This is a genomic window from Enterobacter sp. FW301-JW81 (assembly GCF_058788735.1).
This window is the reverse complement of record NZ_JBYTBA010000001.1, coordinates 1,078,856-1,194,198: the sequence shown is the minus strand read 5'-3', so window position 1 is coordinate 1,194,198 and position 115,343 is coordinate 1,078,856. Positions and strand designations below refer to the sequence as shown.

97 protein-coding genes and 1 pseudogene (2 of these 98 running past the window's edge) are annotated in these 115,343 nt (G+C 58.2%); 48 read left to right on the top strand and 50 right to left on the bottom strand.

Features of this window, described 5'->3' with window-relative positions:
* The 3 genes in view from fdnG to fdnI are tightly spaced (at most 11 nt apart) and all read left to right on the top strand, a layout consistent with a single transcriptional unit that may run on beyond the window.
* On the top strand, positions 1 to 2,287 hold the 3' portion of the coding sequence (fdnG, locus tag AC3WOK_RS05690; RefSeq protein ID WP_492354134.1) for a formate dehydrogenase-N subunit alpha. It extends 761 nt beyond the left edge of the window; only the last 2,287 of its 3,048 coding nucleotides appear in the window; its start codon lies beyond the left edge, outside the window; the stop codon is at positions 2,285 to 2,287.
* Between the two features lie 11 nt (positions 2,288 to 2,298).
* Positions 2,299 to 3,183 (top strand): formate dehydrogenase subunit beta, encoded by an 885-nt coding sequence (gene fdxH / locus AC3WOK_RS05685; protein ID WP_047348414.1) that lies wholly within the window; start codon positions 2,299 to 2,301, stop codon positions 3,181 to 3,183.
* Positions 3,176 to 3,832, top strand: coding sequence for a formate dehydrogenase-N subunit gamma (gene fdnI, locus AC3WOK_RS05680; protein WP_492354133.1), 657 nt, complete (start codon positions 3,176 to 3,178; stop codon positions 3,830 to 3,832). The genes fdxH and fdnI overlap by 8 nt, the downstream gene beginning before the upstream one ends.
* A 51-nt stretch (positions 3,833 to 3,883) precedes the next feature.
* On the opposite strand, the gene AC3WOK_RS05675 is transcribed toward fdnI, so the two are convergent.
* From AC3WOK_RS05675 to ppk2, 3 genes are all read right to left on the bottom strand, one after another.
* Positions 3,884 to 4,207, bottom strand: coding sequence for a CcdB family protein (locus tag AC3WOK_RS05675; RefSeq protein WP_492354132.1), 324 nt, complete (start codon positions 4,205 to 4,207; stop codon positions 3,884 to 3,886).
* On the bottom strand, positions 4,207 to 4,395 hold the full coding sequence (locus tag AC3WOK_RS05670; protein ID WP_492354131.1) for a type II toxin-antitoxin system CcdA family antitoxin: 189 nt from the start codon (positions 4,393 to 4,395) through the stop codon (positions 4,207 to 4,209). The genes AC3WOK_RS05675 and AC3WOK_RS05670 overlap by 1 nt, the downstream gene beginning before the upstream one ends.
* A gap of 102 nt (positions 4,396 to 4,497) precedes the next feature.
* A complete protein-coding gene (ppk2, locus tag AC3WOK_RS05665) occupies positions 4,498 to 5,340 on the bottom strand; it encodes a polyphosphate kinase 2 (protein WP_492354130.1) in 843 nt (280 codons plus the stop codon).
* A 179-nt stretch (positions 5,341 to 5,519) separates the two neighbouring features.
* Between ppk2 and AC3WOK_RS05660 the strand changes: the two genes are divergently transcribed.
* Complete coding sequence (locus AC3WOK_RS05660) at positions 5,520 to 6,191, top strand: QnrE family quinolone resistance pentapeptide repeat protein (protein ID WP_492354240.1); 672 nt, start codon at positions 5,520 to 5,522, stop codon at positions 6,189 to 6,191.
* A gap of 93 nt (positions 6,192 to 6,284) precedes the next feature.
* Positions 6,285 to 7,460, top strand: a complete 1,176-nt coding sequence (araJ, locus tag AC3WOK_RS05655; protein ID WP_492354129.1) for an MFS transporter AraJ — start codon at positions 6,285 to 6,287, stop codon at positions 7,458 to 7,460.
* Between the two features lie 5 nt (positions 7,461 to 7,465).
* On the opposite strand, the gene AC3WOK_RS05650 is transcribed toward araJ, so the two are convergent.
* The 12 genes from AC3WOK_RS05650 to AC3WOK_RS05595 all read right to left on the bottom strand — a co-directional run bounded on the left by AC3WOK_RS05650 (position 7,466) and on the right by AC3WOK_RS05595 (position 21,402).
* Entirely contained in the window at positions 7,466 to 8,557 is a 1,092-nt protein-coding gene (locus tag AC3WOK_RS05650) for an alkylhydroperoxidase domain protein (RefSeq protein ID WP_492354128.1), read from the bottom strand.
* A 10-nt stretch (positions 8,558 to 8,567) separates the two neighbouring features.
* Positions 8,568 to 9,557, bottom strand: a complete 990-nt coding sequence (locus AC3WOK_RS05645; RefSeq protein ID WP_059309995.1) for a putative FMN-dependent luciferase-like monooxygenase — start codon at positions 9,555 to 9,557, stop codon at positions 8,568 to 8,570.
* On the bottom strand, positions 9,554 to 11,161 hold the full coding sequence (locus AC3WOK_RS05640) for a dipeptide ABC transporter ATP-binding protein (protein WP_492354127.1): 1,608 nt from the start codon (positions 11,159 to 11,161) through the stop codon (positions 9,554 to 9,556). Before AC3WOK_RS05640 ends, AC3WOK_RS05645 begins: the two co-directional genes overlap by 4 nt.
* Positions 11,158 to 12,009: an ABC transporter permease gene (locus tag AC3WOK_RS05635; RefSeq protein ID WP_047348423.1), complete on the bottom strand. Its 852-nt coding sequence runs from the start codon at positions 12,007 to 12,009 to the stop codon at positions 11,158 to 11,160. Before AC3WOK_RS05635 ends, AC3WOK_RS05640 begins: the two co-directional genes overlap by 4 nt.
* Positions 12,006 to 12,950 carry an ABC transporter permease gene (locus tag AC3WOK_RS05630; RefSeq protein ID WP_059309997.1) on the bottom strand — a complete coding sequence of 315 codons (945 nt, stop codon included), beginning with the start codon at positions 12,948 to 12,950 and terminating at the stop codon, positions 12,006 to 12,008. The genes AC3WOK_RS05635 and AC3WOK_RS05630 overlap by 4 nt, the downstream gene beginning before the upstream one ends.
* Positions 12,951 to 12,960: 10 nt before the next feature.
* Positions 12,961 to 14,580 (bottom strand): TIGR04028 family ABC transporter substrate-binding protein, encoded by a 1,620-nt coding sequence (locus AC3WOK_RS05625; RefSeq protein WP_047348425.1) that lies wholly within the window; start codon positions 14,578 to 14,580, stop codon positions 12,961 to 12,963.
* A gap of 149 nt (positions 14,581 to 14,729) precedes the next feature.
* The gene (gene adhP, locus AC3WOK_RS05620) at positions 14,730 to 15,740 is read right to left on the bottom strand and encodes an alcohol dehydrogenase AdhP (protein WP_047348428.1); all 1,011 of its coding nucleotides are present in this window, start codon (positions 15,738 to 15,740) and stop codon (positions 14,730 to 14,732) included.
* Between the two features lie 197 nt (positions 15,741 to 15,937).
* The gene (locus AC3WOK_RS05615) at positions 15,938 to 17,647 is read right to left on the bottom strand and encodes an ABC-F family ATP-binding cassette domain-containing protein (RefSeq protein ID WP_492354126.1); all 1,710 of its coding nucleotides are present in this window, start codon (positions 17,645 to 17,647) and stop codon (positions 15,938 to 15,940) included.
* A 348-nt stretch (positions 17,648 to 17,995) separates the two neighbouring features.
* Positions 17,996 to 19,693, bottom strand: a complete 1,698-nt coding sequence (locus tag AC3WOK_RS05610; protein WP_059310000.1) for an NAD-dependent malic enzyme — start codon at positions 19,691 to 19,693, stop codon at positions 17,996 to 17,998.
* Positions 19,694 to 19,869: 176 nt separating this feature from the next.
* Positions 19,870 to 20,007: a stationary-phase-induced ribosome-associated protein gene (gene sra / locus AC3WOK_RS05605; protein WP_008501714.1), complete on the bottom strand. Its 138-nt coding sequence runs from the start codon at positions 20,005 to 20,007 to the stop codon at positions 19,870 to 19,872.
* 95 nt (positions 20,008 to 20,102) lie between these two features.
* A complete protein-coding gene (gene bdm, locus AC3WOK_RS05600) occupies positions 20,103 to 20,318 on the bottom strand; it encodes a biofilm-dependent modulation protein (protein WP_023335793.1) in 216 nt (71 codons plus the stop codon).
* Between the two features lie 232 nt (positions 20,319 to 20,550).
* A complete protein-coding gene (locus tag AC3WOK_RS05595) occupies positions 20,551 to 21,402 on the bottom strand; it encodes a Vmh family MBL fold metallo-hydrolase (RefSeq protein ID WP_447855706.1) in 852 nt (283 codons plus the stop codon).
* 110 nt (positions 21,403 to 21,512) lie between these two features.
* On the opposite strand from AC3WOK_RS05595, the gene AC3WOK_RS05590 reads away from it, so the two are divergent.
* Positions 21,513 to 22,388, top strand: a complete 876-nt coding sequence (locus AC3WOK_RS05590) for a LysR family transcriptional regulator (RefSeq protein ID WP_492354125.1) — start codon at positions 21,513 to 21,515, stop codon at positions 22,386 to 22,388.
* Between the two features lie 7 nt (positions 22,389 to 22,395).
* Here the strand turns inward: AC3WOK_RS05590 and AC3WOK_RS05585 are convergent, their stop codons facing one another.
* Positions 22,396 to 23,355, bottom strand: coding sequence for a hypothetical protein (locus AC3WOK_RS05585; protein ID WP_492354124.1), 960 nt, complete (start codon positions 23,353 to 23,355; stop codon positions 22,396 to 22,398).
* Positions 23,356 to 23,471: 116 nt separating this feature from the next.
* Here AC3WOK_RS05585 and AC3WOK_RS05580 point away from each other — a divergent pair, with 116 nt between their 5' ends.
* Entirely contained in the window at positions 23,472 to 23,900 is a 429-nt protein-coding gene (locus AC3WOK_RS05580; RefSeq protein WP_045326427.1) for an OsmC family protein, read from the top strand.
* Positions 23,901 to 23,923: 23 nt separating this feature from the next.
* On the opposite strand, the gene AC3WOK_RS05575 is transcribed toward AC3WOK_RS05580, so the two are convergent.
* Positions 23,924 to 24,829, bottom strand: a complete 906-nt coding sequence (locus AC3WOK_RS05575; protein ID WP_492354123.1) for a LysR family transcriptional regulator — start codon at positions 24,827 to 24,829, stop codon at positions 23,924 to 23,926.
* A gap of 133 nt (positions 24,830 to 24,962) precedes the next feature.
* Between AC3WOK_RS05575 and AC3WOK_RS05570 the strand changes: the two genes are divergently transcribed.
* Positions 24,963 to 25,712 (top strand): SDR family NAD(P)-dependent oxidoreductase, encoded by a 750-nt coding sequence (locus AC3WOK_RS05570; RefSeq protein WP_492354122.1) that lies wholly within the window; start codon positions 24,963 to 24,965, stop codon positions 25,710 to 25,712.
* Here AC3WOK_RS05570 and AC3WOK_RS05565 read toward each other — a convergent pair.
* From AC3WOK_RS05565 to AC3WOK_RS05535, 7 genes are read right to left on the bottom strand one after another with little or no spacing between them, the layout of a single operon-like run.
* A complete protein-coding gene (locus tag AC3WOK_RS05565) occupies positions 25,709 to 26,638 on the bottom strand; it encodes an oligopeptide/dipeptide ABC transporter ATP-binding protein (protein WP_492354121.1) in 930 nt (309 codons plus the stop codon). The two genes, AC3WOK_RS05570 and AC3WOK_RS05565, sit on opposite strands and share 4 nt — an antisense overlap.
* The gene (locus tag AC3WOK_RS05560) at positions 26,631 to 27,617 is read right to left on the bottom strand and encodes an ABC transporter ATP-binding protein (protein WP_492354120.1); all 987 of its coding nucleotides are present in this window, start codon (positions 27,615 to 27,617) and stop codon (positions 26,631 to 26,633) included. The genes AC3WOK_RS05565 and AC3WOK_RS05560 overlap by 8 nt, the downstream gene beginning before the upstream one ends.
* Complete coding sequence (gene ddpC, locus AC3WOK_RS05555; protein ID WP_063430054.1) at positions 27,617 to 28,510, bottom strand: D,D-dipeptide ABC transporter permease; 894 nt, start codon at positions 28,508 to 28,510, stop codon at positions 27,617 to 27,619. Before ddpC ends, AC3WOK_RS05560 begins: the two co-directional genes overlap by 1 nt.
* Positions 28,507 to 29,529: an ABC transporter permease gene (locus AC3WOK_RS05550; RefSeq protein ID WP_059310008.1), complete on the bottom strand. Its 1,023-nt coding sequence runs from the start codon at positions 29,527 to 29,529 to the stop codon at positions 28,507 to 28,509. Before AC3WOK_RS05550 ends, ddpC begins: the two co-directional genes overlap by 4 nt.
* 23 nt (positions 29,530 to 29,552) lie before the next feature.
* Positions 29,553 to 31,085, bottom strand: a complete 1,533-nt coding sequence (locus AC3WOK_RS05545; protein WP_063430056.1) for an ABC transporter substrate-binding protein — start codon at positions 31,083 to 31,085, stop codon at positions 29,553 to 29,555.
* A gap of 15 nt (positions 31,086 to 31,100) precedes the next feature.
* Entirely contained in the window at positions 31,101 to 31,676 is a 576-nt protein-coding gene (gene ddpX, locus AC3WOK_RS05540) for a D-alanyl-D-alanine dipeptidase (RefSeq protein ID WP_063430058.1), read from the bottom strand.
* 12 nt (positions 31,677 to 31,688) lie between these two features.
* Positions 31,689 to 32,543, bottom strand: a complete 855-nt coding sequence (locus tag AC3WOK_RS05535; protein WP_492354119.1) for a MurR/RpiR family transcriptional regulator — start codon at positions 32,541 to 32,543, stop codon at positions 31,689 to 31,691.
* A 266-nt stretch (positions 32,544 to 32,809) separates the two neighbouring features.
* Between AC3WOK_RS05535 and AC3WOK_RS05530 the strand changes: the two genes are divergently transcribed.
* The 8 genes from AC3WOK_RS05530 to AC3WOK_RS05495 all read left to right on the top strand — a co-directional run bounded on the left by AC3WOK_RS05530 (position 32,810) and on the right by AC3WOK_RS05495 (position 43,924).
* A complete protein-coding gene (locus AC3WOK_RS05530) occupies positions 32,810 to 34,291 on the top strand; it encodes an alpha/beta hydrolase (protein WP_059310012.1) in 1,482 nt (493 codons plus the stop codon).
* 95 nt (positions 34,292 to 34,386) lie between these two features.
* A complete protein-coding gene (locus AC3WOK_RS05525; RefSeq protein WP_492354118.1) occupies positions 34,387 to 35,598 on the top strand; it encodes a diguanylate phosphodiesterase in 1,212 nt (403 codons plus the stop codon).
* An 89-nt stretch (positions 35,599 to 35,687) separates the two neighbouring features.
* Positions 35,688 to 36,578 (top strand): fructokinase, encoded by an 891-nt coding sequence (gene cscK, locus AC3WOK_RS05520; RefSeq protein ID WP_492354117.1) that lies wholly within the window; start codon positions 35,688 to 35,690, stop codon positions 36,576 to 36,578.
* Positions 36,579 to 36,751: 173 nt separating this feature from the next.
* Complete coding sequence (locus AC3WOK_RS05515) at positions 36,752 to 38,269, top strand: carbohydrate porin (protein ID WP_063430066.1); 1,518 nt, start codon at positions 36,752 to 36,754, stop codon at positions 38,267 to 38,269.
* 68 nt (positions 38,270 to 38,337) lie between these two features.
* Complete coding sequence (locus tag AC3WOK_RS05510; RefSeq protein WP_492354116.1) at positions 38,338 to 39,708, top strand: sucrose-specific PTS transporter subunit IIBC; 1,371 nt, start codon at positions 38,338 to 38,340, stop codon at positions 39,706 to 39,708.
* Entirely contained in the window at positions 39,708 to 41,114 is a 1,407-nt protein-coding gene (locus AC3WOK_RS05505) for a sucrose-6-phosphate hydrolase (RefSeq protein ID WP_492354115.1), read from the top strand. The genes AC3WOK_RS05510 and AC3WOK_RS05505 overlap by 1 nt, the downstream gene beginning before the upstream one ends.
* Positions 41,115 to 41,142: 28 nt before the next feature.
* A complete protein-coding gene (locus AC3WOK_RS05500; protein ID WP_047348449.1) occupies positions 41,143 to 42,159 on the top strand; it encodes a LacI family DNA-binding transcriptional regulator in 1,017 nt (338 codons plus the stop codon).
* 214 nt (positions 42,160 to 42,373) lie between these two features.
* Entirely contained in the window at positions 42,374 to 43,924 is a 1,551-nt protein-coding gene (locus tag AC3WOK_RS05495; protein WP_447855693.1) for a methyl-accepting chemotaxis protein, read from the top strand.
* 550 nt (positions 43,925 to 44,474) lie between these two features.
* On the opposite strand, the gene AC3WOK_RS05490 is transcribed toward AC3WOK_RS05495, so the two are convergent.
* Positions 44,475 to 45,107, bottom strand: coding sequence for a hypothetical protein (locus AC3WOK_RS05490; protein ID WP_492354114.1), 633 nt, complete (start codon positions 45,105 to 45,107; stop codon positions 44,475 to 44,477).
* A 92-nt stretch (positions 45,108 to 45,199) separates the two neighbouring features.
* Between AC3WOK_RS05490 and AC3WOK_RS05485 the strand changes: the two genes are divergently transcribed.
* From AC3WOK_RS05485 to dsbG, 9 genes are all read left to right on the top strand, one after another.
* On the top strand, positions 45,200 to 45,772 hold the full coding sequence (locus AC3WOK_RS05485; RefSeq protein ID WP_492354113.1) for a phage baseplate assembly protein V: 573 nt from the start codon (positions 45,200 to 45,202) through the stop codon (positions 45,770 to 45,772).
* On the top strand, positions 45,702 to 46,376 hold the full coding sequence (locus tag AC3WOK_RS05480) for a hypothetical protein (RefSeq protein ID WP_492354112.1): 675 nt from the start codon (positions 45,702 to 45,704) through the stop codon (positions 46,374 to 46,376). Before AC3WOK_RS05485 ends, AC3WOK_RS05480 begins: the two co-directional genes overlap by 71 nt.
* A 9-nt stretch (positions 46,377 to 46,385) precedes the next feature.
* On the top strand, positions 46,386 to 46,814 hold the full coding sequence (locus AC3WOK_RS05475) for a WapI family immunity protein (protein ID WP_492354111.1): 429 nt from the start codon (positions 46,386 to 46,388) through the stop codon (positions 46,812 to 46,814).
* A 274-nt stretch (positions 46,815 to 47,088) separates the two neighbouring features.
* The gene (locus tag AC3WOK_RS05470) at positions 47,089 to 47,508 is read left to right on the top strand and encodes a hypothetical protein (RefSeq protein WP_492354110.1); all 420 of its coding nucleotides are present in this window, start codon (positions 47,089 to 47,091) and stop codon (positions 47,506 to 47,508) included.
* A gap of 5 nt (positions 47,509 to 47,513) precedes the next feature.
* Positions 47,514 to 48,074, top strand: coding sequence for an RNA polymerase sigma factor (locus AC3WOK_RS05465; protein WP_447856673.1), 561 nt, complete (start codon positions 47,514 to 47,516; stop codon positions 48,072 to 48,074).
* An 87-nt stretch (positions 48,075 to 48,161) separates the two neighbouring features.
* The gene (locus AC3WOK_RS05460) at positions 48,162 to 48,533 is read left to right on the top strand and encodes a hypothetical protein (protein WP_492354109.1); all 372 of its coding nucleotides are present in this window, start codon (positions 48,162 to 48,164) and stop codon (positions 48,531 to 48,533) included.
* A 48-nt stretch (positions 48,534 to 48,581) separates the two neighbouring features.
* Complete coding sequence (locus AC3WOK_RS05455) at positions 48,582 to 50,606, top strand: protein-disulfide reductase DsbD family protein (protein ID WP_492354108.1); 2,025 nt, start codon at positions 48,582 to 48,584, stop codon at positions 50,604 to 50,606.
* A 7-nt stretch (positions 50,607 to 50,613) separates the two neighbouring features.
* Complete coding sequence (locus tag AC3WOK_RS05450; protein ID WP_492354107.1) at positions 50,614 to 51,225, top strand: DsbA family protein; 612 nt, start codon at positions 50,614 to 50,616, stop codon at positions 51,223 to 51,225.
* Positions 51,226 to 51,266: 41 nt separating this feature from the next.
* Positions 51,267 to 52,025: a thiol:disulfide interchange protein DsbG gene (dsbG, locus tag AC3WOK_RS05445; RefSeq protein WP_429052602.1), complete on the top strand. Its 759-nt coding sequence runs from the start codon at positions 51,267 to 51,269 to the stop codon at positions 52,023 to 52,025.
* Between the two features lie 42 nt (positions 52,026 to 52,067).
* On the opposite strand, the gene AC3WOK_RS05440 is transcribed toward dsbG, so the two are convergent.
* From AC3WOK_RS05440 to AC3WOK_RS05400, 9 genes and pseudogenes are all read right to left on the bottom strand, one after another.
* Positions 52,068 to 53,360: a glycoside hydrolase family 10-like protein gene (locus tag AC3WOK_RS05440; RefSeq protein ID WP_492354106.1), complete on the bottom strand. Its 1,293-nt coding sequence runs from the start codon at positions 53,358 to 53,360 to the stop codon at positions 52,068 to 52,070.
* Positions 53,361 to 53,367: 7 nt separating this feature from the next.
* Positions 53,368 to 53,655, bottom strand: a complete 288-nt coding sequence (locus tag AC3WOK_RS05435) for a VF530 family protein (RefSeq protein ID WP_047348459.1) — start codon at positions 53,653 to 53,655, stop codon at positions 53,368 to 53,370.
* Between the two features lie 94 nt (positions 53,656 to 53,749).
* Positions 53,750 to 55,921, bottom strand: a complete 2,172-nt coding sequence (locus AC3WOK_RS05430) for a glycoside hydrolase family 2 protein (RefSeq protein WP_492354105.1) — start codon at positions 55,919 to 55,921, stop codon at positions 53,750 to 53,752.
* On the bottom strand, positions 55,918 to 58,590 hold the full coding sequence (locus AC3WOK_RS05425; protein ID WP_492354104.1) for a hybrid sensor histidine kinase/response regulator: 2,673 nt from the start codon (positions 58,588 to 58,590) through the stop codon (positions 55,918 to 55,920). The genes AC3WOK_RS05430 and AC3WOK_RS05425 overlap by 4 nt, the downstream gene beginning before the upstream one ends.
* A gap of 8 nt (positions 58,591 to 58,598) precedes the next feature.
* Positions 58,599 to 59,023, bottom strand: a pseudogene (locus AC3WOK_RS05420) (globin family protein).
* Positions 59,020 to 60,414, bottom strand: coding sequence for a DUF3131 domain-containing protein (locus AC3WOK_RS05415; RefSeq protein ID WP_492354103.1), 1,395 nt, complete (start codon positions 60,412 to 60,414; stop codon positions 59,020 to 59,022). Before AC3WOK_RS05415 ends, AC3WOK_RS05420 begins: the two are co-directional and overlap by 4 nt.
* Positions 60,399 to 61,946 (bottom strand): DUF3131 domain-containing protein, encoded by a 1,548-nt coding sequence (locus tag AC3WOK_RS05410; RefSeq protein ID WP_492354102.1) that lies wholly within the window; start codon positions 61,944 to 61,946, stop codon positions 60,399 to 60,401. The genes AC3WOK_RS05415 and AC3WOK_RS05410 overlap by 16 nt, the downstream gene beginning before the upstream one ends.
* Positions 61,943 to 63,274 (bottom strand): DUF3131 domain-containing protein, encoded by a 1,332-nt coding sequence (locus AC3WOK_RS05405; protein WP_492354101.1) that lies wholly within the window; start codon positions 63,272 to 63,274, stop codon positions 61,943 to 61,945. The genes AC3WOK_RS05410 and AC3WOK_RS05405 overlap by 4 nt, the downstream gene beginning before the upstream one ends.
* A complete protein-coding gene (locus AC3WOK_RS05400) occupies positions 63,271 to 65,088 on the bottom strand; it encodes a glycosyltransferase family 2 protein (protein ID WP_059310035.1) in 1,818 nt (605 codons plus the stop codon). The genes AC3WOK_RS05405 and AC3WOK_RS05400 overlap by 4 nt, the downstream gene beginning before the upstream one ends.
* Positions 65,089 to 65,369: 281 nt before the next feature.
* On the opposite strand from AC3WOK_RS05400, the gene opgC reads away from it, so the two are divergent.
* The 5 genes from opgC to AC3WOK_RS05375 are packed head-to-tail and all read left to right on the top strand — an operon-like array spanning position 65,370 to position 69,476.
* A complete protein-coding gene (gene opgC / locus AC3WOK_RS05395; protein ID WP_492354100.1) occupies positions 65,370 to 66,587 on the top strand; it encodes an OpgC domain-containing protein in 1,218 nt (405 codons plus the stop codon).
* 11 nt (positions 66,588 to 66,598) lie between these two features.
* Entirely contained in the window at positions 66,599 to 67,498 is a 900-nt protein-coding gene (locus AC3WOK_RS05390; protein WP_059310185.1) for a hypothetical protein, read from the top strand.
* 9 nt (positions 67,499 to 67,507) lie between these two features.
* Entirely contained in the window at positions 67,508 to 68,722 is a 1,215-nt protein-coding gene (locus AC3WOK_RS05385) for a PP2C family protein-serine/threonine phosphatase (protein ID WP_492354099.1), read from the top strand.
* The gene (locus AC3WOK_RS05380) at positions 68,712 to 69,050 is read left to right on the top strand and encodes an STAS domain-containing protein (RefSeq protein WP_059310038.1); all 339 of its coding nucleotides are present in this window, start codon (positions 68,712 to 68,714) and stop codon (positions 69,048 to 69,050) included. Before AC3WOK_RS05385 ends, AC3WOK_RS05380 begins: the two co-directional genes overlap by 11 nt.
* Positions 69,051 to 69,476 carry an ATP-binding protein gene (locus AC3WOK_RS05375; protein WP_492354098.1) on the top strand — a complete coding sequence of 142 codons (426 nt, stop codon included), beginning with the start codon at positions 69,051 to 69,053 and terminating at the stop codon, positions 69,474 to 69,476.
* Positions 69,477 to 69,502: 26 nt separating this feature from the next.
* Here the strand turns inward: AC3WOK_RS05375 and AC3WOK_RS05370 are convergent, their stop codons facing one another.
* Positions 69,503 to 70,993 (bottom strand): UbiD family decarboxylase, encoded by a 1,491-nt coding sequence (locus AC3WOK_RS05370; RefSeq protein ID WP_059310040.1) that lies wholly within the window; start codon positions 70,991 to 70,993, stop codon positions 69,503 to 69,505.
* A 112-nt stretch (positions 70,994 to 71,105) separates the two neighbouring features.
* Between AC3WOK_RS05370 and AC3WOK_RS05365 the strand changes: the two genes are divergently transcribed.
* Entirely contained in the window at positions 71,106 to 71,990 is an 885-nt protein-coding gene (locus AC3WOK_RS05365) for a LysR substrate-binding domain-containing protein (RefSeq protein WP_063430103.1), read from the top strand.
* Here AC3WOK_RS05365 and AC3WOK_RS05360 read toward each other — a convergent pair.
* The 4 genes from AC3WOK_RS05360 to AC3WOK_RS05345 form a co-directional block, all read right to left on the bottom strand.
* Entirely contained in the window at positions 71,981 to 72,892 is a 912-nt protein-coding gene (locus AC3WOK_RS05360) for a LysR family transcriptional regulator (RefSeq protein ID WP_063956398.1), read from the bottom strand. The genes AC3WOK_RS05365 and AC3WOK_RS05360 overlap by 10 nt on opposite strands.
* 1 nt (position 72,893) lies before the next feature.
* A complete protein-coding gene (locus tag AC3WOK_RS05355) occupies positions 72,894 to 73,880 on the bottom strand; it encodes an MBL fold metallo-hydrolase (RefSeq protein ID WP_447855678.1) in 987 nt (328 codons plus the stop codon).
* 142 nt (positions 73,881 to 74,022) lie between these two features.
* Entirely contained in the window at positions 74,023 to 74,775 is a 753-nt protein-coding gene (locus AC3WOK_RS05350; RefSeq protein ID WP_447855677.1) for a 5'-nucleotidase, lipoprotein e(P4) family, read from the bottom strand.
* A gap of 77 nt (positions 74,776 to 74,852) precedes the next feature.
* Entirely contained in the window at positions 74,853 to 75,380 is a 528-nt protein-coding gene (locus AC3WOK_RS05345) for a GNAT family N-acetyltransferase (RefSeq protein WP_059310045.1), read from the bottom strand.
* A 132-nt stretch (positions 75,381 to 75,512) separates the two neighbouring features.
* On the opposite strand from AC3WOK_RS05345, the gene treZ reads away from it, so the two are divergent.
* From treZ to glgX, 3 genes are read left to right on the top strand one after another with little or no spacing between them, the layout of a single operon-like run.
* The gene (gene treZ, locus AC3WOK_RS05340) at positions 75,513 to 77,300 is read left to right on the top strand and encodes a malto-oligosyltrehalose trehalohydrolase (RefSeq protein WP_492354097.1); all 1,788 of its coding nucleotides are present in this window, start codon (positions 75,513 to 75,515) and stop codon (positions 77,298 to 77,300) included.
* On the top strand, positions 77,297 to 79,765 hold the full coding sequence (gene treY, locus AC3WOK_RS05335) for a malto-oligosyltrehalose synthase (RefSeq protein ID WP_492354096.1): 2,469 nt from the start codon (positions 77,297 to 77,299) through the stop codon (positions 79,763 to 79,765). Before treZ ends, treY begins: the two co-directional genes overlap by 4 nt.
* Before the next feature lie 16 nt (positions 79,766 to 79,781).
* The gene (gene glgX / locus AC3WOK_RS05330) at positions 79,782 to 81,857 is read left to right on the top strand and encodes a glycogen debranching protein GlgX (protein ID WP_492354095.1); all 2,076 of its coding nucleotides are present in this window, start codon (positions 79,782 to 79,784) and stop codon (positions 81,855 to 81,857) included.
* 3 nt (positions 81,858 to 81,860) lie between these two features.
* On the opposite strand, the gene AC3WOK_RS05325 is transcribed toward glgX, so the two are convergent.
* Complete coding sequence (locus AC3WOK_RS05325) at positions 81,861 to 82,406, bottom strand: winged helix DNA-binding protein (protein WP_047348472.1); 546 nt, start codon at positions 82,404 to 82,406, stop codon at positions 81,861 to 81,863.
* A 200-nt stretch (positions 82,407 to 82,606) separates the two neighbouring features.
* Here AC3WOK_RS05325 and AC3WOK_RS05320 point away from each other — a divergent pair, with 200 nt between their 5' ends.
* From AC3WOK_RS05320 to AC3WOK_RS05310, 3 genes are read left to right on the top strand one after another with little or no spacing between them, the layout of a single operon-like run.
* Positions 82,607 to 83,329, top strand: coding sequence for a DUF969 domain-containing protein (locus AC3WOK_RS05320; RefSeq protein ID WP_492354094.1), 723 nt, complete (start codon positions 82,607 to 82,609; stop codon positions 83,327 to 83,329).
* Positions 83,326 to 84,312 carry a DUF979 domain-containing protein gene (locus tag AC3WOK_RS05315; RefSeq protein WP_063432461.1) on the top strand — a complete coding sequence of 329 codons (987 nt, stop codon included), beginning with the start codon at positions 83,326 to 83,328 and terminating at the stop codon, positions 84,310 to 84,312. Before AC3WOK_RS05320 ends, AC3WOK_RS05315 begins: the two co-directional genes overlap by 4 nt.
* Before the next feature lie 9 nt (positions 84,313 to 84,321).
* Entirely contained in the window at positions 84,322 to 85,317 is a 996-nt protein-coding gene (locus tag AC3WOK_RS05310) for a DUF2891 domain-containing protein (RefSeq protein WP_492354093.1), read from the top strand.
* A gap of 97 nt (positions 85,318 to 85,414) precedes the next feature.
* On the opposite strand, the gene AC3WOK_RS05305 is transcribed toward AC3WOK_RS05310, so the two are convergent.
* Positions 85,415 to 86,815 carry an MFS transporter gene (locus AC3WOK_RS05305; protein ID WP_492354092.1) on the bottom strand — a complete coding sequence of 467 codons (1,401 nt, stop codon included), beginning with the start codon at positions 86,813 to 86,815 and terminating at the stop codon, positions 85,415 to 85,417.
* A 117-nt stretch (positions 86,816 to 86,932) separates the two neighbouring features.
* Between AC3WOK_RS05305 and AC3WOK_RS05300 the strand changes: the two genes are divergently transcribed.
* A complete protein-coding gene (locus AC3WOK_RS05300; protein ID WP_492354091.1) occupies positions 86,933 to 87,838 on the top strand; it encodes a LysR family transcriptional regulator in 906 nt (301 codons plus the stop codon).
* Positions 87,839 to 87,842: 4 nt separating this feature from the next.
* Here the strand turns inward: AC3WOK_RS05300 and AC3WOK_RS05295 are convergent, their stop codons facing one another.
* Complete coding sequence (locus tag AC3WOK_RS05295; protein ID WP_492354090.1) at positions 87,843 to 89,297, bottom strand: Cu(+)/Ag(+) sensor histidine kinase; 1,455 nt, start codon at positions 89,295 to 89,297, stop codon at positions 87,843 to 87,845.
* Entirely contained in the window at positions 89,287 to 89,970 is a 684-nt protein-coding gene (locus AC3WOK_RS05290) for a copper/silver response regulator transcription factor (RefSeq protein ID WP_059310056.1), read from the bottom strand. Before AC3WOK_RS05290 ends, AC3WOK_RS05295 begins: the two co-directional genes overlap by 11 nt.
* Before the next feature lie 162 nt (positions 89,971 to 90,132).
* Between AC3WOK_RS05290 and AC3WOK_RS05285 the strand changes: the two genes are divergently transcribed.
* From AC3WOK_RS05285 to silA, 4 genes are read left to right on the top strand one after another with little or no spacing between them, the layout of a single operon-like run.
* The gene (locus tag AC3WOK_RS05285; protein ID WP_492354089.1) at positions 90,133 to 91,518 is read left to right on the top strand and encodes an efflux transporter outer membrane subunit; all 1,386 of its coding nucleotides are present in this window, start codon (positions 90,133 to 90,135) and stop codon (positions 91,516 to 91,518) included.
* A 27-nt stretch (positions 91,519 to 91,545) separates the two neighbouring features.
* Positions 91,546 to 91,884, top strand: a complete 339-nt coding sequence (cusF, locus tag AC3WOK_RS05280) for a cation efflux system protein CusF (RefSeq protein WP_492354088.1) — start codon at positions 91,546 to 91,548, stop codon at positions 91,882 to 91,884.
* Positions 91,885 to 91,895: 11 nt separating this feature from the next.
* Entirely contained in the window at positions 91,896 to 93,146 is a 1,251-nt protein-coding gene (locus AC3WOK_RS05275) for an efflux RND transporter periplasmic adaptor subunit (protein WP_492354087.1), read from the top strand.
* 10 nt (positions 93,147 to 93,156) lie between these two features.
* Complete coding sequence (gene silA, locus AC3WOK_RS05270; RefSeq protein WP_492354239.1) at positions 93,157 to 96,297, top strand: Cu(+)/Ag(+) efflux RND transporter permease subunit SilA; 3,141 nt, start codon at positions 93,157 to 93,159, stop codon at positions 96,295 to 96,297.
* A 42-nt stretch (positions 96,298 to 96,339) separates the two neighbouring features.
* On the opposite strand, the gene AC3WOK_RS05265 is transcribed toward silA, so the two are convergent.
* Both AC3WOK_RS05265 and AC3WOK_RS05260 read right to left on the bottom strand, forming a co-directional pair.
* Positions 96,340 to 96,909 carry a hypothetical protein gene (locus tag AC3WOK_RS05265; protein ID WP_492354086.1) on the bottom strand — a complete coding sequence of 190 codons (570 nt, stop codon included), beginning with the start codon at positions 96,907 to 96,909 and terminating at the stop codon, positions 96,340 to 96,342.
* Positions 96,910 to 96,953: 44 nt separating this feature from the next.
* The gene (locus tag AC3WOK_RS05260; protein WP_492354085.1) at positions 96,954 to 97,868 is read right to left on the bottom strand and encodes an AraC family transcriptional regulator; all 915 of its coding nucleotides are present in this window, start codon (positions 97,866 to 97,868) and stop codon (positions 96,954 to 96,956) included.
* Positions 97,869 to 98,079: 211 nt separating this feature from the next.
* Between AC3WOK_RS05260 and AC3WOK_RS05255 the strand changes: the two genes are divergently transcribed.
* The 3 genes from AC3WOK_RS05255 to AC3WOK_RS05245 all read left to right on the top strand — a co-directional run bounded on the left by AC3WOK_RS05255 (position 98,080) and on the right by AC3WOK_RS05245 (position 103,154).
* A complete protein-coding gene (locus tag AC3WOK_RS05255) occupies positions 98,080 to 99,162 on the top strand; it encodes an alpha/beta hydrolase (RefSeq protein ID WP_492354084.1) in 1,083 nt (360 codons plus the stop codon).
* A gap of 283 nt (positions 99,163 to 99,445) precedes the next feature.
* Entirely contained in the window at positions 99,446 to 102,652 is a 3,207-nt protein-coding gene (locus AC3WOK_RS05250; RefSeq protein WP_492354083.1) for a molybdopterin cofactor-binding domain-containing protein, read from the top strand.
* A 43-nt stretch (positions 102,653 to 102,695) separates the two neighbouring features.
* Positions 102,696 to 103,154, top strand: a complete 459-nt coding sequence (locus tag AC3WOK_RS05245) for a (2Fe-2S)-binding protein (protein WP_059310065.1) — start codon at positions 102,696 to 102,698, stop codon at positions 103,152 to 103,154.
* Positions 103,155 to 103,202: 48 nt separating this feature from the next.
* On the opposite strand, the gene fdhF is transcribed toward AC3WOK_RS05245, so the two are convergent.
* Positions 103,203 to 105,356, bottom strand: a complete 2,154-nt coding sequence (gene fdhF, locus AC3WOK_RS05240; RefSeq protein WP_492354238.1) for a formate dehydrogenase subunit alpha — start codon at positions 105,354 to 105,356, stop codon at positions 103,203 to 103,205.
* 143 nt (positions 105,357 to 105,499) lie between these two features.
* On the bottom strand, positions 105,500 to 106,972 hold the full coding sequence (locus AC3WOK_RS05235; RefSeq protein ID WP_492354082.1) for a nucleobase:cation symporter-2 family protein: 1,473 nt from the start codon (positions 106,970 to 106,972) through the stop codon (positions 105,500 to 105,502).
* Between the two features lie 432 nt (positions 106,973 to 107,404).
* On the opposite strand from AC3WOK_RS05235, the gene ygfT reads away from it, so the two are divergent.
* Together ygfT and AC3WOK_RS05225 are read left to right on the top strand one after the other, a co-directional pair.
* Complete coding sequence (gene ygfT, locus AC3WOK_RS05230) at positions 107,405 to 109,345, top strand: formate-dependent uric acid utilization protein YgfT (RefSeq protein ID WP_492354081.1); 1,941 nt, start codon at positions 107,405 to 107,407, stop codon at positions 109,343 to 109,345.
* Complete coding sequence (locus AC3WOK_RS05225; protein ID WP_492354080.1) at positions 109,342 to 109,806, top strand: 4Fe-4S dicluster domain-containing protein; 465 nt, start codon at positions 109,342 to 109,344, stop codon at positions 109,804 to 109,806. Before ygfT ends, AC3WOK_RS05225 begins: the two co-directional genes overlap by 4 nt.
* A gap of 37 nt (positions 109,807 to 109,843) precedes the next feature.
* Here AC3WOK_RS05225 and ssnA read toward each other — a convergent pair whose 3' ends face one another.
* From ssnA to AC3WOK_RS05210, 3 genes are all read right to left on the bottom strand, one after another.
* Complete coding sequence (ssnA, locus tag AC3WOK_RS05220) at positions 109,844 to 111,178, bottom strand: putative aminohydrolase SsnA (protein ID WP_492354079.1); 1,335 nt, start codon at positions 111,176 to 111,178, stop codon at positions 109,844 to 109,846.
* Positions 111,175 to 114,246: a putative selenate reductase subunit YgfK gene (ygfK, locus tag AC3WOK_RS05215; protein ID WP_492354078.1), complete on the bottom strand. Its 3,072-nt coding sequence runs from the start codon at positions 114,244 to 114,246 to the stop codon at positions 111,175 to 111,177. The genes ssnA and ygfK overlap by 4 nt, the downstream gene beginning before the upstream one ends.
* Before the next feature lie 254 nt (positions 114,247 to 114,500).
* The gene (locus AC3WOK_RS05210; RefSeq protein WP_492354077.1) at positions 114,501 to 115,085 is read right to left on the bottom strand and encodes an NTP transferase domain-containing protein; all 585 of its coding nucleotides are present in this window, start codon (positions 115,083 to 115,085) and stop codon (positions 114,501 to 114,503) included.
* 32 nt (positions 115,086 to 115,117) lie between these two features.
* Between AC3WOK_RS05210 and yqeC the strand changes: the two genes are divergently transcribed.
* Positions 115,118 to 115,343, top strand: the beginning of a protein-coding gene (gene yqeC, locus AC3WOK_RS05205; RefSeq protein ID WP_492354237.1) for a selenium cofactor biosynthesis protein YqeC. 533 nt of this gene lie beyond the right edge of the window; 226 of the gene's 759 nt are visible here — the first part of the coding sequence; it begins with the start codon at positions 115,118 to 115,120; the stop codon falls past the right edge of the window.

Sequence of the window (115,343 nt, the reverse complement as noted above, 5' to 3'; positions counted from 1 at the left end):
GCTTATCGTCGTCGATCCGCGCTTTACGCGTACGGCATCGGTGGCGGATATCTATGCGCCTATTCGCTCCGGCACGGACATTACGTTCCTGTCAGGCGTTCTGCTGTACCTGATTGAAAACAACAAAATTAACGCGGAATACGTTAAGCACTACACCAACGCGAACCTGCTGGTGCGGGATGATTTTGCCTTCGAGGACGGGCTGTTTAGCGGCTATGACGCCGAAAAGCGCCAGTACGATAAGTCCTCATGGAACTATCAGTTTGATGAGAACGGCCACGCGATGCGCGATGAAACGCTGACGCATCCGCGCTGCGTGTGGAACCTGCTGAAACAGCACGTGTCACGCTATACGCCGGACGTGGTGGAGAACATCTGCGGCACGCCGAAAGCGGACTTCCTGAAAGTGTGTGAAGTGCTGGCCTCTACCAGTGCCGCTGACAGGACCACGACGTTCCTGTACGCGCTGGGCTGGACGCAGCATACCGTCGGCGCACAGAACATCCGTACCATGGCGATGATCCAGCTGCTGCTCGGCAATATGGGCATGGCAGGCGGCGGCGTGAATGCCCTGCGCGGTCACTCCAATATTCAGGGCCTGACCGACCTCGGCCTGCTGTCCACCAGCCTGCCGGGCTACCTGACGCTGCCTTCGGAAAAGCAGGCGGATCTGCAAACGTACCTGGCGGCGAACACGCCAAAAGCGACGCTGCCGGACCAGGTGAACTACTGGAGCAACTATCCGAAGTTCTACGTCAGCCTGATGAAATCCTTCTACGGCGACGCGGCGCAGAAAGAGAACGACTGGGGCTATGAGTGGTTACCGAAGTGGGACCAGGCCTACGACGTTATCAAATATTTCAACATGATGGATAAGGGTAACGTCACGGGGTACATCTGCCAGGGCTTTAACCCGGTGGCCTCGTTCCCGGATAAAAACAAAGTGGTTCGCAGCCTGAGCAAGCTGAAGTACATGGTCGTTATCGACCCGCTGGTGACCGAGACCTCCACCTTCTGGCAAAACCACGGGGAATCGAACGATGTCGATCCGGCGTCGATTCAGACCGAAGTGTTCCGCCTGCCGTCCACCTGCTTCGCGGAAGAGGACGGCTCCATTGCCAACTCTGGCCGCTGGCTGCAGTGGCACTGGAAAGGTCAGGACGCACCGGGTGAAGCGCGCAACGACGGCGAGATCCTGGCCGGGATTTACCATCGCCTGCGCGAGATGTACCGCACCGAAGGCGGCAAAGGCGCTGAGCCGCTGCTGAAGATGAGCTGGAGCTATAAGCAGCCGGATCATCCTGAGTCGGAAGAGGTAGCGAAGGAAAATAACGGCGTGGCGCTGGCCGATCTCTACGATGCGAACGGCAATCTGGTGGCGAAGAAAGGCCAGCTGCTGAACAGTTTTGCGTTGCTGCGCGATGACGGGACTACGGCCTCTTCCTGCTGGATTTATACCGGCAGCTGGACGGAGCAGGGTAACCAGATGGCCAACCGCGATAACGCTGACCCGTCCGGGCTCGGCAATACGCTGGGCTGGGCATGGGCGTGGCCGCTGAACCGTCGCGTGCTGTACAACCGCGCGTCTGCGGACGTCAACGGCAGGCCGTGGGATCCGAAGCGCATGCTGATCCAGTGGAACGGGGCGAAGTGGACGGGGAACGATATCCCGGACTACAACACCGCCGCGCCGGGTAGCAACACCGGGCCGTTCATCATGCAGCCGGAAGGGCTGGGACGCCTGTTTGCCCTCGACAAGCTGGCGGAAGGGCCGTTCCCGGAACACTACGAGCCGATGGAAACGCCGCTGGGGACCAACCCGCTGCACCCGAACGTTATCTCCAGCCCGGTGGTGCGTATCTACGAAGACGACGTGCTGCGCTTAGGCAAAAAGGACAAATTCCCGTACGTGGGAACGACCTACCGCCTGACCGAGCATTTCCACACCTGGACCAAGCACGCGCGGCTTAACGCCATCGCGCAGCCGGAACAGTTTGTGGAAATCAGCGAAACGCTGGCGAAAGCGAAAGGGATTGCCAACGGCGATCGCGTGAAGGTGAGCAGCAAGCGCGGGTTTATTCGCGCGGTGGCGGTGGTCACTCGCCGTCTGCAAACCCTGAACGTGCACGGTCAGCAGGTGGAAACCGTCGGTATCCCGCTGCACTGGGGCTTTGAGGGGGTGGCGCAGAAAGGCTACATCGCCAACACCCTGACGCCAAACGTTGGCGACGCCAACTCGCAAACGCCTGAGTACAAGGCGTTTCTGGTCAACATCGAGAAAGCGTAAGGAGCGATTAGATGGCGATGGAAACACAAGACATTATTAAGCGCTCCGCGACCAACCCGATTACCCCCGCGCCTCGCGCGCGGGATTACAAGGCAGAAGTCGCCAAGCTTATTGATGTCTCCTCCTGCGTGGGCTGCAAGGCCTGCCAGGTGGCCTGCTCGGAGTGGAACGATATCCGCGACGAGGTGGGGCACTGCGTTGGGGTTTACGACAATCCGGCGGATCTTAGCGCCAAATCCTGGACGGTGATGCGCTTTAGCGAAACCGAGCAGAACGGCAGGCTGGAGTGGCTCATCCGCAAGGACGGCTGCATGCACTGTGAAGATCCGGGCTGCCTGAAGGCGTGCCCGTCTGCCGGGGCGATTATTCAGTACGCCAACGGGATCGTCGACTTCCAGCAGGACAACTGCATCGGCTGCGGGTACTGCATCGCGGGCTGTCCGTTTAATATCCCGCGCCTCAATAAAGAGGATAACCGGGTATATAAATGCACTCTGTGCGTCGATCGCGTCAGCGTCGGCCAGGAGCCTGCCTGCGTGAAGACCTGTCCAACCGGCGCCATTCACTTTGGCACCAAAAAAGAGATGCTGGACGTGGCGCAGGCGCGGGTGGATAAGCTCAAAGCGCGCGGCTATGAGAATGCGGGCATCTATAACCCGCAGGGCGTGGGCGGCACGCACGTCATGTATGTGTTGCACCACAACGACCAGCCAGAGCTGTACCACAACCTGCCGAAAGATCCGGCGATCGATACCTCGATCAACCTGTGGAAAGGGGCGCTGAAACCGCTCTCTGCGGCGGGCTTTATCGCCACCTTCGCTGGGTTGATTTATCACTATATCGGTATTGGGCCAAACAAAGAGGTGGATGACGATGAGGAGGAGCATCATGAGTAAGTCGAAGATGATAGTGCGCACAAAGTTCGTTGACCGCGCCTGTCACTGGACGGTCGTGATCTGCTTCTTCCTGGTGGCGGTGTCGGGAATTTCGTTCTTCTTCCCGACGCTGCAGTGGCTAACCGAAACCTTCGGCACGCCGCAGATGGGGCGCATTCTACACCCGTTCTTCGGCGTGCTGATTTTCGTGGTGCTGATGTTTATGTTCGTGCGCTTTGTTCATCACAATATCCCGGACAAGCAGGATATCCCGTGGGTGAAAGGGATCGTTGAAGTCCTGAAGGGCAACGAGCATAAAGTCGCGAAGGTAGGCAAATACAACGCCGGGCAGAAGATGATGTTCTGGACCATCATGAGCATGATTTTTGTGCTGCTGGTGACCGGCGTGATTATCTGGCGACCTTATTTTGCGCACTATTTCCCGATCCCGGTGGTGCGCTACGCGCTGTTGATCCACGCGACCTCGGCCATCATCCTGATTCATGCCATCCTGATCCATATGTATATGGCGTTCTGGGTGAAAGGCTCGATTAAAGGAATGATTGAAGGGAAGGTGAGCCGTCGCTGGGCGCAGAAACATCACCCGCGCTGGTATCGTGATGTGGAACGGCTGGAAGCGAAAAGGGAAAGTACGGAAGGAATGAAGTAAACCCTGCGCCGTCGGCTTTGCCCGGCGGCGCTGCGCTTGCGCGGGCCTACGTTATGTATTGGTTACCAAGGCATCTATTGCTGCAATCACAGTACTTCTCGCGCTGCGAAGATTGCATACATAATTTTTATTATTCAGTTTCTTTTTCTCCACGTGTGTTATGCCCGCGGTATTAAGGAAATATCGCTCAAAATCAATATTCACCAGTGGCATCGCGGCGTGGATATGTCCACGTAAATAGCTATGGTAACTTAATGGAAGAATCAGTCTTGTTGATAGGTCATCATAATAGTCATGTTGAATTATCATAAAATAAGGCTGGTAGTCGCGTGTTCTCTCTGAAGGATTACGGTAAACGTCAAACTGAAAGCACATTAAATCCCTCCAAAGAAAGGATCGTCGGATAATAATCCCGCTTTAGCCGTAAATTCATTCATGGCTTTTATGAACTCCTTATCTTGCTGATGCTGCCGTCTCCGCGCCTCTGGTGTCTGGGCTGCACGCGAGACTTCGTCCGCTACACGTTCTCTTTTGCCATAGTCTTTGCTTCGGTTTAGTTTCATTTTTATCTCCTTTGTTGGTGCGGTCATTATCAACCGCAGCCAACAAAAAACAATACCGTTTCCCCTGGTAATCTACATTCTGCGAGCCACCTTCCAGTAATATTAAAACCTCTCTGAAATATACCGGAACGGGTATTTCGTTGGTTTCACCTTGCCTATTTTACGCTTCGGTAAATCGACCTTTTCAACGTGCAGTTCTTTATATGGAATCTGCGAAAGCAGGTGCGAAATAATATTCAGGCGCACGCGCTTTTTATCTTCTGAACGCGCCACAAACCACGGTGCCCAGGCGGTATCGGTGGCTTCAAACATGGCGTCGCGTGCACGGGTGTACTCGTCCCACAGGTTAAAGGATTTAATATCCATTGGCGAAAGCTTCCAGATTTTACGACCATCGTTAATACGGTCGCGCAGGCGGCGCTCCTGCTCTTTAGGCGTCACTTCCAGCCAGTACTTCAGCAGGATAATGCCGGCATCGACCATCGCTTTTTCCATGACCGGCGTGCCGTCCAAAAATTTCTCAACCTGTTCCTCAGTGCAGAACCCCATTACCCGCTCCACGCCCGCGCGGTTGTACCAGCTGCGATCGAAAATCACAATCTCGCCCGCCGAAGGCAGATGCGGTACATAGCGCTGAAAGTAGAGCTGGCTTTTTTCTTTATCCGTCGGGGCAGGGAGCGCAACAACGCGAAATACGCGTGGGCTGACGCGCTCGGTGATCGCTTTAATGGTACCGCCTTTGCCGGCACCGTCGCGTCCTTCAAAAACAATACACACTTTGAGTCCTTTAGCGACGACCCACTGCTGGAGCTTAACCAGTTCCACGTGCAGACGGCGGAGCTCTTGTTCGTACTCTTTGGTCTTTAGCACGGGTTTAACCAGGCTATCTGCGCTTGCTTTGGTCACGGTCGCTGCTTTGGTTTTATTCTGCTTTGCGTTTCCCATGATAATCCTCATCTCCGGATCGGGTGATGTGCTTAGAAGGAACTAACACTTTGAAGTGTAATGCTGGCCTGCAACCTTCGCGGGAATTTTTGACATGTGTGTCAGATAAGCGTGTTTCTCTTCTGCAGGTAACGGGTTAGAATGGTGAAAGATACTGTATGAATAAACAGGTGGTTGTGATGGCATTGATTTTTGAGGGCGAAAAAATCGGTCGTACTCGTTTTACCGGCGAGAAAATAGAGAATGCAATCTTTCGTAACTGCGACTTTTCCGGCACGGATTTAACCAGCACGGAGTTTATTGGCTGTCAGTTCTATGACCGGGAAAGCCAGCAGGGCGGTAAGTTTACTCGGGCGCAGCTTAAAGATGCTATTTTCAAAAGCTGCGATTTATCGATGGCGGATTTCACGCATTCGAATGCATTAGGCATCGAAATCCGTGAATGCAGGGCGCAAGGGGCTGATTTTCGCGGGGCCAGTTTTATGAATATGATCACTACGCGTACCTGGTTTTGCAGTGCTTACATAACAAAAAGCAACCTGAGCTATGCCAATTTTTCGAAGGTAGTTCTGGAAAAATGCGAGCTGTGGGAAAACCGCTGGAACGGCGCGCAAATCCTCGGTGCCACCTTCAGCGGCTCGGATCTGTCGGGGGGCGAGTTCTCCTCTTTTGACTGGCGAGCAGCCAATTTTACCCACTGCGATCTGACCAACTCAGAACTGGGTGAACTGGACGTGCGCGGTATTGATTTGCAGGGTGTCAAACTGGACAGCTATCAGATTGCCCAGCTGATGGAGCGGCTTGGCATCGTGGTTTTGGGCTATCGGTATTCACAACCTTACCTGAATTAATGGATTAACCTGTCAGCCAGCTGATTTGAACTGGCTCACCATACAAGATTATTCAATAATGCCCGTCGCGAGTGATTAACCAGTGGTTGAAGTATGAAAAAGACAATTTTTTCGTTGGCGCTGAGCACCTTTGGCCTGGGAATGGCTGAATTTGGCATTATGGGAGTGTTAACCGAGCTGGCACATGACACCGGCATTTCAATTCCCTCTGCCGGGAATATGATCTCGTTTTATGCCTTCGGGGTGGTGATTGGCGCGCCGATTATGGCGCTGTTTTCAGGCAAGCTCTCGTTAAAAACCACGCTGCTGTTTCTGGTGGCGATGTCCGCCGTCGGAAACGCCCTGTTTACCTTTTCAACGTCCTATCTCTTGCTGGCGGCGGGGCGCTTAATTTCAGGATTCCCACACGGCGCAATTTTCGGCGTCGGGGCGATTATCCTCTCGAAAATTGCGCCACCGGGGAAGGTGACGGTCGCGGTGGCCGGGATGATCGCCGGCATGACGGTGGCAAACCTGGTGGGCGTTCCACTGGGTACCTGGCTTGGGCACCAGTTCAGCTGGCGCTATACCTTTTTCCTGATTGCCGTGTTCAATGCGCTGGTGATCCTTTCAGTGCTGCTCTGGGTGCCGGACATCCATGACAAATCAGAAATTAAATTGACCGAGCAGTTCCATTTTCTGAAGAAACCAGAACCCTGGCTGATTTTTGCCGCCACGATGTTTGGCAACGCCGGCGTGTTCGCCTGGTTCAGCTTCGTTAAGCCGTTTATGGTCAACGTTTCCGGCTTCACCGAAGGCGTGATGACCATCATCATGATGCTGATGGGCCTTGGCATGGTGTTGGGCAATCTGTTGAGCGGTAAGCTCTCGGGCCGCTTTAGCCCGCTGCGCATTGCGGCCACCACCGACATGGTGATTGTCGCCTCGCTGCTGCTGCTTTTCGCCTTTGGCGAGCTGAAAACGGCCTCGCTGGTGATGGGCTTTATCTGCTGCGCCGGGCTGTTCGCGCTCTCTGCGCCGCTGCAAATCCTGCTTCTGCAAAATGCGAAGGGCGGTGAGATGCTGGGGGCCGCGGGCGGGCAGATGGCGTTTAATCTCGGTAGCGCGATTGGCGCGTACTTTGGCGGGATGATGATTACCCTCGGCTTTAGCTGGAGCTACGTCACGTTGCCTGCGGCGATACTCTCTTTCTCGGCCATGAGCGCGCTGCTGATCTACGGTTATCTGCGGGTCAGGCAGGCTCAGGCTAACGCTCGCGCGCTAGCCTGATCGGGTCAGGCAAGCCAGGGCTCGCCCAGGGTCAGCATCAGGCGGTTGGCCCAGGCGAAGAAGGCCGCTGACTGCACCAGGTCAAGCTGCGCTAAGGTATCCAGCCCCTCTTTTTCCAGTGCGGCGAGGTGCAGCGGCGTGGCGGCAGGCGGCGTAACCGACAGCGCTGCCGCAAAGTTAATTTCCGCCTGCCAGCGCGCGGACTGTCCCTCGCTCAGGGATTGCCCCGGACGCACCGCCAGAAGCGCCTCTACCGCGCCGTCATCCTTTGACAGCTGGCTGGCTTTACGCGCATGGACAGATGCGCAGTAGATGCAGCCGTTGATTTTACTGGCGACCGTTGCGGCCAGCTCGCGCTCGGCGCGCGGCAGTCCCCCCGGAGTATAAAAAATCCCTTTATCGGTCAGCGTGCGCTGTTCAAGCACCGGCAGATTGCGCCCCAGCAGGCGGAAATAGTCGGAATCGGTATGACCAAATTTCGCCAGTATGGCAACCTCATCGTCGCGGAAATCCGCCAGCGGTTTAGCGGCCAGCCACGGCTCCCAGCCCAGCTCCTGCTGGGTGAACGCGACGGGGGCTGCCTTCCCGGTGGCCGTGGTTGCGGTCGTGTGCCAGAGGCCCGCGGCCACCGGCGCATCGCTTGCGGCGACGGGCCTGTCGTTCAGCAGCCGCAGTCCGGCAATCAGTCGGCTCTGGAAGCTCACAAACGCGATGAGCTGCGCCAGGGTAACGATACCTTCTTTGCTCCATCCCGCCTGGGTCAATGCCTTTAACGCGGTCGGCGTGGCTTCAACGGGCGAGAACGTCAGCAGGCGCGCGAAGTTCAGCGCCGGGGTCAGGCGGTCTGAGGTGGGGTCGGCCAGGCCAAACCCCGCGTAGTGCGCGGCCAGCGCCTCCGCGCTGTGCCATCTGGCCACTTTTGCGGCCACGGCGAAACGCTCGTCGAGTGCAAAATCATCATCCTGCTGGCTGAAGAGGATTTCGTAGCTGCCCTGCGCGTGACGCGTGGCGGCATCCCGCGCGGCGCGCGCCTCTGCCAGAGGGGAACCGGGTTTAATTTCCGCCAGCTCGGCGAGAATGTCCTGACTTAATGACATAGGTGTCTCCTCAAAGTATGTGGGGGGCGATATGTTCGGCAATCAGCTCAATGGAGCGCAGCGTGTCGCGGTGCGTGGGTTCGACCGAGTGGACCTGGAACGAGATATCCGTGGCGCGCCTGAGAATGGAATCGGCGTGCAGTGAACGCAGTACCGTCTCGGGTGAACCGATATGGGCGTCAAACTGGCGGCGATAATCGGTGACGGTGTCACCTTTAACCGCGTGTCCGGCAGCGCGATGCTGCTGTGCCTGCTTCGTCAGGCCCGGCGTTGCCACCTTCAGCGCATAGTCATCGCTGTCGGCGACGAACGCGGTACGGGAGGCGAGAATGCGCGGCGCGATGCCCGCCGGCAGCGCCTCAAGGTAGGCATCCACAATCGGGTTCTGGATTTCATCGAGCGTCAGATCCGGCCGGTCCGCGGGGCGCGGCTGCGTGCGCGAGAGCATTAAGCCGTGTCCGGCCTGTGCGGCACGCACTGCGCCGTCTACGGAGAAGGTGGCAATCCAGATGCGGTCCGCCAGCTGCGGTGCCGGTGGGTATAAATGGTTATCCGGATGGGCGAGCGAATCGCCGCGCCAGGCGCTCTGGAGCACGTGCAGGTTCTCGGCAAACGCGCTCGCGCGCGCCTCAAACGTCAGGCCGAACGGCAGGAATGAGGTGGGCGTGCCGCCTGACCCCAGCCCGACTTCAAGACGTCCTTCGGCGAGTAAATCAAGCACCGCGGCATCTTCCGCCACGCGCAGCGGGTTTTCCATCGGCAGGGTAATGATGGCCGTGCCCAGGCGGATGGTTTCGGTATGCGCGGCCGCGTGCGCCAGAAACAGCAGCGGAGACGGCAGCCCGCCTTCGCTTTCGTGGAAATGGTGCTGCGCAATCCAGGCGCTGTCGAAACCGTGGCGTTCAGCGTGGCGGATCTGTTCTGTTGCCAGACGGTAGCGCTCCTTCGGCGCGGCGTCGTCAAGCAGGCGGGTGAAAAACCCCAGGCGTTTTCGCGTCATGCGAACTCCTCCGTAGCGGGTGAAAAATGGGGAATGGCGTCAATCAGCTCGCGGGTATAGGCGTTCTGCGGCGATGCGAATAAGGTCCCGACGTCGCCGTGCTCGACCACCTGACCGCTGCGCAGCACCGTGACGCTGTGGGCGATCCGGCGAACCGTGGAGAGATCGTGCGTAATAAAGAGATAGGTTAACCCCAGCTGCTGCTGCAGTTGCTGAAGCAGAGCCAGGATCTGCGCCTGGACGGTGACGTCCAGCGCGGAGGTGGCTTCGTCCAGCACCAGAATGGTCGGCTCCAGGATCAGCGCCCGGGCGATGGCAACGCGCTGGCGCTGTCCGCCAGAAAGCTCCCGGGCGGTGCGGCTCAGGAGCTCGACGGGCAGGGCAACCCGCTGCGCGACCGTCTCAACCCGGGCCTTACGCTCCGCTTTGCGCAGGCGGGAAAAGTTCTTCAGCGGCTCTTCGATAATGTCAAACAGCGTCTGACGCGGGTCGAGAGAGGCAAACGGGTTCTGGTAAACAAACTGGATCTTCTGGCGAAGCTGACGACGGGCCTCGCGGCTGAGCGTGGTGGCATCGATATCGTCAATAATGACCTGCCCGCTGTCGGCCTGTTCAAAGCCCAGCAAAATACGGGCGAGGGTGGTTTTCCCGGAGCCGGATTCACCGACCAGCGCATGCGTGCTGCCGCGCCTGACGTCAAACGTTACCCGATCCAGCGCCTGAAGCTGATGGCCTTTGCCCAGCGAGAACCGTTTGCTGATGTCGCGGGCGCGAATGGCCGGTGACGCGAGCGGCAGACCGGCCACCGGGGCGATGGTCAGGCGCTGGCCCTGGAGATCGCTCAGCAGCTGGCGAGTGTAGGCGTGCTGCGGCGTGCGGACGATATCGGCGGTATTTCCCTGTTCCTGAATTTCGCCATCGCGAAAAACCAGCAGCCGGTCCGCGCGCTCGGCGGCCAGCGCCAGATCGTGGGTAACAAACAGGACGGCGGTTCCCGATTCTCGCCGCAGGATATCCAGCAGGTCGAGAATGCGTTTTTGCACCGTCACGTCCAGCGCGCTGGTCGGCTCATCGGCAATGATGACGTCCGGGCGCAGCGCCATCGCGATGGCAATCAGCACGCGCTGCTTCATGCCGCCGGAGAGCTGATGCGGGTACTGCTTCATGCGCTGCTCGGGGTGGCTCAGGCCGACCTTTGTCAGCAGGGCGAGCACCTGCTCGTCGCGCTGGTGAGCCGTGACCTTTTGGTGCAGCTGAATAATTTCGCCGACCTGCGCGCCGATGGTTTTTACCGGGTTGAGTGAATTACCCGGATCCTGCGGAACCAGGCTAACTCGCGCGCCGCGAAGGGTATCGAGACGCTTAGCGGACCACTGGCTTATCTCCTCGCCGTTGAGAATGATTTTCCCCGCATCGCGCCGGGCGTTATCGGCCAGCAGACCGATGATCGCCTGCGCCGTGGTCGTTTTTCCGGAGCCGGACTCGCCGACAAACGCCAGCATTTCTCCTCGCCCGAGCGTGAAGCTGACGTTATGCACCACCTCTCGCCACTGGCGCGCGGTGCGGTAGCTGATGGTGAGGTTTTCTACCGAGAGTACGGTCATTTCAGGCCTCCGCTGAACTGTTGGCTGATACGGTTGGTTGCCAGCACCACGGCGATAACGGCCAGTCCGGGGAAGGTGGTTAACCACCAGGCGGTAGAGAGATAGTTACGGCCTTCGGCAATCAATAAGCCCCATTCCGGCACGGGCGGCGGGGTGCCGTAGCCGAGAAAGCTCAGCGTGGAGAGCGCCAGGATGGCCTGACCAAACTGCAGCGTGGCAAAGGCGAGCACGGCGGTTAAGGCGTTGGGCAGGATGTGTCGCCACAGCACCGCAAAGAACGTCCCGCCGCTGCCATACGCCGCTTCGACATAATCCGTATGGCGGATGCGCACCACTTCACCGCGCGCGAGGCGGGCGAAGCTGGCAATCGAGGCTACGCCCACGGCAATCGCGGCGTTAACGGTGCCAAAGCCGAGCAGAATAATCACCGTCAGCGAGAGTAGCAGAGACGGGATGGACAGCAGCACGTCGACGAAACGCATCAGCAGAGACTCGACGCGTCCGGCGAACGCCCCGGCAACCACTCCTAAACCGGTACCCACCAGCAGACCCATCGTGACGGCGGCCAGCGCCGCGCTCAGGGAGTGGGAGGCGCCATAAACGATACGCGCGTAAACATCGCGGCCAAGCTGATCGGTGCCGAGCCAGTGGCCGGCCTGCGGCGCCAGGCGCTGTGCGCCCGCGATGCCCTCAATCGGGCTGTAGTGGGTTAACAGGCCGGGCGCCACGGCGGCAAAGAGAGCGATAATAATTACCGCCCATGCCAGCCACAGTCCGGGCTGCCATTCGACACCCTGCCAGGTGGGGACGCGTTTTCGCGCGGCGGCTGCGTAATCGACAAGGCTCATGATGCACCTCCGGAAAGGGGTTGCAGACGGGGATCCAGCAGCGGCATCAGCAGATCCACCAGCAGATTGATCAGGACAAAACCGAGGGCGGAAATCATCACCACCGCCTGAAGCACGGCGATATCCTGGTTATTCACCGCCTGCTGGGTCAGTTGCCCGAGCCCGCTGCGGCCAAAAACGGTTTCCGTGATCAGCGCTCCGGCAATCAGCTCACCCAGCAGCAGCCCGGCAATATTCAGCACCGGCAGCAGGGCGTTGCCCGTCACGTGACGCCACAGAACGGCGGTTTCACTCAGCCCTTTGGCCCGGGCAACGGCAACAAACGGCTGCGTCGCCACCTGGTCCAGGCTGCGCATCAGGATTTGCGCCAGCGGGGCGGAGATCGGGATGGCGACGGTCACGATCGGCAGGATCAGCCCCTGCAGTGGCGTCGGATTAATCACCGGGATCAGCCGCAGCTGAAAAGAGAAGAGCTGGATCAGGGCAATGCCCAGCCAGAACGTCGGTAACGAGATAAACAGGACCGGCAGAGACTGGAGAGTATTGCTCAGCCAGCGCAGGCCCGGCAGTCGCGACGCAAAGGCCAGCGCAAACGCCAGCAGGACCGCAAGTAAAAAGGCGGGCAGGGCGAGGCTCAGGGTATCCGGCAGGTTGCTGGCAATCAGCTCGCTGACCGGCACGCCTGCCTGTAACGAATAGCCGAAATCCCCGCGCAGCATCGCCAGCAGCGTGTGACCGTACTGCTGCCACAGCGGGCTGTCCGCGCCGTAGGCCACGCGCATCTCTTCGATTTGCGCCGGGCTTAAGCCCAGGTCCGGGTTCTGAAATTTAATCAGCACCGCGTCGCCCGGCAGCACCTGGAGCAACACGAACGAGAGGGTAAAGGCGGCCCACAGCACCAGCAGCCCGTGCCCAAAACGTTGAAGAAGTGCGTGGCGCATCGTCGGCTCCTTAGTGTTTCTCAATCCACGCGCCGTAGAACGACGGGCGGCCTACCGCTTCAAAGCTCACGCCTTTCAGCCACGGGGCGCCGGCGAAGACCTGCGGCTCCTCGAAAATCGGAATGACGTAGGCGTTATCCAGCAGGTAACGCTGGGCATCGCCGCTCAACTGCAGGCGTTTTTGTGGATCGACCTCGGCGGAGATATCGACCAGCAGTGCGTTCAGCTTGTCGTCGCGGAAGTTTTTGACCTTGTCGCTGGAGCCGCCTTTCTGCAGCAGCGCGTCGCGGTTAGCGGGGTAGAACATGCTTTTCACCACGTCAGGATCGGCGCGGCCCACTTCGGAGACGGTTAGCGGCGTTTTCAGCGGGTCAAGGTTATCCAGCGTGCGGCTGCCAGCGTCGCCGGCTTTGACGCTCAGGGCAACGCCCACCTGACGCCACTGCTGGGCAACCAGCTGCAGCACCTCTTTGTTTTGCGGCTGCGGCAACGATTCATACACCGTCAGCGCCAGCCGCTGCCCGTCTTTGGCGCGGATCCCGTCGCTGCCCGCTTTCCAGCCCGCCTCGTCCAGCAGCTGGTTAGCTTTTGCCGGGTCGAAGGTCAGTTTGTCGCTGAGGTCGACAAAGCCTGCGGCGGAATCGGCAATCACCGACTTCGCCTGCGGATAGTTGGCCGAGAAGAGGGTCTCGACCACCTGTTTGGCATTGGTGGCGTGCAGCAGCGCCTGACGAACGCGAATATCGGCGACCAGCGGGTTGTCCGGACGGAAGCTGATGCTGTCATTCACGCCGCGCGTCGGGGCGGCGTAGATCTTATAGCCCTGGTCCGTCGCCTGCTTTTCGTCATACGCCTGCACCTGACGGATAAAATCCGCCTGACCGGCCAGCAGGGCGCCGACGCGCACGCTGTCCTCCTGGGTTACGATAAACTTGATGCCGTCCAGATTGGCAGGACCCTGCTGCGCCAGATTTTTAGGTCCCCACCGGTAGTCTTTGCGGGCTTCGAGCGTCACTTCGCGGCCGAGCTTCTCGTCCTTCACCACAAACGGGCCGGAGCCAATGATATGGCGGGCGTCTCCCAGCTCTTCAAAGTTGCGTTTCAGCGTGCTGAGCGAGACCAGGCCCGATCCAATCGTGGCGGTGCCCTGCAGGAATCCCGGCGACGGTTTTTTGAAGTAGAACTTCACGGTCAGCGGGTCGACCACTTCGCTGCGATCGTAGTTATTGATCACTTCGGACACCGGCAGGCGCTGCGCCTTGTTGCCCAAACCGTAGGTATCAAAGTTTTTCGCTACGGCGCTGGCGTCCAGCGGCGTGCCGTCGGAGAAGGTGATCCCCGGGCGAATTTTAAAGGTGTATTCGGTTTTATCGGCGTTGGTGGTCCAGCTTTCTGCCACCCACGGTTCGACCTGCAGCGTCTTTGGGTTCTGCCAGGTCAGCTTGTCGGTGATTTGGTTCAGGATGCCGCCGTTCGGGTAGAAGCCGCCGGCGGGCGGGTAGAGGTTTGTGTGCGCCTGCTGCTCCAGATAAATCAGCGTGCCGCCTTTGACCGGCGCATCAGCGGACCAGGCTGCGGTTGTCGTCAGAATGAGCGCCGTCAGCAGCGGCAGACGAAATGGGGTTTGCATGGTGAATTCCTTTGTTATCTTCTTGTTAGCGTCGGATTCATCATCGGGCGCGGGGGAAAACAAGGGAACAAAGGAATTAAGATAAGGATTGCCGGAAAATGGCTATAAAAAAACCGCCCCGGAGAGGAGCGGTGATGAACGGTGAACGATTACGAACGTAAGTCGATCACCATACGGCCACGGATCTGGCCCTGTTCCATCTCTTTAAAGATGGCGTTGATGTCCTCGATCGGACGCATCGTGACTTTCGGCACCACTTTGCCTTCTGCGGCGAACTGGAACGCTTCCTGCAGATCCTGACGGGTGCCGACCAGCGAACCCACCACCTGAATGCCGTCCAGCACCAGGCGCGGAATATCGAGGCTCATCGCTTCCGGCGGCAGGCCAACGGCGACCACGCGGCCGCCGGCACGCACGGCGTCTACCGCCGAGTTGAATGCCGCTTTTGCGACGGCGGTGACGACAGCGGCATGCGCGCCGCCGGTTTTTTCCTGCACAATTTTAGCGGCATCTTCGCTGCGGGAGTTGATGGTCAAATCCGCACCCATGCTTGCCGCCAGCTTCAGCTGCTCGTCATTAACGTCAAGGGCGATGACTTTGGCGTTAAAGACGTTTTTAGCGTACTGCAGCGCGAGGTTGCCCAGCCCGCCCAGACCGTAAATCGCAATCCACTGGCCCGGTTTAATACCGGAAATTTTTACCGCTTTGTAGGTGGTGACCCCGGCACAGGTGATACTGCTGGCTGCAGCGGATTCCAGACCGTCCGGCACTTTTACCGCGTAATCCGCGGTGACGATGCACTCTTCCGCCATGCCGCCGTCAACGGAGTAGCCGGCGTTTTTCACATCGCGGCACAGGGTCTCGTTGCCGGTATTACAGTATTCGCAGTGGCCACAGCCTTCAAAAAACCACGCCACGCTTGCGCGGTCGCCGACCTTCAGCGATTTCACGCCAGGGCCGACTTCTTTCACGATCCCAATCCCTTCATGGCCCAGGATAACCCCGGTTTTGTCGCCGAAATCACCGTTCTTCACGTGGAGATCGGTATGGCATACGCCACAGCACTCCATCTTCAGCAGGGCTTCCCCGTGCTTTAGCGGGCGTAAGGTTTTTTCGGTGACGTTGACCTGGTGGTCCTGTGTGACAACAGCAGCCTTCATGTGTATCTCCTTGTTCATGATAAGAATCTGCATAGCAGGTGTAATACCCCTTAAGGATTAATACATTAGCCTGGTAATGCAAGGCTGCCGCAACATAATGTCATCATTTGATTCGATTTCAGATTAAGAATACGGCGATCCTCTAATAATTAAGGGGGGAAAATGCTGGCCCGGCGAGGTGCTCGCCGGGCGCAGGCTTACAGCTGTGCTTCTATCTCCTCAATCTCCTTACGCCATTGCGCCTGCAGCTGCGGCTTTTGATGCTTCGGCTTGCGCGCCAGATCGTCTTCCAGCAGCGTTTCCAGCGCAACCAGCCGTTCAAGCAGATCGTCATACGGCGAGGGTTGCACCGTCGCGGCGACAGAGGGCGCAGCGGATGTCATAAGCCCCGCGCTTTCACGCAGCCGCTCAAAAACCGCTTCTGCATCGTGCCACTCGCTCAGCGTTCCCTCTTCAATCAGCCAGAAACGGTTGCAGCTTTGGCTGATTAACTGACGGTCATGGCTGACCAGCAGCACGCCCCCTTCGAACTGCTGAAGGGTTTGCGCCAGCGCCTCTTTGCCTTCCATATCGAGGTGGTTGGTTGGCTCATCCAGCATCAGCAGGCTGTAGCGGGCAAGCGTCAGGCCAACGAACAGCAGGCGCGAACGTTCGCCGCCGCTGAGTGTGCTGACTTTTTGCCCGTGACGGGACCACGGGAACCCGGCGCTGATGAGCGCCATCTTCCTGTTTTGCGGATCGGGCGCGAAGGGCTCCAGCGCGTCGAGCAGCGTGGCATCATCCGGCAGCTGGTTCAGCGTCTGGTCGTAATAGCCCGGCGAGACGCGCGGATGGATTTTCAGCCCGCCGTCCGCCAGCTCATCGGTAAAATGTCGCCAGATAAGCCTCATCAACGACGATTTACCGCAGCCGTTACGACCGACAATCGCCACGCGATCGCCGCTTTTCAGCCGCGCCATTTCGATGTTAAACAGCGGCGGTAGTCCGGGCGCCGGCGGGACGCCGAGATTTTCCATCTCCAGCAGACGGTCTGCCCGCAGCGCGTCACCGCGCAGGGTTAACGTCCACTGGCTACCCGCCGTGAGCGCGGTCTGGCTCTCTTTAAGCCGTTCAACCTGTTTTTCCATCTGTTTGGCTTTGCGGGCCAGGTCTTCATTGTCGTAAACCTTGCCCCAGACCGCCAGCCGCTTAGCGCTGGCGGTGACGCGGTCGATCTCCTTTTGCTCCGCCTTGTGGCGCTGCGCGTCGCTTTCGTCTTTTGCTTCAAGCGCCTCGCGTGCCGCCGTGCAGGGAAGGGCAAAGTAGTGCAGCATCTTATCGCGCAGGATCCAGCTGCCGTTGGTGACGGCATCCAGCAGCTGTCTGTCGTGCGAGACCAGCACGAAGCTGCCTGACCAGTTCTGTAAAAAGTGCTCCAGCCAGAGCATGGTCGGCAGGTCCAGGTGGTTGCTGGGCTCATCAAGCAAGAGCAGGTCCGGCTCGTGAATCAGCGCCCGCGCCAGCAGAAGGCGGGTGTGCTGCCCGCCGCTGAGCGTGGCGGAGTGCAGCGACATATCCTGCGACGTGAAGCCCATGCCCGCCAGCAGCGTTTCGGCTTTCCAGCGCAGGCTGTCGCGTTCCGCTAAGGGCAACTGGGCCAGGACGGCATCCAGCATGGTCAGCGGTAAAATAGCGTCCGGGAGGTGTTGCTCAACGCGCGCCATCAGGCAGTGCCCGGCCAGCGCTACCGTTCCGGCAGCAGGGGAGTCCGTGCCGTCCAGCACCTTCAGTAGCGTACTTTTGCCGCAGCCGTTATCGCCCAGCAGACCAATGCGGTCGCCTTTTTTCAGCGTAAAGGAGAGAGAGTCGAAGAGCGTGCCAAACGCCGTATCAACGCGTAAAGATTGTGCAGTGAGTAAAGTGCTCATTGTTGCTTACCCAAGAGTTACAGGCATGTTTATGCCTCGTCAAACATCGCTGACGATAACTCAGTAAGCCCGAGAGAAGGGATTTCAGGGGTTGGTGTCTTCGCTCAAGCAGAAGTTATCGCAGCACGATACCGATAACGCTTGAGCTGGTGCGATCACCAAATGTATGTGAAACATTGAAAATTTCACAGTACAGCATAATTGGCCTCCTTATATATTCAGTGGGTTAATGGATTAAGGGAGTGTAGCGGGGGAAAAGGGGTTTGGCTAGTGGGTATTCGATGGTGCGGTCTGTTCCCCTCACCCTAACCCTCTCCCGGAGGGAGAGGGAACGGTCGGAACACAGAGTTAAATCGAGGTGCGGCGATAGCTGCGGTATTCAGGCTTCCAGAAGTTGTCGTCGATGGCCTGCTGCAGCGCGTCGGCAGAGGTTTTCACCGCCACGCCCTGCTGCTGCGCCATTTTACCTACCGCGAATGCGATAGCGCGCGACACCTTGTGAATGTCTTTCAGCTCTGGCAGCACCAGACCTTCGCCGTCGTTGACCAGCGGCGAGTGGCCCGCCAGGGTCTCGCTCGCCGACATCAGCATTTCATCGGTGATGCGGGACGCGCCGGAGGCGATAACGCCCAGACCAATGCCCGGGAAGATATAGGAGTTGTTGCACTGGGCAATCGGATAGGTTTTATCCTTCCACACCACCGGATCGAACGGGCTGCCGGTGGCAACCAGCGCGTTGCCTTCGGTCCAGGCGATAATGTCCTGCGGCGTTGCTTCCACGCGTGAGGTCGGGTTGGAGAGCGGCATCACGATAGGGCGTTCGCAGTGCTTGTGCATCTCGCGAATAATCTCTTCGGTGAAGAGACCGGTTTGCCCGGAAACGCCGATCAGAATATCCGGCTTCACGTTGCGCACCACGTCCAGCAGGGAAAGGACTTCGTTGTCGGTATCCCAGTTTTTCAGGTTCTCGCGCTTCTGCACCAGTTTAGTCTGGAACGGCAGCAGGTTCGGCATGCCGTCGGTCAGCAGGCCGAAGCGGTCAACCATGAAGACGCGGGAGCGGGCCAGCTCTTCGCTCAGGCCTTCGCGCTGCGTCTGGGCAATAATCTGCTCGGCGATACCGCAGCCCGCGGAGCCTGCGCCCAGGAAAACGATTTTCTGGTAGCTCAGCTGGCTGCCGGCCGCGCGGCTGGCGGCGATAAGCGTCCCCACGGTCACGGCGGCGGTGCCCTGAATGTCGTCGTTAAAGGAACAGATATCATCGCGATAGCGGTTCAGCAGCGGCATCGCGTTTTTCTGCGCGAAGTCTTCGAACTGCAGCAGCACGTCCGGCCAGCGGTGCTTCACGGCCTGGATGAAATCGTCAACAAACTGATAGTACTCGTCGTCGGTAATACGCGGATGACGCCAGCCCATATAGAGCGGGTCGTTCAGCAGCTGCTGGTTGTTGGTGCCGACATCCAGCACGACCGGCAGGGTATACGCCGGGCTGATGCCGCCGCAGGCGGTGTAGAGGGAGAGTTTACCGATTGGGATCCCCATCCCGCCAATGCCCTGGTCGCCAAGGCCGAGAATACGTTCGCCGTCGGTCACCACAATCACTTTGATATTGTGGTTCGGCACGTTCTGCAGAATATCGTCCATGTTGTGACGGTTCTGATAAGAGATGAAAACCCCGCGGGAGCGACGGTAGATCTCGGAGAAACGCTCGCAGGCCGCACCCACTGTCGGGGTGTAGATCACCGGCATCATCTCTTCCAGATGGTTCTGCACCAGGCGATAGAAGAGGGTCTCATTGGTGTCCTGAATGTTACGCAGGTAGATGTGTTTGTCGATCTCAGTTTTGAAACCCTGATACTGGATCCACGCGCGCTCTGCCTGTTCTTCAATGGTCTCAACCACTTCAGGCAGTAAACCGAGCAGGTTAAAGCTGCTGCGCTCTTCCATGCTGAAGGCGCTGCCTTTGTTGAGCAGGGGGAATTCGAGTAAAACCGGTCCGGCGTATGGGATGTATAAGGAACGATGTTTTTTCAGTTTGTTGTCCATGTCACTCACTCTTTTTATGAAGATCCGTCCCTGACACTGCTGTTTGTCATCTTTCTGGCCTGTGCGCTGGGGTGCGGTCAGGCGGTATTATAAAGGAGCTAAATATTAATTACCGCAACACATAAACAAAAACACCATCGGGATTACCGATGGTGTTCTGGATCTTAGTCTGGAACTTACTTGCCGGCGTGGCGTTTTCTGCCGGTGGCGTGAGTGACTTGCGTTTCATGGTCGCCTTCAATCACCACTTTACGCTGATTAGAAAGCTTGTAGTTCAGTCCCAGAATATGGCGTGCCTGACGGTTCGATTTCATGTTAACTCCTCAATCCTGTTGATAGTTTTAAGGACCAGTTTGCTTACGCAAACGAAATGTAACCCCTTAGGTTGCAGATCCAGCTTAGCAGGTTTTTACAAGGGTGCGTTTTGCCCGCTGACGACGTAATTAATGGTCTGCTGGTAGATGTCACTGAGGATGTCATTATCCGTGGATTCCACCCACTTGGTGAGTTCCATCAAAATGTCATCTTCAGTCACAGCACCGTGCTCGGCGTGAAGACCCTGCGCAATCGCGTTAACGAGTTCAGGTTGTGCTGCTGTGGTATTAGCCGGGTAATAAGTAAACATGCTGCCTCCGTGTCGTTGTCTGTTTAATGGTACGGCTCGCAAAAAATTTAATTCACAAACAGAATGGCAAATATTTTCCCGGTTGTGGCTCAGATTCATCTTAGAAATAAAAATGATATAAGTGCATGCTTTTATGCGCTTTTAGACGGAGAGGATATATCGACGAGTAACGGCGGGGATATTATGAGGGTGCTCCTGCTATCACGAATATATAGCAGGAGCAGAGGTTAAATTACCACTTCATTTCGCCGGTATTCACCTTCGCGCTTAATTCCAGCGAGCTCTCTTCCGCCAGGCCCGGATACTGTTTTTTCAGGGTGCTGATAACGCCTGCGGAATCTTTATGTGCGGTTAAGGCTTTTTCAAAGCGCTGCAGATAGTCGCGGGTAAAATCAATCGCGCCAGCGCCCGCCGGTGGGGTGCCCAGATAGTGTCCCGGGATCACGCGTTCTGGCTTGTGCGCGGCCATAGCCTGCAGCGTGTCCTGCCACTGCTTACGGCTTTCCGGGGTCTGGGTGTCTGCCGTCCAGACGTGAATACCCCAGGCTACCCCGGTGCCGCCGAGGATCGTTTTCGCTGACGGGATCCACACATAGGCCGCGTAGCTGTCCGGCTGTTCGATATCGACCTTTTCCCCGTCAACCATAAACGTGGTGGAGGCGAGAACCTGCGGAACAATCAGTTCCGTTGGCGCACCGTCTTTCATCTGCGGGCCCCAGAAAGCCAGCTTGGCGTCTTTAGTGGCCTTGATATGGTCAACCACGTGCTGCGTGGCCACCACTTTGGCATTCGGGAAGGCTTTGACCAGCGGCTGCAGGCCAAAATAGAAATCCGGATCGCCGGAGGTGATCACAATCTTATTCAGGGTTTTACCGCTACGGCGAATTTTCTCTACCAGCGCTTCGCCATCCTTCACGCTGAACTGCGCGTCAAACAGCACCGCTTCCTTCGGGCCGGAAACCAGCGTGGAGGAGACCGCGAAAATGCCTTTTTCCTGCGGGTTGTAGGTATCAACGTTCAGCTGTGCGGCAAACGCGGCCGGCGTGATAAGGGTGGAAAGCAGGGCAAAGTGAGTGAGTTTCATGCTGTTGTCTCTGTTGTTCAGGAATGTCTCTATTGTACGGATATTCGCATTTGCCAGAATTCCTGAAACAAGACATGCTTAGTTTCATAAATCGAGCAAATGGAGCTTATATGGATCGCGTTATTGCCGCTCAGGTCTACAACCGGATATGCGAGCTGGGAAGCTTGAGCGCGGCGGCACGCGCGCTGGGCATCTCCCGGCCGATGGTGAGCCGCTACCTTGAACAGATGGAGAAGTGGGCGGGCACGCGGCTGGTAAACCGCTCGACGCGCAAGCTGACGCTGACCGCGGCAGGGGAAAAGGTGCTGCAAAAAACGCGGACGCTCTCGCAGATCTCGCAGGAAATTGAGGGCCAGTCGGAGAAAGACCTTCCGTCAGGCACCCTGCGGGTGGCCTGCGCGCACTTTACCGCCATGCATATGATTGCGCCGGTTCTGCCCGGCCTGCTCGCGCGCTACCCGCAGCTGCGCGTTGAGCTTGACGTGAACAACCACCCGGTGAGCCTGGTGGGAGAGCGTATTGACGTCGCCGTGCGTATTACCGACAACCCCGAACCCGGGATGATTGGCCGCCGGCTGGGGGAATGTCGCTCGATGCTCTGCGCTTCGCCGGACTATCTGGCACAGCGCGGCACGCCCGCCAGCCCTGAAGAACTCGCGCAGCATAACTGCCTGCACTACAGCTTCTTCGCCGGGCAGTCCTGGCACTTCCTGACGCCGGAAGGGGAAAGCCTGAGCGTGGCCGTCAGCGGCAACCTGAGCGCCAGCATCTCTTCGCTGCTGATGGACGCGGCGATCAAGCACTGCGGTATCGCCATGCTGCCGGAGCGCGAAGCGCGTGCCGCGCTGGAGCAGGGGTCGCTGGTGCCGGTACTGGAGGCGCTGGAACCCAAGCCGCTTGCCATCCACGGCATTTACCAGTCCCGGGAATATCAGCCTGCCGCGCTGCGGGTGTTCCTTGATGAGCTGGCCCGCTATCTGGCATAAGAGGCGATTACTTTGTCTTTAGCCAGGGAGACGTCGTGCTCCAGAAAATAATATCGGCCCCGAGATAATTTTCTGCGAACCGATTAAATTCAGCTTTGGTGAAGGGTTTACCGGTCTGAGGATTCCTGTAAGTCAGGGTCGGTTCCTGAACTGCCATCGCGATGAGCGGCAGCGTCTGTTTATTTTTATTGAAGAAAGGATAGGCATTCTTCATGTGTGCCTTGCGGTTGGGAACAATGTCCGGCCCACCCAGGCCTACTTTGTTGGCGCTGGCCCAGGCAAAAAGACGCCCCATGTAGTTGTGGTCATTATCCCATTCGCACGGCCAGAAGTTCACGTATTGCACCACGTGTGATTTCTGAAAAGCCTTTCGCGCAAAGGCCAGGTTTTCCATTTCTCCCGCAAAATAGCCGTCGCAGGTAAACCCGGCGGGCGGATTTTTTTCGTCGAGATCGATGGCGGTTTCAGGCAGGTTTACCCCATACACCTCACCGTCAAAGCGTTTCGCAAGGGCCGCCAGCAGCGCCTGGTAGCGCTGGCGCACGGCGGGGTCCCAATGACGCGCCACCCATCCTGAACCGACGGGCTTGCCTTCACCGGGGTTATCGAACTGCGGTGCAATTCCGCCACCGTATTGCTTATCGTGCATCAGATAATCCGGCACGTAGCGGGCGTCCGGCTCGAAGAAGCGATCCTGAATCTGGATGAAGAGCTTTTTCCTGGCACCCTTAAGACGTGCCAGGTCCCGTTCAATGCGCGAGAAGTCGTAGCGATCTTTCTCTGGCTCAAGCGCGCGCCAGTTGTAGACGATCTGCACGCCGCCGATGTCGCTTCGCGCAACGAGCGGAAACGCCGCGTCGAGATCGCCGGAGCTGGTATAGATAAAGTTCTCCGGCGTTTTCGCCAGCGAAGACAACGATAAAGCCAGCGTGGTTACCGCAACGGCCATCCTGATTTTTAGCGCCATAGGTTTATCCTTTTTTGTCGGTACAGCAGGTGTCAGTCCCGGAATTGTCTGTGTTCCAGGGTGAGGCAGATGCGTAGTCTATACTTAACCCTTTGTAAGCCAAAAGGAGAGCAAGAATGACTATTCATAAGCACGGTTCGGCACACTGGTCTGGCGACATTAAGCGCGGGAAGGGAACTGTATCCACCGAGAGCGGCGTTCTTAATCAGCAGCCTTATGGTTTCAATACTCGCTTCGAGGGTGAAAAGGGGACCAACCCCGAAGAGCTGATTGGCGCGGCACACGCGGCCTGTTTCTCGATGGCGCTGTCGCTGATGCTGGGCGAAGCGGGCTATACCGCCGATTCCATTGATACCACCGCGGATGTGTCACTGGATAAAACCGACGGCGGCTTTGCCATCACGAAGGTGGCCCTGAACAGTAAGGTGACCGTCCCGGGCATCGCCCCGCAGCAGTTCGATGGCATTATTCAGAAAGCGAAAGCGGGCTGCCCGGTTTCGCAGCTCCTGAAAGCCGAAATTACGCTGGACTATAAGCTTAACTAAGCCTCGGCCGGGTTCGCGCCCGGCTAACCCTTCAGCGCGGTGGGGAACACTTCCGCCAGCCACGCAATAAATACCTTAAGACGGTGCGTCAGATGCCGGTTCTGCGGGTACACCACGTGAAACGGATAGGCGGCAGGGCGCCAGTTGCCCAGGATCGCCGTCAGCGTACCCGCCTGTAAATACGCGTTAGCCGAATACTCAAAGGTCTGCACAATCCCCAGCCCCGCCGCGGCCGCCGCCAGGTGGGCATTGCTTTCATTTATGCCGAGATAATGCGGAATGTTGATTTCCAGCGTCTCGCCGTTCTCTCTGAAGCGAAACGGAAATGGCCGCCCGGTGACGGGCGAGAGGTAGCTGATGAGCTTGTGGCCGTTGCACAGCTCCTGCGGATAGGCCGGAACGCCGTGATTTTTCAGGTAGCCTGGCGTCGCGCAGGTGACCATTTCGGCGTTGCCAATATGGCGGGCGATGAGGGTTGAGTCGTCCAGCGGGCCGCCGCGGATCACGCAGTCTACGTTACCGCCGATCAGGTCCACCGGACGATCGGCCACCCCAAGGTCGATGCGGATATCCGGATAACGCTGCATGAAATCAGGCAGCAGGGGGATGAGCACGTCCCGGGCGGTGGAGCCGCCCACGTCAACCCGCAAATGCCCTTTTGGCGTCGCGCGGGACACGCGAAACGAGGTGTCGATATCTTCGATATCTATCAGGACCCTGAGCGCTTTTTCATAGTAATCCGCCCCTTCCGGCGTTGCGACAACCCGGCGAGTGGTACGGTGCAGAAGGCGTATCTCCAGATGCGCCTCAAGCGATTTTACCAGCTTGCTCAGCGTGGCGATGGGCATGTTCAGCGAGTCCGCCGCGCGGGTAAAGCTGCCGGTTTCCACCACCCGCGTGAAGGCACGCATCGCCATGAGCTGGTCCATGATGACCTCTGATTGTTTCTATAGGTGAATAGTCATTTTCATTTTTGCCCATTTTTCACTAATGCCGCAAGGGCTAAAGTCTGTTCAACGCGAGCGAAAGCGCGCAACGCAAACCCAACAAAAGGTAAATGACATGAACACGACTCTCTCAGGAAAAATTGCACTGGTCACCGGCGGCAGCACCGGTATTGGTCTTGCCACGGCGCAGGAGCTGGCGGCACAGGGCGCGAAGGTGTATATCACCGGGCGTCGTCAGGCCGAGCTGGACGCGGCGGTAGCAGAGATTGCTTCTGGCGCAGTGGGCATTCGCGCGGACGTCTCTAAGCTTGCCGATCTGGACGAGGTCTATGCCCGGATAGCCAAAGAAGAAGGCCGCCTTGATATCCTGTTCGCCAATGCGGGTGGCGGCGATATGCTGCCGCTGGGCGCCATCACCGAAGAGCAGTTTGACCGTATTTTCGGCACCAACGTCCGCGGGGTGCTGTTTACGGTGCAGAAGGCGCTGCCGCTGCTCTCTGCCGGATCGTCGATTATTCTGACCGGCTCGACGGTCTCCGTTAAGGGGACCGCAAACTTTAGCGTCTACAGCGCCAGCAAGGCCGCCGTGCGCAACTTTGCCCGCTCCTGGGCGCTGGATCTGCAGGGCCGAGGGATCCGCGTCAACGTGGTGAGCCCGGGCCCGATCAAAACCCCGGGGCTTGGCGACCTGGTACCTGAAGAACACCGCCAGGGGCTGTACGACGCGCTGGCCGCTCAGGTACCGCTTGGGCGTTTAGGCGCGCCGGGTGAAGTGGGTAAAGCGGTGGCGTTTCTGGCCTCCGACGCGGCCAGCTTTATTAACGCCATCGAGCTGTTTGTGGACGGCGGGATGGCGCAAATCTAATCCAGACTGCGCCAGCAGCGAAAGTCACGGCCCTCGCGAGAGGGCTGTAACGGCTGCGGGCGTTCACATCCCAGCGCTGCCATCGGGCAACGGTCGCGGAAAAAACAGCCTTCGGGCAGGCGGCGGTTGCCGGGAAGCTCCGTTTTGCGCAAGGCCAGGTTTTCATCTAGCGGTTTACCGGTTCGAGGTACTGAGTCGAGCAACAGGCGGGTGTAGGGATGGCGCGGCCCTCCCAGAACCTGCGCGGCGCTGCCCAGCTCGACAATCTGCCCGAGGTACATCACCGCCACGCGGTCGCTCATGTGCCTGACCACCGAGACGTTATGCGAGATCAGCACGTAGGTCAGATTACGCTGCTGCTGCAGCGTCACCAGTAGGTTGAGGATTTGCGCCTGCACGGAGATATCCAGCGCGCTGGTGGGTTCGTCGAGCACGATAATATCGGGGTCGGACGAAAGCGCCCGGGCGATGGCGATGCGCTGGCGCTGCCCGCCGGAAAAGGCGTGCGGAAGCCGGTCGAGATATTCCGGGCGAATGCCGACCTGCTGCGCCAGATTCTCCGCCAGCTGGCGGCGTTCCCGCTCGCGGCTGCGCTTTTGCACCCACACCGGCTCGGTGATAATGCGCCAGACCGGCAGGCGCGGGTCGAGCGAGGAGAGCGGATCCTGAAACACCATCTGCATGCCGCCCGCGTGGTGCGCCCGCTGGCATGCGCCGGTGCTGGGCTTAAGCATGCCCATCAGCAGCTGGGCCAGCGTGCTTTTCCCGCAGCCGGATTCCCCGACGATGCCGAGCGTTTCTCCCCGACGGATCTCCAGGTCGAGCCCGTTGAGGGCGTGGACCTGCTCCGTTACGCGCCCCAGCCAGTTTTTGCGCGCCGCAAAGTTCACGTGCACGCTATCCAGTTCCAGCAGTACGTCAGACATGGTGTTTCTCCCGTTGCGGATACCAGCAGGCGGCCTGTTGGCCCTCTGCGCCGTTGGGCTGCAGGCGCGGCGTTTCGTTGCATTTCGCCCCGGCGGCAAAACAGCGCTCGCGGAAAGCGCAGCCCTGCGGAAGCTGGCTGAGGTTGGGCACCGTGCCGGGGATGGCGGGAAGCAGGGCGCGCGGCTCGCCATTTTCCGGCGCGCACTGCAGCAGGCCAATGGAGTAGGGATGCACGGGGCGGTGGATCAGCGTTTGCGTGTCGCCGCTCTCGATCACGCTCCCGGCATACATCACGTACATTCTGTCGCAGAGCTGCGACACCACGGCCATATCGTGGCTGATAAACAGCACCGAGGTGCCGCTGGCCCGCGCCTTATGCTTCAGCAGGCGCAGCACCTGCAGCTGGACGGTGACGTCCAGCGCGGTGGTCGGTTCGTCGGCGACGATCAGCTCCGGCTCGCAGGAGAAGGCAAGGGCGATCATCACCCGCTGGCGCATGCCGCCGGAGAGTTCGAACGGATAGCGTTCCATCACCGCCTTCGCGTCCGGGATTTGCATCTCTTCCAGCAGGGTTATCGCCTTTTGCTGCGCCTCACGTCGCGAAAGCGGCTGATGCTGGCGGATCACCTCCATCATCTGTTTGCCAATCCGCCGCGTTGGGTTGAGTGCGGTCATGGGCTCCTGAAAAATCATCGCCACTCTGGCACCGCGCCACTGGCGAAGCTGCTTCTCGGAGGCCGTCAGGACGTTTTCGCCGAGTAATGTCACCTGACCATGATGAATACGGTAGCTCCCTTCCGGCAGCAGCCGCATGGCGAGCATGGCGGTCACGGACTTGCCCGATCCCGACTCGCCCACCACGCCGACGATTTCGCCCCTTTGGATCTCCAGCGAAACGTGGTTCAGCGCGTGAACCTCGCCGCGAAAAATCGGGAAGCTCAGGTGCAGGTCTTCAATGCGTAATACCGGTTCGGTCATTACTGTTTTCCTCCCGATTTCGGGTCCAGCAGATCGCGGATGCCATCGCCAAACAGGTTAAAGCCCACGGCGGTAATCAAAATCGCCGCACCGGGAAACGCGCAGTACCACCACTGGTCCAGCACGTAGTTACGGCCAACGGCCACCATCGCGCCCCATTCGGCGGTGGGCTGCTGCGCGCCCAGGCCAATAAACCCGAGCGTGGCGGCCATCAGAATGGCGCTGCCGATGTCCAGCGAAGCCTGCACAATCAGCGGCGGCAGGGCGTTGCGCAGGATATGCCAGCTGATCAAATGCCAGCGGGATGCGCCGAACGTGCGGGCGGCCTGAACGTAGGTAAACTGGCGCACCACCAGGGTTTGCCCGCGCGCCAGGCGGACGTAGAACGGAATGCGGACAATCGCAATCGCCAGCATGGCGTTAAACAGGCTCGGCCCGAGCGCGGCGGCCAGCGCCATGGTCAGCACCAGGGAGGGAATAGAGAGCATAATGTCCATCACCCGCATGATGATGGCGTCGCCGCGCCCCCCCAGCACGCCGGACAAACAGCCCAGCAGCGAGCCGATGCCGCCCGCAATCACCACCACCGCCAGCCCGGCGGTAATTGACTGCTGGCTGCCCGCCAGCACGCGGCTGAACAGGTCGCGTCCCACCTCATCGGTGCCAAACCAGTGCTGCGCGGACGGCGCCTGCAGGCGGGCGGTCAAATCCAGCGCGTTCGGGTCATGCGGCACGATCCACGGCGAGGCCACCATCAGGAAGAGCATCGCCATCATAATGACGCCGCCGACAATCGTGAGCGGGCTTTGACGCAGCATCCAGAACAGCTTTGCCCAGTTGATACGCTGTCTGGCGGTTTTAACAGCCGCGGGCGTTTCCTGAGTTAACATCATTCGGCACCTCCGCGCCCGATTCGCGGGTCAATCCACAGGTAAAGCAGATCGACCACCAGATTAACCAGCACGTAGGCCAGCGAAACAACGACGGCAAAGCCCATCACGGCGGGGAAATCGAGCGCCTGTATGGACGTCACCACCCAGGCCCCCATGCCCGGCCAGGCAAAGACGGTTTCGGTCAGCACGGCGCCGTAAAGCAGATCGCCCAGCGCCAGCCCGAGCACGGTAATCGACGGGATCATCGCATTCGGCAATGCGTAGCGCAGGACGATGTACCAGCCGGGCAGGCCGCTGGCGCGGGCCGTGCGGATGTAATCCTCGCTAAGCTGCTCCAGCATCGCGGAACGGACCTGCCGCGCCACAATGCCCAGATGTACAAACGCCAGCGTCAGCGAGGGTAAAATCAGGTGCTGAAGCGCATTGAAAAAGACCTCGCCATTGCCCTCCAGCAGCGCATCCAGCAGATAAAAGCCGGTGACGCGCGTCGGCGGGTCGAGCCAGTCGTCCAGTCTGCCGCCGCCGGGCAGAAGCTGCAGATGCCCATAGAACAACACGATGACGCCCAGGCCCAGCCAGAAGGCGGGGGTGGAGATGCCGGTCATCGCCATCAGCCGCACCAGGTGATCCAGCCAGCGGTTGCGGTACACCGCCGACAAAATCCCCAGCGGCACGCCGATGACCAGCGCCAGGAGCAGGGAGCAAAAGGCCAGCTCCAGCGTGGCGGGGAAAAAGGCCTTCAGATCTTCCGCTACCGGGCGTCCGGTGCGGATAGACGTGCCCAAATCACCGTGGGCCAGGGCGTCCACGTAGCGGCCAAACTGAATATACAGCGGCCGATCCAGCCCCAGCTGCTGGCGGATGTTCTGCACGATTTCGTCGCTGGCGCGGTCGCCGGCCAGCAGACGGGCCGGATCGCCGGGGATCAGGTGCGAAATAATAAAGGTGATGATACAGACACCGGCCACCACCAGGAGTAACCCCCAGCAGCGCTGGCGCACGATGCTCCAGAACGTCATACACTTTCCCCCGGCGAGAACCGTTATTTGCTCATGGTGGCGATGTTGAACACCTGCTCGAGCATCGGATTAAAGGTGAAGCCTTTGACCTCTTTGTTCATCGCCAGCTGATAGTTCTTCTGGAACAGATAAACGTAGGCCGCCTCGTCAATCACCACCTTTTGCGCCTGCTGGTAATCTTTAGTGCGCTCCGCCTGGTCCGTGGTTTTCAGCGCGGCCTGCAGCAGCGAGTCGACCTCTTTGTTCTCATAGAACGAACGGTTGCCCGGCAGCCCTTTTTTGTCTGATTCAAACCAGTAGTTCATGAACATATACGGGTCGGCAAAGTCCGGGCTCCAGTTGCCGATGGCGATGTCGTAATCGCCTTTGCCGACGCGGTCGCGCATGGTGGCATTAGCCAGCTTCTCCAGCTTGACGTTAATGCCGATCTTGCCAAGGCTGGCCTGGGTTGAGAGGGCGATAGGCTCCCAGTTCGGATCGTTGTCCGAGTAGAGGAAGGTCAGGCTGGCGGGCTTGTCTTTGACCTTCTCCAGGGCCGCTTTGGCTTTGGCCTCGTCAAAGCTGTACTGCATGGCCGTGGCGTCAAAGCCCCACATGCCTTCCGGGATCGGGCCGCGCATCTGCTTGCCGTTGCCGCTCAGAATGCCCTTCACCATGCCCTGGTAGTCCGTTGCCCAGGAGACGGCCCGGCGTAAATCCACTTGGTTGAGCGGGGCTTTGCCGTTGTTAAGGTAGAGGTAAGTCACGCGCAGCGAGGGGTACTCCGCGACGGCGACTTTTCCTTCCTGCTTCAGGGCCGCGAGCTGATCGACCGGCAGGGAGTCGGCAATGTCCAGGTCGCCGCGGGAAAGCTGCAGCCGGCGGGAGGCGCTTTCACCGATAATTTTCACCGATACGCGCTTAAAGTGCGGCTTCTCGCCCGGCCAGTGGGGGTTCGGCACCAGGATCAGCTGCTGGCCTTTCTGCCAGCTTTTGAGCATAAACGGCCCGGAACCGGCGGTGTTTTGCGCCAGATACCCGCGCGCGTCGTCCGCGGCATTGGCCTTCAGCACCGCCGGGTTAATGATGGAGGCCCCGTCGTTCGCCAGGGTGTACAGGAAGGGCGCGAACGGCTGGCTGAGGGTGAATTTCACCGTGTGGTCATCAACGGCGTCAACTTTCAGGTCTTTCGGGAAGGCTTCGGACGGCCCCTGGCTGAGCTTGAGCAGGCGTTCAAAGGAGAGTTTTACCGCTTCCGCGGTGACCGGCGTGCCGTCGGAGAATTTCGCGTTATCGGACAGGGTAAAGGTCCACTCCTTCTGGTCGTCGGACGCCTTCCAGCCCGTCGACAGATCGCCTTCCACCTCGGTGGAGCCCGGCTTGTATTTGACCAGGCGCTGATAGGACGGATAGGTAACGGTCCAGTCGTTGTTATCGATGGTGATGGCCGGATCGAGCGTTTGCGGGTCGGCGGCTTTACCGATCGCCAGCATGTCTTTCGGGACGGCAGCCAGCGCCAGCGGGGCGCTCAGGAGCAGCGTGGCGGCAATTACGGTCGAGAGAAGCGATGTTTTCATGGCAGTGCTCCAGGTTCAAAGAGGGGTGTGCGTCAGTGGAAAACAGGCAAAACGGTCATCAAGCAGCGGATAGCCGGCGGCGTTCGGCAGTTCGAAGTGCCACCATTCGCTGGCGATCCCGACAAAACCGCCGCCGAACATGATGGCGTTCAGCAGCAGACGGTTGCGCTGGGCGTGCGGCGGCACGGAGGGGTGATACGGATGCGAGCGGTCGTGCATTTCGTCAAAACCGGCCCCCATATCCAGCACGACGTTATCTTCGTCCATTAGCGTGACGTCGATGGCCGTGCCGCGGCTGTGGTTGGAGCCAATCGCCACGTCAACCACATATTCCGGGTTCGGGCAGGCATCCCACAGCTGGGCCTGCGCCTGCTGCGGTCGATAGGCGTCGTAGACCACCAGCTTCAGCCCGGCAAGCGCGGCAATGCTGATGGCTTTTGCCAGCGCGGTGGCGGCGTCGGTATGCAGCAGGCACAGCGCCTCCTGGTAGATCGGGCGGCCGGTGATGTTGTCGGCGGTGGCGTACTTCAGATCGATATGCAGCGTGGGAAACGTCTTCGCCACATCAATCAGTTCACTCTCTTCGGGCATAGCTCCGCTCCTTTAGCGTTCGAATTGTCCAAACTCTTGTTGTAATTGTCGGTTGACCGCCAGGCGCGCCGGAAGCGCATCACCCAGCGCTTCCACCACGCCCGACAGCAGCAGGTTGAACAGACAGCTCACGGGGGCAAGTGAATCCCAGAAATGACCGGTATCGGTTTTCACCTGCAGCAAATCAATTGGGTAATCCCGCGCCCACGGGCACCAGATGTCGGTGATTAGGGCCAGCGGAATGCCTTTCTCGCTCGCGACGCGGCAGTACTGGCGCGCCATTGCGGAGTAGGTGCGGGTATCGGTCAGCACGACGTAGGGATGCGAAAACCCTGAGTTCAGGGACTCAACCCAGCTCCCGGATGCGCCCTCTGAATAGCTCACGCGCGGGCGGAGGTACTCGAGGTGGCTGAAGAAGGCGTTGGAAATCCCGCGCGTGGACTGGATCCCCAGCACAAACACCGCGTCCGCGTGGGCCAGGTTGTGCACCACCTGACGGAAGGCGTCCGTTTGCGCCAGCTGATACACCTGCGTGATGGCGTCCACCTCCAGCGACAGAGCGTGCTGAAGGCGGTTGGGCAGGGGGCGCTGCTGCTGCCAGGAGTCCAGCCGCTCGTTCATACCCCAGGGCTGATACGGGTCGCGCAGGCTTTTTTTGGCATCTTCCAGGTTGCGATACCCGAGCTTGCGCAGAAAGCGCCCGACGGTGATCCCGCTGGTCCCGCTCGCCAGGCCTACGCTCTCCGCCGTTTCAAACGGGATTTGCGCGGCGTGCGCCAGCAGCCAGCTCGCAACCCGCTTTTCGCTGGGCGTGAGCTGGCTGAAGGTCGCTTCGATACGGCTCAACATCTCGGGTTTCGTCGTCATACCGCCTCGCTGTTAACAGGCTGTCAATGGCCGGATTGGTGTTACCAGGTTAACAATGCATGACGCGTGCCATGTTCACAGGAGGGCGAAAACCCGCTGTGCCGTAAACTTCATGCAATATTTACTTAACCAATGATCAACATTTGTGCAGCGTAGTTCACTTTTGGTGCACCGGCTGAAGCGGCAGGCATGAATTTGATGAATACGTCAGCGTGTTCACATTTTTGATAAGATAGAGGCAAAGTGAATATAAAAAGGATCCCGGCATGGCGAATTTGCCCTGGCGAGTCAGCGTGCGCCTGATGGCGCTTGCAAAGAAAATGGCGATGGTCGTGGGGATCGTGCTGATCGTCCTGCTGGCGGTGCGGGTGTATCTCTCGCAGCAGGGGCCGGAACTGCACCTGTGGCATACCTGGCGGGCCGATGAGATGTCCGTGCGCGAGCTGGACAAGGCCGATTTTGCCGGGTATATCGCCCGGGAAAACGCCATTTTTGCCGATCTGGATAAGGCTGTGACGGCGAAAACTGAGCGCGAAGAGCGCACGCCGCTAAACCGCTATTATCGCCAGAGCCTGGTGTGGCCCGGTCAGTTTTCACCCGATGCTAACCGCTCATTTGTGCTGATGCCTGCCGGAAAGCCGCGCGGCGCGGTAGTGCTGCTGCACGGATTGACGGACTCGCCTTACAGCGTCAGGCACCTTGCCCTTAACTACCAGCAGCACGGCTTTGTGGCCGTCGTCCCGCGCCTGCCCGGACACGGCACCGCGCCCGGCGCGCTGACCGGCGTTGACTGGGAGATGTGGCAGGCGGCAACGCGCCTTGCCGTGCGGGAAGCCACGCGTCTGGCGGGGGAGAATGTGCCGCTGCATCTGGTGGGCTACTCCAACGGCGGCGCGCTGGCGATGAAATATGCCCTCGATGCGCTGGACGCCCCTGCGCTGCGTAAACCGCAGCAGGTCATCCTGCTCTCCCCGATGATTGGCGTGACGGCCTTTGCGCGGTTCGCCGGTTTCGCCGGACTACCGGCGCTGCTGCCGGCGTTTGCCAAAGCGGCGTGGCTGAATATCGCCCCGGAATATAACCCGTATAAATACAATTCTTTCCCGGTGAACGCCGCCCGCCAGTCGTGGCTGCTGACGAAAGCCCTGCAGGAGCAGATTGGCCGCGCGGCGCGGGAGCAGCGGCTGGGGCAGCTCCCGCCGGTGCTGGCGTTCCAGTCGGTAATGGATTCCACGGTCAGCACCCGCGCGGTGGTGACCGGTCTGTTTGACCAGCTGCCGGCAAACGGCAGCGAGCTGGTGGTGTTTGACATCAACCAGGCGGCGAGCTTCCGCCCGCTGTTCAAGCCGTCGTCCTGGACGGCAACCTCGGCGCTGCTGCCGGTGGCGCAAAGGCGTTACAGTGTCACGGTTGTCACCAATGCGGACGAACGCAGTTTCTCGACGGTCGCGAAAACAACGCCGGCAGGCAGCACCCGCGAAACGGTCGTGCCGCTTGGGCAGTCCTGGCCGCAGGATGTCTATTCGCTGTCGCACGTTGCCGTGCCGTTCCCGCCGGATGACGATCTCTATGGCCGCGAGCCAGGCGTGAAAAACCGCTACGGCATCAGTCTGGGGACGATAGCGCTGTGGGGGGAGACGTCCGTGCTGAGCGTCGGAAAAGAGGCGCTTATGCGGGTCACCTCGAACCCGTTCTACGATTATATGCAGGAGAGGATCGATAGCCGGATCGGGGACGGGGGAAAGTAACGTTCCCTTGTGGCGTGAATATGTTAGGTCGCATTGATTAAGTATGTTAAATAGTAGCTTCAAGGCACCGCTCTTTCTCATCGGAACCCATTTTTGTGCTGACTACTTTAATCTACCGAAGCCAGTTGAATTTATCCCAGCCGTCTACAGAACTGCGGGAGCTGGTGGAGCGCGCCAGGGGCCGTAACGCAAAGCTGAATATTACCGGTGTACTCCTTTCTAAAGGGAGCGACATCCTGCAAATTCTTGAAGGATCGGAAGAGAGCGTGGTCAGCCTGTTCCATACCATCCGTGATGACAAGCGGCACAGTGGGGTGGTTGAACTGCTGCGGGACTATGGTCCGCGCAGGCGTTTCGAAAACGTCGGTATGCTGCTGTTCGATCTGCAAACGCAGTCGCCGAAAGAGGTGCTGCAGTCGGTTCTGCACTACAGCAAGCTGGACAGCTATCTGACCTCCGACGATCGGGTGTTCAAATTCATTCAGACGTTTATTATGGGCAAGCGTGCGTCTCCGTCAGGATCGCGCTACGTCCCGGAAAAATGGACGCTCTCTCCCGAAGCGCTACCCTTTGGTGAGAGCCTGGGCCTGATTGCCGATCAGCCCTGTCAGTTTGCGCTTCAGCCCATTGTCGAGCCCTCGGAAGGGAAGATCAGCTCCCTCGAGGCCCTCATCCGCGGCAACGACGGCGGCAGCCCGGAGCACTTCTTCAGCACCCTCGACCCGGAAAAAATCTACGAAGTCGACCTCCAGACGAAAGCGTATGCCTTTGCGCTGGCGGAAAAGCTGGGCATTGGCAGCCATAAAATTGCCGTAAACCTGCTGCCCATGTCGCTGGTGAACGTCCCCAACGCCGTGGAGTTCCTGGTCAGCGAGATTAAAAAACATGGACTGCAGCCGGAGCAGGTGGTGATTGAAGTCACCGAAAACGAGATGATTTCCGGCTTCAACCAGTTTAATAGCGCCATCAAGCAGCTTCGCGGTGAGGGCGTTGGCCTGGCGATCGATGATTTTGGTTCCGGCTATGCCGGTCTTTCTCTGCTGACTCGCTTTCAGCCGGACAAGATTAAAATCGACCGGGAAATTGTCAGCGATATCCACCTCAGCGGCGTGAAGCAGGCGATTGTGCGCTCCATCATCAGCTGTTGCTCCGACCTTGAAATTACCCTGGTGGCCGAAGGCATTGAGAAAATAGAGGAGTGGTGCTGGCTGGAATCTGCCGGTATCCGCCGCTTCCAGGGCTTTCTGTTTGCTCGCCCACAGCTTGACGGCGTTGGTGATATTTACTGGCCGCATCTGGTGCGCTAAGTCATTTTTCCGTCCCCGTTATTTCCCCTTTGCCCTGCCTGTGCTTAAATAGCTAAATCGGTTTAACATAGTTTAGCTGCGAGGAGCACATGAAGAAAATCTGGGTACTGGGCGATGCGGTGGTGGATCTGCTGCCCGATGGAGAAGGCAGATTGCTGCAGTGTCCCGGTGGGGCGCCGGCAAACGTTGCGGTCGGCATTGCCCGGCTGGGCGGCCAGAGCGCCTTTATCGGCAGGGTTGGCGACGATCCCTTCGGGCGTTTTATGTATAAGACGTTAGTGGATGAGCGGGTCGACGTACGGCAGATGCGCCTTGACCCGGCGCACCGCACCTCGACGGTGGTGGTCGATCTCGACGACCATGGCGAGCGCTCGTTTACGTTCATGGTGCGCCCGAGCGCCGATCTGTTTCTGGAACCCGACGACCTGCCGTCGTTCAGCGCCGGGGAGTGGCTGCACGTCTGTTCCATCGCCCTGAGCGCAGAGCCGAGCCGTTCTGCGACGTTTCAGGCGATAAAGGCCATCAGGGAGGCGGGCGGCTACGTCAGCTTCGACCCCAATATTCGCCCGGACCTCTGGCCGGACGAGAACGCGCTGCGCCGCTGCCTGGAGCAGGCCCTGCAAAGCGCCGATGTGGTGAAACTCTCCGTCGAAGAGCTGGCGTTTTTAACCGCAAATGAGCAGGTGAACGCCGGCCTGGAGGCGCTGATGCAGCGCTGCCCGGCGCGTCTGGTGCTGGTCACCCAGGGCAAGGAGGGCGTTATCGCCTGGCATGAGGGCAGCGTAAAATACTATCCGGCAACCCCCGTTCAGTGCGTCGATACGACCGGCGCGGGAGATGCCTTCGTGGCGGGCCTGCTCTACGGCCTTGCCGCCGGTCAGGATTTAACGCCGGTTATCGCCTTAGCCCAGCGCTGCGGCGCGTTAGCCACTACCGCCAAAGGGGCAATGACCGCATTACCCTGGCAGCACGATCTGTAATTCCTCCCTTCACTGGCCGCCAACCAGCGGCCTGAATTGTCGCCTCGATCACACTTACTAAATCGGTTTAGCAAAAAAGATTGCCGATCCAAAATTCACCGGTTTAGTATCGGCAACCTAAACCGGTTTAGCAATTTAGCACGTTTAATGACTTCTTTTAGGGATGCGACAAAATGTATAAAAAACGCAGACTTGCCGTGATGATAGGCATGCTGGCCGGTAGTACCTCTGTTTTTGCCCAGACGGATATGTCCACTATTGAAGCGCGTCTTGCCGCGATGGAGCAGCGCCTGCAGGACGCGGAAACGCGTGCGCAGGTGGCTGAGAAGCGCGCCACGGCGGCAGAACAAAAAACGCAGCAGCTGGTTGCCGCTCAGCAGCAGGCGCAAACGACAACCCAGGAGGTGGCGCAGCGCACCACCGCGCTGGAGAAGAAGGCGGATCAAAGCAGCGGGTTTGAGTTCCACGGCTACGCCCGTTCTGGCCTGCTGATGAATGACGCGGCCTCCAGCAGCAAAAGCGGTCCCTACCTGACGCCAGCCGGCGAAACCGGCGGTGCGGTAGGGCGTCTGGGTAACGAAGCCGATACCTACGTTGAGCTGAACCTGGAGCATAAGCAAACCCTGGACAACGGGGCGACCACGCGCTTTAAGGCGATGCTCGCCGACGGTCAGAGAACCTATAACGACTGGTCAGCCGACACCAGCGATCTCAACATTCGTCAGGCCTTCGCGGAGCTCGGCAACCTGCCTGATTTTACCGGCGCGCTGAAGGGCAGCACCTTCTGGGCGGGTAAGCGCTTTGACCGCGACAACTTTGACATTCACTGGTTAGACTCCGACGTGGTGTTCCTGGCCGGTACCGGCGGCGGCGTCTACGACGTGAAATGGAACGATTCGCTGCGCAGCAACTTCTCCCTCTATGGCCGCAACTTCGGCAGCGTGGAGCAGACCGACAATAACGTTCAGAACTATATCCTCACCATGAACCACTTCGCCGGCCCGTTCCAGCTGATGGTGAGCGGCCTGCGCGCGAAAGATAACGACGACCGCAAAGACGCCAACGGCGATCTCATTAAAACGGATGCCGCCAATACCGGCGTTCATGCGCTGGTGGGCCTGCATAATGAGAGCTTCTACGGCCTGCGGGAAGGGTCCGCTAAAACGGCCCTGCTGTATGGTCACGGGCTGGGGGCGGAGGTCAAAAGCATCGGCTCCGACGGCGCGCTGCTGTCTGAAGCGGATACCTGGCGCTTTGCAAGTTACGGTGTCACGCCTGTCGGCGGTGGCTGGAGCGTTGCGCCCGCCGTCCTGGCGCAAAGCAGTAAAGATCGCTACGTCAAGGGCGATAGCTATGAGTGGGTAACGCTCAACACCCGTCTGATTAAAGAGGTCACCCAGAATTTCGCGCTGGCGTTTGAGGGAAGCTATCAGTACATGGATTTAAATCCGGAAGGCTATAAGGACCGGAACGCCGTCAACGGCAGTTTCTACAAGCTGACCTTTGCTCCCACGCTAAAAGCGAGCAAGATCGGCGACTTCTTTAGCCGTCCCGAGCTGCGCCTGTTTGCCACCTGGATGGACTGGAGCAGCAAACTGGATAATTACGCCAGCGATGATGCCTTTGGCAGCAGCGGCTTCAACGCCGGCGGGGAATGGAACTTTGGGATCCAGATGGAAACCTGGTTTTAACCCATCCCGCTCCCGCCCGGCGGGAGCGGTTTAAACATCATAAAAAATGAAGTCAGGCAGAGGTATCTATGGATTTTGAAAATATCGCCCGCGCGCTTATTCCGCTGCTCGGTGGCAAAGAGAACATCGCCAGCGCGGCGCACTGCGCAACGCGTCTGCGTCTGGTGCTGGTCGATGACGCGCTGGCCGACCAGCAGGCTATCGGCAAGATCGACGGCGTAAAAGGCTGCTTCCGCAACGCCGGGCAGATGCAGGTGATTTTTGGTACGGGCGTGGTCAACAAGGTTTACGCCGCGTTTATTCAGGCGGCGGGGATTAGCGAGTCCAGTAAATCTGAGGCCGCGGACCTGGCGGCGCGCAAGCTGAACCCGTTCCAGCGCATTGCCCGTCTGCTCTCCAACATCTTTGTGCCGATCATCCCGGCGATTGTGGCGTCCGGTCTGCTGATGGGCCTGCTCGGCATGGTGAAAACCTACGGCTGGGTCAATGCGGATAACGCTATCTACATCATGCTGGACATGTGCAGCTCCGCGGCGTTTATCATTCTGCCTATTCTGATCGGCTTTACCGCTGCGCGCGAGTTTGGCGGCAACCCGTATCTCGGCGCGACGCTGGGCGGCATTCTGACCCACCCGGCGCTGACCAACGCCTGGGGCATAGCGTCGGGTTTCCACACAATGAACTTCTTCGGCCTTGAGATTGCAATGATTGGCTATCAGGGCACGGTGTTCCCGGTGCTGCTGGCCGTCTGGTTTATGAGCATCGTGGAGAAAAACCTGCGCCGCGTGATTCCGGACGCCTTAGACCTGATCCTGACGCCGTTCCTCACCGTCGTGATCTCCGGGTTTATCGCCTTGCTGATTATCGGCCCGGCGGGGCGCGCCCTGGGGGATGGTATCTCCTTTATCCTCAGCACCCTTATCGCCCACGCGGGCTGGCTCGCGGGACTGCTGTTTGGCGGACTTTACTCGGTGATTGTGATCACCGGTATTCACCACAGCTTCCACGCCATTGAGGCCGGGCTGCTGGGGAATCCGTCGATTGGCGTTAACTTCCTGCTGCCTATCTGGGCCATGGCGAACGTGGCGCAGGGCGGCGCCTGCCTGGCGGTGTGGTTCAAAACCAAAGATGCCAAAATCAAAGCCATTACGCTGCCGTCGGCGTTTTCTGCGATGCTGGGCATCACCGAAGCGGCCATTTTTGGTATCAACCTGCGCTTTGTTAAGCCGTTTATCGCCGCGCTGATTGGCGGCGCGGTGGGCGGGGCCTGGGTGGTATCGGTGCATGTCTACATGACTGCCGTCGGGCTGACCGCCATTCCGGGCATGGCCATCGTGCAGGCCAGCTCGCTGCTCAACTATATTATCGGTATGGTGATCGCCTTCGGTGTGGCGTTTACCGTCTCACTGCTGCTGAAATATAAAACGGACTCTGAATAATGACGTTACCTTCCCGCTGGCCCGCGATCCTGCAGGCCGTTATGCAAGGCCAGCCGCGGGCGCTCGCGGACAGCCATTATCCGCAATGGCACCCCGCGCCGGCGACGGGGCTGATGAACGATCCCAACGGGTTTATCTGGTTTGCCGGCCGTTACCACCTGTTCTATCAGTGGAACCCGCTGGGCTGCGAGCATCGCTTTAAGTGCTGGGGGCACTGGAGCTCTGCGGACCTGGTGCACTGGCAGCATGAGCCGATGGCGCTGCTGCCCGATGAAAACTATGACCGCAACGGCTGCTACTCCGGTAGCGCCGTGGATAACGAGGGCGTTCTGACCCTGTGCTATACCGGCAACGTCAAGTTCGATGACGGCAGCCGCACCGCCTGGCAGTGCCTGGCCGTGGAACAGCCGGACGGGACCTTTACGAAGCTGGGCCCGGTACTGGCGCTGCCGGAGGGCTACACCGGACACGTGCGCGACCCGAAGGTGTGGCAGCACGACGGGATGTGGTACATGGTGCTCGGCGCGCAGGATCTGCAAAAGCGCGGCAAGGTGCTGTTGTTTAAGTCAGCCGATCTGCGCGCCTGGAAGTCCTGCGGGGAAATCGCCGGTCACGGCGTCAACGGCCTGACGGATGCGGGGTACATGTGGGAGTGTCCGGACCTGTTTGCGCTCGACGGGACGCACGTCCTGATCTGCTGTCCGCAGGGGCTGGCGCGCGAGCCGCATCGCTACCTTAACACCTATCCGGCTGCCTGGATGAGTGGGGCGTTTGACTATGCAAGTGCCACATTCGATCACGGCGAGCTGCACGAGCTGGACGCGGGCTTCGAGTTTTACGCCCCGCAAACGACGCTGGCAGCAGACGGCCGCCGCATTCTGATCGGCTGGATGGGCGTTCCGGACGGGGAAGAGATGCTTCAGCCCACGCGGGCGCACGGCTGGATGCACCAGATGACCTGTCCACGCGAATTACGCTACCGCGACGGCAGGCTCTGGCAGACCCCGGTGCGCGAGCTGGCGGCGCTGCGCGAAGCAGAGCAGAGCTGGCAGGGGTACGCCAGCGCCGCGCCACACCTGGACGCGACGTGCCTGGAGTTTGAGCTGAGCGCCGCGCGCGTGAGCGTTGATTTTGCCGGCGCGCTGCGTCTCACCGTCGATGAGCAGGGCGCGCGTCTGGAGCGCGCGAGCCTGAAAACCGGTGAAACGCTGACCCGCTACTGGCAGGGCGACGTCCGTCATTTGCGCGTCTTGTGCGACCGCTCCAGCGTTGAAATATTCATCAATCACGGTGAAGGGGTGATGAGCAGCCGCTATTTTCCTGACCATCCGGCCCGGGTGCGATTCGAAGGTGCGTCCGACATCACATTACGCTACTGGTCGCTGCGCGCCTGCATGATAGAATGAGGGTTTTGGCAGCCGGATCTAAGTCGTTGTGAGAAAAACAAAACGCGTCACCATTAAAGACATCGCGGAGCTGGCGGGTGTGTCAAAAGCCACCGCCAGCCTGGTACTGAACGGGCGCAGCAAAGAGCTTCGCGTGGCGGAAGAGACGCGCGAGCGCGTGCTGGCGATTGCAAAAGAGCACCACTATCAGCCCAGCATTCACGCCCGGTCGCTGCGCGATAACCGCAGCCACACTATTGGTCTGGTGGTTCCGGAGATCACCAACTACGGTTTTGCCGTCTTTTCTCACGAGCTGGAAACGCTGTGCCGCGAGGCGGGCGTTCAGCTGCTGATCTCCTGCAGCGATGAAAACCCGGGGCAGGAGACGGTGGTGGTGAACAACATGGTGGCGCGTCAGGTGGACGGGCTGATTGTGGCCTCCAGCATGCTTAACGATGCGGACTACCACAAGCTGAGCGAGCAGCTGCCCGTTGTCCTTTTCGACCGCCATATCAACGACAGCGCGCTGCCGCTGGTCATCACCGATTCCATTACCCCGACGGCGGCACTGGTGGCCGACATTGCGCGCCTGCATCCCGATGAGTTCTACTTCCTCGGCGGGCAGCCCCGCCTTTCCCCAACGCGCGACCGCCTGGAAGGGTTTAAGCAAGGGCTTCGCGACGCTGGCGTAGCGCTGCGCCCGGAGTGGATCATTCACGGCAACTATCACCCGAGCTCCGGTTACGAGATGTTTGCCGAGCTCTGCGCCCGCCTGGGGCGTCCGCCGAAAGCGCTGTTCGCCGCCGCCTGCGGGCTGCTGGAAGGGGTGCTGCGCTATATGGGCCAGCATAACCTGTTGCAAAGCGATATCAGGTTAGCCAGTTTTGACGATCACTATCTCTACGATTCGCTGACGATCCCCGTGGATACCATCCGCCAGGATAACCGCCAGCTGGCGTGGCACTGCTTTGATTTGATTAGCAAATTGATTGAGGGCGAGACACCGGAACCGCTACAGCGGAAGCTGGATGCCACCCTGCAGCGACGCTATAAGCCAGCGGTATAGGCCGGATCGATATACCCGTCATACTTCAAGTTGCAGGTGCGTTGGCTGCACTCACTCACCCCTGTCACGTACTTATGTACGCTCCCGGGGATTCGTTCCCTTGCCGCCTTCCTGCAACTCGAATTATTTTGGGTATACATCAATAACTTTAATTAATTTAAGTTTTGGAAGCGCCGATAACCATAAGGAATAATTTTCCTTGAGGTATTGGTTTATGTCGTTGAAAAAGTCGTCCCTGATTGTCCTGTTCTCGCTGCTTTTCTTCTTTGTTGTCAGCACCGTCACCAGCGTTGGCCTCATCATTAAAAGTAATAATTCCCTGGATAACGTGAACAAAGAGATCCAGGTTGTGCTGTCCATTATTGACCCCATCAACCACAGCCGTACGCTGCGCGTGCGGGTGATGGAATATGTGAAGATGGTGGAAGCGGGCAACTCGGCTGACGAGTCTACGAAGCTTGCCGCAGTAAAAGAGGCGCTGACCAAAGCGGACCACGCCTTTGCGGCCTTTATGGCGTCGCCGCGTCTGACGGATGAAGCCCCGCTGGTGAGTGCCTATCAGGATGCCTGGCAAAACTACCGCAACCAGGGGCTGGCGCCGCTGATCGATGCCGCCGCGGCGCACGATGTCGCCAAATTTAACGCGCTGATCCCGGAAGTGTCCCGCCTCGACCGCCAGTACGAGATCGTTCTCGACCAGGTGCTTTCCGTCCACCAGAAATACGCCAAAACCCTGAACGAGGATGCGAGCAGTAACTTCGTTTCCGGCCTGGTGATTATTGCCGCTATCGCCTGTCTGTTTGTGGTGGTGATTGTCGCCGTCAGCCTGCTGATGAAGCGCTTTGTCTTTGCACCGGTAAACCTGGCGCGCGAGCACTGCAGCCAGATTGCGGCAGGCAAGCTGGACATTCCGGTGCCGGTGAAGGGGAGCGCACATAACGAAATCGATCATCTGATGAGCTCGATGGAGCAGATGCGTCAGGCGCTGCTTGCGACCATCGCCCAGGTGCGCGATGCCAGCCATACCGTGACGCACGCGGCCCAGGAGATTGCCTCCGGGAATATCGACCTCGCTTCACGCACCGAGCAGCAGGCTTCCGCGCTGACCCAGACGGCGGCCAGCATGGAAGAGCTGAGCGCGACGGTGGCGAACAATACCGATAATGTGTATCAGGCCGGAAAACTGGTGCAGGACGCGGTGAAAAATGCCCACACCGGTGAAGCGGTGACCCGTGAAGTCATCGACACGATGAATACCATCGCGGCGAACTCGAAGCGCATCGAAGACATTACCAGCGTGATTAACAGCATTGCCTTCCAGACCAACATTCTGGCGCTGAACGCGGCGGTTGAAGCGGCCCGCGCCGGCACGCAGGGCCGCGGCTTTGCGGTTGTGGCCAGCGAAGTGCGCACCCTGGCGCAGAAAAGCGCGGTGGCGGCTAAAGACATCGAGAGCCTGATTGCCCAGTCTGTTTCCAGCGTGAAAAACGGTGCAGAGCTGGTGAGCCGTTCAGGCGAGGTGATTGATTCGATTATTTCGTCAGTGAACAAAGTGAATACGCTAATGGAGCAGATCTCCGTCGCCTCCGAAGAGCAGAGCCGCGGGATCAGCCAGGTCGGGCAGGCGGTGACAGAAATGGATGGCGTGACCCAGCAGAACGCCGCACTGGTGCAGCAGTCCGCCGCGGCAGCGGCCTCGCTGGAAGAGCAGGCGCAGCAGCTATCGCGGAGTATTTCGAGTTTTAGTTTGCCGGTGCAGGCTTGATTGATGGTAGGAGGCTCCTGAGGGAGCCTTTTTTGTGGCGGGTGTAACTGGAAAGACGCGCTAGACGAGGATTCACGTTTTACGACTAGTAGTCAAGAGCTATAAAATGCCGCTAACCTCCCTTTTTTAACGCACCAATTAAATTTGTTAATTGCTCAATCCCATCAAAAGTCGAGGGTATCTTGTCCTCTGATGGCATTATGTTAGAAAAAATAACCTCTTCAAATTTCACTAAAAGATCTGTGTTATGTTCTCTAATTTCTTGAGCATAAGTTGCGTAATTCTGGATGAACTGGCAAAGGCTTTTTCTAAGGTCAATTTGGATTAATTGTGCGCGGATAGAGTTGAAATTTAAAAGTGAAACTCTAAAGAAATATACGAGTATTAATGTTAGTGAAAGTATGGGGATGATCTTTGCCAAGCTTGACCACCCAGAGGGCAATGCCCCAGACTCTGCAAACGTCAGGATCTCTATCAGTAGAGGAAACGGAATAAGTATGCCCAAGATAAACATAAGATACTTGGCTGACTTAAGTTCCTTAGATTTATTTTACCCAAGCTCGGCAAATCCCTTATAAAGACCAACAAAGTTAAATTTATTTGCCTGCATAACTAGGGATTCATTTAATTTTTCGGATTTAGCTAAGTTCTCCTTCAAAATTGAATCCCAATGGCGTCCTGCATCTTCAAGGTCATTAGCCCTTCGGATATACTCTTGGTATGACTTAGCGTTATCGCTACTTAAAATCTCTCTAATCATTGTTAGAGGCATCTCTTTTAGAGCATATGTGATCTGGCCTGATGATCTTTCGTCGAATTCATCTTGTCTGTAAATTGCGAATTGTTTTATGGCCTCAGTGAGTTGAAAGAGATTGTCTTTATGGAATATATAATTTTCCATAAAAAATCTAAAGCAAGAGGTGAAGAGTAGGTTAAGATTTTCTTCATTTATAGGTGTGTTTAGCTCTCTAATGAACGCATCACCAATTAGCTCTATATTAAACTGGACCCTTTCATCCCATATTGCAGCATGTTTTAAAAAAAGTTGTAACGCTCCCATTACGAGGTAGTCTCGTTCTTTACTGAAACTTATCTCGCCATCGGTGTCAATTGCATTCAATTCACGAAGTTTATTTGAAATGAGATATTGATTATCTGGATTGCTGAAGAAAACAGTATTCATTATCTAATCCTGATGGTCATAAGTTTGTTGTGTAGGATATGTCAGAATCTAGTCGAATTTCATGTTAAATCAAAAGACCTCACGATTGTGACATGAAAATACAAACCAACGCAATTTTACGACTTCTTAGAAATTTCATTCGCACCGGCATTATGACCGATATCGACCTCGACGAGGGGATGTGTCGTGTCCAGACCGGCGGCATGGAAACCACCTGGCTGAACTGGTTTTCCTCTTGCGCCGGTCGTTCGCGCGTATGGTGGGCTCCGTCTATTGGTGAGCAGGTGCTTTTACTGGCGATCGGCGACGAGCTCGATACGGCGTCTGTGCTGCCCGGCATTTTCTCGGATGACAATTCCGAGCCGTCTGCCTCTCCTGATGCGCTTCACGTGTCCTTTCCTTACGGGGCGCGCATCAAGACCGCTGACGTCACAGCGTCGGGATCCATTATGGCCACAGTGTCGGTGGTGTTGAACAACGAGCCCGGCGAGGCGTTAGCTTCTGTGTCGATGAAATCAGAGTCGAGAAAAGTAGAACGCAGAGAAAACGTCAATTATGATGACCACAAGGTTAGCCCAAAAGGAAATCATGACAATGAGCATTGGATTAATTACAGACGAGCCAGGACGTTTTTATACCTTCCAGTCAACATTGCCTGCTGGTGAATATTTCGAATTTCGCCCCCGCAACCCTCCACTGAACTCAAAACCTATCGTTGATGACGCAAGCGGGATGTGTATTGGTTATTCCGTCGCCCAGGCTCCCGGTTTATGGCAAATTTATGATACCAATGGCGTGTTTGTCAGGCTGGAAGAAGCGCCATTAGAGGCTCCTCTGATTGATCCAACAGATCTCGCTTTAATCGCCTTTGGCGCATTTCGACTTTTTCGGGCTGGCAAGGCGTTACTGGAAAGCGGTGTCAAAACCGCCGTAACGGTGAGACTCAGTGAGGCTACCATCAGTCTCTTGCGTGGTCGTCTGAAAATGGGCTTATCAGCTCGCGGGCTCAGGATGAGTGAATCATCGGCAAAACATATGCTAACACCCGGTCGCTATGTGCCTTTACAGATTCAGGAAAAGGCCATTCGTTATGGTACGAGAACACCAGACCCACTGAAAAAGCCAGGGCTTTTCCGGTACGAGGCTCGTATGTATAAGCTTGTGGAAGACAAGCAAAATAAAGGCGCTTATATTTACAAGTCTTACCGTCTAGAAGTGTTGGTCAGGGAAGCTGACTGGACTATTATGCATTTTCAGTACATGCCGTAAGGGGGGATTATGATAAATATCACAAGCGGTGACAGACACCTTAAATTAATGCCCTATGAAAGGGTGATTGAACCTGAGGTGCCTGCCTATAGCCGTATTATGGTATGGGTTGAATTCTCAATCCCTGTCTTAAAAACAGAGTTTGCTGCAGAGTTTTTTGTCGGTCAGTTAGAGCAATTCAGGAATGATGCACATGCTTTCCATCAGGCCTTAACGACAGGTATAAAGTCTCAGGATATTAGTTTAACCTCGGCATTCGAGCAGGTTATGCTTAAGTTTCATCAGGCACATTTTGCCGGGGCTGTTGGAGTTAGTATGGTACTAAAGCCTGAAAACCATGCTGACAGTATTACCCTTGACGATTCCTTCGATATTGATGAAAGTTACTTTCCCGACCTGTTGTCTGGTCTGGACGACATCATTTCATGGCAAAACTGATGCTTGAATTAAGCCACAAGACCGGCACTCAGAATGCCGGTCTTTTTAAGCCATTTACTCGCGCCTTTCTCCTTTTCTGTCAAGTGAAGAGTAGCGACTTCATTTCGAAAAAAATGATGGCCTGAAGGAGACTCATAGCGCCCGCCAGCTTTAACAGCTATGAGTCCAAATCCGACAGTACAAAAAATATTTATTCACCCCAGCAATATTTCCCTCCCTCATCCGTCTACCTCATCACAAGCCATAATCAGTTACTGTAAACGAGGTAAACACCATGAGAGATTTTGATATGCACGGCAGAGGTCACGGGCGCGGATTTGGTCGCCACCGTATGGGCAAGGGTTTAGTCATCGGCGCGGTGATTTTTATCGTGCTCGGCCTGCTGGTCATGTCCCTTTGGAACGCCTTGCTCCCGGCCATCCTCGGCGTTAAGGCCATTGGATTCTGGCAGGCGCTGGGCATTCTGGTGCTGAGCCGCATTCTGTTTGGTGGGTTAGGTTTCCGCCCCGGGATGTTTGGTGCGCACCGCCGGATGCACGAGCGCTGGATGAACATGACGCCCGAACAGCGCGAGGCGTTTATTCAGCAGCGTCGCGAAGGGTTCGGTCGCCACGGTCGCGGCCACTGCGGCTGGCACGGTCATCGTGACGATAAACGCGACGACGCCACGCCAAAAACGCCGGAAGCAGAGTGAGCGAAATGAAAGCCGGGGAGGCGGGCGGATCCATGCTGATGTCGGCGCTCAATGCCTGCCGCGCCCGGCTGAAAGCCTTCATTCGCGGGCGGACGTCCGTCCGCGATGATGCCGACGACATTTTGCAGGAAGTGACGTATCAGCTGATGAAAGTGGAGCAGCCGGTCGAAAACGTTGCCGCCTGGCTGTTCCGCGCGGCGCGTAACGAGATGACCGACCGGGCGCGTAAAAAGCGCGAGGTGTCGCTCTCCGGCTATTTTACGGGCGATGACGAAGAGGGTTTTCCGGAGGACGAGCTGGCCGAAACCCTGTTCGGCGTACCGCACACGCCGGATGAGGAGTACCTCAAGACGCTGCTGTGGGAAGAACTGGGGCAGGCGCTGTCTGAACTGCCGCCGCCGCAGCGCGAGGTGTTTGAGAAGACCGAACTCCACGGCTACAGCATTAAAATGCTGGCAGAGGAGACCGGCGCCAGCGAACAGGCGCTGTTATCCCGCAAGCACAAGGCGGTACTGTTTCTGCGCACGCGGCTGCGGGACGTCTATGACGCGCTAACGGGTGAATAGCGGCGACAGACAAAACCTTACACTTCCGGCACTTGTAGATTCATCACTATCGTTTATGATCGGGGCGTCTTGTTACTCTGGAATGTTATGCGCAACCGTCAGCTCCTCGGAAAATGGCTTTTGATCGTCACCTGTCTCGCGATGGCAATTTGCCTCGTGCAGAAGGCGGTGTATCTCAACCATTTTTTACAGGGACTGGATCCGCAGATTTCTCTGGTAGCAGATGCCCCGGCTCAAACCAGCAGCACTGAACAGTCCGGCCCGTCGCCCTGTCAGTTGGGCGCACACTCGCTGCTTTGCGCGCAGCCGCTGTTCTTCGACGGTGCGCTACCGGCCATTATTATCTTCTTTGCGCTGCTGCAGCTCTTTACGCAAGGGCGGGCATTTGCTCCCGCAGAACAGCCCGTTCAGGCACCGCCTCCCCGAATACACCTGAAAAACTGCGTTTTCCGTGAATGAAAAACATCGTCACCGCACGATAATTTTTCACTGTTCACGGAGTAAAACATGGTTAACCTCTTCAGGGGGTTCGTCTTCCTGTGGCTGTTCTGCATCGGCATTGCCCATGCGGCGGACACGGGCTGGCTGGTTTCCCCAAAAAACGATCACGCCCGCATCCGCCTTCAGGCGGAGAGGGAGCAAACGCACATTAAAGGCCTGCTCACCGTTGAGCTAAAGCCCGGCTGGAAAACCTACTGGCGATCGCCGGGCGAGGGCGGCGTGGCGCCGAAAATCAGCTGGCCGGCAGGCGTAACGGATAGCTGGTCCTGGCCGGTCCCGTCGCGCTTCGATATCTCCGGCATGACCACGCAGGGCTATCACGATAGGGTCCAAATCCCGATTACGCTCGACGGGGTGAAGGGCGACGCGCTCGACGGAACGCTCACGCTCTCCACCTGCAGTAACGTCTGCCTGCTGACGGACTACCCGCTGCACCTCGATTTTACCCAGCCGGTGGATGACGGCTTCCGCAACGCCTTCGAGCAAGCAATGCGCGCCGTGCCGGGCACGTCGGGCGTTGCTGCCGATTTGTCCGCCTGGCTCTCTGACGGCAGCCTGGTGGTAACGGGAACGGCGGACGGGAAATGGGAGAATCCGGGGATCTACTTTGACCCGCTGGAGGGCGACATTCTGCCCGGCGATCCGGTCATTACCCACGACGGCAACCGGCTTCGGGTAACGGTGCCCGTTACCGATGAATGGGGCGATAAGCCCGCCTCCCTGGAGGGCAAAGCCCTGTCGTTCGTGCTGACCAACGGCGACCGGGCGCAGCAAACCTCACTCACCGTTGGGGCAACGCCTGACGCACCCTCTGCGCCTGGCGGGACCGGCAAAATGGTGCTCTTTGCGCTGCTGGGCGGGCTGATCCTGAACCTGATGCCCTGCGTACTGCCGGTGATGGGCATGAAGCTAAACAGCATCCTCCACGCGGGCTCGGACAGCCGTACGATTAGGCTGCGCTTTCTGGCCACCAGCGCCGGGATCGTGACCTCCTTTATGCTGCTGGCCGCGATGGTCACCGCGCTTAAGCTGGCCGGCGCGTCGCTGGGGTGGGGCATTCAGTTCCAGAATCCGTGGTTTATCGGTCTGATGGTCGCCGTCACCTTCCTGTTTGCGCTGAACCTGTTTGGAACCTTTGAGATGCTGCTGCCCTCAGCCGCCGCAGGACGGCTGGCAGCGGCGGGGGGAACGGGGATTGGCGGCAGCTTCTGCGAAGGGATGTTCGCCACGCTGCTGGCGACGCCGTGCTCCGCGCCGTTCCTTGGTACCGCGGTCGCCTTTGCCCTTGGCGCGCCGCTGCACGCCCTGTGGCTTATCTTCCTGATGCTCGGCCTGGGCATGAGCCTGCCGTGGCTGTTTGTCGCCCTGGTGCCGAAAACGGCCCTGCTGCTGCCTAAACCCGGGCGCTGGATGAACACGCTGAAAGTCGTGCTTGGCCTGATGATGCTGGCCTCCAGCTTCTGGCTGGCATCGCTGCTGAGCCTGCATCTGGGCGAGGCGGTCACGCAGGTCGTGATGCTGGTTCTGGTCGCCGTCGCGCTGGCGCTGTTCGCGCTGAAGGGGCAAAAATCCTCGCCGCTGTTCTGGATCGTGGTCATCGCGCTGTCGACGTTCGGCGGGTATCAGGTGCGCGGGCTGCTTAACGCGCCGCCCGATGCGTCGGCGCAAAATACCGCGCAGGCCATCCCGTGGCAGCCGCTCAGCGAGGAGGCCATCGGGCAGGCGCTGGCGCAGGGGAAGCGGGTGTTCGTGGATATCTCTGCCGACTGGTGCGTGACCTGTAAGTTGAACGAGCACCGGGTGCTCAATCAGCCGGACATCATTGCCGCGCTGCGCCAGCCGGACGTGGTGGCCCTGCGCGGGGACTGGAGCCAGCCTTCTGCAATGATTGCCGATTTTCTGGCGAAGCGAAACCGCTACGCCATTCCGTTTAACGCGGTGTATGGCCCCGGCCTGCCTGATGGCGAAATCCTCTCGCCGCTGCTGGACAAGCGCACCCTGGTCACCACCCTGAACAACGCAAAAGGCTAACCGTGCTATGAAAAAATTCCTTATTACGCTTCTGCTCCTGCTGGCCCCGGTTCAGGTATTCGCGGCCGAGCCGCTGACGCCGGACCAGGAACAGCGCGCGCAGAAGATGGTGTATGATTTTCTGTTTAACGATCCAAACTCCCCGCGCATCGGCGCGAAAAACCCCAGGCTGACCCTGGTGGTGTTCACCGACTACAACTGTCCGTACTGTAAAAAATTCGATCCGTACCTGGAGAAGATTGTCGAAAAACACCCGGACGTGGCGGTGGTCTTTAAGTTTTTACCTTTCCGCTCGGAAAGTTCGCTGACCGCGGCGCGGGATGCGTTAACGCTCTGGCGTCAGGATCCCGGGCAGTTTATGAAGCTGAACCACACCCTGATGGCGAAGAAGGGCTACCACGATGACGCCAGCATTCAGGAGGCGCAGAAGCGGGCGGGCGTGAGCGTCACGGCGCCGGATGACGAGAGCCTGCTGACGATCAGGCGCAGCATGATCGTCGCGGAAAAAATGGGGATCCAGGGAACGCCCGCCACGCTTATCGGCGAGGGATTGCTTCCCGGCTGGGTGCCTTTTGAGCAGTTCGATGAAATGGTCAGCGACGCACTGAAAAACCGCTAACCTGAAGGGGGCGTAATGCCCCCGACAAACCGGAGAGGGAAATGAAAAAATTACTGTTACTTTCGGCGCTGGCGACGTCAGGGCTGGTACAGGCCGCTGAAGCCATACCGGACGTGGTGAAGCACTTCAGCGAGCAGCAGAACATTAAAATCATCAAGAAGCTGGATGCACCCGGCGGTGCGCCAGCCTGGCTGGGGCAGTATCAGGACATGGGCGTCACGCTGTTTTTAACGCCGGACGGCAAGCACGTCATCTCAGGCTATCTGTACGATGATAAGGGGAAAAATCTCAGCGAAGGGATTTTCCAGAAAGAGATCTACGCCCCGATGGGACGCGAAATGTGGAAGACGCTCAACGCGGCGCATCCCCTGAAGGAAGGGGCGGATAACGCCCCGCGTAAAGTCTTCGTCTTCGCCGATCCGTTCTGCCCGTACTGCAAGCAGTTCTGGTCCGAGGCGCAGCCGTGGGTGAAGGCCGGTAAGGTTCAGCTCAACACGCTGCTGGTGGCGTTTCTCAACCCCAACAGCGGACGTAACGCCGCCGCGATCCTGAATGCGAAGGATCCGGTCTCTGCCTGGCGCGAATACGAGCTTTCCGGTGGGAAAAAGTTACCGAAGCCAGGGGGCGAGGCTTCCCGCGAAACGGTAGCGATACTGCAGAAGCACCAGGCGCTGATGGACAGCCTGGGCGCTAACGCCACGCCGGCCATTTATTACATGAATGCGGAAAATGAGCTGCAGCAGGTGGTAGGTATGCCGGATGCGCAGCAGCTTGAGGCGATGTTCGGGCCGAAGCCGTAAAAAAAAACAGGCAGAAACGGGGCGTTTCTGCCTGACATTCACTTAGCTGCCCCAGCGTCCTTTCAGGTAGTTCACCGCCTGCTGCGTCTGCGGCTGGTTCAGGTAATCTTCCCGGAACAGGATGGTGCCGTTGACGTTGGGCAGCGAATCGTTGAGATCGAGCTGCTTTTTCAGCTCCGGCACGCCGCCCTGAACCGTCCAGTCCGGCTCATTTTTCGACGGCTCGCCCACCTTGTAGAATGCAATGCCGATATACAGGCGAGTGTGGGTCGGCTTCACCACGTCGGCCCACCATTTGGTCAGCACGTCGTAGCGCGCGGCATCTCGCGAGAACGGCCAGTAAATCTGCGGAGCGATGTAGTCCAGCAGGCCCTGCTGCACCCACTGACGCGTGTCGGCGTAGGATTCATCATAGGCCGCGGCGCCGCGGGTGTCGGAGCCTGCCGGGTCAAACGAGCGGTTACGCCACACGCCCGCCGGGCTGACGCCGAACTCCACGCCGGGCTTTGTCTGTTTAATCGCCCGGGAAACCTGGACGATCAGCTGCTGCGTGTTGTGTCTGCGCCAGTCGGCTTTTGAGGCAAATCCCTGGCCGTACTGCCGCCAGGTCTGCGCGTCATTGAGCGCTGAGCCGGGCGTTTCGGTATAGAAGTAATCGTCAAACTGCACGCCGTCTATCGGGTAGTTCGCCACCACTTCGGTCACCACCCGGGTTATCCAGTCGCGAACTTCCGGAATGCCTGGGTCGAGCACAAAGCGGTCGCCCGAGACGCGCACCCACTCCGGGTGCTGGACATAGACGCTGGACGGGGTCTGGTATGACGTCCGGTTCAGGGCGGCGATAGTTGACGGCTTCGTGTTGGTTGACACGCGGTACGGATTGAACCAGGCATGCACCTTCATGCCGCGCTTGTGCGCTTCATCGAGCATAAACTGTAGCGGGTCGTATCCCGGATACTCGCCGATGTTGCCCGTCATCATATCCGACCACGGTAAAATTTTTGATGACCAGAGCGCCGTGCTGTCCGGCTTCACCTGGAAAAATACCGTGTTAATGCCGAGGTGCTTCAGGTTGTCGAGCTTGCTGGTCAGCGCCTGCTTTTGCATTGCGATACGCTGGTCAGCGCTGCGGCCGTTCACCGAGGCCACCGGTGGCCAGTCGAGACGACTGACCGTTGCCAGCCAGATCCCGCGCATCGGCTCGTTTGCCTGCTGCGTCGGTTTGCTCACGGTGGGAAGGGGGGTAACCAGTGACTTTGGCGGTTTTGAGGAGCAGCTCACAAGTAAAAGCGCGCAGCCAGCCAGCGCACCAATCCGTTTTACGTGTCGCGTCATTTGCGTATTAGCTCTTAGTAATCCGACTGTTGGCCCAGGGATTAAAGGCGGGCGCCTCCTGTTCAGTACTCACCTCATCGTCGAGAGAGTCCAGATACAGGGCTTCAACCTCCGCGCGCGCCCACGGGGTACGGCGCAGAAATTTCAGGCTCGATTTAACGCTGGGATCTTTCCTGAAACAGTTAATTTTGATTCGGTCACCCAGCTCGCTCCAGCCATATTTCGCCACCAGGGCGTTGACCATCATCTCCAGCGTTACGCCATGCAAAGGATCTTTGGAAATATGTGCAGTCATAGGCGTCCGGATGTCTCGATTTTCAGGGGAATGGGGTAAACGCTGAAAGGGTACAAGAAAGCAGGGGAAGCGGCAATTTTCCTTTTCCCCTCGCTCACTTTATGACGGACTCCGTGCGCTGATTTTCACCGATAATTTTTCCCGCACTGTTTTCAATCGTGAACCGAATCGACACGTCATCCTGGCCCGCGGGCGTGGCCGTCAGCGTTTTGACCCTCGTTCCCGAGTCTGCAGCGATGGTCATCGTCATCGTGCCCTTTTCCAGGACCTTATCGCGCTGGATGATGCGCCAGGTCAGACGGCATTCACGGCACGGTTTCCAGGTGTCGTTGATGGCCCACAGATGTACGGTCGCCGCCGCGCCGGATTGCCACTGTGCGGTGACCGGTTCAATGGAGGGCAGAATGGGCTGATACGCGCGTTTTAAGGCGTAAAAACCGGCTTTTGGCTTGCGCAGGTAGTCCACCACGCCCCAGTTGATGGAGGGCCAGGTTTCGACAAACATGAAGTGGAACAGCGCCGTTACCGGCTGGTATCGCTGCCGGCGGTAGCTCTCTGCTGCCGTGGCCACCAGCTGCGACTGATACGCCTGGGTATTGCGGATCATCTCCTGAATGTTGTTTCCGCGCGGGATACCGGCAAATTTAAACGTCTGAAAGGGCTGGAAGTTATGGTATTTCCAGACGGTCCAGCCGGGATCGTCGGCGGCGGTGGTTTTTGGCCAAAGGTACGACGCCGGGATGATGGTTTTTAGCGTGGACAGGCGGGGAAGCGCCTGCGCGCCGAACTCGGTAATGATCCCCGTTTTGGCCGGCGCCAGCAGGTCGCGCACGGTACCGAAATACCAGCCCGCCCAGTAATGCTCCTCAACGGCGGAAAAGCGGTGCACGATGCGGGAGGTATCTTCGGCAAGCGTGTCCGCCACCCGCTGCGTGAGCGTGCGGTTCAGGTCTTTGTTCCAGTCCGGGAAGCGTTTTTCCATCCACGGCGAATTCCAGGGCGGTTCGTTATGCCCGCCCCAGACAATGATGGCGGGAGAATTACCGAACTGTTCCATCATTTCCCGCGTCTGCCGCACCGCATTTTGCGTAAAGGCGTCGCTGCTGTCGTAGCCCCACTGCAGCGGAACATCCTGCCAGATCATCATGCCCGTCTCATCTGCAACGTCATACAGCGCGCGCCCGGCAACGTGTCCGTGCACGCGTATGGCGTTGGCGTTCATGGCTTTTACCAGCCGCAAATCGCGACGATATTTCTCTCGCGTCATGGTGCCGAGCCAAGGGGAACCGATGTAGTTGCTGCCCTTAATGAAAAGGCGCCGGTCGTTAATGAGCCAGCCTTTATTGTCGGGTTGCTCAACGATCTTGCGCAGCCCGGTGCGGGTGACCGCCGTATCCATCAGGCCGATTTCGTCCCGCAGCGACGCGCGAACGTGATACAGGTGGGGTTTTCCCGTGCCGACGGGCCACCACAGTTTCGCCCCCGGCATGGGCAGCGTTACCTGTGCGGAATGGGCGCCGCTTTCGAGGGCCACCGGAAAGTCTGCCAGAAAGCGTTTGCCGCTGAAGTTTGCTGGCGTAGCGGCGAGACGCAGAGTAGCCTGACCCTTGTGGAGTGCGCGATAGCGAATCTCAGCCTTCAACGTCGGGTGCGCCAGCCCCTGCGACCAGTCGGGCCGCAGGATGAGCTCATCAAGGGTGGCGCCCCGGCTAAGATGCAGCCTGACCGGCGCCCAGATGCCGCCTGAGTTGGCATCCTGTCCTTCCGGCGACCAGGCGCCTCCGGGACGCGTGTCATGCTGATTAAGAATTCCCTTCATGGCCGTTTTATGCAGCGGCCAGACCTTGTGCGGATCTTCGTAAGGGCTATCCACTCTGACCACGAGCCGGTTGTGACGTTGTAACGCAGCGCTGGCGTCCAGCGAAAAGCGCTGGAAATAGCCCTCATGCTTGCCCAGCGGCTGGCCGTTCAGCGTGACATCCGCCAGGTAATCGACGCCGTCAAACACCAGAGTGCTCATCACGTCGGGCGGCTGCGCGGGCAGGGAAAACGCGTGCTTATACCAGAGCGCCCCCTGGCGATCGTACCCGGCGCTGTACCAGTTGGCGGGGACCTTAATCGGGCTCCAGCCTGTCGCGGGAGGAGGCGCAGGGTCGTTGGCGTCCTGAACCTGCCAGGTGCCCGCCAGAGACCAGCTAACCGGTAACGGGTTCGCCGCCAGCGGTAGGATAAACAGCGCAAAGAGCAGCGCGCAGCTACGTGTCATGGTTCGTTTACCCCGCGCGCGTTGAGCCACGCCGTCAGGCGCAGAGATTCCTTTTGAAGACGCTGGTTTAGCGTCGCAAGCTGTTGCCGCTCCAGCGCGTGCGCCTCACTCTCCAGCACCTGCAGCTGCCGGGCGAGTGGCCCGAAATCCAGCGTGACGGCTTCCCCGCGCAGCTTGTGGGCCGCGCGCCGCAGCGCTTCACGGTCATCGCTGTCTATAGCCCGGCTGATAGCGTTCATGGCCTCCTCCAGCCCTTCGCCAAACAGGGACAGCAGCTCCTGAACCAGGGCCGGGTCGTCGGCGCACTGCTTCAGCAGGCGCGCTTCATCCGGGAAGGCGGAGGGTTCATCGTGCCGCGTGAGCACGCGGGCAATCTCCTCAGCGAGACGCTCCTGGCTGATGGGTTTGGCAATGTAGCCGTCGAAGCCCATGTTAAGACAGCGCTCTTTATCCCCCTGCATGGCGTGTGCGGTCATGGCGACGGTGGGTTGAGCCGGTCCGGGGCGGGAGCGTTCCTCCTCGCGAAGCAGGCGAATGGCGGTCTCACCGTCCATCTCCGGCATCTGAAGATCGATCAGCAAAATGTCCCACGCGCCCGCGCGCCAGCGTTCAAGCAGCGCGACGCCGTTGTCGACGATCTGACAGGTATGGCCGAGCCGCTCCAGCAGGCGCGCGGCGACCTTCTGATTGACCAGGTTATCTTCAGCCAGCAGGATCCGCAGTCCCGCCGCGCCAGTCGCGGCGACCGTTGCAGACGCAGTTTCACCCACGGTTTTCGGCGAACGTTCAAACGCCGCGGCAATAGCCTGATGCAGCTCGTCCTGGGCGATAGGCTTATGCAGATAGTTTTTGATCCCGATCCGCTTGAGCATATTGATATCAAAATGCCGGCTCATGGAACTCAGCATAATGATATGGCTATCGGTAACCTGCGGCAGAACCGAAAGCTCAAGGGCCAGAGACACGCCGTCCATCTCCGGCATCTGTGCGTCCAGCAGGATCAGCGGCCAGGACGGTCCAGCGGTAACGCGATTAATGGCCTCGCTGGCGTTGTTGACGCAGGTGGGTTTCAGCCCCATCTGGCTGAGCATGGCGGCCAGCAGGCGCAGATTCGTTTCGTTATCATCCACGACCAGCACGGGCTCACCGTTAAAGCGATGGCTGTGCGGGCGTTCCTCCGGGGCAAGAAACTGCGTGGCAAGCGGCAGGAAGAACGAAAATTCGCTGCCTTTCCCCGGCTCGCTGGTGACCGTTAACTCGCCGCCCATCGCCGCTACCAGCCGCGCCGAGATGGTTAGCCCAAGCCCCGTGCCGCCGTATCGGCGGGTGGTTGAGTTATCCGCCTGGCTGAAGGCTTCAAAAATGGCCTTCTGCTTATCGGCGGGGATACCTATTCCGCTGTCGCGCACCCGAAAACGCCAGTAGCTCTCGCTATCGCCGGGCTCAACAACCAGGATGACTTCCCCGTGGTGCGTAAATTTCAGCGCGTTGCCCAGCAGATTGGTCAGGATTTGACGCAGCCGGGCGCCATCGACCATCAGCACGTCGGGGACGTCGGGGGCAATATCCACCAGAAGCTCAATGCCTTTTTCGCTCGCACCCGGCATGTGCGGGCGAATAAGCGACTGAATAAACGGGCGAACCGAGACCGGCTCTGCCTCCAGCTCCACTTTGCCGGCTTCAATGCGGGAAAAGTCGAGAATATCGTTGATGATATGCAGCAAAGACTGCGCTGAACTCATGACCAGCGTCAGGTAGTCACGCTGGTCGGCGCTGAGGGCGGTATCCAGGCACAGCTGGGTCATGCCAATAATGCCGTTCATCGGCGTGCGAATTTCATGGCTCATGTTCGCCAGAAACGCGCTTTTCGCCTCGTTGGCCTTCCTCGCGTCCTGGGCGGCGTTGATGGCCAGTATTTCAGCCTCTTTACGCCGCGTAATATCCTGTAGAGTGCCAATAACGCGCTCGGCGTTTCCCTCGATGGAGAGCGTGACCACCTGCCCGGAAAGCATCATCCAGCGCAATCCTTCGCTGGGGTGATGCACGCGAATTTCACACTCAAAGACCGGGCGGTGATCCTGCTTTGAGGCGTGAAGCGCTTTTCGCAGCGCGGCGAGATCGTCTTCATGAACCTGGTTGAGCAAAAAACGCACCGGATATTGCCACTGCGTTCGCGACTGGCCCAGCATGGCAAGCAGGGTGTCGTTCACCTGTAGCGCGTCGCCGGAAACCTGCCAGTCCCAGATCCCAATGTGGATGGATTCCGCCGTCAGCAGAAAATCGTCGTGCAGCTGGTGGCGCGCCCGCTGCGCTTCATCCAGCTCCGTGATATCGCTGTGCAGGCTGACAATGCCGCCGTCCGCAAGGCGCTGATGCTGCACGAAGATCCGCCGCTGGCCCGCCTGCCGCACCTCACAGTGTTTATCCTGCCGACAGTTGCGCACGACCGACTCGCGCAGCGTCTGGCGAAGGCCGGGATCGACGTTGTAAACCGCGTCGATAAAGCGTTCCACCAGCGCTTCAAGCGTTGTGCCCACCTTTAGCCACGGGGTAATGACCGGATAAAAAAGGGCCACGTTGTGATTCCAGGCCTGCAGGCGTTCATCGCGGTCATAAATCATGACGGCGGCCGGCAGCGCGTTAAGATCGTACGTGAATGCGCTCATCATGATCCTCCCTACGCGCGGTAGTGCAGTTCTGCCTGTCGGCGGAGGTATTCCAGCCCGGGCGCGATCGCCATTGCCCAGGCCGTCAGGATCTCATCGTCGCACTGCGGATCGCGCTCGCTGACCGTGTTCAACATCGCCTCGCGCCACAGGGCAAAAAAACGCGGGGGAGATGAAGACCGTCGTCGCTTTGCTCCCGCGCCAGGCGCTCGAGAAAATCAGGCACGATTAACGCCCCGTCTACCGCAAGCATGGCGAAAAAACTCTTAAACAGGGTCTGCTGACCCTCCCGTTCCGGCAGGCGAGAAAAATGCAGCTCCGTCTCGGGTGACATATGGACGAAGGCGTCATAGAACGTCTGAAAAAACGCCGTTTTATCATTATCGGGAAAGACGCGGTTCAGGCTGGATTCAAACAGATCGCGGTAAAATTTCACGGCGTCCTCCTTACGGCGTTTTCGCCAGGTAGACAGTGCCCGACAGGCGTATAGTCATCTGCTACACGGCGCGTAAAGTAGCTCTCTTTCTTAGACCGGCGGGCGTCAAACAGGGGCCCGGCGTTATGCTTAAAGAAAAGGGCTTCCAGAACCGTGGCGTTGGTGGAAAGGGTTAGCGTGGCGTTGGTATCGCCCGTGGCCTCCAGGCGGCCTTCATACCAGCCTTTTTGCGGATCGTTAAGATGCTTTGTCACCGACATCAGCACGTCGGTGTACGGGACGTCCCACAGGGCCCACAGGGCGAAGACCGCTTTGGTCGAAACCTGGGCGAAGCGGGTGTAGTCCCGGCCATCATCGCCGACGGAATTCCAGGCATAGCCATTTCCCCAGACCGTATCCTGAATATGCCAGGGTGCCTGTGGAAGCGAGAAATCTGCCCTTGCCGTCAGGATCTTATCGGTCTCCCAGCGGCTTTTCTGGCTCAGCCAGACGTTTTCCGCCTGCTTGCGCAGGCGCTGTTGCCGATCGGCCGCAACGCCTTCGGGCTCCCAGCCAAACTCCAGGCCCGGCAGCATGTAGGGAAGGGTGGTAATCAGGGAGGGCTGCCATGTGGTGCGCGGATCGCGGGCGTCCACGGCCAGGCGCCGCTGCGCGATAATGACGTGGTGTGCCGGCGGCGTAAACGCTTTTTCCGGGGAGAATCCCCACAGATGAAACGCCGTCGCGGCATATTCGCTTTCGCCCAGGCGCAGCTCCTCGCGAACGATCGGCTGGCCGTTTTGCAGGGAAGATGACCACAGTTCGCCTTCACCATCGATGACCGGGCAGAAGTTCCACCGCAGAATGATTTTATCCAGATACTCGCCGTACTGCGGCTCCCGCTCTGCGGTGAGGCGCAGGGCAAGCATCAGACGCGCCATGTCGCGCGCGGACCAGCCATTTTGGGCGGGCTTGCCGCTAAAGTCGACCGGCGTCGCCGTCTGGCTGGAATAGAGACGTCCTGGCGTTCGGGCCCTGGTCAGCATCAGGCGGTTGAGGGTGCCCATCAGCCGCGTCAGGCGGGCGTCATACTCGTCCTCATGAATCAGCCCCAGCTCTTTTGCCGCCAGCAGGGCGATAAGCGTGTCGCCCATTTGCCAGAGCGTGACGCGGGGCTGTTGGTCGCTTCCGTTGACCAGCCCGGTTTGCGGCTGGGTATTGTTGACGAAATAGCGCCAGGCGATCGCCGCCCATTTCCGTTCTTCCGGCGTCAGGGCAGCAATCCGCGCGCTGGAGTGCCAGCCTCCGGCGATAAGCCAGCGCCAGCCGGCGCCCTGGTGGCCAAACAGGGCAAAGGCGACTACGCCAGCGAGGAGTAATCCCGCGAGCCCTCTGGCTATGGTTTTAAGCATTGCGCAGTCACCGGAGGCAGTTTAACCGGCTCGTCCGCGCTGCATGACGCGCACTGACAGGCCTGGCAGGCGGGTTTGGTGCGCTGCGTGACGCCGGTCCGGTCGCACCAGCTTTTTACGGCCGGTGTGCTCGTGAGGAACGGACGGCTGCGCAGCGCATTGTTCTCTTCAAACTGATCGAGCAGCTTTTGATCCCACAGAGACGGGGCAAACTCCTTGCTCTTCGGGTTGTCGGTGTTGAAGGCCAGCAGTTTTCCCTCTTTTTTGAACAACAGGGCCTCAAGCATGATGCCGTTATTGTTCGCGGTGAACTCTTTGATCGGCCCGTCACCGTTTTCATACAGCCCTTCGTAGTAGCCTTTTCCCTCTTCGTTGGCATTCTCGATGGTGTTCAGCAGGCGATCGGTATAAGGCGTGTTCCACAGCACCCACATCCCCAGCGCCGCCTTCAGTGAAATTGCGGCAGCGTTAGGAACGAACTGGCCCTTATCGGTGATCGTGTTCCAGTTGTACCCGTCGCTGAAGACGGTGTCGTAGACGAAGTAAGGGGCTTTATCGAGCTGGTGCTCCGAGCGCGCGGTGAGCACGCCGGTGATGGTATAGCGGTTCTCCTGAGCCTGATAAACGCGGTCGGCAAAGTTTTTCATCCAGGCCTGGGAGTAGTCGCGCGGGGCGTTATCCCGGTCGGTCGGCTTATCGAAGCCGAACTCCAGCCCGTAAAGAAGGTAGGATTCCGTCACGACGTAGTTATGCTGAGACGTATTGCGCGGGTCGCGTGAATCATACGGGACCAGCACGCAGTAGATTTCGGCCAGCTCGTACGGCTGCGGGCGGCTGGCTTTACAGGTATTGAACCCCCACAGCTGGTAGCCCGCCGCACCGTACTCTTCATATCCCAGGCGGCCTTCCTGAACATACTTCGGCTGGCCGTTCTCCAGATAAGCTCCGTAGAGCGTGCCGCAGGGGTCGATCGCATGGCTGAAATCCCAGCCGAGCACCACGTTATCAACGCTGTTGCCATATTCCGGGTAACGCTCTTTGATGATTTTCAGCCAGACCAGCATTCGCCCGATATCCAGGGCCGAGAAGCCAATTTCGCCGGGCTTGTTGGTATAGTCCACCTTCTGGCCGCTGATGGTGTTATAGGCTTTGTTGGGAAGCTCGTTGCGGAACAGCACGAGGGTGTTTAGCGTGGCGAGAAATTTCAGCATCCGGCGGTCGAATTCCGCTTTATCAATGAGCCCCAGCTCGCGCGCCGCCGTCAGTGCGGCCAGGTAGGAGGCGCTGTCCCACATGGTAGTGGAGGGATATTTATTAACCGCATTCACCAGGCCCGTCGTGGGCTGATAGTTTGAGACGAAATACTGCCAGGCATTTTTCGCAATGGTCATCTCTCTGGCCGTCAGCTCTCCGCTGCGCGGGGGGTAATTCGATGCAGGCAGCCCGGTTTCCGCACGCACGGTCGATAGCGCCAGCCAGCAGATCGTTATTCCCGTGAGCAGGTGGAAAAGGATCGAAGATCTTGGCTTCATGGCGTTGCTCCTGCAGCAGTAGATGAATGGGAGGGCACGTTGAGGCAGGCCAGACAGAGCATCTGGCCGTGCGCGATGTAGGACAAGCTTTCCAGCACAATGGCGTTGGTGTCTGCGTCCACGACGCCATTGACGCTGTTATTAAGGTTGAAACCGCGCTGCCAGCCTTTACCCGGCACCAGAAGCGGCAGAACCTGCTGGCGCAGCGCCTCGCTCCAGCTGTTGCGGAACAGGGCATACCAGGCAAACGCGGTGCGGGTGGAGGCGATCGCCACCTTCTCCGGCACCTCTTCGCGCAGGGCGCGCGCCTGAACCGGCTGTCTGTTGGGCAGATCGTTAACATAATCCGGCGCCGGTTCGGCGTAATCGGTGCTAATCGGCGGTTTTGGCGTGCTCAGGCTATGGCGCCGCTGCTGAATCTGCATAATCCGCCACGCGATTTCGGCGCTCTGCGCGTCAAAGCCCAGCTCAAGGCCGGTTAACAGATAGGGAAGGCTGATCAGGGAGGTTTGTTTACCCCAGGGCGTGCGTAGCCCTTCATCAGGCACCATCACGCCATCCAGATCGATCATCTTTTGCCCTTCAGGCGGGTTGGTGACCGCCAGACCTGCCGCGCTGTCAATTAAGCGCAGCGTATGGCTGGCATAGAGCCGATAGCCAAAGCTGTCCCGCTGTTCGTCGTCGGCCATCGTCCAGTGATGGAGCGGCACGGCCGCCTGGCTTTGGGTGTTGTTTTCAATCAGTGTTCCGGTGCTCCACTGGGTGAAGAGATCGCGTATGGCCGCCGCGTGCTGGGGATAGCGCCACAACAGGGCCTGAAGCGCCGTTAGCAGGCGGCTGAGGCCTATAGCGGAGGCGTCAGGTTTTCCCAACATCTTCAGGGTATCGGCATGGTAATACGCAGCAGGGAGGCCTTTCTCGTTGAGCGGCAGTTGCCCGAGCGTGAACAGGGCCGTGCTGATCCTTTCGTCAAACTCATCGGTGGAAATAATATTGAGCTGCTCTGCGGCAGCGGTCGCAAACAGATAGCTTCCCACGCTCCAGAGGCTCAGCCAGGGTTCACCGTCGCTGGCGTTCGCCAGGCCGTTGGGCTGGGTATTGTTCACGAAGAATTGCCAGGCCACCCGGGCCCAGATCGCCTCGTCATAGGTCAGCTCGCGTTTTGCGGGCAGCGGAGGGAAATCTTTGCTAAGCGCAATGCCGCCGCTGCTTTCCACGCGCGAAGGCATTTGCTTCTCAACCCAGACCACAATGGCAAACCCGAGCAGGAACCCCAGCAGAATAGTGAGATAGCTACGCGCGGAAAGCAGCGCATCACGTGTCCTCATTGACTGACCTCTCCCTCTTCAGCAGGCGTCCACATGGCCGCGAAAATCAGGGGCAGCATGGCGGCGATGTTCACCGCACCCCAGAAAATATTGATGACGTAACCGGAAGGGTCGTCAACCTGGCCGCGAGCAACCTGGATCCCTCCCCAGATAAGCCCCACCAGAGTCAGTACCACGATGGCAATCTGCGGCTTCACCAGGTAGAGAAAACGGCCCGTTTGCCTCTCTTTTGGCGTGACGTGAAATTTGATCTGCTCGCCCCGCAGCACGGTATTGAGCGCGCGCAGGTTCATGGAAAAGAAGGAGAGGTAGGATGCCCTGCCGTCCCAGGCCGAAATCCCCCATGTACCGAACATAAAGGCCAGCTCGGAGAGGATAAAAAAGGGGAGAAAATGGAGATAGAACGGCGTCGACCAGGCGGACACCGGCGGGATGCCGGTGAACAGGTAGATAATGGGCGAAATCAAAAACACCGTGTTCCACACGCAGGCCATATACGACCAGAAGGTGGTGGCATACATCAGCGTCTGGGGAAGTGAAAGCCTGAAGCGACGACGGCTGAAGATGTTGTCGTGGAACAAAATATCCAGCGAACCTGCGGCGTATTTAAAGCGCTGGATCATCCAGGTCAGCATATCCTGCGGGGAGAGCATCTTCGACTCAACGCGCGGGTGCATGACCGAGCGCCAGCGTCGTGCGGCGTCACCGTGCAACAGCACCGAGGTATAAATATCCTCGGAAACGTGAAATTTGTAGGGCGTGAGCTCGGTGTCAAACGCCACGTGCGGGCGCATCGCCTCCTGCAGCGCTTCCCGCGTTTCGTCATCGCGGATGTCGCGGGTATGGCGATGGATCTCCTCTTCGACGGACCAGACATAGCTTCGCAGCGCGGCCTGCATGACCGCCTCGCGACGGTGGATGGATGCCGCGCCGCAGCAGAATGCCGCGTTGGCCCAGTTGCGCCGACGCAGGATCACATCATAGAACATGCGCGGATCGTTAAAAAACGGGTCGCGGCCAACCGTGACCGGGCCGACGCACTTTTGTATCAGCCAGCCCAGGCCGTAGCCCAGTTTTCCGGCTTTCCGCTGGCCCCAGCGCGACAGGTTTTCCCCTTCCGGGAGATCGAAGAACCACTGCGGCGTCTGCACCCAGGCCACATCCGGGTCGCGGAAATAGCCCAGCGTATGGCTGAGAAGTGTGGGAAAAACCCGGGTGTCGGCATCGCAGATAACAATAAAATCGCCGTCGGTGTGCTCAAGACCGTTGCGCAGATTGCCGGCCTTAAAGCCGATGTTGGTCTGACGGCTGATATAGTTAACGCCTTCCTCTTCGCAGACGGCTTTCATCTCGGGTCGGCGGCCGTCATCAAGCACGTGGATGCGGTAGTCAATCGGGTACGGGTAATCCATGTTCAGGGCATCGCGGATGGACAGCCTGACCAGCTCGGTGTCTTCAGAGTAGGTGGCAATGAACAGATCCACCTTGACGGGGCGGGGCTCTACGGCCTCTTCTGGCGACAGGCATTCGTTGATTTCGCCCGGGGGCGGACTCTGTGGAGGATCCTGCTCCTTCCACAAATTGATGGTAAACAGCACGGTGCCAATCCACGCCAGGGTTTCGGCGAGAACCAGCGGAATGGCATACCATAGCGCGTCCGTATTCAGGGATGCCGTCCAGCGCCAGTAAATATAATTTGCACCCAGAATAAGCGCCGCGACCGCTAACACCTGCCAGGTCATCATTACCCAGCGCGGTGTTTTTAACGGTTCCGGAGGTCGACGATGTTCAAAACGGGAAAAATAAAAATCCATAGTTCCGGCGTTCCTGATTCCGTGAAAATGCAGACCCATTCTGCTGCGCAGGCAGTTGCCCGAAAGCAAAAGAAAATAGCGACTAAACAAGATTTAAGGTAAGTGTAGAACGCTGAATAAAAGTGTCCAGCGACGTTCATTACTATTATTTAGTGGGGATTAATTCGATTTAAACTCAGCTTAATTATTCTCATCAGCCTGCGATAAATTGCGGATACTATTCCTTTAGGCTATCTAGTTTATTTAGAACTTAATTTTCGTTTCCAGGCAAAGGACACCCTATGAGCCATGTTGCGCCGCCGCTTGCGCAAGAAGATGAATCTAAATCAACAGCATGGCGGTACTCCGTTGCAGGCGCTCGGGATCTGAGAATCGACTTTATGCGCGGCATCGCCCTCGTCATGATGGTGGTGGCACATACGGAAGTGATGTCAGTATTTAATATATTCTCCTGGGAGCGTTTTGGGTTAACAACGGGTGCAGAGGGTTTTGTTATTCTTTCGGGTTTTATGCTTGGCATGCTGAATCGCGCGCGACTGCAAAAAGTGGTGTTGCTCACGGTTTCATGGGGACTTTATCTCAGAGCGTGGAAAATATATCGCGTAAATATCATTGTCATAGTCTCTTTTATTTTTCTGGCCTGGGTCCCGCATATTAATGTTTTCGAGGTCACCCATTTTACCGACCGCTTTTCGGGTGAAAGCTGGTCGCTTTATCCAGTTACGCCGCAAATTAAGGAGACCTGGTTCAACATCATTCTCTATTTGCAGATTGGCCCCCATCAAACCCAAATTCTGGGGCTGTATATTTTTTTGCTGCTCTTTAGCCCCCTGTTTTTAGGGATGCTGCAGAAGGGAAAAGTCTGGTGGCTGCTGGGCCTGTCGCTGGTGGTGTACGGTCTGTGGCAGCGTTGGCCGCTGCGGCTCACGCCGTCGGAATTCGAATTCGCCTTTCCGCTGCTGGCCTGGCAGTTCATCTTCGTTCTGGGCATGGCCAGCGGCTGGTATAAAGCCGAATTGCTCTCGTTTGCCCGCACGCCGGCAGGTCACGTGGTGGTGGTCGCGCTGGTGACGGTATCGCTCGTTCTGGGGTTTGTTGCCCAGAATCATACCAACCCGTTTATGCCCCCGGCGCTGCTGATGCACGTCATCCCGCCTGACAGTTTCAACGCGTTTTATCACACCTGGGCGGCGAAAAATGGGCTGGGCCCGGTGCGGGTGTTAAACGATATCGCCCTGATGGTCACCGTCTATCTGGTCCTGACATACTGCTGGACGCCGCTCAACCGCCTGCTGGGATGGTTCCTGATCCCGCTAGGCCAGCATTCGCTCTATACCTTTATTTTGCATGTGTACGTGGTGCTGCTGGTGAGCCAGTTCATCACCTTTGATTTATGGCGTCATGCCTGGATAGAAAATACGTTAGTGCATGCGGCGGCGCTGGGCATGTTGTGGCTCATGGCGAAATACAACGTCGCCGCACGCTGGATACCTAACTAAGGATGGCGGTTATGCGCGAAAAATGGCTCCTGGCGGGCGTCTTACTCGCCGCAATACCCGCGGCTGATGCGGCGCAAAGCGGTGAAAATGAAACCCTTCGTGATAAAAACGGCGAACCTGTTCAGGCTGGCGTCTTTACCAGCCGCTGGGGGCGTTTATTCTCGGGGAATGACAAAAAATTCTCTGGCGCCCTGAGCTTTAGTTCGGGGCTGAAGGAGCAGTGGATGAGCATTCCGAACAGTTCAGACACCGCCACGGAAAAGAAAAAGATTAACCAGACGCTGAATCTCAGCCTTCAGTATTCCCCCTATAGCTTCTGGTTTGCCAACATCACCTCCCGCTTGCCGGTGAGGGATACCAGCCGCTACACCGCAGATTTTCGCTACAGCTTCGGCTATGACGACTGGCACGCCAATACGGTTAGCCTGGTGTACAGTAACTACGGCGATAACCACTTCTGGACGTCGGGGAACCGAAGACACACCTATTTCGAACAGGGCGCCTTTACGCTGGCCTATAAGTTTTCACTGCCGAAGCCGGTTGAAAACGCGCTCCTGATTAATAAAGGGGACTCCATCATTTGCCAGACCGGGTACAGCTGGGTTCCGCGCTACTATGACCTCAGCAGCGATGACATCCGCAAAAATAAAAACGTGCTGCTGGGCGGCTGCGGCTATACCTTCAAACAACACTTTTTTATTCGCGCGACGGCATTCTGGTTTCCGGACAGCAGCCAGCAGCAGCCCTGGAACGGCGATTATAGCTACAGCTTCGGCTATGCCGGCTATACGCCAGGATCGTTCTCCATCCAATACGCTAACTATGCGGGGACGCGCTATCCGGGGCACGGCAACGGTAACGCTAAGTTCAGGGAAGGGACCGTGAGCCTCATCTGGTTCTTACCGCTATAGGAGGGATGTATGTCGGCGCTGCACGTGTTAATCGTTGAAGATTCCCTGATTTATCGCCGTCTACTCTGCCGGATGCTCACCCAGTGGGGGTATATCGTGAGCGAGGCGGAAAACGGCGTTACCGCGCTGGAAATATTGTCCAGCCAGCCGGTCAGTATGGTGATAAGCGACTGGGAAATGCCGGAGATGGACGGGCTAACGCTCTGCCGGACGATCCGCAACCGCCAGTTTGGCCACTATGTGTATGTGATTCTGCTCACGGCCCGCGAGAATGCGGGGGATCTAACGCGGGGTTTCGATGCCGGGGCCGACGATTTTTTAAGTAAGCCGGTTGAACAGGCTGAGCTCCGGGCACGACTCCACGCCGGCGTCCGAATTCTGACGCTGGAGGCGACCCTCGCGGCGCACAACAAGCGTCTGAGTGAAGCGTTACGCCAGATTGAACAAGATCTTGAGCTGGCGGCGCGCGTACAGCACTCGGTGTTGCCTTCTCGTCGCCTGCGCTACGGGGACTACTTTTCCGACTGGCTTTTTCTGCCGTCTGCCTGGGTCTCGGGCGATGTGTTCAATATTTTTCCGCTGGATGCTCATCTGGGGTTTTACTGCGTGGACGTGTCCGGCCACGGGGTGGGCGCCGCGATGATGTCCCTCGCGGTTGCGCGTCAGTTCCTTCACGGCCGGGTGGTGGACCGTTTTCTGTTTACCGAAGAAGGGGGCATTCAGTCGCCCGCTGAGGTCGTCAGAATACTGAACAGCCGCTTTTGCAGCGACGAGAGCGAGATCGCCAGCTATTTCACCATCATCTACGGGGTGATCGACCCCGAGAGTGGCCGGGGGTTATTGTGCCAGGCCGGGCATCCTACTCCCGTCATTGTGAACGCCGACGGCGCCGTCACGTCCGTGGGCGATGGCGGACCGCCGGTTGGGCTGATGCCCGACCTCAGCTGGGAGGATGTGGCTTTTACCCTCAACGCTGGTGATCGCTTATGCTTATTCAGTGACGGTATTACGGAGTGTGAGAACGTCAGCGGCGAGCAGTTTGGCCCGCAACGCCTCGAACGCTGGCTTCATGAGCATGCCCGGCTCCCGGTTGACGAACTTCTGCCGCGGTTCGGTGACCACCTGACCGGCTGGCGCAACGCAAACCGTGATGAACCGACCGCCTTAACCGATGACGTTTCACTGCTCGTGATTGAGCGTCAGGGAGACCAGAATGATTATTAACACCGAACGATTACCGCAGGCCAACGTTCTCACGCCGGCGGTCCGGCGGCTGGATGCCTCCGTTGCCGCGACCTTTAAGGCCTCGGTGACCGAAGAGATTGGCAGCGATCTTAAAGCCTTGATCCTCGACTTTAGCAAAGTGGATTTCATCGACAGCAGCGGGCTGGGGATGCTGGTGTCGTTGTTCAAGCTGATGAACGGGAAAGGGGAGATGGCGCTGTGCTCCCTGAATCCCGGGATCATGAATATGTTCACTCTGACCCGAATGGATCGCATATTCCGCATCTATCCGGATAAAAGCAGCGCGCTTGCGCAGCTGGGGCAGTAAATGCTGACGACGGTGCAGGCACAATTTCCGGCGGATCTCGGCTCCCTGACGCCGCTGGCCGGCTGGCTGGGAGAGAGGATGAGCGCGCTTGCCGTTGACGACGAGTGGCGTTTCGCGCTCGATCTCGCCGTCTGCGAAGTGGCGACGAATATCATCCGGCACGCGCTGCATGAGGATGCCTCGCGCACGTTCAGCGTACGCTTCGACATCCGCGACAGCGGCGCCTGCATTACGTTTACCGACGCGGGTGACGCGTTCCCGCTGGAGCGGCTTGATGCCGCCAGACGAGACCGTTTTTGTGAAATCTCGCCGCTGCTGGAGAGCGGCAGGGGGCTGATGCTCATTTTGCTGAGCGTCGATCGTTTCTCGGTGGAGCGAGAGGCGGGTGAAAATATTGCCACGCTTGAAAAGAAAATCAGCGTATGACCCGTGGGCCATACGCGTTCTATTTCCTATTTCGTATTGCCAGCAAACAGCTCTGGCGCCCACGGACGTGGGTCAACCTCCATAAACGGTGCCCGTTCGAAGCGATCCTTCAGCGCCCACGGCACCGTGCAGTCGAAGATGGTCTTGCAGGAAATCCCATTGCCGCGAATTGAGGTGCTGTAATCCGGCGACTGCGACGGATCCAGCTGGTGGCCGCGGATCCCCGGGATGTTGGTGATGCTCACATCTCCCTGCATGCGGGTGGTCATCGCCCACAGGATATCGTCGCTGTCGAAAATATCCACGTCTTCGTCGACCAGAATAATGTTTTTCAGCTCCGAATAGGTGGCTAAGGCGATGAGCGCCGCCTGGCCCTGGCGTCCTTCATCTGACGGCTGGCGTTTTTTCACCTGCAAAATACCAAGGAACTTGCCGCCGCCCGCGGTATGCGCATAGACGTTTTGCAGGAAGCCCGGAATGGCCTCCTCAACGGCATTGCGGATGCTGGCCTCCGTCGGCAAACCGGCCAGCGTGGTATGTTCTTCCCCCGGGCCCACCAGCGTTTGCAGGATAGCGTGATTTCGCATGGTCACGGCCTTCACTTTGATCACCGGCAGGGACGGGTTCGCCTCGCCGCAGTAGCCCGGGAACTCCGGCATCGCGTGCCCGGTGTTGGTGTGCTGATCTTCCCTGACGCGCACGCCCGGCAGCAGTTCGCCTTCAATGATGATTTCCGCCCGCGCGATGGCTTTCTCTTTTACCGCCACGCCCTGCACCAGCTCTACCGGCTGCTGGCGCAGCGCCCCGGCGACGCCAAGCTCGTTGTAGCCAAACGGCGTGGTGGGGGCCTCAAAGCACGCGCCGATATAGATGGCGGGATCGAGCCCCATGTTGATCGTCACCGGCAGCGGTTTACCGGCCTCTTCCGCCTTTTTGCGGAAGACTTCGATGTGGCGCCCGGCGGCAAGGAACATCGACAGCTCGTCGCGCTCCTGAACGCAGAGGCGGTGGATGGTGACGTCCGTCAGCGAGCTGTCTTCCGGATCGCTTGCCAGCACCAGCCCCAGACAGAAGAACGGACCGGCATCAATCGGCGTGTTTGTCGGCGCCGGAAGCAGCTTGCGAAGATCGAAGTCAGGATCGTCAGCGTAAAAGACCTGCTCCTGACACGGGGCCTGCGCCGCCGGGACGACAACTGGCGCAACCGGCTTTTTCACCGCCTGGCCGACGTGCTTTGCCAGCTCAGAGGGCTCGCAGCCTAGCAGAAGCGCCGCGCGCTCGCGGCTGGCGTGCATGCCCACCAGGATGCGGGAGCCCGGATAGCCCTTCACGCTGTTGAACATCATCGCCGGGCCCGTGCGGGTTGGACGTTTTACCGTGCCGCCTGCGCCGATATGACGATAGACTCCCGCCAGCTCCGCGTTGGGATCGACCGGATAATTGGTTTCGATATACTGCCCTTCATGGCGTTGCAGCAGGGCGATGGCGCTTCTGAGATCGTTAATTGGGTTTTCCATATTTTCCTCCCTCGGTTGAATACCTCCATTCTTATGGCAATGACCAATAGCATCAATTGCATCATTACTGCTAAATTGATAAGTAAATTCATATCAAAAAAGGAAGCGTTCCGTGCAGTTTCGTCAGATGCGCAACTTCATCGTCGTGGCCGAAGAGCTCCACATGCACCGGGCCGCAGAGCGCCTGAACATGGCGCAGCCCGCGCTGAGCCAGCAGATAAAGGCGCTGGAGGAACGTTTAGGCGTTACGCTTTTTAGCCGGGCGAACCGCCGCTTAACCCTGACGCCCGCGGGCGACGCGTTTCTGGTGAAAGCCCGGCTTGCGATCTCCCTGACCGAACAGGCGGTTCTGGACGCCAGGCAAACGGCAAGGGGAGAGCAGGGGGTGTTAAACCTCGGGTGCGTGTCGAGCGCGATGTTCGACGGCAGGCTGCCCGCTGCGCTGCGCCAGATGCACAGCCGCTGGCCGGCCATCACCATGTCGCTGATGACGGGAAACGTGCAGACGCTCTACGCCGCCGTGCAGAGCAACCAGCTGGACGTGGCCATTATCCGGGCGCCGCTGCCGTCGCTGCCTGACGATCTGCAAAGCCGCCCGTTCGCCTCGGAGAAAACGGTGCTGGCGCTGTATCGCCAGCATCCTCTGGCAGGCTCCGCCGCGCTGACGCTCTCGTCGGTGAAAGACGAAAAATGGATCTCCCTGCGCGACCCGGAGGGAATGGGGCTGGAGCAATACTTTTATGACGCCTGCAGCGGGGCGGGGTTTCAGCCGGACGTGGTGCAAAACGCGACCGACGTGCCCACGGTGATAAGCCTGGTCTCTGCCGGGTTTGGGCTGGCGCTGCTTCCCGCTTCGGCAAAGGCGGTGAGCGTCGAGAACGTTGTTTACGTGGACATCCTCGACCGGCTGCGGGAGAGCGAGCTGACGCTGGTTTGCCACCGGATTATTCGCTCAGAGGTGCTTAAAAAGTTTCTGGTTACCCTCGATCACACCTGACGTCCGGCGGCCTGCAGCAGCTGCTCGCGCAGCCAGATATTCGCCGGGTCCTGGCTATTTTTCGGATGCCAGTACATGTTGATGGTAATCGGCTGGAGCGGCAGCGGCGGCGCGAAGAGATCCAGCGTGCTGGCAAACTGTTTCAGCATCCGCTCCGGCAGGGTGCACACCAGGTCGGTACCGGCAACTAGCGCAGGCGCTACGGCGTAGCTCTGTGTCGACATGGCAACGTGCCGCTGGTGGCCCAGCCCGGCGAGGGTTTGATCGACAAATCCGGTAAAGGGATCCCCCGCCGAGGACACCACCAGATGAGAGAGGGCGCAGTAGCTTTCCAGATCTAACGCTCCTGTCCCGCGCGGATGGCCTTTGCGCTGCGCGGTGGCAAACGCGTCGTCGATGAGTTTGCGTCTTACCCAGCCGTCATGGGCGCCCGCGCTCACGCCGATGTAGATATCCACATCGCCGTTTTCCAGCTGCTGCGGCAGTTCGGCCATCACAGGCTGGGCAAAGCGCAGGCGAACGCCGGGGGCAGCGGTGCCCACCTGGTTAAGCAGCCCGGTGCCCAGCATCAGCGCCGGGTTTTCATGCAGCGCGATAACAAAGGTCCGGCTGCTGGTTTGCGCCTCGAACGCGGTGGGGGCAAACATCGCGCTGATGCCGCGCAGCACGCTCTCCACCTGCGGCCTGAGCGCTTCCGCTCTCGGTGTGGGTAACACCCCGCGTCCATGCGGGGAGGGAATAAACAGCGGTTCGCCAAAGAGCGAGCGCAGGCGCGCGAGACGGGCGGACATCGCCGGCTGGCTGATGCCCAGCCGCGCGGCCGCATGGGTGATGTTCCTGTCCTGAAGCAGGGCGTCCAGGGTCAGGATCAGGTCTATGTCCATCTCAGTGATCCGCGTCATCTTATTTCGCGCCGCTGGCGTCCCGGTTGGTATAGGTTACCGGTACCCAGGCATAGCCGCCGCTTTCGCCTTTGGTCACGTAGCCGATACCCGGGAAAGGCAGATGGGGCGCGGCAACCAGATCTTTATTTTTCACAAAGTCCGCAAACGCGTGCTGGCGCACGCCTGCCGCTTTGTTCTGATCTTCATCGTAGGTAATGGTCACGTCAGGCTGCGGAAACTGGACCGCCGCGGCGTGAATAATGTCGCCCACGAAGGTGATCTTCTCACCTTTGCTTTCAAGGGTGTAAAACGCTGAACCCGGCGTATGTCCGGGATGAACCGTGCCGGTAATGCCCGGCAGCAGTTCAGAGGTGCCGCTAAACGGCACGATCTTGCCGGCGTCCAGATAGGGCTTTAAGGTCTTCTGCGCGACGGTAAAGTAGTTTTTGCCGTAGCCGGTTTTTTTCTGGTTGTCGTCGTTAAAGAAAAAGTCGATGTCCGGTTTGCCCACGAAAACGCGCGCGTTGCTGAACACCGCCTTGCCGTCTTTCACCAGGCCGCCAGAATGGTCGGAGTGGGCGTGAGTCAGCAGGACTTCAGTAATGTCCTGCGGCTTAATTCCCTGCGTGGCGAGGCTCTCAATCAGACGTCCGCCGTTGCCGGGGCCAAAAAGCTGGCCTGAGCCGGTATCCACCAGAATTTTATGTCCGGGCATCGCAATCAGGAAGGCGTTGATGGACACCTCCGCCGGGTTGGTCTGGAAGTTTTTCGCCAGCAGCGCATCGATTTGTTGCGGTGTTGTCTGGCGCAGCAGCTTGTGCAGATCCTGGGCGACGCTCCCGTCGGTAAACGAGGTGACAAGCACATCGCCGACCTGAACGCTGTATCCGCCCGCCGGTTGTTTAACGACGTGCTGGGGCGTCTGTGCCGACGCCTGCAGCGCAGGGTAGAAAAGCAAAGAACTGGAAATCAGCGTGGACAGGGCAAGTTTTTTCACGGTAAGCATACGAGTCTCCTTTGAAAGCGCTCATCTTACTTCTCCGTAAAATTATAAGAACCTGCCTAATAATGATAGGACCTATAAACGAGATGGATAGTAAACCGAAGGGCCGGTAAGGCGGGCGATGCCTTTCCCGGCCAGTAAGATATTATTTTTTCAGGGGGGCGTTCCAGCTGTCTGGCGTGGCTTTCGACCAGGCGCCATAAGCGGCGTTAGGCAGCACAATCCAGTCATCGCCGAAGTGAGCTTTGCTGGCCTCAACCAATTCGCGCTGCTGCTCGCTCGGCTTTTTGTTTTTAAACTGCACGGCGAAATCCGGCAGGCTGTCGCCGAACAGCATGACGATCTGCTGCTTTTTGAGGATGCTCTGGCGACGCTCTTCCTTGCTGGCCGTATCCAGAAGCACGCTTTCGTCAGAGACCTGCGGAAGGCCGAGGGCGTTTAGCGTCTTCAGCGTGTCGGCTTTGTTTTCCTGCATGCGATCCGAGACATAGTAGATGCGGACCTTGCTTTGATTAACGTGGTCAAGAAACGCTTTCGCCCCCGGGATTAGTCCGGGTTTTCCCTGTTTCTCCCAGTCGCTCCAGGTGTCCCATTTTGTAAAGTCGTGACACTGCTCCGCGTCGCGCACCAGCAGAGGGGTGTTGTCCAGTACCGTTTCATCCAGGTCCATCACCACGGCGTAATTTTCAGGCATTTTCAGGTCTTTTAACTTTTCGTTAAAACGCTCGGTGGCAAACCGATACGTCTGCAGCTGAAGGGCCATAATCTCTGCCGATTTCTGCTGGTAGCGCAGCGCCATTTCGTACGCTTTTGGTTCACACAGGTCGCGCTCAGCGGCCGTCGCCGCTGTACTTAAAACAGGTAATGCCAGCAGTAATGCCTTCGCCATAAAATTCACGCTTCTTTCCTCAACGCCTTGTTTAAAATCCGCAAAGAGTAGTGAAGTTCAATGACAGAAATATGAAGGTCGCGTCGCTAGGCCAGCATGTAATACCAGAACAGGGCGACCTCGTCTTTTTCCGGCAAGGCGTTGTATAGATAACGATCGTATCCGCCCAGGGTAAAGCCGTAATGGCGGTAGAAAAGACAGGCAGACACGTTCACGTTTTGCGTCTCAAGACGTAAACCGGCGGCATTCACGCTGCGGGCCCAGACGTGGGCGGCGGCCATCAATTTTTGCGCGGCGCCGGTTCTGCGTTTTGTGCGCTCAACGGCAATATAATCCACTGAAATAAATTTATTCCAGCCCATTGAAGCGGTAATAAATCCGGCTATTTCACCGTCGTCCGTTTCCGCAACAAGGAATATGGCGTCCGGATTGACGCAATGGTTTTCAAGGGTTTGGATGTCCAGCTCGTAGGTTTTTGTCCACGGCTCGGCGACCGCCTCAATATGCAAATCACAGTGGATAAACGGCTCTCGGGCAATGTGGCTAATGGTGAAAGAAAAGTCACAGCATTCAAGACGGACGAGGTCAGTATTTAATCCTTTTCGAATCTGCATAGTATTCCCGGTAGTGAGTTATTTCATAAAGAATAGACGAAGCGGTTAAATTCGCTGGGCTAACACACTTTTAATCCTGAACTAAGCTTGTACTTCATTCCGCGTAAAATGTGGGTCATTCGAGGACAATGAATGGAATTCAGGACATTTCAAAAGCAGTGGGGTACTGAGTTTATTTCCGATGACGTAGTCCGTTTTCGCGTCTGGGCAGAAGGACAGAAAAAACTTACGCTTCGTCTGACCAGCGCCGACGTGCCGATGACGGCTGTCGGCGATGGCTGGTTCCAGGCAGACGTACCCGGCGTCGCGCACGGCGCAGAGTATCAGTTTGTTTTGCAGGACGGCATGACGGTGCCCGATCCCGCGTCGCGCGCCCAAAAGGGGGATGTTAACGGGCCTTCCGTGGTTATCGACCCCCGACGCTACTCGCCCGTCAACCGGGACTGGGCAGGGCGTCCGTGGGAAGAGACGGTCATTTACGAACTGCATATCGGCACCTTCACCCCGGAGGGCACCTTCCGGGCGGCCATCGACAAGCTGCCTTATCTGGCAGAGCTCGGGATCACCCAGCTTGAAGTGATGCCCGTCTCCCAGTTTGGCGGTTCCCGCGGCTGGGGGTATGACGGCGTATTGCTGTATGCCCCGCACGCCGCCTACGGCACGCCGGAGGATTTCCACGCGTTTATTGACGCCGCGCACGGCCTTGGGCTTTCCGTGGTGCTGGATATCGTGCTTAACCACTTCGGCCCGGAAGGAAACTATCTGCCGCTGCTGTCGCCGGCGTTTTTCGATGCCGATCGCACCACGCCCTGGGGCAACGGCATTGCCTATGAGGTGGAGCCGGTCAGGCAGTACATTACCGACGCGCCGCTCTACTGGCTGACGGAATATCGTCTGGATGGCCTGCGCTTTGATGCCATCGACCAGATTAAAGATACCTCGGATACGCACGTTCTCGAGGAGATAGCCGAAAAGATCCGCGCGGCGATCCCGCACCGACACGTTCACCTGACCACGGAAGACAGCCGCAACGTGATTTTCCTGCACCCGCGGGATGAACAGGGCAATACGCCGCTGTTCACCGCCGAGTGGAACGACGACTTTCACAATGCCGCCCACGTATTTGCCACCGGCGAGACCCACGCGTACTACCAGGATTTTGCCTTTGAACCGGAGAAAAAATTCGCACGGGCGCTGGCCGAAGGGTTTGTCTACCAGGGTGAGGTGTCGCTGCAAACCGGTGAATCCCGCGGGGTGGAGTGCCACACGCAGCCGCCGCAGTTCTTCGTCGATTTTATTCAAAACCACGATCAGACCGGGAATCGCGCCCAGGGCGAGCGGCTTATCACCCTGGCGGGTGCCGACAGGACGCGGGTGCTGCTTGCCGCGCTGCTGCTTTCCCCCCACATCCCGCTGCTGTTTATGGGCGAGGAGTTTGGCGAAACGCATCCGTTCCTGTTCTTCACCGATTTTCACGGCGATCTGGCAAAGGCCGTGCGGGAAGGGCGCGCGAAGGAGTTTACCGGCCACGCCGGGCACGATGAGGCCGTACCCGACCCGAACGACGTGAATACGTTTAATCGCTCAAAACTCGACTGGAACAAAATCGCCACCGATGAGGGCAAAACGTGGCTGCGCTACACCCGCCACCTGCTGACGCTGCGCCATCGCTATATCGTTCCGCTTCTGCATCAGGGCGGCGCCGTTAAGGGCCAGGTGCTCAGCACCGCGCCCGGCATGGTGGCGGTGAGCTGGCGCTTCCCGTCGGGAACGCTCTCTCTGGCGCTCAATATCGGAGCGAAGCCCGTCGCGCTGCCCGCTCTTGCGGGGGAGACGCGCTTTGCCTGGCCGGAGAACCACGACGTTTTACCCCCGAACGGTATTGTCGTTCGCTTTGCTGATGGAGAAGCATCGTTATGATCCCTTCCGCTACGTACCGTATTCAGTTTCGTAATGGCATGACCTTTGACCGCGTCGTCGCGCTGGTGCCGTATCTGAAGGATCTCGGCATCAGCCACCTCTACGCCTCGCCGGTGTTTACCGCCACAACGGATTCAACCCACGGCTATGACGTGACTAACCCGAATGAAATTGACCCCGCCATCGGCGGACGAGAGGGGGTTGACCGCATGGCCGCGGCGCTCAGACAGGCCGGCATGGGGCTGATTCTGGATATCGTTCCGAACCATATGTCCACCTCGCTGGAAAACGCCTGGTGGCGGGACGTGATTGAGCACGGCAGGCAAAGCCGCTACGCCCGCTATTTCGATATCGACTGGTCACGGCCGCTCACGCTGCCGTTTCTCGGCGACACCTTTGAGGCGGAGCTGGAGAAGGGGGCCATCACGCTAAAACGTGACCCTGTCACGAGTAAGGCCGCGCTGGTTTACTATGACGCAGAGTATCCGCTCAACCCCGGTACGTACAGCGAGAAGAAGAGCATTGCCGTGCTGCACGACGCGCAAAGCTGGCGCCTGATGTCCTGGCGGGAAGCGCCGAAGCAGCTTTCGTGGCGGCGCTTCTTTGAAATAACCGGGCTGGTCGGCGTTCGGGTAGAAGATGACGCGGTCTTCGACGATACGCACCGTCTCATTCTTGAGCTGGTCCACGCGGGCGTGGTGGACGGCCTGCGAATCGACCACGTCGACGGCCTGGCCGATCCGCTGGGCTATCTGCAGCGCCTGCGGCAGGAAGCCGGACCCGACTGCTACATTACGGTCGAAAAAATTCTCGCGAAGGGAGAACAGCTGCCCGCAGACTGGCCGATCTCCGGCACCACCGGCTACGAGTTTATCGCCTCGCTGGCGGAGGTGCTGGTCGACGACGCTAACCTGCCGCGCCTGGAGAAAATCCACGACGAGACGCTGGGGAGCGCGGTCGATCGCCACGCCGAACTGCGCGATGCCAAAGGCCTGATGACCGATCGTAATTTTGAGGGCGAATTCACCACGCTGTTAACGATTGCGGCCGATCTGGCCCAGCGCAATGGCGTTGCGCTGCCGCGCGACGAGATCCGCCACGCGCTGCGCGAGCTGCTTATCGCCTTTCCGGTGTACCGCACCTACGGCACCCCCGAGGGCTTAACCCCGCCGGACGTGGCGCTGCTCAACCGCGTGGTCGCCAGCGTGGAGACCTCCGAAGCGGCGCTGAGCCTGATTGTGCGCATTCTTACCGGCGATCTGCCGGACGCGTGCCGCGAGTCCGCCGCGCTTTTCAGAACCCGCTTCCAGCAGCTTACCGGGCCGCTGATGGCGAAGTCGGTGGAGGACACGCTGTTCTTTCGCCACAACCTGGAGCTGGCGCTTAATGAAGTGGGCGCCGACCCGACGCCGCGCGCGTTCTCGTTATCCCGCTTTCACCAGGAGATGCGCATTCGCCTTGCCCGCCAGCCCGACGCGCTGCTGGGCACCTCCACGCACGACACCAAGCGCGGGGAAGACGCCCGGGCGCGTCTTTACACCCTGACGGAAGCCCCGGAACAGTGGGGGGAAAACCTGGCCCACTGGCGGCAGATGAACCAGACCGAGGTACGTTTTCTCAACGACGGTACCGCGCCGAACGCCGCCGATACCTGGATGATCTATCAGGCGCTGGCGGGCGTCTGGCCCGCCACGCTGTCGCCGGACGACGCCGACGGATTGACATCACTGGAAGAACGTTTCCTTGGCTTCCTCGAGAAAGCGCTGCGCGAGGCGAAACAGCGCACCGACTGGATCGACAGCAACGAGAGCTATGAGAGCGTGGTGCTGAGCTACGCGCGGCACCTGCTTTCCCCGGACAACACCCTGTTCCTGCATGATTTCAGCGAGGCGATGCAGCCCTTTATCCGGGCCGGGCTGATGAACAGCCTCAGCCAGACGGTGATCAAGCTGACGGCTCCCGGCGTGCCGGATATCTATCAGGGCAGCGAGGCGCTTAACTTTAGCCTTGTCGACCCGGATAACCGCCGGGAGCCGGACTTCCCGGCCCTGGTGCAAAACCTTAGCGCGGCGGATGCCGGCGTGTTTGACGACCCGGCCTGCTGGCGGGACGGGCGGGTAAAACAGTTCGTTACCGCCACGCTGCTGCGGCTTCGTCCGCACTACGCGGCGCTTTTCCGCTATGGCGACTGGCTGCCGCTTAAGGTTACCGGCGAGCGCGAGGAGAATCTGATTGTTTACGCGCGCGTTAAGGGCGACGAGGCGCTGATTGTAGCCGTGCCGCGTCTGGTGTTTGACGTCAGCGGTAACGACAAACTGTGGGTGAATACCACAGTCGCGATACCAGATGAACTGGCCGGGAAGCGCTATCGGGATCTGTTCAGCGGTGAAAGCCGCATTCTGCAAGAGACGCTGGATTTAACGCCAGAAAAGGGATGTGTATTGGTTCTGCTTACCTGCGAATAACCGTGGAGAACGAAAAATGTCAAAGGATACCAGGTTTGAAATTCGGGCCGGTCACGGCCAGCAGTTGGGTGCAAATTACGACGGGAAGGGGGTGAACTTTGCGCTGTTCTCCGCTCACGCCGAGCGGGTGGAGCTCTGCCTGTTTGACCCGTCCGGGAAAACGGAAATCGCCCGGCTGGAACTCCCGGAATATACGCATGAGGTCTGGCACGGCTACGTTCCCGATCTGAAGCCCGGCGCGCTGTACGGCTATCGCGTCTATGGCCCCTACGACCCGGAAAACGGCCATCGCTTCAACCCGCATAAGCTGCTTATCGACCCCTATGCCCGCGAACTGGTGGGCGATATCGACTGGAACGACGCCCATTTCGGCTATGAGCTGGGGCATGACGAGTTAGATTTGAGCTTTGACGCGCGAGACAGCGCGCCATTTACGCCGAAATGCCGGGTCATCGACCCCAATGCCTTTGACTGGCAGGACACAAACCGGCCAAACGTTCCCTGGCCGCACGCCGTCGTTTATGAAAGCCACGTGAAAGGCTTTACCCAGCTCAACCCGGCGATACCGCCCGAACTGCGCGGCACGTTTGAGGGGATGGGGCATAAAGCCTCTGTAGATTACATCAAGAGCCTGGGCATTACCTCGGTGGAGCTGCTGCCGGTTCACTGGTTCCCGGACGACCAGCACCTGCTCGACCGCGGCCTGAAGAATTTCTGGGGCTATAACACGCTGGGCTTTTTTGCCCCGGCGTCGCGCTACTATGGCCCGGCGGGGATCCAGGGCTTTCGCGATATGGTGCGCGCGTACCATGATGCGGGCATCGAGGTGATTCTGGACGTGGTGTATAACCACACGGCGGAAGGAAACGAGCTCGGCCCCACGCTCTCGTTTAAGGGGATCGATAACTACAGCTATTATCGCACGCTGCCCGACCAGCACCGGTACTACATCAACGACACCGGCACGGGAAACACGGTCAATACCTCGCACCCGCGCGTGCTGCAGATGGTGATGGACTCCCTGCGCTACTGGGCGGAGTCGATGCACATCGACGGTTTTCGCTTCGACCTTGGGACGATCCTGGGCCGCGAGCCCGAAGGGTTTGACCCGCGCGGCGGTTTCTTCGACGCCATGACCCAGGATCCGGTGCTGTCCCGACTGAAGCTGATTGGCGAACCCTGGGATATCGGCCCCGGCGGGTATCAGGTGGGCGGTTTCCCGCCGGGCTGGGGCGAGTGGAACGACAAATACCGCGACACCGTGCGCGAGTACTGGAAGGGGGACAACGTCTCCACGGACTTTGCCGCGCGGCTGCTCGGCTCCGGCGACCTGTACGATCTGCGCGGGCGTCGTCCGTGGGCCAGCGTCAATTTCATCACCGCCCACGACGGCTTTACGCTGAATGACCTGGTGTCGTACAACGAAAAGCATAACGCCGACAACGGCGAGGACAATAACGACGGCCACAACGATAACCGGTCGTACAACTACGGCGAGGAAGGGCCAACCGAGAACCCGGACATCATCGCCACCCGCGAGCGGCAGAAGCGCAATTTCCTGACCACGCTCCTATTTTCACACGGCACCCCGATGCTGCTGGCGGGCGATGAGTTTGGCCGGTCGCAAAAGGGCAACAATAACGGCTACTGTCAGGACAGTGAGATCTCGTGGATCGACTGGAAGGGGCTTTCTGAAAACGACGCCGCGCTGCGCGAGTTTACCCAAAAGCTGATCGCCCTGCGCGCTCAGCAGCCGCTGCTGCGCCGTGAAAGCTGGCGCGATGGGCTGGAGATCCGCTGGTTCAATGCCGGAGGCGGCGCGCAGCAGGCCGAGCAGTGGGATGAAGGCTCGACGCTGGGCGTTTCCATCAGCAGGCCGGATCTCAGGCAGGAGGAAGGCGTCTGGCACGACGTCCTGATGCTGTTCAATCCGTTTGAAGGCACCGTGCCGTTCCAGATCCCGCAGTTTGGCGAGGGGGGATGGGTGCTGGAACTGTCCACGGCGGATGACGCTGCCGCCGGGGCAGCGATCACCGAAACCGTCGAGTACGAGCTGGCCGGACGCAGTATTACCCTGTTCAGACGTCCTTAAACCCTAGAGTGATGCCGCCGCGCGGGCGGCGGTGTCATACAGGGAGGAGATCGTGCGTAGCAGCTGCGCGGTTTCTCCAATCGATTTCCCGGCAATGCCGCTCTCCGCGTGTATCGCAATTAAGCACGCTTCCCGCACGTCCCGGTACTTCATGCACAACGCTTTCCCTTCCTCGGTGGTGGAGAAAAAGAGCTCTTTGCCCGCTTTCTCGCTCGTCACGTAGCCCGCTTTGACCAGCTTTTTCAGGGCATAGGTCACCACGTGGGTATCTTCCACGTTGAGAACGAAGCAGATATCGGCCAGCTTTTTCTTGCGATCGCGGTGGTTCACGTGATGCAGCAGCGAGACGTCAAAGGCACCCATGTCCGGCTCGCCCGCTGCGGTCATGCAGCGCACCATCCATTTATTGAACGCGTTGCTGGTCATGATCAGCGCGTATTCCAGCTCTGATAGCTCCGCGCAGCGCTCGGACACCAGATGGCGGGAGGAGACGATCCGGCCGTCGTTGATATCGTCGTGATGGGGGGTAGCACTCTTTTCTGAGGTCATAACGTTCCTTAGCCAGAAATGTAAACTCATCGATAAAATAAGAACATTTTATTGATAAATTGTTTACATGTTTTTGAGGTTCAGATATAGCTTTTTAGCGCAGGTTTTGCGAAACCTGCCAACAAAACACAACATCGCTCGCCGCAAATTAAAAAAATAGCCGTCGGCGCGCAACGCTCACTTTGGATAGGGTAAACGTTATGGACGGTACTACGCTGTTGCCGCTGATCGGTATACCGATCGTGGTTATTGGTTTTGCACTGCGCTTCAACCCGCTGCTGGTGGTCGTGGTGGCGGGGCTGGCGACGGGTCTGCTGGTCGGTATGGATTTCGGTATGCTGCTGGAGACCTTCGGCGAGAAGTTCGTGAACAGCCGCTCGCTGGCCAACTTCATTCTGATCCTGCCGGTGATTGGCCTGCTGGAATATTATGGGCTTAAGGAGCGCGCGCAGGCCTGGGTGGCGAAGATCGCCAGCGCCACCTCGGCGCGCATTCTGATGCTTTACTTCGTGGCGCGTGAGGGTACCGCCGCGCTGGGGCTGATGTCTCTTGGTGGCCATGCCCAGACGGTGCGTCCGCTGCTGGCCCCGATGGCCGAAGGGGCGGCGCTGAACGAATACGGCGAACTGCCGCAGCACATCCGCGATAAAATCAAAGCCCATGCCGCCGCGTGCGACAACATCGCGGTCTTCTTTGGGGAAGATATCTTTATTGCCTTTGGCGCGGTGCTGCTGATTGACGCGTTCCTGAAAGAGAACGGTATTCAGGGCATCGAACCGCTGCATATCGGCCTGTGGGCCATCCCGACCGCCATTGCGGCATTGGTTATTCATATGACGCGCCTGCTGCGCCTCGATGCCAGCATCCGTCGCGACGTGATGGCCTGGCGAGCGGAGCAGGGTACGCAGGAGGCTGCGCAATGATGACGCTTATCAGCATTAACCGCGTGTACTACCTGATTGGCTTTGTCGTGATGCTGCTGGTCGTGATGACCCTGCGCGATCGCGCCAACCCTAAGCGCTTTACCACCGCGCTGTTCTGGTTCCTGTTTGGCGGGATCTTCCTCTTTGGCGACCTGATGGTGCAGGAGCTCGGTAAATCCCTGGCGTACCGGATCATCGGTGGTGGGGTCATCGCCATCGCGCTGCTGGCGGGCTTTGGCCTGGTCGGGAAAGGGCACTATAAAATGTCCACCGAGGAGGAGCGCGTCGCGTCGTCTAATCGACTCAAAAACTGGCTGTTCCTGCCTGCGCTGATGATCCCGGTGGTGACGGTGATCGGCACCCTGTTCCTGAAAGGGGTGTCGGTTGGCGGCGTGTTCCTGCTCGATCAGAAACAGCTCACCCTGGCGGCGCTTTGCGTGGCCTGCGTCGCGGCGATCCTCACCGGCTGGTGGCTCACCAAAGGCACGCCGCTGCATGCGGTTCGCCAGTCTCGCCGCCTTGTCGATACCATCGGCTGGGCGGTTATCCTGCCGCAGATGCTGGCCATGCTCGGCGGGGTCTTCGTGGTGGCGAACACGGGCGACTCGGTGCAAAAGGTGGTGAGCCTGTTTGTAAACCCGGATAACCGCTTCATGCTGGTGGTGATTTACTGCGTGGGTATGGCGCTGTTTACCATGATCATGGGTAACGCCTTTGCGGCCTTCCCGGTGCTGAGCGCCGGTATCGCCTTGCCGTTCCTGATTAACGTGCATCACGGCAACCCAGCGCCGCTGCTGGCGATTGGTATGTACGCGGGCTATTGCGGCACGCTGATGACGCCGATGGCCGCGAACTTCAATATCGTTCCCGCCGCGCTGCTGGAGCTTAAAGACAAATATCAGGTGATCAAGATCCAGATCCCGACCGCGTTAACCCTGCTGGTGGTGAACGTGTTCCTCATGTATTTCCTCGTGTTTCGCTAAGGAGCTGTTATGGAATTAACGCAACATCAGGCTGACGCGTTTGCCCGCATGCCTTTGACCTATTTGCGCCAGGAATACCCGAACCACATCATGCACCTGCTGAATGATGATGGCGACGTGCTGCCGCCTCGCGAACTGCACCCGATTTTCTACGGCTGTTTCGACTGGCACTCGGCGGTGCACGGCTACTGGCTGCTGCTGCGCTGCGTGCGTCTCTATCCAGAATTGCCGTGCCGGGACGCGATCGTCGCGCTTTTTGACGAGCACATGACCGAAGAGAACGTGGCGAAGGAGCTGGCCTATTTCACCGCGCCGTTCCGCGCCTCGTTTGAACGCCCGTATGGCTACGGCTGGCTGCTGGCGCTGGCCCAGGAGCTGAAGCAGTCGTCGCTGCCGCAGGCCGCGGGCTGGTACGAGACTCTTGAGCCGTTAGCCCAGGACATTCGCAACCGGCTGGTGGATTACCTCGGCAAGCTCACCTATCCGATCCGCGTCGGGACGCACTACAACACGGCGTTTGCCCTCGCGCTGGCGCTTGATTACGCCCGCGCCGTGGAAGATAGCGCGCTTGAGCAGGCGATTCTGACGGCGGCGGAGCGGTTTTACCTCGCCGACACGCGCTATCCGGCGCACTACGAGCCCGGCGGGGATGAGTATATTTCCGGGGCGCTGACGGAAGCGCTGCTGATGAGCAAGGTGTCGAAGGACTTCCCGGCCTGGTTTGACGCGTTTCTGCCGGAGGTCGGCTCCGTTACGGCATTGATGAACCCGGCGGAGGTGAGCGACCGTACCGACCCGAAAATTGCCCATCTCGACGGGTTAAACCTCAGCCGCGCGTGGTGCATGAAGCATATTGCCCGCGCGCTTCCCGCCAACCATCCGGCGCAGCAGGCGCTGCGTGATGCGGTGGCGAAACACCTGACGGCGAGCGTCGAGCACGTTGTCGGCAGCCACTACAGCGGCGGGCACTGGCTGGCGAGCTTTGCGCTGCTGGCGCTGGAGTAAACAACCGAGTCGTCTTTTTTGCCGGGTGGCGCTGCGCTTACCCGGCCTACATTCTTCACCGTTGTAGGCCCGTGCAAGCGTAGCGCCGCCGGGCGAATCAGGCTGATGCCCTCACCGCAGGGCGCAGCCTGGTAAGGCTAAACAATACCGAACCCGTCGACGCGATGACGGCTATCCACAGCGCAAAATGCACGGCCCGGTCATGGTCTGACCCGGTCGTCGCAAGCAGCACCCCCACCGCGGCGGCCCCCAGACATTGCCCGAACGTCCTCACGATCGACAGCACGCCGGAGGCATAGCTGGCATGCTCCCGCGCCACGTTAGAGAGCATTTCCCGGTTATTGGGGCTCTGAAAGCAGCCGAAGCCAATCCCGCAAACCAGACTGCGCAGGCAGATATTCCATGCGGAAGGATTTTCCGGCAACGTCGCCAGCAGGACCAACCCACCGACAAAAATCATCAGCCCGAGGGTCGAAATCAGCGGTGCGGAAATCGTATCTGCCCAACGCCCCGCGTGCGGCGCGATCAGCACGATGCCGATCGGCCACGGGGTGAACAGCAGCGCGGAGACCACCGGACTGTAGCCATAGACGTTCTGAAACAGGAACGGCAGCGCGATAAACGTGATGCCCTGGCTTACAAACGAGGCCAGCGAGGTCAGCGCGGCGAGGGAAAAGCGGGCGTTTTTGAACATCACGGGCGGCAGTAAAGGGTTTTGTGCGCGCCGGATACGCCAGATAAAGGCGAGGGCGCTGACCAGCCCGAGAAGCCCCCAGCATACGGCTTCCCGGCTAACATGCTGCGTCACGCTCTGAAGGCTGTTGGCCATCATGATCGCTGATCCTAACAGTACGGCGGAAAGCACGGCGCCCGGCGCGTCAAAGGGAGTCCTGTCGGTAGCCGTTTCCCGCGGCAGGGCCCGCCACGCCAGCAGCAGGGCGATGCTGCCGGGAATAATGTTAATGGCGAACAGCCACTGCCAGCTCAGCGCGTCCAGTATCGTCCCGCCCAGCACCGGGGCAATTGCCGTGCTGGAGGCGATAAGCAGGGCGTGCAGCCCCAGAATGCGGCCAAGCAGCCGTCCCGGGAAAACGGATCGCAGGATCGCCGGGGCGATACTCAGGGTGGCCGCGCCGCCGATGCCCTGCAGAATGCGCATTCCGGTTAGCATTTCCGGCGTGGTTGCCAGCGCGCAGCCGAGCGAGGTGAGCGTAAAGGTGGCAAGCCCGGCCAGAAAAACCGGGCGGTAGCCCACGCGCGCCGCCAGCGCCGCGAAGATGGCTAACGTCATTGCCGCTGACAGCAGGTAGCCGTTGGCGAACCAGACCGCAACGTTCGCGGGAACCTGCATTGCGCCCGCCATAGAGGGCAGCGCGATGTTGATCATGGTGCCGTCAAAGACGCCCATCAGCGTGGTGGTCATAACGGCGACCAGGACCCGGGCGCGTTCATGCCCGGGTAAACCCTCGTCGCCGGGCTGGTTTGAAAAAAGCGTCATCGTCGTCACTCCGGATAAGAATATTGATGACGAAACTATAATCATGCGATATACAGGGCGGAAGACGCAGCGTTTGCACTTAATCGTTGCATATAACGCCTTATCTGAGGATTCACCGTGTCCGATCCTGATTTTAACCTTCTGGTTGCGCTCGACGTTCTGCTGGCAGAAGCCAGCGTGGCGGGCGCGGCGCGACGCTTAAACCTGAGCACCTCCGCCATGAGCCGCACCCTGAGCAGGCTGCGGGAGGTGACCGGCGATCCTATTCTGGTGCGGGCCGGCCGTCATATGGTGCTTACGCCCTGGGCCGAAGCCACCCGGGACCGCGCCAGAAGCGCGGTGCATGAGGCAAGGGCGGTGCTCCAGCCCTCGACCGACGCGCTGAAGGTGGAAAGCCTCGAGCGGCTGTTCACCATCCGCGCCAACGACGGTTTTGTGGTGGCGTTTGGGCCACTGTTGATTGCCGCAGTGGCGAGCGTTGCCCCCGGGGTGTGCATCCGTTTTTCGCCGAAACCTGAAAAAACGTCGCGCTATTTGCGGGAGGGGCTTGTCGATCTGGAAATCGGCGTGCAGGGCAATATGGGGCCTGAAATACGGCTGCAAAGGCTGTTCCAGGATCGGTTTGTTGGCGCGGTGCGCAAGGGGCATCCGCTGTCATTACAGTCTGAGGTCAGCCTGAGCGAGTATATCGCCTGGGGCCACGTGGTGGCCTCACCGGACGGCTCGCTGCACGGGTTTGTTGATGAGGCGCTGGCGGAGCATGGGCTGAAGCGCAAGGTCGCCAGCGTCGTGCCAGGTTTTCCGACGGCGCTGTCCGTGGCGCTGGCCTCCGATCTGGTTGCCATGGTGCCGGCGCTGTACCTGCTCAACCAGCCGATGACCGAGCGCGTGCACGTCTTTGAACTGCCCTTTAAGACCCGAACTATTACGGTTTCACAGATGTGGCATCCGCGCATGGAGCGAGACCCGGGGCACCGCTGGCTCAGGGAGAAGGTGCTGGAAGTCAGCCGCGCGGTGCGCTGATGGCTCAGGCAACCTTTCCCGGCACGGTGAGGATGAAGCGCGTCGACACCGCGTCCGATTCCACGCGGACTTTGCCGTGATGCGCGGTGACGATGGACTTCACGATGGCAAGCCCAATCCCGCTGCCTTCCCCTTTACGCTGCCTGGACGGATCGACGCGGTAAAAGCGGTCGAACAGCTTAGACAGATGCGCCTGCGGGATCGGCGTGCCGGGGTTTTCCGTTACCAGCTCAACGTCGTTATCCCGCTTTCTGAGGGAGACCGTCACCGTTTTCCCCGCTGGGGTATAGCGCAGGGCGTTGGATAGCAGGTTATTGATGGCGCGTCTGAACATCTGCGGGTCACCTTCTACCAGGCAGGGCACCCCGTGAAACGCCAGCGTGACGTTGCGCTCTTCCGCCCAGGCCTCGAAGAAGTCGAAGACTTTCATCACCTCCGCGCCGAGGTCAAACATCACCCGGTCAGGGATCAGCTGATTGTTATCCGCCTGCGCCAGGAAGAGCATGTCGCTGACCATTCGGGTCATCCGGCTGTACTCTTCCAGGCTTGAGTACAGCACGTCTTCCAGCTCCTTCTGAGTCCGGTGCTGGCTCAGCGCAATTTCCGTTTGCGTCACCAGGTTGGTGATCGGCGTTCTGATTTCGTGCGCGATATCGGCGGAAAAATTAGCCTGCCGGGTAAAGACATCTTCTATTTTACCCATCATATGGTTGAACGAGATAACCAGCTGCTCCAGCTCAACGGGGACGCGGGACGGCTCCAGCCGTGCATCCAGATTTTCGGAGGTAATATTTTTAATGGCAGTGCTGACGTTACGCAGGGGTAAATGCCCCTGGCGAACCGCGATTCGAATGACGAGCACAATCAGCACGCTAATCACCGCGGCGATCGCGAACAGATTCTTTTTCAGCGCCTCAAGGTAATGCAGATGAAAATTAATGGAGAGCCCGATCAGCATGACGTAGTTCTGCGTTTTGCCCTGCAGCGTCGCCGTCCCTGAAGAGGCGATAATCCGGTAGGTTTCCATCTTCATGTCGGACCCGGCATGCATGGCCGGAGCCTGGCCCCCGACCGTCCAGAGAAATACGTCCCGTGCCTGCCGGTGTTGGCTAAAGTTCGCCGCGTTCATCGCAGGGCGCAATGCTGCCCCCTGCGCCGAGCTGAAAAGGGTATTTCCCTGCGGATCCAGAAGCAGTACGGCAAGGTTGCGGTAGCTGGCGATCGACTCGTTGATCTTACTGATTTTCTTTTGGTCGGGATCGGCCGGGGATTGCAGTATGCGGTGCATCGCGGTGCTGATTTGCTGCAGGTCACTGATATCCTGCTCGGCGAAGTGCTTTTCAACGGAATGAAGCATAAACCAGGTAAAGGCGAAGAAGGCCAGGATCGTGGAAAGGCTGATGAAAAAGGTCAGCCGCAGGGCGAGAGAAAAAGGGCGCCTGGGGAGCTTAACGGGCATCCGGCACCTCCAGCATATAGCCCACGCCGCGCACCGTCTGGATCAGCTTCTGTTCATAGTCGTTATCGATTTTCGCGCGCAGGCGCTTTACCGCCACGTCAATCGCGTTCGTGTCGCTGTCAAAGTTCATGTCCCACACCTGGGAGGCAATAAGGGAGCGGGGAAGCACCTCGCCCTGATGACGCATGAAAAACTCCAGCAGGCTGAACTCCTTGCTGGTGAGCAGGATGCGATTGCCCGCCCGGTTCACCTTTCTTGACACCAGGTCAACCGTCAGGTCGGCCGCCTGAAGCTGGCTTTGCGCAATCACCGTATTCCCGCGCCTTAGCAGCGTTCTGACCCGCGCGAGCAGCTCAGCAAAGGCAAACGGCTTAATCAGGTAATCGTCCGCGCCCAGCTCAAGCCCCTTAACCCGGTGCTCAATTGTGCCGAGCGCCGTCAGCAGCAGTATCGGCATCCCTTTGCCGGCGGAGCGGAGCATGCGGACGATATCCCAGCCGTTCACGTCGGGCAGCATGATGTCCAGAATCAGCAGGTCATAGTCCGCGGTCATGGCGAGGTGGTATCCGGTCAGGCCGTTGTCCGCGTGGTCCACGACAAACCCCGCCTCCGTCAGCCCCTTGCTGAGGTACTCACCGGTTTTCTTTTCATCTTCAACGATCAGTATTTTCATCTTGCTCCCCTGACTGGCTGCTGATGACATTCTATTGCGCCCGCGACCGTTAACAATGACTTACGCCATAAATGACAACATTGTCATTATCCTGTCACCCGTCAAACAGGATGCGTTCAGTAGAGTAGCCCTAAAAATACTCTGGAATTCATTTGAACCGCTATGTTCCTGTTAAAACGACTCAGCATCACGACGGTATTTATCCTGGCAGGCTGCGTCTCGCTGGCCCCTGAATACCCGCGCCCGGCGCCGCCGGTGCCCCAGCAGTTTTCGCTCTCGCGTAACGGCCTGACGCCTTCGGCATCAGGGTATCAGGACACCGGCTGGCGCAATTTCTTCGTCGATCCTCAGATAGCAGGATTAATTACAGAAGCCCTGAAGAACAACCGCGATATCAAAATGGCCGCCCTGAAGGTGGAAGAAGCCCGGGCACAGTTCAGCGTGACGGATGCGGATCGTTATCCTCAGCTGAACGCCTCCTCGGGCATCACCTACAGCGGAGGGCTGAAGAGTGACAAACCCACCACGCAGCAGTACGACGCGGGTCTTGCGCTTAGTTACGAACTCGACTTTTTCGGCAAGCTGAAGAACATGAGCGATGCCGACCGACAAAACTTTTTCGCCAGCGAAGAAGCCCGCCGCGCGGTGCATATTTTGCTTGTCTCTAACGTGTCGCAGAGCTATTTCAACCAGCAGCTGGCGTATAAACAGCTGCGCATCGCACGGGAAACGCTGAAAAATTATCAGCAGTCTTACGCGTTCGTTGAGCAACAGCTGGTGACGGGCAGCACGAACGTCCTGGCGCTGGAGCAGGCCCGGGGGCAGATTGAAAGCACCCGGGCAGATATTGCCAAAAGAGAGGGGGAGCTGGCGCAGGCCAATAATGCCCTGCAGCTGGTCCTCGGAACGTATCGCGCGCTGCCGGGCGACGGCGGAATGAACGCCCGCGATATTGCGCCGGTAACGCTGCCGCCCGGTCTTTCATCGGCAATACTGCTGCAGCGTCCGGATATTATGGAGGCGGAGTATCAGCTTAAAGCGGCCGATGCGAATATCGGCGCGGCGCGCGCCGCCTTTTTCCCGTCCATCTCCCTGACCAGCGGGCTTTCTACAGGCAGCACGGAATTATCCAGCCTCTTCACGTCCGGCAGCGGCATGTGGAACTTTATTCCCAAAATAGACATTCCCATTTTTAATGCGGGCAGAAATAAAGCCAACCTGAAGCTGGCCGAAATTCGCCAGCAGCAGTCGGTTGTGAATTACGAACAAAAAATTCAGTCCGCTTTTAAACAGGTCGCCGACGCGCTCGCGCTGCGGGACAGCCTCAGCCAGCAGCTTGCTGCGCAGCAGCGGTATCTTGATTCGCTAAACATCACCCTGCAGCGTGCCAGTGGGTTATATACCAGCGGCGCGGTGAGCTATATCGAAGTATTAGACGCGGAACGATCGCTGTTTTCCACGCGGCAAAACATCCTCGATCTTATTTATGCCCGGCAGGTTAATGAAATTAATCTCTTCACTGCGCTGGGCGGCGGCTGGGTCGAATAACCTCATTTAAAGAAAAGGAATATAAACATGCGCAATTCACTTAACGCCGTTGTATTTGGTGCAATCATTATGTTTTCCGCCGGCCTCCAGGCCGAGGCTCATCAGCACGAAGGGATGAGTGCCGTCAGCGAAGGAAGCTCAGAGCAGATCGTCGCCGGGACGGGCATCGTGAAGGACATCGATCTCACGAACAAAAAGGTCACGATTGCTCATGAAGCCATTCCGGAAATTGGCTGGCCCGCGATGACCATGCGCTTCACCTTTATTCAGGCCGACGAGAGCATCAAGGCCTTAAAAGTCGGCAGCCGCGTTAATTTCTCATTTGTTCAGCAGGGCAATCTCTCTTTACTCAAGAGCATTAAATAGCGAGAAACGGCATGGCCTCTTTAAAAATAAAATATGCTGCCGTGATAGCCAGCAGCCTTATCGCGGGAGGGCTGATCTCGGTGACGGCATGGCAGGCTCTGCATTCATCGGCAAAAACAGAAAATAGCGCGCCGGAAAGAACGGTGCTTTTCTGGTATGACCCGATGAAGCCCGACGTTAAATTCGATAAGCCCGGTAAGTCGCCGTTTATGGATATGGATCTGGTGCCGAAATACGCGGACGAGAATGACGATAAAAGCGGTGCCGGTATCCGTATTGATCCGACGCAGGTCCAGAACCTGGGGTTAAAAACGCAAAAGGTGACGCGCGGAACGCTGAATTATGCCCAGACGATCCCGGCGAACGTCAGCTATAACGACTATCAGTTTGTGATTGTGCAGGCGCGCGCGGAGGGTTTCGTTGAGAAAGTGTACCCGCTGACAATCGGCGATAAGGTGAAGAAAGGCACGCCGCTGGTTGATATCACGATCCCGGACTGGGTCGAAGCGCAGAGCGAGTTCCTGCTGCTTTCCGGCACCGGCGGTACGCCCACGCAGATAAAAGGGGTTCTCGAGCGGCTTAGGCTGGCCGGCATGCCGGACGACGATATCCAGCGGCTGCGCGCGACCCGCGCTATTCAGACCCGCTTTACCATCAGGGCGCCTATCGACGGGGTCATCACGGCCTTTGACCTGCGCACCGGCATGAATATTTCGAAAGATAAGGTAGTGGCGCAGATTCAGGGGATGGATCCGGTCTGGATCGGCGCGGCGGTCCCTGAATCTATTGCTTATCTGCTGAAAGACACCTCGCAGTTTACCGTTTCGGTACCGGCTTATCCGGATAAAGCCTTCCCGGTTGAAAAATGGAGCCTTCTGCCGAGCGTGGATCCCACCACCCGGACGCTGCAGGTGCGCCTGCAGGCCTCTAACAGGGATGAGCTGCTGAAGCCGGGCATGAATGCGTACCTGAAGCTGAATACCCAAAGTCAGGAGATGCTGCTGATCCCGTCTCAGGCGGTTATCGATACCGGCAAAGAGCAGCGCGTCATTACCGTTGATGCAGAGGGGCGCTTTGTGCCGAAGCCTGTCCACGTTCTGCATGAATCTCAGCAACAGTCCGGTATCGGCTCTGGCCTGAATGAAGGGGATTCGGTGGTGGTCAGCGGTCTGTTCCTGATTGACTCGGAGGCCAATATTACCGGCGCGCTGGAGCGCATGCGCAAGTCTGAACCCGCTGACGACGCGCATTCAGGCCATTAAGGAGACGATGATGATTGAATGGATTATCCGGCGATCGGTCGCCAACCGTTTCCTGGTGATGATGGGCGCGCTGTTTCTCAGCGTCTGGGGGACATGGACCATCATCAACACGCCGGTCGATGCCTTGCCCGATCTGTCTGACGTTCAGGTGATTATCAAAACCAGCTATCCCGGCCAGGCCCCGCAGATTGTTGAAAACCAGGTGACCTATCCGCTCACCACCACCATGCTGTCGGTTCCCGGCGCAAAAACCGTGCGCGGGTTTTCTCAGTTTGGTGATTCGTACGTGTACGTTATTTTTGAAGACGGGACCGATTTGTACTGGGCCCGTTCTCGCGTGCTGGAGTACCTGAACCAGGTGCAAGGCAAACTGCCCGCCGGCGTGAGCTCCGAAATCGGCCCGGACGCCACGGGTGTGGGCTGGATCTTTGAGTATGCGCTGGTGGATCGCAGCGGAAAACACGATCTCGCAGAGTTGCGCTCGCTGCAGGACTGGTTTCTCAAGTTCGAGCTGAAAACTATCCCGAACGTCGCCGAGGTGGCGTCGGTCGGCGGCGTGGTGAAGCAGTACCAGATTCAGGTCAACCCGTTAAAACTGTCTCAGTACGGCATCAGCCTGCCGGAGGTTAAGCAGGCCCTTGAGTCCTCTAATCAGGAAGCAGGGGGATCGTCAGTTGAAATGGCGGAAGCGGAGTATATGGTCCGCGCCAGCGGCTATCTGCAGACGATGGACGATTTCAATAACATCGTCCTCAAAACCGGCGAGAACGGTGTGCCGATTTACCTGCGCGACGTTGCCCGCGTGCAAACGGGGCCGGAAATGCGCCGCGGGATTGCCGAGCTGAACGGGCTGGGTGAAGTGGCGGGCGGCGTGGTGATCCTGCGCTCGGGCAAAAACGCGCGCGAGGTCATTACGGCGGTAAAAGATAAGCTGGAGACGCTGAAGGCCAGCCTGCCGGAAGGCGTTGAGATTGTGACCACCTACGACCGCAGCCAGCTTATCGACCGGGCCATTGATAACCTGAGCGGCAAGCTGCTCGAAGAGTTTATCGTGGTGGCCATCGTCTGCGCGCTGTTCCTCTGGCACGTCCGCTCCGCGCTGGTGGCGATTATCTCTCTGCCGCTTGGCCTGTGCATCGCCTTTATCGTCATGCAATTCCAGGGGCTGAACGCCAATATTATGTCCCTGGGCGGTATCGCCATCGCCGTTGGCGCGATGGTCGATGCCGCCATCGTGATGATTGAAAACGCGCATAAGCGGCTGGAAGAGTGGGATCGTCAGCATCCCGGGGAAGACATTGACAACGCCACGCGCTGGACCGTGATCACTAACGCTTCCGTTGAGGTTGGTCCGGCGCTGTTTATTAGCCTGCTGATCATCACCTTATCCTTCATTCCGATTTTTACCCTTGAGGGTCAGGAAGGGCGGCTGTTTGGCCCGCTGGCCTTCACGAAAACGTACGCCATGGCGGGCGCGGCCGCGCTGGCCATTATCGTCATTCCGATTCTGATGGGGTTCTGGATCCGGGGGAAAATCCCCGCGGAGAACAGTAACCCGCTGAACCGGCTGCTGATCGCAGCCTATCATCCGCTGCTGCTTAAGGTGCTTCGCTGGCCAAAAACCACCCTGCTGGTTGCGGCCTTGTCCATCTTCACGGTTATCTGGCCGCTGAGCCAGGTGGGCGGCGAGTTCCTGCCGAAGATTAATGAGGGCGATCTGCTGTATATGCCGTCAACGCTGCCGGGCGTCTCTCCGGCAGAAGCGGCGGCGCTGCTACAGACCACGGACAAGCTCATCAAAACCGTTCCTGAAGTGGCCTCTGTGTTTGGTAAAACGGGTAAGGCCGAGACAGCAACGGACTCCGCGCCGCTTGAAATGGTGGAAACCACCATTCAGCTTAAACCCGAGGACCAGTGGCGGCCCGGCATGACGATTGACAAGATTATTGATGAACTCGACAAGACGGTTCGTTTGCCTGGCCTGGCGAACCTCTGGGTACCGCCGATCCGCAACCGGATAGACATGCTTTCCACCGGGATCAAAAGCCCGATAGGCATCAAGGTGTCAGGGACCGTTTTGTCGGATATCGACGCCACGGCGCAGAGCATCGAGACGGTAGCCAAAACGGTGCCGGGCGTGGTGTCGGCCCTGGCTGAACGTCTGGAGGGCGGGCGCTACATTGATGTCGATATCAATCGGGAAAAAGCCTCCCGCTACGGGATGACGGTGGGCGATGTGCAGCTGTTTGTTTCATCGGCCATCGGCGGTGCGACGGTGGGTGAAACGGTGGAAGGCGTCGCGCGATACCCGATTAACATTCGCTATCCCCAGGACTACCGGAACAGCCCGAGCGCCCTGAAGCAGATGCCAATCCTGACGCCGATGAAGCAGCAAATCACGCTGGGCGATGTCGCGGAGATTAACGTTGTTTCCGGCCCGACGATGCTGAAAACGGAAAATGCCCGACCTGCGAGCTGGATCTATATTGATGCCCGCGGCAGGGATATGGTGTCGGTGGTGAACGACATTAAGACCGCCATCAGCCAGGAGATTAAGCTGAGGCCGGGAACCAGCGTCTCTTTCTCCGGGCAGTTTGAGCTGCTTGAGCATGCCAACAGGAAGCTAAAGCTGATGGTGCCGATGACGGTGATGATCATCTTCATTCTGCTCTATCTGGCGTTCCGACGCGTGGATGAGGCGTTGCTGATTCTGATGAGCCTGCCGTTCGCGCTGGTGGGAGGGATATGGTTCCTGTACTGGCAGGGCTTCCATATGTCTGTCGCAACCGGCACCGGGTTTATCGCCCTGGCCGGAGTGGCGGCTGAGTTTGGAGTGGTCATGCTGATGTATTTACGCCATGCCATTGAAGCGCATCCGGCGCTGTCCAGGCGCGAAACCTTCACCGAGCAGGGGCTTGATGACGCCCTTTATCATGGCGCCGTGCTGCGCGTGCGGCCAAAGGCGATGACCGTCGCGGTAATCATTGCCGGTCTGCTGCCCATTCTGTGGGGGACCGGTGCTGGGTCAGAGGTCATGAGCCGGATAGCGGCACCGATGATTGGCGGGATGATCACGGCGCCGCTGCTATCGCTGTTTATTATTCCTGCGGCGTACAAGCTGATCTGGTTGCGCAGGCATAAAAAGCCATAAAAAAACCCGCCGGCAGCGGCGGGATTTTTACGGGATGAATGCTCAGCGCGCCTGGCTAATAAGTTTGCGCCAGGCTCTGTTATGCAGAGTAAACAGCAGCATCTTATAGAAAGCGGTAGAGAGGATACAGCTGCCGCTCAGCCCCAGCATGATAATACTCACCAGCGCTGCGGTCAGGCTGACGCCCGGAGCAGCGCTACCGCTCAGTGCGGTCAGCAGGTAGGCTGCCGTTAATACCAGGCTTATCGCCGCCAGCGTAAGGTGTAACCGCACGGCGCGCATGCTGCCTTTGCCCATCATAAACATCGTCACGCCGTTAATGCCGGCGAACAGCAGGGCGACCAGCACAACCCACGCGAATACGCGTTCGGCCGGCTGGCCGAGTGCGGCGAGTACGCCATACCCCAGCCACAGTTGCGGAATGGCGAAACTGACAATCACCCCAAGCGTACTGACCGCCGCCGGAATACCCATGGTGTGTAGTCCCAGAGGCTTACCCATTTCGTCGGACAGCTGCGTCTTCAGCTGCTGCAGCTGTGTCGGTGCGGCATAGTTTATGCAAGCGGCCACCTCGTTACAGCGTTGCAGGCGAAGGGATATTCTTTTAATCATAAATAATCAACGTTTCAGCCTGTTTCCCTGGAAGCAACAAATGATTAAATTTCACCGGCAGACTTTCTCAGCACGGTAATATCCCTCTTAGGCGACTCACCAAACATCCGCGTATATTCCCGGCTGAAATGGGATAAGCTTTCGTAACCGACAGCATAGGCCGCTGTGGTGACATCGTAATGCTCATTCAGCATGAGTCGTCTGGCTTCATTGAGGCGCAGCCATTTCTGATACTGGAGCGGACTCATTCCCGCAAGCTGCCTGAAATGTCGGTGGAAAGAGGGCGTGCTCATCTGAACCCGACTCGCTAGCTCCTCGATGCGTAAAGGCGAAGCAATATGGGTCTTTAACCAGTCGATAGCTTTACCGATACGGTAGCCATGGCCGTCTACTGCTGCAATCTGTCTGAGATGATCGGACCGATCGCTCATCAAAAGCCGGTAATGTATCTCCCGTTGAATCAGCGGGCTGAGAACAGGAATGGCTTCAGGCTCGTCAAGCAATGAAAGCAGGCGGCAGAAAGGCTCCAGCAAAACATCTGTCATGGTTCCTATACCGACACCTGTTCCCGCATCGCGTTTTTTCACTGGCGGCAGGCCGCCCTGCGTAATTAATTCCATCAGCACGCGTTGATCAAGTTTATAGGCTATGCCGACGCACGGCCGAGATGCTGATGCGTGTAACACTTCCGAACTGGCTGGTAAGTCGAGAGAGGTGATCAGGAATTTTTTCGCATTATAGGTATAAGGTTCGCCTCCAACCCACATTATCTTCTCGCCGTTAGCCACCAGAACGATGCTCGGTGGAACCAAGCAGCTCACCGGAGGGGCAGGTTCGTTCCGCCGGAATAATTCCAGCCCTTCGACAGCAGTGGGAAAATCACCGGTATCGGGCGTGCGCTGAGCAATATTCCGGGAGAGTTCGTCGAGTCGTTTCTCAACCGACTTGTTTGAAATCATTCTGTAACGCCTCACATTTGTTGCGTCTATGCACCCCCGTCAACTTACCTGTTATGAATGCTGAAATATACGGTTTGGCCTCAGGTTAATAGGATCGGGCAAATAATGCAGAGTATTTTAATAACATATTTCTTTAATGATATTCAAAATAGCAACAACGCAACCCGTACCGAATTCGGTTCCTGAAAATTTAATGTAAGGTTTTGATATCATGACGCTAAATTCTTCAACTCGTTTTTTTAATGGTGCACTCCTTGCCGGTGCGATGGCTCTGATTTCAACAGAATCTGCGGTTGCCCAGCCTGCACCAGGCACAGCAGACTCTTCGGCGCGTCTGGTTCAGACGTGGGATAAAACCTTCCCAAGGAGCGACAAAGTGGATCATCAAAAAGTAACGTTTAAAAACCGTTACGGCATTACGCTTGCGGCAGATGTGTATCTTCCTAAAGATCGCGGGAATAAGAAGCTTGCTGCGCTTGTTATTTCCGGGCCTTTTGGCGCGGTAAAAGAGCAGGCTTCAGGCCTTTATGCCCAGACCTTAGCCGAGCGCGGATTCGTGACGCTGGCTTTTGATCCGTCTTATACCGGTGAAAGCAGTGGGGAACCCCGCAATATCGCGTCACCTGATATTAATACTGAAGACTTTATGGCAGCCGTCGATTTTATTGGACTGCAACCTTACGTGGATCGCGAGCGAATCGGTGTCATCGGTATCTGTGGCATGGGGGGGATTGCCCTGAACGCAGTTGCCGTGGATAAACGCGTAAAAGCCGTTGTTGCCAGCACCATGTATGATATGAGCCGCGTGATGTCGAAAGGCTACAATGACAGCGTAACACCTGAGCAACGCGAGCGGGCTCTTGAGAAGATGAGCCTCCAGCGCTGGGAAGATGCGGCAAACGGGAAACCGGCCTACCAGCCAGCTTACAATAAACTGAAGGGTGGGGAAGCACAGTTCCTCGTGGACTATGCGGACTACTACATGACCAAACGCGGATATCATCCACGAGCCGTCAACTCAGGGAACTCATGGTCCGTGACAACGCCGATGTCCTTCATGAATTTCCCGCTGATGACTTACATTAAGGAAATTTCTCCGCGTCCAATCCTGTTTGTTCATGGCGAAAAAGCGCATTCGCTTTACTTCTCCAGAACGGCATATGAAGCGGCAAATCAGCCTAAAGAGCTTCTGATTGTTAAAGATGCCACGCATGTCGATTTGTACGATCGTATGGATAAGATTCCGTTCGATAACATCACGGCATTCTTCAATAAGTATCTTAATAAGCGATAACCTTCTCATTAACCGGTGCAGTGGCCAAAAGGCCATTGCACTTTTATTATTTTGATAAAACCGATTATTACTTTGATAAAAACGGCGCTGCTCGGGAATCATTCTCAGGCAGCGCCGTTTTCGATGGACGCTTTTCACACAACGGCGCGGTTTTTACGCGTGCGCAATCACAAAAACGAACCCTGATGTTCACCTCGTTGATCTCTGGCACAAATCTTGGATTTGTCCGTAGCGATGGGCTTTTCCCGTGGCTACTTACAGGATTGATAATAAGGGGAGCATTATGTGTGCTTTGCGTTCAGCGTCGCCAGGGCGCGTGGATGGGTTGGCGAAAGTCAAAGGAACCGCCATATATGGCGATGATATAACACTGCCGGATATGCTCTACGGCGTTTGTCGCTATGCGGATATTCCCGCAGGAAAAATCGACGAGCTGGATCTTAGCGACGCGCTGGCGGTAGACGGCGTGGTGAGGATTGCCACCTGGCAGGATATTCCCGGCACGCCGGTGGTGGGCGTTATCGTTAAAGATTACCTGCCGATAGTCAAAGACGAGGTGGTCTTTCACGGCGACGTTATCGCCGTTGTCGCCGCAACCACCTATGAAGCGGCGTGCGAAGCAGCCGATAAAATCCACGTGCGCTACATGCCGTATGCGCCGCTCACCGACGTGGAAGCGGCGCTGGCGCCCAATGCACGGCGAATTCACCCGGAGCGCGACGACAATATTGCCGCGCATCACCACACCATTAAAGGCGATATCGAAAAGGGATTTGCTGACTCCCTGCATATCCTTGAACGCGAATATGAGGTCGGCTTCCAGGAACATGCCTATATTGAACCGGAAGTGGTGCTGACCTGGCTGGACCCTACTGACGGCAGCCTGATTATTTCCGGCTCTATTCAGAACCCGCACCGGGTGCGCGGCTTTGTGGCCAAATTTATGGGCTGCCCGCAGAGCCAAATCAACGTCAAGCGCGCGGTCATGGGCGGTTCGTTTGGCGGTAAGGATGACGTTATCGATCATCTTGCCTGCCGCTCGGCGCTTCTGACGCGCCTGACCGGGAAGCCGGTCAAGTTCGCCTATACCCGCGAACAGTCCATCATTGAAAGCTGCAAACGCCACCCCTACAAAATGAAATACAAAGTAGGGCTGAACGACGCCGGACGTATCCAGGCAATGAAAATCGATATTCTGGCCGACAGCGGCGGCTATGCGGCCTCATCGCCGTTTGTCACCTGGCGATCTTCCGTACAGGCGGCTGGCCCGTACGCGATCCCCAACGTTCACATCGATGTAAAGGCGGTGTACACGAATAACAGCTATACCTCTGCGATGCGCGGTTTTGGCTCGCCGCAAGTGGTTTATGCTAATGAATCATTGATGGATGAAATCGCCGAGTATCTCAATATCTCACCGGTTGAAATTCGTGAAATCAATGCATTACGTCAGGGCGATACTTCCGTGACTGGCCAGGTTTTCGATCAGCATACGGTGTCAGCATGCGAGGTGCTGAAAAAGGCGGCCGCCTCGGCGGAATTTATGGCGAAGCGTAAGCATTACCACGCGCTGAACGAGCAAGGCGGCGTGTATCGCTACGGCATTGGGTTGGCGCTCAGCTATCGCGGTTGCTCCATTGGCGCGGAAGGGGTTGATACCTCAACGGCGCTGATTCAGGTCAACGAGGATGGCAGCGTTAATCTCTCTACGTCGGTATCGGAAAACGGTCAGGGCCTACAAACCACGATGTCGCTTATCGCGGCTGAAGCTTTCGGGATAACGATGACCGACATCCACTTCAGCGAACCGCCCACCTCAGTGATTGGCGACGGCGGCTCGACCGCCGCCACGCGCGGGACGATGGTTGGCGGCGGGGCGATTCTGGATGCCGCGGAGAAAATTAAGCGGCGCATTCTGAGCGTGGTGGGCGAGAGCATCGGCGCGACATGCCTTGAAGATACCTGCTGGCAGGACGGTTTTATCATCAATAAACAGGATGATAGCCGGCGCATAGCGTTTAAAGATGCGGTCAATAAAACCAAATGGGCCAGCGTCAGCCTCACCGAGTACGGCTGGTTTGTGCCGCCGCCGATCCACTGGGATGAAGAAAAAGGCTGCGGCAGCCCGTATTTCACCTGGGTATATGGCTGCCAGGTTGCGGAAGTGCGGGTCAACACCAGCACCGGTAAGACCGACCTGCTGCACGTGACCGCCGCGCATGACGTGGGCCAGGTGCTGAACCCGGTCGGTTTTGAAGGCCAGGTATGCGGCGGCATTGCACAGGGCTTTGGCTACGCGCTGCTGGAAGATTTTAATATTGAACACGGGCAGGTGAAGTCTGAGAACTTTGACAGTTACCTGCTGCCGACCATCAAGGACATTCCCTCCATTACGGTGATCGGGGTAGAAAACCCGGATAAAGCGGGCCCGCTGGGGGCGAAAGGCATTGGCGAACCGGCCACCGAGCTGGCGGCCGCCGCCATCAACAACGCCGTAAGCTTTGCGCTGGGCACGCGTTTTAACCACCTGCCGTTGACGCTGGAGCAGGTGATTCTCGGCTATAACCTGAAAAAACCGGCGCGCCAGAGCGAGCTGATGATTGAGCAGGAGAATAAAAAGCAGGTGCTGCGGCTTACCGACGTCACGGTGACGCGGCCGAAGAGTCTGGATGAGGCGCTGGCACTGCTAAAAAGTGACTGTGTCACTGCAATTGCGGGCGGGACAGATGTCATCGTGCAGGGGCGGCTGCAAACCAAACCGGTGAGGCTGGTTGATATCTCCCGCCTCAGCGAGCTGACCGGGATAACGGAAGATCCGCAAAGCCATGAGGTGTCCATCGGCGCAGCGGTCACCTTTAACCGTATTACCGACCATCCGCTGCTGCGCGAACGCTACCCGCTGCTGGTGCAGGCCTGCCATACGGTCGGTTCTCACCAGATCCGTAACCGCGCAACCATCGGCGGCAATATCGTCAACGCCGCGCCGTGCGGCGACTCGATTCCGCCGTCGATTCTTTACGATGCCAGCATCGAACTGCGTTCCCACACCGCCGCCCGCCGCATGTCGCTGGCCGAGTTTCTGCTCTCGGGCTACAAAACGCAACGCCAGCCGGATGAGCTGCTCACTCGCGTGATTCTCCCGGCTCCGGCGCACCCTAAAGCGAAGGGGTTTTACCATCAGTTGGGGCGGCGAAACGCGCTGAACATTACCCGTCAGAGCTTAACCGCGCTGCTGGAGTTCGCTGCTGACGGTACCGTCAGCTACTGTCGGCTGGTCGACGGCGCGTTGTTCAGCAAACCGCAGCGTCTGCTTGACGTTGAGCGCTGTCTGCTGGGGCAGCGCATCACGCCGCAAACCATTGATAGCGCCTGCGAGGTGCTGGACAAGCTGATTTATGCCGCCATCGGCAAACGCTGGTCCGCCGCCTATAAGCAGCCGGTTTTTGTCAGCATGTTCCGCGACATGATGGCGCAGGCATCCGCTCAATAATCAGTGAAAGCAGGGCACCTGGCGCCCTGTCGAGGACAAAACAATGAGTGTCATTAAAGTGAAGGTCAACGGCAAACTGGTAGAAGCCAAAGTTGAAGGCAATATGCGTCTGCTGGATTTGGTCCGCAACACGCTGAAGTTAACCGCAACGAAGGAAGGCTGCTCTATTGGTGAATGCGGCGCCTGTACGGTGATGATGGACGGCAAAGCGGTCTGTTCCTGTCTGGTGCTGGCGGAACAGTGCGATGAAGCGGAAGTCACCACCCTGGAAGGGCTAAACGACAACCCGATTACGCAAAAACTACAGCATGCTTTTGTGGAGAAAGGCGGCGTACAGTGCGGCTTCTGCACGCCGGGCGTGCTGGTCAGTACGACCGCGCTGCTGCAGGAAGTGCCACAGCCGAGTGACGAACAGTTGAAAGACGTGCTGGAAGGGAATATATGTCGCTGCACCGGCTACCAGCCGATTCTTGATTCTATCCACCACGCGTTAAAGTCATAACGCCATGATGGCGCGCCGGGGAGGTTCAGACCTCCCCAACAGCGCCGTTTACGCGTGTCCCTCGCTGCATTCACGCAGCCGTGCTTTGAGCTTCGCATACTCTTCTACAACGTAGCGCTCTGCTGCCGTCTGATCGGTAATTGCCTCTACCCGTACCGCACAGTACTTGTACTCCGGGGTCTTAGTGATGGGGCTGAGGTTTTCCGTGACCAGTTCGTTACAGGCGCCAATCCACCACTGGTAGGTCATGTAAATGGCCCCTTTATTTGGCCGTTCGCTCACGTTCGCCCGGGTAATAATCCGCCCCTTACGCGAGTTCACCCACACCAGCGCCTCATCGACAATGCCTAAACGCGCCGCGTCGGCGGTGTTGATCTGCGCATACCCCGGCTCATCCGCCAGCGCAGAGAGCGCCGAACAGTTCCCGGTCATCGAGCGGCACGAGTAGTGGCCCACCTCGCGCACCGTGGAGAGCACCATGGGAAATTCCTCGGTCAATTTGTCGATCGGCGCTACCCAATCGCAGGTGAAAAAGTGCGCCAGCCCGTCTGGCGTGGAGAAACGATCTTTGAACAGCCATGAGGTTCCCTTATCCGCTGGAGATTCATCGCGACACGGCCACTGCACGTACCCCAGCTCGCCCATTTTCTCATAGGTGGCACCGAAGAAATCCGGACACAGATGGCGCAGTTCATCCCAGATTTCCTGCGTGTTACGGTAGTGCATCGGATAACCCATGCGGGTGGCGATTTCGCTGATAATCTGCCAGTCGGTTTTCAGATCCCACTGTGGCTCCACCGCTTTATAGAAGCGCTGGAACCCACGGTCGGCGGCGGTATAAACGCCTTCATGCTCACCCCACGATGTGGAGGGCAGGATGACGTCTGCCGCAGCCGCGGTTTTGGTCATGAAAATGTCCTGCACAATTACCAGCTCCAGCGTCTCAAACGCCTTGCGCACCGCCGACAGCTCGGCGTCGGTTTGCAGCGGGTCTTCCCCCATGATGTACGCCGCACGGACTTCGCCCTGTGCCGCGCGGTGCGGCAGCTCGCTGATGCGATAGCCGGTATGCGCCGGCAGGCTCTCAACCCCCCAGGCTTTCGCGAACTTCTCGCGGTTTTCGGCCACTTTTACGAACTGATAGCCCGGATAGGTGTCCGGTAGGGCCCCCATATCGCAGGCTCCCTGTACGTTATTTTGCCCGCGAACCGGGTTGACGCCGACGCTCGCTTTGCCAAGATTGCCGGTCAGAATCGCCAGGCTGGTCAGCGCGCGCACCGTTTCGACTCCCTGATAGAACTGGGTGACGCCCATGCCCCACAAAATCGTGGCCGTTCCCGCGCTGGCGTACAGTCGGGCGCAGGCGCGAATGTCCTGCGCGCTAATGCCGGTAATCTCTTCAACCGATTCCGGCGGATAGCCTTCGACAATGTTACGGTACTCCTCAAAGCCTTCAGAACGCCGGACAACAAATGATTTGTCGTAAAGATCCTCCGCAATAATGACGTGGCCAATGGCGTTCAACAGCGCGATATTAGAGCCGTTTTTGAGCGCCAGGTGCATATCGGCGATGCGGGCGGTTTCAATACGCCGTGGATCGCAAACGATAATTTTTGCGCCATTTCGCTTCGCATTAAGCACATGGTTGGCGACGATAGGGTGAGAATCTGCCGGGTTGTAGCCGAAGATAAACACCAGTTCGCTGTTATCAATTTCAGTGATGGCATTGCTCATTGCGCCGTTACCGACCGACTGGTGCAGACCTGCAACCGAAGGGCCGTGTCAGACGCGCGCGCAGCAGTCGACGTTATTGGTACCGATAACCGCGCGGGCGAATTTTTGCATCACATAGTTGGTTTCGTTGCCGGTACCCCGCGAAGAACCGGTGGTTTGAATGGCATCAGGGCCATATTTCGCTTTGATTTCGCTAAGCCGCGTGGCGACGTAATCCAGCGCTTCATCCCACGAGACCGCTTCCAGCTTGCCGCCTCGCTGGCGGCGTATCATCGGCGTTTGCAGGCGCGGCGTCAGAATGCGGGTATCGTGGACAAAATCCCAGCCGTAATAGCCTTTCAGGCACAGCGTACCCTGGTTGTTTTTGCCCATTGCCGCCTCGGCGCGAACGATCCGCCCGTCCTCAACCACCAGCTGCAGCTTGCAGCCAGCGGCACAGTAAGGGCAGACGGTGGTCACTTTTTTCATCATGGTTCTCCAGATAAGCGTGACATCCTAAAAAAACAGCCAAAAATCAAAGCGGCTGCGTACCCCAAAGGCAATGGCCTGCTGGACGGCGGGCAGGGTCATTAACGCCAGCACCAGCAACGCCAGTATGATTCGGTTTTGCATTATTCCCCCCCGCTGTGTTGTGGCTGTTGGCCCTTCTGGACCTTGCGCAGCAGCAGCCACATACGAACGGTGCGTACCGCCATATTTCGCGCCGCGGCGCTCGGCGGCAGCGGATCGGGTTCCGGAATATCGTGAGAGATACGCAGCGGCACGCTGCCGTTGAGCGTCAGGTTGGCGACGATTGCCGTGAGCGTCCCGATGGTGATACCGCTGTGGAGGAACAGCTGCATCATCGGCGGGAACTGGGCAAACAGGTTCGGTACCAGGACCGGCATCATGCCCAGACCCAGCGTCAGTGCTACCACCATGCCATTGTTATTGTTACGGTAGTCGACCTGGCCAAGGGTACGAATACCGGAGACGGCGACCATGCCAAACATCACGATCCCGGCGCCGCCGAGGATCGGCTTTGGGATCAGCACGACAAGCGCGGCCATTTTCGAGAACAGGCCCATCAAAATGAGAATCGCCCCAGAGACCGATACCACAAAGCGGCTGCGTACGCCGGTCAGGCCGATCAGGCCGACGTTCTGCGCAAAAGCGGCATAGGGGAAAAGGTTGAAGAAGCCGCAAAGGGTGGTGGCCAGCCCGCAGGTGTTCAGGCCGTTGCGCAGCATGGTGGCATCCACTTTCTTACCGACGATATCGCCGGTGGCCATAATCGAGGACATGGTTTCCACCATCACCACGACCATGACCATGGACAGCAGGGCGACGGGAACGATATGAAACTCAGGGCGGGCAAACTGCATGACCGTCGGCAGATGCAGCCACGGGGTGGCGTTCACCAGGTGAAGGTCGAGCGGCTTGAAGAAGCTCCAGAGGATTGTGCCAATAATCAGCCCGATCAGCACCGCCGTGTTTTTCACCACCCCGGTGGCGAAGGTGTACAGGTTGAGAATGATGACCAGCGTAATCGCGGCCATCAGCAGGGAAAACAGGTCGCCGAAGCCTTGCATTTCCGTGCTCCCGCCGCCTATCCACCCGCCGGCCACCGGCATGATCGACAGGCCAATCAGCGTGACAATACTGCCCATCACCACCCTGGGAAAGAAACGAATCAGGCGACTAATCCACGGCGCGCAGCAGAGGATAAAGATCCCCGAGACAATTACCGAGCCGGAAATGGCACCGATACCGTACTCTTTGCCAATCAGCACCATCGGGATCAGCGCGGCGAAGGTGCAGCCCTGAATCAGCGGCAAACGGCAGCCGAGCCAGGGACGAATCCCCATCGACTGGACGATGGTTGCCGCGCCGCAGATAAACAGATCGGCGCTAATCAATAGAATGATGTGCTCGGCGGGCAGGCCAACGGCGTTGCCGACCACCAGAGGAACGGCCACCGCGCCGGCGTACATCACCAGCACGTGCTGCAGTCCGTAGAGAATCATTTGCGTTATCGGCAAAACCTCATCGACCGGCGCCGTTGAAGCCGTCGAGCGTGAGGCAGGAATGGCAGAATCTTTCATGAGGTGGTTATCTCCTTTACGACTTTCGCTCGGTTGAGAGCGGAAGTTACGATTCGAAGGCAGTTGCCTCCCTGAACTGATGTCGCCATCAGCGTGTTGCGCGCACGGCGATAACTATGCGTAAGCTGTGCCAGAATTAACCGTTTAGCGGAGCAAAGAATATTTTTGTGAATGGAGTCACGACTTGTTGGATATCACTACGCGGTGGCGAAACAGGAATGAAAGAGGGGATAAATACCCGGGTATCACTATGAGAGTAACGCTCTCATTTTGGTATCGAATAAGATAAAAGACGCCGCCGCGGAAAAATGAGAATAATTGTTTATTTGACCTGCATCGCAAAAAATAACCCCAGCAGACGCGCAACCCAAAATGCGCCTGAATATTGCATCGCGACCCTTGATGAAAATCTGAATAATAAAAGGGAAGCCAATGAACCGATTTATTGTGGCTGATGCCACCCGCTGTATTGGTTGTCATGCCTGTGAGGTTGCCTGCGTGACCGCCCATCATCAGGATAACTGGCCGCTGCAGCGCCGCGATTTCACGCCGCGCATTCAGGTCGTTTTCCACCGTAAAGAGAGCCGTACCGCCACTTGCCACCACTGTAACGACGCGCCCTGCGTGGCGTCCTGCCCAACGGAGGCGCTCTCTTTCGCTAACAACAGCATTCAGCTGAACCAGGAAAAATGTATTGGCTGTAAGAACTGCGTCATCAGCTGTCCGTTCGGGGCTATCGAAATGGTCGCTGCCAATGAAGACGCGCCGCAGCTGGCGCAGAAATGCGATCTGTGCAGCGAACACCCCAGCGGGCAACCGGCCTGCGTGGCCACCTGCCCAACGCAGGCGCTGCGCCTGATGGATGAGCAACAGCTTGAAAATATCCGCCGCGAGCGCCAGACGCGTACCGTACTCGGGCAGCCGGTGCAGCCGCGCCAGCCGCGGCTTCGTGACATGTTCCTCGCTAAACCCCCTCGCGTCGGGGCGAAAAAGGTCGACGCAGCGCTGCGCAAATCGCATTTCGAGGAGATTTACTACGGTCTGGGCTGCTCAGAAGCGGAATATGAGAGCGAACGCTGCCTGAGCTGCGCGCAGAAAGCATGGTGCAACTGGACCTGCCCACTGCATAACCACATTCCCGATTTCATTCGCCTGGTTAACGAAGGAAAAATCATTGAAGCAGCGGAGCTGTGCCATCAGAGCAGCTCCTTACCGGAAATTTGTGGCCGCGTTTGCCCGCAGGATCGCTTATGCGAAGGGGCCTGCACGCTGAAAAACGAGGGGGGCGCGGTGGCGATTGGCAATCTCGAACGCTACATCACCGACACCGCGCTGGCGATGGGCTGGCGTCCGCAGGTGGCTGGCGTGACGCCGCGCAAGGAGCGGGTTGCCATTATTGGCGCGGGGCCTGCGGGGCTGGGCTGCGCCGATGTTCTGGTGCGTGCAGGGGTGCAGGTGGATGTCTTTGATAAGTATCCGGAGATTGGCGGTCTGATGACGTTTGGCATCCCGCCCTTCAAGCTGGATAAAGGGCTCCTTGGCATGCGCCGGACGATCTTCAGCGAAATGGGTATTCAATTCCATTTAAACCAGGAAGTTGGGCGTGATGTCGACTTTAACGATTTGGTCGCCAATTACGATGCGGTATTCCTCGGCGTCGGCACCTATGGCCTGATGGCCGCGGGACTGGAAGGTGAAGACGCACCCGGCGTGATCCAGGCGCTGCCGTTCCTGATCGCCAGCACCCGCGAGGTGATGGGGCTTGAAGAGAGCGCGGAGTACCCGCTTATTGATATTCAGGACAAGCACGTGGTGGTGCTGGGCGGCGGCGATACCGCGATGGATTGCCTGCGTACGGCGGTGCGGCGTGGGGCCGCGAGCGTGACCTGCGCCTATCGTCGCGACGAGCTGAGCATGCCCGGCTCTATAAAAGAGGTGGTCAACGCGCGGGAGGAAGGTGTGGAATTCCAGTTCAACGTTCAGCCACAGTATATCCAGCGCAACCGTAAGGGGCAGGTCAGCGCGGTCGGCATGATTCGCACCGACATGGGAGAACCCGGGCCGGATGGCCGTCGCCGTCCAAGGCCGATTGTGGGCTCCGGCTTTGAGCTACAGGCGGATGTGCTGATCATGGCATTTGGTTTCCAGGCCCACGATATGCCGTGGCTACGCGGCCACGGCGTTCAGCTGGACCGCTGGGGGCAAATTCGTACCGGCGGCAGCGGTCGCGGCACCACGCAAACCAGCAACGACAAGATTTTTGCCGGCGGTGACGCGGTGCACGGCGCTGACCTGGTGGTCACGGCGATGGTGGCGGGGCGTCAGGCCGCCAGTGAAATGCTGGCGCTGTTTAACAGCAAGGAGGGGGCATGACCAGCTTTATCATGGCCAACCCGGCGTCCTGCATTGGCTGTCGCACCTGCGAGATAGCCTGCGTGCTGGAACATGCCACAGAACATGCGGCGTTCGCGCCGTGCTTAACGGTGCTGCGTCTGAATACGCTTAGCGTGCCGGTAATGTGCCATCAGTGTGAAAATGCCCCCTGCGTGGGGGCGTGCCCGGTGGGCGCATTAACCATGGGGGACGAGCGGGTGGAAGCCGATGCCGCCCGCTGTATCGGCTGTCAAAGCTGCATGGTGGCCTGTCCGTTTGGCGTGATTAGCATCGTGGTAGCCAAAAATCAGTCAGCGACGATTGTGAAGTGCGATCTCTGCCACGGGCGCGAGCGCGGCCCGGCCTGTATTGACGTCTGCCCAACGGCGGCATTAAGTAAAATCACCGGCGAGGCGCTGGCGAAAATGCAAAAGCAGCGCAAGATAACCACCGCATTCTGACGTTATAGCCGGGCGTGGCCCGGCCTGATGTTGTGGTTCAGTCTAGCCCATCCATTCGTTTCCACATCTTCGCCGCCACCTTACGCGCTTCGGCGAAAATCGGCTCGCAGTCGAAGGTAAACTGGCGGTTTTCATAGACCATCACGCCGTTGACCATCACGCTGTGCACGTTGCCCGAACTCATGCCAAAGGCGATATGCCCGGCGATGTTCTCCGCCACTAACGGGGTAGGCGGCAGATAATCGCACACGGTGAGATCCGCTTTATATCCCGCGGCAATACGGCCAAACTGCGCGTTGAAGTTGCGACTGAGCAGGGTATTACCGTTGCTGAGCGCCCTGGCAAAGCCGTCTGGCCAGAGCGGGCCACCGGCGTCCCGGTGTTTGAAGAACGCGAACTTCAGCTCTTCAAACATATCGGAACCGATGCCGTCGGTGCCCAGCGCCAGGTTGCGGTAGGCGATGAGCTTGTGGTTATAGCCCACGTGGTTATTCATATTAGAGCGCGCGTTATGCACCAGGAAACCGTCGCGTTCGTTCAGTAAGGCGATATCGGCGTCGGAGAGATACAGGCCATGCGCGATCAGCGTCTTAGGGCCGATCAGGTCAAACTCCGCCAGGCGAACCAGCAGATCCTTAGCGTAATGATGATGGCTATGCGAGACGTCATAGCTGTCCTCCGCCGCGTGGATATGCAGCCCGCGACCGGTCGCCTTCACCGCTTCGCTTAGCATAGATAAACCTGCATCGGTGACGGTAAACGGCGCATGCGCGCCGATATGCGCCTCGACCAGGTATGGCGCATTCCCCGCTTCGCGCCCGCGGTCTATTTCGCGCGCAAAGCGGATATTTTCTTCGACGCTGGCCTGGAGCTCCTGCTGTCCACCGTTACGATCGGTGGTTTCAAAGCAGGTCATGCCGCGCAGGCCCACCTTCACGAAAGCGTTACGCAGCTGGCTCAGCGAGCCGGCAATGTAGTTCGGCGAGGCATGATGATCGATGACCGCCGTACAGCCGCTGCGAATCGCCTCCATGGCGCAGATAAGCCCGCTGTAGTACAGCGACTCTTCGTCCAGCGCGCGGTCCAGCCGCCACCAAAGGTTTTTCAGCGTGGAGATAAAGTCCGGGCTCGGGGCGATGTTGGCCTGAATGCCGCGCGATAATCCCGAATAGAAGTGGTTGTGGGAACAGACCATTCCCGGCATCACCAGCCTGCCGTGCATCTCCTTGATTTTTGCCTGCGGGTATTGATGGCCAAGATCGTGTCCGACGGCGACGATGTCCGTGTTTTCGATTACGATGTCGACATTTTCCTGCACCATCGCCGGGTAGAGTTGGGCGATAGTGGCGTTTTTTAGCAGTAGCTGACTCATACTTCAACGGCCCCCAGAAGATAGTGATGATGGCGATAGACATGGCTGATGATGCGGCACATGGCTTCCAGCTGCGGTGGTATCTGATTGAACTGCCCGCCGTCGTCGAGCGTCAGCAGCCAGGTTTGAGCGTTCTGGCGAATATGGACGCGGTTCCCCTCGACCAGGAAGCCCGGATTGCTGCTGTTGCTGAAATCCTGCGGCAGGCTGAAGACGGTAATTTTGTCTTTATACGGTTTGCCCTGCCATGGGCAGAACTGGGCGCAGTTGCCGCATTCGTTGCAGTAAGCGTCGAGGTGCAGCGTCTGAAAGCGGTTTTCGAAACCGGGGACGGCAATCGACACGTTGGCGCGGTTCGGGCAAACGTCCACGCATTTACTGCACACATAGTTGCATTCCAGGCAGCGTGCGGCTTCCTGAGCGACGAACGCATCGCGATCGTCTTTGCCTACGCTGGCGACCACAATGGCGCCTTTACGCCGGTACACTTCAGCGGGATCAACCTTGTTCCAGTGCTTGTTGCCATGATGGCTGCGGATATTTTCCCGGGCCAGAATCGTCTCCGTTGCCCGACGTGCGTTGCTGATGGCGGAAACAATTGAAGACGGTCCGCGCTGTACGTCACCAATCAGGAATACACCCGGTTTGCGGGTTTCACCCTCGGCGTTCGCCTCCGGCCAGCCGCGCGCGTCCAGCGGAATGCCCATCGCGGCCAGCGCTTCTCCATCCTGTTGTTCACCAATGGCGGTAATCAACGTGTCGACATGTAACGTACAGGTTTCTGCTGTCTCTACCGGGCGGCGACGGCCTTTTTCATCGATATCGCCCAGCGCCATTACGCGTACGGTTAACGTACCGTCGGCATCGAATCGCTCTGGATTATTCAGGAAGCGGAAGGTGACACCATCGTGTACGGCTTCTTCATACTCTTCACGCCAGGCTGGCATCTCCTGCTGTGAACGGCGGTAGATGACGGTCGCTTGCTCAACGCCCGGTACGCGTAAGGCCGCACGGGCGCAGTCCATTGCGGTATTCCCCGCGCCAACGATAGCCACGTGCTTACCTAACTGCAGGTTATCGCCCCGGTTATATTCACGCAGGAAGGACAACGATTTACGCACGTTCGGGTTATCACCCTGGAGCTTCACGCCGCTGTTTTTATCGGTGCCGGTGCCGACCAGAACGTAGCGGAATCCCTGCTGCTGGAGCTTTTCCACCGTCAGGTGTGGGTCGCAGCCGTAGACAATATTGACGCCGTGACTCACCACAAAGTCGATATCCTGCTGGATAAGCTCTCCGGGGATGCGGAACTGAGGAATAATGTTGCGCACCACGCCGCCGGCGTTAGCTTCGCGCTCGAATAACGTGACGCTGTAACCTTCGCGCGCCAGGAAATACCCCGCGGCCAGACCTGCGGGTCCCGCGCCAATCACCGCGACCGGGTGCTGGGTGCCTGAACCGGCGGGTTTATGCCAGCGACGCTGATATTCATCCCAGCCTTTTTCGAGAGCGATTTTCTTCAGTTCACGAATGTTCAGCGCGCTGTCGTAGTCGAGGCGCGTACAGTTGTACTGGCACTGATGGTCGCAGATATGGCCGGTAATCGCCGGCAGCGCGTTGCGCTGATAGATAAGCTCCAGCGCGTCAACGTAGCGCTGTTCGCCCATCAGCCGAATGTACTCGGGGATATCCTGCTTGATAGCACACGCGCTGACGCAGGGGGCGACGTAGCAGTCGGTCAACGGCAGCGTTTCACCTACATCAATCCGGTCGTTCGGTTTCCAGTGCTTCTGGGTATACGCCATGCTGACCGCTTTTTCCGCCAGCGCGTTCAGGCGCTTAACGTCAACCTGCGTCATCTGCCAGCCGTCGGCCTGTTCCAGCTCGCGCATGCATTCGCTTAGGCGCAGGTAGCCGCCGGGTTTCAGCAGATCGGTTGCCATGGTGATCGGGCGAATGCCGGCCTCGAAAATATCGCGGATGTTGAGCTGGCTCGCGCCGCCGGAATAAGAAATCGGCAGCTTGCCGTCAAACTCTCGCGACAGCAGGGCGGCGACGTTGATCGACAGCGGGAACAGCGCGCGCCCGGACATGTACATTTCGTTGCCTGGCAGCGCGCCTTTGTTGTTCACCGTACCAAGGGTGTTGGTTAACTTCACGCCGAAGCCCAGATTCTTGCTTTTAGCGAGCGACATCAGGCGCTTGAGCATCGCCAGCGCCTGGTCGATTTTCAGGTCGTGGTCAAACGACGCTTCGTTCAGACCAATATAGCCAAAGCCGCAGGTATCGAGAATTTCACGAACCCGCTTGAAGCCCAACAGCGTCGGGTTGAGTTTCACAAAGGTATTCAGCTGCTTTTCTTCCAGCATATAGCGGCAGATCGCTTCAATTTCGTCCGGGGGGCAGCCGTGCATCGTAGAGAGCGTCACGCCCTGAACCAGTTTTGCCGGAATGCGGCTCGCCAGCGCGGCTTTTTCTGGCTGATGCAGTCGCAGCCAGCGGTCCAGCGTGTCCCGATACCGGGCAAATTTCGGCTGCGAACCCGCGTTCATCATGTTGTCGATAAACTGCTGCATTGGCGGCTCTTTAATGCCCTCGAGGTTATAGCCAACGCTCATATTGAAGATAAACGACTTACCGTTTTTCACCGGCGTCAGCGGCAGGATCTCCTCCAGCAGGTGCAGAATAAACCACGCCTTCAGGTACTCATCCCAGGCTTTCAGCAGGGTAAATTCGGTGGACCATTCGGTGTTGAAGCATTCGTCTTCGGCATCAATACAGGGCTTTTCCAGCTCCAGGCGGTCGAGGATTTGTACCGTTTTCAGTTCGATAAACCGCCCGCCGGTGAGCCAGGAGGTAATAATGTTTTGCGCCAGCTGGGTATGCGGACCCGCAGCCGGGCCAATCGGCGTGGCGCAGGTTTCACCAAATACGCTCACCTTATGCGGGGCGTGCGCTGAATAAAACTGCTGCTCCGGAATACCAAAGATGGAACGATGATTCTGGTATTCATCAACAATACGCGTTAAGAGTTCCTCAAACGGAACGGGACGCATGATATCGCCCATAATCCTCTCCTTAGACTTACCTGTTAAATCATAGTGGTCGGTATTGCGATAATTCCGACGGGTAAGGGGAGCTCAGCAACAATCACGCCAGAAATTGAATTCATAGACGGAATGGGCGTAAAAACGTGAGGAAAGTCTAAAGTTAAAACGACTTTAAAGAGAGAGGTTGGGGCGTTGATGCGAATTCAAATCACTCACCTGAAGGGCGTTTTTTTATTTCTCAAAAACGACTGTACCCTATCAAATTGATAATATCATTTGCGCAAATCTTTATTTTCACCCTTATTGAGTCGGCTATAATCTTCCGGCGTATCAATATCGAGAACGATCGCTGGATTATTGAGCGGGATCTGTCGGCAGAGGCCGGTAAGCAGCGACTGGCGTACCGATGTCTGCTTTTCTTCGCTTAAACAGCGCCGCAAATTGCTGGTGGATGTGAGGATCGGGTGTCCCGGAATCCCTCCGTAATAGGGCATCAGCGTGCCTTCGAAGCGCTGTTCCCACAGGCCATAAAAAATAGCATCATCAAGGCACGGCAGGTCTCCGTGGGTGATAAAACAATAATCATGACGTAATGCCTGAAGACCCGCTTTTACCGAAGAATAGAGCCCCTGGCGGAAGTCAGGATTATAAACGAGCGTCATGTTCGGGACCGATGAATAACGCGCCATTAACTCTTGATGGCGAAATCCGGTCACTAAAATAATATGCGAGCAGCAGCGTCGCGCATTTTTAATACTTGCATCAAGTATTGTGCCACCTTGCCAGGGTAACATCATTTTCCATTGCCCCATCCGGGAGGACAACCCCGCGGCGGTAATAATACAATCGACCTGCATTTTTGCTCCTGAATAGAGAGATAATGCGCAACATGGAAAATATACCGCACGCTGACGAGCTGTTATGTGATTTAAACGCCACTGCCGGCCCTTTGCTGATCGCCGCCGTGGGAGCAGGCGGCAAAACCAGCACCTTGTTCTGGATGGCAGAGCTGTTTCAGCAGGCGGGGAGGCGCGTGTTGCTGACCACCACCACCCACATGTTTGTCCCCCACACGCTGCCTGTGACCCTCTGTCGCGACCCGCAGGCGCTGCCCG

Bases quoted from the DNA above. Each gene is read 5' to 3' on its own strand.
- fdxH (WP_047348414.1), top strand. From the start codon at position 2,299: ATGGCGATGGAAACACAAGACATTATTAAGCGCTCCGCGACCAACCCG.
- fdnI (WP_492354133.1), top strand. From the start codon at position 3,176: ATGAGTAAGTCGAAGATGATAGTGCGCACAAAGTTCGTTGACCGCGCC.
- AC3WOK_RS05675 (WP_492354132.1), bottom strand. From the start codon at position 4,207: ATGTGCTTTCAGTTTGACGTTTACCGTAATCCTTCAGAGAGAACACGC.
- AC3WOK_RS05670 (WP_492354131.1), bottom strand. From the start codon at position 4,395: ATGAAACTAAACCGAAGCAAAGACTATGGCAAAAGAGAACGTGTAGCG.
- ppk2 (WP_492354130.1), bottom strand. From the start codon at position 5,340: ATGGGAAACGCAAAGCAGAATAAAACCAAAGCAGCGACCGTGACCAAA.
- AC3WOK_RS05660 (WP_492354240.1), top strand. From the start codon at position 5,520: ATGGCATTGATTTTTGAGGGCGAAAAAATCGGTCGTACTCGTTTTACC.
- araJ (WP_492354129.1), top strand. From the start codon at position 6,285: ATGAAAAAGACAATTTTTTCGTTGGCGCTGAGCACCTTTGGCCTGGGA.
- AC3WOK_RS05650 (WP_492354128.1), bottom strand. From the start codon at position 8,557: ATGTCATTAAGTCAGGACATTCTCGCCGAGCTGGCGGAAATTAAACCC.
- AC3WOK_RS05645 (WP_059309995.1), bottom strand. From the start codon at position 9,557: ATGACGCGAAAACGCCTGGGGTTTTTCACCCGCCTGCTTGACGACGCC.
- AC3WOK_RS05640 (WP_492354127.1), bottom strand. From the start codon at position 11,161: ATGACCGTACTCTCGGTAGAAAACCTCACCATCAGCTACCGCACCGCG.
- AC3WOK_RS05635 (WP_047348423.1), bottom strand. From the start codon at position 12,009: ATGAGCCTTGTCGATTACGCAGCCGCCGCGCGAAAACGCGTCCCCACC.
- AC3WOK_RS05630 (WP_059309997.1), bottom strand. From the start codon at position 12,950: ATGCGCCACGCACTTCTTCAACGTTTTGGGCACGGGCTGCTGGTGCTG.
- AC3WOK_RS05625 (WP_047348425.1), bottom strand. From the start codon at position 14,580: ATGCAAACCCCATTTCGTCTGCCGCTGCTGACGGCGCTCATTCTGACG.
- adhP (WP_047348428.1), bottom strand. From the start codon at position 15,740: ATGAAGGCTGCTGTTGTCACACAGGACCACCAGGTCAACGTCACCGAA.
- AC3WOK_RS05615 (WP_492354126.1), bottom strand. From the start codon at position 17,647: ATGAGCACTTTACTCACTGCACAATCTTTACGCGTTGATACGGCGTTT.
- AC3WOK_RS05610 (WP_059310000.1), bottom strand. From the start codon at position 19,693: ATGGACAACAAACTGAAAAAACATCGTTCCTTATACATCCCATACGCC.
- sra (WP_008501714.1), bottom strand. From the start codon at position 20,007: ATGAAATCGAACCGTCAGGCACGCCATATTCTGGGACTGAACTACAAG.
- bdm (WP_023335793.1), bottom strand. From the start codon at position 20,318: ATGTTTACTTATTACCCGGCTAATACCACAGCAGCACAACCTGAACTC.
- AC3WOK_RS05595 (WP_447855706.1), bottom strand. From the start codon at position 21,402: ATGAAACTCACTCACTTTGCCCTGCTTTCCACCCTTATCACGCCGGCC.
- AC3WOK_RS05590 (WP_492354125.1), top strand. From the start codon at position 21,513: ATGGATCGCGTTATTGCCGCTCAGGTCTACAACCGGATATGCGAGCTG.
- AC3WOK_RS05585 (WP_492354124.1), bottom strand. From the start codon at position 23,355: ATGGCGCTAAAAATCAGGATGGCCGTTGCGGTAACCACGCTGGCTTTA.
- AC3WOK_RS05580 (WP_045326427.1), top strand. From the start codon at position 23,472: ATGACTATTCATAAGCACGGTTCGGCACACTGGTCTGGCGACATTAAG.
- AC3WOK_RS05575 (WP_492354123.1), bottom strand. From the start codon at position 24,829: ATGGACCAGCTCATGGCGATGCGTGCCTTCACGCGGGTGGTGGAAACC.
- AC3WOK_RS05570 (WP_492354122.1), top strand. From the start codon at position 24,963: ATGAACACGACTCTCTCAGGAAAAATTGCACTGGTCACCGGCGGCAGC.
- AC3WOK_RS05565 (WP_492354121.1), bottom strand. From the start codon at position 26,638: ATGTCTGACGTACTGCTGGAACTGGATAGCGTGCACGTGAACTTTGCG.
- AC3WOK_RS05560 (WP_492354120.1), bottom strand. From the start codon at position 27,617: ATGACCGAACCGGTATTACGCATTGAAGACCTGCACCTGAGCTTCCCG.
- ddpC (WP_063430054.1), bottom strand. From the start codon at position 28,510: ATGATGTTAACTCAGGAAACGCCCGCGGCTGTTAAAACCGCCAGACAG.
- AC3WOK_RS05550 (WP_059310008.1), bottom strand. From the start codon at position 29,529: ATGACGTTCTGGAGCATCGTGCGCCAGCGCTGCTGGGGGTTACTCCTG.
- AC3WOK_RS05545 (WP_063430056.1), bottom strand. From the start codon at position 31,085: ATGAAAACATCGCTTCTCTCGACCGTAATTGCCGCCACGCTGCTCCTG.
- ddpX (WP_063430058.1), bottom strand. From the start codon at position 31,676: ATGCCCGAAGAGAGTGAACTGATTGATGTGGCGAAGACGTTTCCCACG.
- AC3WOK_RS05535 (WP_492354119.1), bottom strand. From the start codon at position 32,543: ATGACGACGAAACCCGAGATGTTGAGCCGTATCGAAGCGACCTTCAGC.
- AC3WOK_RS05530 (WP_059310012.1), top strand. From the start codon at position 32,810: ATGGCGAATTTGCCCTGGCGAGTCAGCGTGCGCCTGATGGCGCTTGCA.
- cscK (WP_492354117.1), top strand. From the start codon at position 35,688: ATGAAGAAAATCTGGGTACTGGGCGATGCGGTGGTGGATCTGCTGCCC.
- AC3WOK_RS05515 (WP_063430066.1), top strand. From the start codon at position 36,752: ATGTATAAAAAACGCAGACTTGCCGTGATGATAGGCATGCTGGCCGGT.
- AC3WOK_RS05510 (WP_492354116.1), top strand. From the start codon at position 38,338: ATGGATTTTGAAAATATCGCCCGCGCGCTTATTCCGCTGCTCGGTGGC.
- AC3WOK_RS05505 (WP_492354115.1), top strand. From the start codon at position 39,708: ATGACGTTACCTTCCCGCTGGCCCGCGATCCTGCAGGCCGTTATGCAA.
- AC3WOK_RS05495 (WP_447855693.1), top strand. From the start codon at position 42,374: ATGTCGTTGAAAAAGTCGTCCCTGATTGTCCTGTTCTCGCTGCTTTTC.
- AC3WOK_RS05490 (WP_492354114.1), bottom strand. From the start codon at position 45,107: ATGAATACTGTTTTCTTCAGCAATCCAGATAATCAATATCTCATTTCA.
- AC3WOK_RS05485 (WP_492354113.1), top strand. From the start codon at position 45,200: ATGAAAATACAAACCAACGCAATTTTACGACTTCTTAGAAATTTCATT.
- AC3WOK_RS05480 (WP_492354112.1), top strand. From the start codon at position 45,702: ATGAGCATTGGATTAATTACAGACGAGCCAGGACGTTTTTATACCTTC.
- AC3WOK_RS05475 (WP_492354111.1), top strand. From the start codon at position 46,386: ATGATAAATATCACAAGCGGTGACAGACACCTTAAATTAATGCCCTAT.
- AC3WOK_RS05470 (WP_492354110.1), top strand. From the start codon at position 47,089: ATGAGAGATTTTGATATGCACGGCAGAGGTCACGGGCGCGGATTTGGT.
- AC3WOK_RS05465 (WP_447856673.1), top strand. From the start codon at position 47,514: ATGAAAGCCGGGGAGGCGGGCGGATCCATGCTGATGTCGGCGCTCAAT.
- AC3WOK_RS05460 (WP_492354109.1), top strand. From the start codon at position 48,162: ATGCGCAACCGTCAGCTCCTCGGAAAATGGCTTTTGATCGTCACCTGT.
- AC3WOK_RS05455 (WP_492354108.1), top strand. From the start codon at position 48,582: ATGGTTAACCTCTTCAGGGGGTTCGTCTTCCTGTGGCTGTTCTGCATC.
- AC3WOK_RS05450 (WP_492354107.1), top strand. From the start codon at position 50,614: ATGAAAAAATTCCTTATTACGCTTCTGCTCCTGCTGGCCCCGGTTCAG.
- dsbG (WP_429052602.1), top strand. From the start codon at position 51,267: ATGAAAAAATTACTGTTACTTTCGGCGCTGGCGACGTCAGGGCTGGTA.
- AC3WOK_RS05440 (WP_492354106.1), bottom strand. From the start codon at position 53,360: ATGACGCGACACGTAAAACGGATTGGTGCGCTGGCTGGCTGCGCGCTT.
- AC3WOK_RS05435 (WP_047348459.1), bottom strand. From the start codon at position 53,655: ATGACTGCACATATTTCCAAAGATCCTTTGCATGGCGTAACGCTGGAG.
- AC3WOK_RS05430 (WP_492354105.1), bottom strand. From the start codon at position 55,921: ATGACACGTAGCTGCGCGCTGCTCTTTGCGCTGTTTATCCTACCGCTG.
- AC3WOK_RS05425 (WP_492354104.1), bottom strand. From the start codon at position 58,590: ATGATGAGCGCATTCACGTACGATCTTAACGCGCTGCCGGCCGCCGTC.
- AC3WOK_RS05415 (WP_492354103.1), bottom strand. From the start codon at position 60,414: ATGCTTAAAACCATAGCCAGAGGGCTCGCGGGATTACTCCTCGCTGGC.
- AC3WOK_RS05410 (WP_492354102.1), bottom strand. From the start codon at position 61,946: ATGAAGCCAAGATCTTCGATCCTTTTCCACCTGCTCACGGGAATAACG.
- AC3WOK_RS05405 (WP_492354101.1), bottom strand. From the start codon at position 63,274: ATGAGGACACGTGATGCGCTGCTTTCCGCGCGTAGCTATCTCACTATT.
- AC3WOK_RS05400 (WP_059310035.1), bottom strand. From the start codon at position 65,088: ATGGATTTTTATTTTTCCCGTTTTGAACATCGTCGACCTCCGGAACCG.
- opgC (WP_492354100.1), top strand. From the start codon at position 65,370: ATGAGCCATGTTGCGCCGCCGCTTGCGCAAGAAGATGAATCTAAATCA.
- AC3WOK_RS05390 (WP_059310185.1), top strand. From the start codon at position 66,599: ATGCGCGAAAAATGGCTCCTGGCGGGCGTCTTACTCGCCGCAATACCC.
- AC3WOK_RS05385 (WP_492354099.1), top strand. From the start codon at position 67,508: ATGTCGGCGCTGCACGTGTTAATCGTTGAAGATTCCCTGATTTATCGC.
- AC3WOK_RS05380 (WP_059310038.1), top strand. From the start codon at position 68,712: ATGATTATTAACACCGAACGATTACCGCAGGCCAACGTTCTCACGCCG.
- AC3WOK_RS05375 (WP_492354098.1), top strand. From the start codon at position 69,051: ATGCTGACGACGGTGCAGGCACAATTTCCGGCGGATCTCGGCTCCCTG.
- AC3WOK_RS05370 (WP_059310040.1), bottom strand. From the start codon at position 70,993: ATGGAAAACCCAATTAACGATCTCAGAAGCGCCATCGCCCTGCTGCAA.
- AC3WOK_RS05360 (WP_063956398.1), bottom strand. From the start codon at position 72,892: ATGACGCGGATCACTGAGATGGACATAGACCTGATCCTGACCCTGGAC.
- AC3WOK_RS05355 (WP_447855678.1), bottom strand. From the start codon at position 73,880: ATGCTTACCGTGAAAAAACTTGCCCTGTCCACGCTGATTTCCAGTTCT.
- AC3WOK_RS05345 (WP_059310045.1), bottom strand. From the start codon at position 75,380: ATGCAGATTCGAAAAGGATTAAATACTGACCTCGTCCGTCTTGAATGC.
- treZ (WP_492354097.1), top strand. From the start codon at position 75,513: ATGGAATTCAGGACATTTCAAAAGCAGTGGGGTACTGAGTTTATTTCC.
- treY (WP_492354096.1), top strand. From the start codon at position 77,297: ATGATCCCTTCCGCTACGTACCGTATTCAGTTTCGTAATGGCATGACC.
- glgX (WP_492354095.1), top strand. From the start codon at position 79,782: ATGTCAAAGGATACCAGGTTTGAAATTCGGGCCGGTCACGGCCAGCAG.
- AC3WOK_RS05325 (WP_047348472.1), bottom strand. From the start codon at position 82,406: ATGACCTCAGAAAAGAGTGCTACCCCCCATCACGACGATATCAACGAC.
- AC3WOK_RS05320 (WP_492354094.1), top strand. From the start codon at position 82,607: ATGGACGGTACTACGCTGTTGCCGCTGATCGGTATACCGATCGTGGTT.
- AC3WOK_RS05315 (WP_063432461.1), top strand. From the start codon at position 83,326: ATGATGACGCTTATCAGCATTAACCGCGTGTACTACCTGATTGGCTTT.
- AC3WOK_RS05310 (WP_492354093.1), top strand. From the start codon at position 84,322: ATGGAATTAACGCAACATCAGGCTGACGCGTTTGCCCGCATGCCTTTG.
- AC3WOK_RS05305 (WP_492354092.1), bottom strand. From the start codon at position 86,815: ATGACGCTTTTTTCAAACCAGCCCGGCGACGAGGGTTTACCCGGGCAT.
- AC3WOK_RS05295 (WP_492354090.1), bottom strand. From the start codon at position 89,297: ATGCCCGTTAAGCTCCCCAGGCGCCCTTTTTCTCTCGCCCTGCGGCTG.
- AC3WOK_RS05290 (WP_059310056.1), bottom strand. From the start codon at position 89,970: ATGAAAATACTGATCGTTGAAGATGAAAAGAAAACCGGTGAGTACCTC.
- AC3WOK_RS05285 (WP_492354089.1), top strand. From the start codon at position 90,133: ATGTTCCTGTTAAAACGACTCAGCATCACGACGGTATTTATCCTGGCA.
- cusF (WP_492354088.1), top strand. From the start codon at position 91,546: ATGCGCAATTCACTTAACGCCGTTGTATTTGGTGCAATCATTATGTTT.
- AC3WOK_RS05275 (WP_492354087.1), top strand. From the start codon at position 91,896: ATGGCCTCTTTAAAAATAAAATATGCTGCCGTGATAGCCAGCAGCCTT.
- silA (WP_492354239.1), top strand. From the start codon at position 93,157: ATGATTGAATGGATTATCCGGCGATCGGTCGCCAACCGTTTCCTGGTG.
- AC3WOK_RS05265 (WP_492354086.1), bottom strand. From the start codon at position 96,909: ATGATTAAAAGAATATCCCTTCGCCTGCAACGCTGTAACGAGGTGGCC.
- AC3WOK_RS05260 (WP_492354085.1), bottom strand. From the start codon at position 97,868: ATGATTTCAAACAAGTCGGTTGAGAAACGACTCGACGAACTCTCCCGG.
- AC3WOK_RS05255 (WP_492354084.1), top strand. From the start codon at position 98,080: ATGACGCTAAATTCTTCAACTCGTTTTTTTAATGGTGCACTCCTTGCC.
- AC3WOK_RS05250 (WP_492354083.1), top strand. From the start codon at position 99,446: ATGTGTGCTTTGCGTTCAGCGTCGCCAGGGCGCGTGGATGGGTTGGCG.
- AC3WOK_RS05245 (WP_059310065.1), top strand. From the start codon at position 102,696: ATGAGTGTCATTAAAGTGAAGGTCAACGGCAAACTGGTAGAAGCCAAA.
- AC3WOK_RS05235 (WP_492354082.1), bottom strand. From the start codon at position 106,972: ATGAAAGATTCTGCCATTCCTGCCTCACGCTCGACGGCTTCAACGGCG.
- ygfT (WP_492354081.1), top strand. From the start codon at position 107,405: ATGAACCGATTTATTGTGGCTGATGCCACCCGCTGTATTGGTTGTCAT.
- AC3WOK_RS05225 (WP_492354080.1), top strand. From the start codon at position 109,342: ATGACCAGCTTTATCATGGCCAACCCGGCGTCCTGCATTGGCTGTCGC.
- ssnA (WP_492354079.1), bottom strand. From the start codon at position 111,178: ATGAGTCAGCTACTGCTAAAAAACGCCACTATCGCCCAACTCTACCCG.
- ygfK (WP_492354078.1), bottom strand. From the start codon at position 114,246: ATGGGCGATATCATGCGTCCCGTTCCGTTTGAGGAACTCTTAACGCGT.
- AC3WOK_RS05210 (WP_492354077.1), bottom strand. From the start codon at position 115,085: ATGCAGGTCGATTGTATTATTACCGCCGCGGGGTTGTCCTCCCGGATG.